The 113,119-nt window shown below is 70.2% G+C and carries 110 protein-coding genes, 4 tRNA genes and 9 pseudogenes (2 of these 123 running past the window's edge); 52 read left to right on the top strand and 71 right to left on the bottom strand.

The window, feature by feature from the left end; genetic code table 11:
- From FIV43_RS20195 to FIV43_RS21265, 3 genes are all read right to left on the bottom strand, one after another.
- Positions 1–1,482, bottom strand: the 5' portion of a protein-coding gene (locus FIV43_RS20195; RefSeq protein ID WP_141015562.1) for a family 78 glycoside hydrolase catalytic domain. Its footprint begins 2,607 nt before the window's first position; only the first 1,482 of its 4,089 coding nucleotides appear in the window; its start codon is at positions 1,480–1,482; its stop codon lies beyond the left edge, outside the window.
- A 315-nt stretch (positions 1,483–1,797) separates the two neighbouring features.
- On the bottom strand, positions 1,798–2,322 hold the full coding sequence (locus FIV43_RS21270) for a hypothetical protein (RefSeq protein ID WP_181407614.1): 525 nt from the start codon (positions 2,320–2,322) through the stop codon (positions 1,798–1,800).
- Complete coding sequence (locus FIV43_RS21265; protein ID WP_181407613.1) at positions 2,319–2,801, bottom strand: hypothetical protein; 483 nt, start codon at positions 2,799–2,801, stop codon at positions 2,319–2,321. The genes FIV43_RS21270 and FIV43_RS21265 overlap by 4 nt, the downstream gene beginning before the upstream one ends.
- A gap of 272 nt (positions 2,802–3,073) precedes the next feature.
- Between FIV43_RS21265 and FIV43_RS20185 the strand changes: the two genes are divergently transcribed.
- Positions 3,074–4,714 (top strand): sigma-70 family RNA polymerase sigma factor, encoded by a 1,641-nt coding sequence (locus tag FIV43_RS20185; protein ID WP_181407612.1) that lies wholly within the window; start codon positions 3,074–3,076, stop codon positions 4,712–4,714.
- Between the two features lie 29 nt (positions 4,715–4,743).
- On the opposite strand, the gene FIV43_RS20180 is transcribed toward FIV43_RS20185, so the two are convergent.
- A complete protein-coding gene (locus FIV43_RS20180) occupies positions 4,744–5,100 on the bottom strand; it encodes a glutaredoxin domain-containing protein (protein ID WP_196780905.1) in 357 nt (118 codons plus the stop codon).
- A gap of 44 nt (positions 5,101–5,144) precedes the next feature.
- A complete protein-coding gene (galE, locus tag FIV43_RS20175) occupies positions 5,145–6,149 on the bottom strand; it encodes a UDP-glucose 4-epimerase GalE (RefSeq protein ID WP_141015558.1) in 1,005 nt (334 codons plus the stop codon).
- Between the two features lie 133 nt (positions 6,150–6,282).
- Between galE and FIV43_RS20170 the strand changes: the two genes are divergently transcribed.
- The 10 genes and pseudogenes from FIV43_RS20170 (at position 6,283) to FIV43_RS20125 (ending at position 16,025) form a co-directional block, all read left to right on the top strand.
- Complete coding sequence (locus FIV43_RS20170; RefSeq protein ID WP_269204045.1) at positions 6,283–7,563, top strand: nucleotide sugar dehydrogenase; 1,281 nt, start codon at positions 6,283–6,285, stop codon at positions 7,561–7,563.
- Positions 7,564–7,597: 34 nt separating this feature from the next.
- Positions 7,598–8,542 (top strand): NAD-dependent epimerase/dehydratase family protein, encoded by a 945-nt coding sequence (locus tag FIV43_RS20165; protein ID WP_141015557.1) that lies wholly within the window; start codon positions 7,598–7,600, stop codon positions 8,540–8,542.
- 142 nt (positions 8,543–8,684) lie between these two features.
- Positions 8,685–9,767 (top strand): phenylacetate--CoA ligase family protein, encoded by a 1,083-nt coding sequence (locus FIV43_RS20160; RefSeq protein WP_141015556.1) that lies wholly within the window; start codon positions 8,685–8,687, stop codon positions 9,765–9,767.
- 223 nt (positions 9,768–9,990) lie between these two features.
- Positions 9,991–11,379 carry a hypothetical protein gene (locus FIV43_RS20155; protein WP_141015555.1) on the top strand — a complete coding sequence of 463 codons (1,389 nt, stop codon included), beginning with the start codon at positions 9,991–9,993 and terminating at the stop codon, positions 11,377–11,379.
- Positions 11,380–11,807: 428 nt separating this feature from the next.
- Complete coding sequence (locus tag FIV43_RS20150) at positions 11,808–12,131, top strand: transposase (protein WP_196780904.1); 324 nt, start codon at positions 11,808–11,810, stop codon at positions 12,129–12,131.
- A gap of 105 nt (positions 12,132–12,236) precedes the next feature.
- Positions 12,237–13,471 (top strand): annotated as a pseudogene (locus tag FIV43_RS20145) (IS256 family transposase).
- A 44-nt stretch (positions 13,472–13,515) separates the two neighbouring features.
- Positions 13,516–13,713, top strand: coding sequence for a transposase (locus FIV43_RS20140; protein WP_196780903.1), 198 nt, complete (start codon positions 13,516–13,518; stop codon positions 13,711–13,713).
- 102 nt (positions 13,714–13,815) lie between these two features.
- The gene (locus FIV43_RS20135) at positions 13,816–15,357 is read left to right on the top strand and encodes an IS1634 family transposase (RefSeq protein ID WP_141015457.1); all 1,542 of its coding nucleotides are present in this window, start codon (positions 13,816–13,818) and stop codon (positions 15,355–15,357) included.
- Positions 15,358–15,369: 12 nt separating this feature from the next.
- A pseudogene (locus FIV43_RS20130) lies at positions 15,370–15,525 on the top strand (IS256 family transposase); the annotation flags it as partial.
- A gap of 44 nt (positions 15,526–15,569) precedes the next feature.
- Complete coding sequence (locus FIV43_RS20125; protein ID WP_231123560.1) at positions 15,570–16,025, top strand: hypothetical protein; 456 nt, start codon at positions 15,570–15,572, stop codon at positions 16,023–16,025.
- Positions 16,026–16,187: 162 nt separating this feature from the next.
- Here FIV43_RS20125 and FIV43_RS20120 read toward each other — a convergent pair whose 3' ends face one another.
- The 10 genes and pseudogenes from FIV43_RS20120 to rfbA form a co-directional block, all read right to left on the bottom strand.
- Positions 16,188–17,438: an MATE family efflux transporter gene (locus FIV43_RS20120; RefSeq protein ID WP_141015554.1), complete on the bottom strand. Its 1,251-nt coding sequence runs from the start codon at positions 17,436–17,438 to the stop codon at positions 16,188–16,190.
- A 19-nt stretch (positions 17,439–17,457) separates the two neighbouring features.
- On the bottom strand, positions 17,458–18,219 hold the full coding sequence (locus tag FIV43_RS21260; RefSeq protein ID WP_331251080.1) for a glycosyltransferase family 4 protein: 762 nt from the start codon (positions 18,217–18,219) through the stop codon (positions 17,458–17,460).
- A gap of 434 nt (positions 18,220–18,653) precedes the next feature.
- Positions 18,654–19,769 (bottom strand): non-hydrolyzing UDP-N-acetylglucosamine 2-epimerase, encoded by a 1,116-nt coding sequence (gene wecB / locus FIV43_RS20110; RefSeq protein ID WP_141015552.1) that lies wholly within the window; start codon positions 19,767–19,769, stop codon positions 18,654–18,656.
- The gene (locus tag FIV43_RS20105; RefSeq protein ID WP_141015551.1) at positions 19,766–20,884 is read right to left on the bottom strand and encodes a polysaccharide biosynthesis C-terminal domain-containing protein; all 1,119 of its coding nucleotides are present in this window, start codon (positions 20,882–20,884) and stop codon (positions 19,766–19,768) included. Before FIV43_RS20105 ends, wecB begins: the two co-directional genes overlap by 4 nt.
- A complete protein-coding gene (locus FIV43_RS20100) occupies positions 20,881–21,789 on the bottom strand; it encodes an NAD-dependent epimerase/dehydratase family protein (RefSeq protein ID WP_141015550.1) in 909 nt (302 codons plus the stop codon). The genes FIV43_RS20105 and FIV43_RS20100 overlap by 4 nt, the downstream gene beginning before the upstream one ends.
- Positions 21,786–23,003, bottom strand: a complete 1,218-nt coding sequence (locus FIV43_RS20095) for a glycosyltransferase family 4 protein (RefSeq protein WP_141015549.1) — start codon at positions 23,001–23,003, stop codon at positions 21,786–21,788. Before FIV43_RS20095 ends, FIV43_RS20100 begins: the two co-directional genes overlap by 4 nt.
- A gap of 8 nt (positions 23,004–23,011) precedes the next feature.
- On the bottom strand, positions 23,012–23,968 hold the full coding sequence (locus FIV43_RS20090) for an MraY family glycosyltransferase (RefSeq protein WP_141015548.1): 957 nt from the start codon (positions 23,966–23,968) through the stop codon (positions 23,012–23,014).
- The gene (locus FIV43_RS20085) at positions 23,968–24,924 is read right to left on the bottom strand and encodes a polysaccharide biosynthesis protein (RefSeq protein ID WP_196780902.1); all 957 of its coding nucleotides are present in this window, start codon (positions 24,922–24,924) and stop codon (positions 23,968–23,970) included. The genes FIV43_RS20090 and FIV43_RS20085 overlap by 1 nt, the downstream gene beginning before the upstream one ends.
- 59 nt (positions 24,925–24,983) lie before the next feature.
- Positions 24,984–26,825: a polysaccharide biosynthesis protein gene (locus tag FIV43_RS20080; RefSeq protein WP_196780901.1), complete on the bottom strand. Its 1,842-nt coding sequence runs from the start codon at positions 26,823–26,825 to the stop codon at positions 24,984–24,986.
- 199 nt (positions 26,826–27,024) lie between these two features.
- Positions 27,025–27,902: pseudogene (gene rfbA / locus FIV43_RS20075) on the bottom strand (glucose-1-phosphate thymidylyltransferase RfbA).
- A gap of 69 nt (positions 27,903–27,971) precedes the next feature.
- Here rfbA and rfbB point away from each other — a divergent pair.
- The 3 genes from rfbB to FIV43_RS20065 are packed head-to-tail and all read left to right on the top strand — an operon-like array spanning position 27,972 to position 30,414.
- The gene (rfbB, locus tag FIV43_RS20070; protein WP_141015545.1) at positions 27,972–28,970 is read left to right on the top strand and encodes a dTDP-glucose 4,6-dehydratase; all 999 of its coding nucleotides are present in this window, start codon (positions 27,972–27,974) and stop codon (positions 28,968–28,970) included.
- Between the two features lie 2 nt (positions 28,971–28,972).
- Entirely contained in the window at positions 28,973–29,563 is a 591-nt protein-coding gene (locus tag FIV43_RS24000) for a dTDP-4-dehydrorhamnose 3,5-epimerase family protein (protein WP_407938847.1), read from the top strand.
- Entirely contained in the window at positions 29,461–30,414 is a 954-nt protein-coding gene (locus tag FIV43_RS20065) for an SDR family oxidoreductase (RefSeq protein ID WP_407938846.1), read from the top strand. Before FIV43_RS24000 ends, FIV43_RS20065 begins: the two co-directional genes overlap by 103 nt.
- Here FIV43_RS20065 and FIV43_RS20060 read toward each other — a convergent pair.
- The 3 genes from FIV43_RS20060 to FIV43_RS20050 form a co-directional block, all read right to left on the bottom strand.
- Positions 30,400–30,699 carry a DUF2516 family protein gene (locus FIV43_RS20060; RefSeq protein WP_141015544.1) on the bottom strand — a complete coding sequence of 100 codons (300 nt, stop codon included), beginning with the start codon at positions 30,697–30,699 and terminating at the stop codon, positions 30,400–30,402. The genes FIV43_RS20065 and FIV43_RS20060 overlap by 15 nt on opposite strands.
- Before the next feature lie 92 nt (positions 30,700–30,791).
- Complete coding sequence (locus FIV43_RS21255) at positions 30,792–31,622, bottom strand: hypothetical protein (protein WP_181407610.1); 831 nt, start codon at positions 31,620–31,622, stop codon at positions 30,792–30,794.
- Between the two features lie 8 nt (positions 31,623–31,630).
- A complete protein-coding gene (locus tag FIV43_RS20050) occupies positions 31,631–32,059 on the bottom strand; it encodes a helix-turn-helix domain-containing protein (protein WP_141015543.1) in 429 nt (142 codons plus the stop codon).
- A 143-nt stretch (positions 32,060–32,202) separates the two neighbouring features.
- On the opposite strand from FIV43_RS20050, the pseudogene cysC reads away from it, so the two are divergent.
- The 6 genes and pseudogenes from cysC (at position 32,203) to FIV43_RS21740 (ending at position 37,143) form a co-directional block, all read left to right on the top strand.
- Positions 32,203–33,386: pseudogene (cysC, locus tag FIV43_RS22950) on the top strand (adenylyl-sulfate kinase).
- Positions 33,323–34,030 (top strand): arsenate reductase/protein-tyrosine-phosphatase family protein, encoded by a 708-nt coding sequence (locus FIV43_RS22940; protein WP_231123991.1) that lies wholly within the window; start codon positions 33,323–33,325, stop codon positions 34,028–34,030. Before cysC ends, FIV43_RS22940 begins: the two are co-directional and overlap by 64 nt.
- Positions 34,027–35,031: a sulfite exporter TauE/SafE family protein gene (locus FIV43_RS20040; protein WP_141015542.1), complete on the top strand. Its 1,005-nt coding sequence runs from the start codon at positions 34,027–34,029 to the stop codon at positions 35,029–35,031. Before FIV43_RS22940 ends, FIV43_RS20040 begins: the two co-directional genes overlap by 4 nt.
- Positions 35,032–35,155: 124 nt before the next feature.
- A pseudogene (locus tag FIV43_RS23385) lies at positions 35,156–35,260 on the top strand (Hsp20 family protein); the annotation flags it as partial.
- 139 nt (positions 35,261–35,399) lie between these two features.
- Positions 35,400–35,495, top strand: coding sequence for a hypothetical protein (locus tag FIV43_RS23380; protein WP_269204044.1), 96 nt, complete (start codon positions 35,400–35,402; stop codon positions 35,493–35,495).
- Between the two features lie 175 nt (positions 35,496–35,670).
- Entirely contained in the window at positions 35,671–37,143 is a 1,473-nt protein-coding gene (locus FIV43_RS21740; protein WP_196780899.1) for an HNH endonuclease signature motif containing protein, read from the top strand.
- An 85-nt stretch (positions 37,144–37,228) separates the two neighbouring features.
- On the opposite strand, the gene FIV43_RS20020 is transcribed toward FIV43_RS21740, so the two are convergent.
- Positions 37,229–38,542 (bottom strand): UDP-glucose dehydrogenase family protein, encoded by a 1,314-nt coding sequence (locus tag FIV43_RS20020; protein WP_141015541.1) that lies wholly within the window; start codon positions 38,540–38,542, stop codon positions 37,229–37,231.
- A gap of 185 nt (positions 38,543–38,727) precedes the next feature.
- On the opposite strand from FIV43_RS20020, the gene manA reads away from it, so the two are divergent.
- Complete coding sequence (gene manA, locus FIV43_RS20015; RefSeq protein WP_141015540.1) at positions 38,728–39,909, top strand: mannose-6-phosphate isomerase, class I; 1,182 nt, start codon at positions 38,728–38,730, stop codon at positions 39,907–39,909.
- A 7-nt stretch (positions 39,910–39,916) separates the two neighbouring features.
- Here manA and FIV43_RS20010 read toward each other — a convergent pair whose 3' ends face one another.
- The gene (locus FIV43_RS20010) at positions 39,917–40,723 is read right to left on the bottom strand and encodes a DUF4143 domain-containing protein (RefSeq protein ID WP_181407609.1); all 807 of its coding nucleotides are present in this window, start codon (positions 40,721–40,723) and stop codon (positions 39,917–39,919) included.
- A gap of 150 nt (positions 40,724–40,873) precedes the next feature.
- Between FIV43_RS20010 and cysD the strand changes: the two genes are divergently transcribed.
- Positions 40,874–41,788: a sulfate adenylyltransferase subunit CysD gene (gene cysD, locus FIV43_RS20005; RefSeq protein ID WP_141015538.1), complete on the top strand. Its 915-nt coding sequence runs from the start codon at positions 40,874–40,876 to the stop codon at positions 41,786–41,788.
- Complete coding sequence (locus FIV43_RS20000; protein WP_141015537.1) at positions 41,788–43,080, top strand: sulfate adenylyltransferase subunit 1; 1,293 nt, start codon at positions 41,788–41,790, stop codon at positions 43,078–43,080. Before cysD ends, FIV43_RS20000 begins: the two co-directional genes overlap by 1 nt.
- 80 nt (positions 43,081–43,160) lie before the next feature.
- Here FIV43_RS20000 and FIV43_RS22930 read toward each other — a convergent pair whose 3' ends face one another.
- From FIV43_RS22930 to FIV43_RS19965, 8 genes and pseudogenes are all read right to left on the bottom strand, one after another.
- Positions 43,161–43,520 carry an SIS domain-containing protein gene (locus FIV43_RS22930; protein WP_231123989.1) on the bottom strand — a complete coding sequence of 120 codons (360 nt, stop codon included), beginning with the start codon at positions 43,518–43,520 and terminating at the stop codon, positions 43,161–43,163.
- A gap of 77 nt (positions 43,521–43,597) precedes the next feature.
- Positions 43,598–44,986, bottom strand: a pseudogene (gene glmS, locus FIV43_RS19995) (glutamine--fructose-6-phosphate transaminase (isomerizing)); the annotation flags it as partial.
- Between the two features lie 38 nt (positions 44,987–45,024).
- On the bottom strand, positions 45,025–46,443 hold the full coding sequence (locus FIV43_RS19990; protein ID WP_141015536.1) for a polysaccharide biosynthesis tyrosine autokinase: 1,419 nt from the start codon (positions 46,441–46,443) through the stop codon (positions 45,025–45,027).
- 46 nt (positions 46,444–46,489) lie between these two features.
- On the bottom strand, positions 46,490–48,241 hold the full coding sequence (locus FIV43_RS19985; RefSeq protein ID WP_141015535.1) for a DUF4012 domain-containing protein: 1,752 nt from the start codon (positions 48,239–48,241) through the stop codon (positions 46,490–46,492).
- Positions 48,242–48,335: 94 nt separating this feature from the next.
- Complete coding sequence (locus FIV43_RS19980; protein ID WP_141015534.1) at positions 48,336–48,734, bottom strand: hypothetical protein; 399 nt, start codon at positions 48,732–48,734, stop codon at positions 48,336–48,338.
- Between the two features lie 199 nt (positions 48,735–48,933).
- Positions 48,934–49,746 carry a CAF17-like 4Fe-4S cluster assembly/insertion protein YgfZ gene (gene ygfZ, locus FIV43_RS19975; RefSeq protein ID WP_331251034.1) on the bottom strand — a complete coding sequence of 271 codons (813 nt, stop codon included), beginning with the start codon at positions 49,744–49,746 and terminating at the stop codon, positions 48,934–48,936.
- Positions 49,747–49,899: 153 nt separating this feature from the next.
- On the bottom strand, positions 49,900–50,316 hold the full coding sequence (locus FIV43_RS19970) for a Fur family transcriptional regulator (protein ID WP_141015533.1): 417 nt from the start codon (positions 50,314–50,316) through the stop codon (positions 49,900–49,902).
- Complete coding sequence (locus tag FIV43_RS19965; RefSeq protein WP_141015532.1) at positions 50,309–50,803, bottom strand: FABP family protein; 495 nt, start codon at positions 50,801–50,803, stop codon at positions 50,309–50,311. Before FIV43_RS19965 ends, FIV43_RS19970 begins: the two co-directional genes overlap by 8 nt.
- A 48-nt stretch (positions 50,804–50,851) precedes the next feature.
- Between FIV43_RS19965 and FIV43_RS19960 the strand changes: the two genes are divergently transcribed.
- The gene (locus FIV43_RS19960) at positions 50,852–51,214 is read left to right on the top strand and encodes a DsrE family protein (RefSeq protein ID WP_141015531.1); all 363 of its coding nucleotides are present in this window, start codon (positions 50,852–50,854) and stop codon (positions 51,212–51,214) included.
- 76 nt (positions 51,215–51,290) lie between these two features.
- Here FIV43_RS19960 and FIV43_RS19955 read toward each other — a convergent pair whose 3' ends face one another.
- Positions 51,291–51,812, bottom strand: coding sequence for an SHOCT domain-containing protein (locus FIV43_RS19955; protein WP_141015530.1), 522 nt, complete (start codon positions 51,810–51,812; stop codon positions 51,291–51,293).
- Positions 51,813–51,939: 127 nt separating this feature from the next.
- On the opposite strand from FIV43_RS19955, the gene FIV43_RS19950 reads away from it, so the two are divergent.
- Positions 51,940–52,509, top strand: coding sequence for a hypothetical protein (locus FIV43_RS19950; RefSeq protein WP_141015529.1), 570 nt, complete (start codon positions 51,940–51,942; stop codon positions 52,507–52,509).
- A gap of 16 nt (positions 52,510–52,525) precedes the next feature.
- On the opposite strand, the gene FIV43_RS19945 is transcribed toward FIV43_RS19950, so the two are convergent.
- Positions 52,526–53,371 (bottom strand): BKACE family enzyme, encoded by an 846-nt coding sequence (locus FIV43_RS19945; protein WP_141015528.1) that lies wholly within the window; start codon positions 53,369–53,371, stop codon positions 52,526–52,528.
- A 43-nt stretch (positions 53,372–53,414) separates the two neighbouring features.
- Between FIV43_RS19945 and dtd the strand changes: the two genes are divergently transcribed.
- Entirely contained in the window at positions 53,415–53,843 is a 429-nt protein-coding gene (gene dtd, locus FIV43_RS19940; RefSeq protein WP_141015527.1) for a D-aminoacyl-tRNA deacylase, read from the top strand.
- 91 nt (positions 53,844–53,934) lie between these two features.
- Here dtd and FIV43_RS19935 read toward each other — a convergent pair whose 3' ends face one another.
- The 8 genes from FIV43_RS19935 to FIV43_RS19905 form a co-directional block, all read right to left on the bottom strand.
- Positions 53,935–54,645 carry a class E sortase gene (locus FIV43_RS19935; RefSeq protein ID WP_141015526.1) on the bottom strand — a complete coding sequence of 237 codons (711 nt, stop codon included), beginning with the start codon at positions 54,643–54,645 and terminating at the stop codon, positions 53,935–53,937.
- Positions 54,646–54,702: 57 nt separating this feature from the next.
- The gene (locus tag FIV43_RS19930) at positions 54,703–55,134 is read right to left on the bottom strand and encodes a DUF4395 domain-containing protein (RefSeq protein ID WP_181407608.1); all 432 of its coding nucleotides are present in this window, start codon (positions 55,132–55,134) and stop codon (positions 54,703–54,705) included.
- Positions 55,135–55,162: 28 nt separating this feature from the next.
- On the bottom strand, positions 55,163–55,615 hold the full coding sequence (locus FIV43_RS19925; RefSeq protein WP_141015525.1) for a TlpA family protein disulfide reductase: 453 nt from the start codon (positions 55,613–55,615) through the stop codon (positions 55,163–55,165).
- A 63-nt stretch (positions 55,616–55,678) separates the two neighbouring features.
- Entirely contained in the window at positions 55,679–55,975 is a 297-nt protein-coding gene (locus FIV43_RS19920) for a DUF1416 domain-containing protein (RefSeq protein ID WP_141015524.1), read from the bottom strand.
- 2 nt (positions 55,976–55,977) lie between these two features.
- The gene (locus tag FIV43_RS19915; protein ID WP_141015523.1) at positions 55,978–56,826 is read right to left on the bottom strand and encodes a sulfurtransferase; all 849 of its coding nucleotides are present in this window, start codon (positions 56,824–56,826) and stop codon (positions 55,978–55,980) included.
- 219 nt (positions 56,827–57,045) lie between these two features.
- Positions 57,046–57,111 (bottom strand): putative leader peptide, encoded by a 66-nt coding sequence (locus FIV43_RS23995; protein WP_407938917.1) that lies wholly within the window; start codon positions 57,109–57,111, stop codon positions 57,046–57,048.
- 123 nt (positions 57,112–57,234) lie between these two features.
- On the bottom strand, positions 57,235–58,212 hold the full coding sequence (gmd, locus tag FIV43_RS19910) for a GDP-mannose 4,6-dehydratase (protein WP_141015522.1): 978 nt from the start codon (positions 58,210–58,212) through the stop codon (positions 57,235–57,237).
- Positions 58,213–58,295: 83 nt separating this feature from the next.
- On the bottom strand, positions 58,296–58,568 hold the full coding sequence (locus FIV43_RS19905) for a MoaD/ThiS family protein (protein WP_141015521.1): 273 nt from the start codon (positions 58,566–58,568) through the stop codon (positions 58,296–58,298).
- 121 nt (positions 58,569–58,689) lie between these two features.
- Between FIV43_RS19905 and FIV43_RS19900 the strand changes: the two genes are divergently transcribed.
- From FIV43_RS19900 to FIV43_RS21250, 5 genes are all read left to right on the top strand, one after another.
- The gene (locus FIV43_RS19900; RefSeq protein WP_141015520.1) at positions 58,690–59,424 is read left to right on the top strand and encodes a response regulator transcription factor; all 735 of its coding nucleotides are present in this window, start codon (positions 58,690–58,692) and stop codon (positions 59,422–59,424) included.
- A gap of 27 nt (positions 59,425–59,451) precedes the next feature.
- Positions 59,452–60,306, top strand: coding sequence for a mycothiol synthase (gene mshD, locus FIV43_RS19895; RefSeq protein WP_231123559.1), 855 nt, complete (start codon positions 59,452–59,454; stop codon positions 60,304–60,306).
- 121 nt (positions 60,307–60,427) lie between these two features.
- Positions 60,428–61,642, top strand: coding sequence for a hypothetical protein (locus tag FIV43_RS19890; RefSeq protein ID WP_141015519.1), 1,215 nt, complete (start codon positions 60,428–60,430; stop codon positions 61,640–61,642).
- Entirely contained in the window at positions 61,624–62,142 is a 519-nt protein-coding gene (locus FIV43_RS19885) for a hypothetical protein (RefSeq protein WP_141015518.1), read from the top strand. Before FIV43_RS19890 ends, FIV43_RS19885 begins: the two co-directional genes overlap by 19 nt.
- On the top strand, positions 62,139–62,276 hold the full coding sequence (locus FIV43_RS21250; RefSeq protein WP_181407607.1) for a hypothetical protein: 138 nt from the start codon (positions 62,139–62,141) through the stop codon (positions 62,274–62,276). Before FIV43_RS19885 ends, FIV43_RS21250 begins: the two co-directional genes overlap by 4 nt.
- 94 nt (positions 62,277–62,370) lie before the next feature.
- Here FIV43_RS21250 and FIV43_RS19880 read toward each other — a convergent pair whose 3' ends face one another.
- Positions 62,371–63,396: an alpha/beta hydrolase gene (locus tag FIV43_RS19880; RefSeq protein WP_231123558.1), complete on the bottom strand. Its 1,026-nt coding sequence runs from the start codon at positions 63,394–63,396 to the stop codon at positions 62,371–62,373.
- 82 nt (positions 63,397–63,478) lie between these two features.
- On the opposite strand from FIV43_RS19880, the gene FIV43_RS19875 reads away from it, so the two are divergent.
- The 3 genes from FIV43_RS19875 to FIV43_RS19865 all read left to right on the top strand — a co-directional run bounded on the left by FIV43_RS19875 (position 63,479) and on the right by FIV43_RS19865 (position 67,430).
- Positions 63,479–65,623, top strand: coding sequence for an RNA degradosome polyphosphate kinase (locus FIV43_RS19875; RefSeq protein WP_141015516.1), 2,145 nt, complete (start codon positions 63,479–63,481; stop codon positions 65,621–65,623).
- Between the two features lie 180 nt (positions 65,624–65,803).
- Positions 65,804–66,421, top strand: coding sequence for a DUF47 domain-containing protein (locus FIV43_RS19870; protein WP_141015515.1), 618 nt, complete (start codon positions 65,804–65,806; stop codon positions 66,419–66,421).
- 4 nt (positions 66,422–66,425) lie between these two features.
- Positions 66,426–67,430 (top strand): inorganic phosphate transporter, encoded by a 1,005-nt coding sequence (locus FIV43_RS19865; protein ID WP_141015514.1) that lies wholly within the window; start codon positions 66,426–66,428, stop codon positions 67,428–67,430.
- A 98-nt stretch (positions 67,431–67,528) separates the two neighbouring features.
- On the opposite strand, the gene FIV43_RS19860 is transcribed toward FIV43_RS19865, so the two are convergent.
- The 6 genes from FIV43_RS19860 to FIV43_RS19835 all read right to left on the bottom strand — a co-directional run bounded on the left by FIV43_RS19860 (position 67,529) and on the right by FIV43_RS19835 (position 73,473).
- On the bottom strand, positions 67,529–68,185 hold the full coding sequence (locus FIV43_RS19860) for a winged helix-turn-helix transcriptional regulator (protein WP_141015513.1): 657 nt from the start codon (positions 68,183–68,185) through the stop codon (positions 67,529–67,531).
- Positions 68,186–68,305: 120 nt separating this feature from the next.
- Entirely contained in the window at positions 68,306–69,085 is a 780-nt protein-coding gene (gene pstB, locus FIV43_RS19855; RefSeq protein WP_141015512.1) for a phosphate ABC transporter ATP-binding protein PstB, read from the bottom strand.
- A gap of 44 nt (positions 69,086–69,129) precedes the next feature.
- Complete coding sequence (gene pstA / locus FIV43_RS19850; protein ID WP_141015511.1) at positions 69,130–70,245, bottom strand: phosphate ABC transporter permease PstA; 1,116 nt, start codon at positions 70,243–70,245, stop codon at positions 69,130–69,132.
- Between the two features lie 3 nt (positions 70,246–70,248).
- A complete protein-coding gene (gene pstC, locus FIV43_RS19845) occupies positions 70,249–71,190 on the bottom strand; it encodes a phosphate ABC transporter permease subunit PstC (protein WP_196780898.1) in 942 nt (313 codons plus the stop codon).
- A 130-nt stretch (positions 71,191–71,320) separates the two neighbouring features.
- Positions 71,321–72,445, bottom strand: a complete 1,125-nt coding sequence (locus tag FIV43_RS19840; RefSeq protein WP_141015510.1) for a phosphate ABC transporter substrate-binding protein PstS — start codon at positions 72,443–72,445, stop codon at positions 71,321–71,323.
- A 191-nt stretch (positions 72,446–72,636) separates the two neighbouring features.
- Positions 72,637–73,473: an NUDIX hydrolase gene (locus FIV43_RS19835; protein WP_231123557.1), complete on the bottom strand. Its 837-nt coding sequence runs from the start codon at positions 73,471–73,473 to the stop codon at positions 72,637–72,639.
- A 107-nt stretch (positions 73,474–73,580) separates the two neighbouring features.
- Here FIV43_RS19835 and FIV43_RS19830 point away from each other — a divergent pair, with 107 nt between their 5' ends.
- Complete coding sequence (locus FIV43_RS19830; RefSeq protein WP_141015508.1) at positions 73,581–74,675, top strand: hypothetical protein; 1,095 nt, start codon at positions 73,581–73,583, stop codon at positions 74,673–74,675.
- A 50-nt stretch (positions 74,676–74,725) separates the two neighbouring features.
- Here FIV43_RS19830 and FIV43_RS21245 read toward each other — a convergent pair whose 3' ends face one another.
- Both FIV43_RS21245 and FIV43_RS19825 read right to left on the bottom strand, forming a co-directional pair.
- On the bottom strand, positions 74,726–74,881 hold the full coding sequence (locus tag FIV43_RS21245; RefSeq protein WP_181407819.1) for a hypothetical protein: 156 nt from the start codon (positions 74,879–74,881) through the stop codon (positions 74,726–74,728).
- 178 nt (positions 74,882–75,059) lie between these two features.
- The gene (locus tag FIV43_RS19825; RefSeq protein ID WP_141006089.1) at positions 75,060–75,263 is read right to left on the bottom strand and encodes a cold-shock protein; all 204 of its coding nucleotides are present in this window, start codon (positions 75,261–75,263) and stop codon (positions 75,060–75,062) included.
- 336 nt (positions 75,264–75,599) lie between these two features.
- Between FIV43_RS19825 and FIV43_RS19820 the strand changes: the two genes are divergently transcribed.
- The gene (locus FIV43_RS19820) at positions 75,600–76,430 is read left to right on the top strand and encodes an SMP-30/gluconolactonase/LRE family protein (protein WP_141015507.1); all 831 of its coding nucleotides are present in this window, start codon (positions 75,600–75,602) and stop codon (positions 76,428–76,430) included.
- A 22-nt stretch (positions 76,431–76,452) separates the two neighbouring features.
- Here the strand turns inward: FIV43_RS19820 and FIV43_RS19815 are convergent, their stop codons facing one another.
- A complete protein-coding gene (locus FIV43_RS19815) occupies positions 76,453–77,328 on the bottom strand; it encodes a bile acid:sodium symporter family protein (RefSeq protein WP_141015506.1) in 876 nt (291 codons plus the stop codon).
- 101 nt (positions 77,329–77,429) lie between these two features.
- Here FIV43_RS19815 and FIV43_RS23990 point away from each other — a divergent pair.
- The 5 genes and pseudogenes from FIV43_RS23990 to FIV43_RS23975 form a co-directional block, all read left to right on the top strand.
- Positions 77,430–78,005: pseudogene (locus tag FIV43_RS23990) on the top strand (sulfatase-like hydrolase/transferase); the annotation flags it as partial.
- Positions 78,006–78,115: 110 nt separating this feature from the next.
- Positions 78,116–78,340, top strand: a pseudogene (locus FIV43_RS23985) (sulfatase-like hydrolase/transferase); the annotation flags it as partial.
- A gap of 12 nt (positions 78,341–78,352) precedes the next feature.
- Positions 78,353–78,835 carry an alkaline phosphatase family protein gene (locus FIV43_RS22920; RefSeq protein WP_231123555.1) on the top strand — a complete coding sequence of 161 codons (483 nt, stop codon included), beginning with the start codon at positions 78,353–78,355 and terminating at the stop codon, positions 78,833–78,835.
- Between the two features lie 24 nt (positions 78,836–78,859).
- A pseudogene (locus FIV43_RS23980) lies at positions 78,860–79,995 on the top strand (SulP family inorganic anion transporter); the annotation flags it as partial.
- Between the two features lie 99 nt (positions 79,996–80,094).
- Positions 80,095–80,598: a sodium-independent anion transporter gene (locus FIV43_RS23975; RefSeq protein WP_407938916.1), complete on the top strand. Its 504-nt coding sequence runs from the start codon at positions 80,095–80,097 to the stop codon at positions 80,596–80,598.
- A gap of 42 nt (positions 80,599–80,640) precedes the next feature.
- On the opposite strand, the gene FIV43_RS19795 is transcribed toward FIV43_RS23975, so the two are convergent.
- The gene (locus FIV43_RS19795; RefSeq protein WP_141015503.1) at positions 80,641–81,759 is read right to left on the bottom strand and encodes an AI-2E family transporter; all 1,119 of its coding nucleotides are present in this window, start codon (positions 81,757–81,759) and stop codon (positions 80,641–80,643) included.
- A gap of 312 nt (positions 81,760–82,071) precedes the next feature.
- On the opposite strand from FIV43_RS19795, the gene FIV43_RS19790 reads away from it, so the two are divergent.
- Positions 82,072–82,144, top strand: a tRNA-Lys gene (locus FIV43_RS19790).
- A 25-nt stretch (positions 82,145–82,169) separates the two neighbouring features.
- Here FIV43_RS19790 and FIV43_RS19785 read toward each other — a convergent pair.
- On the bottom strand, positions 82,170–82,577 hold the full coding sequence (locus FIV43_RS19785) for a Fur family transcriptional regulator (protein WP_141015502.1): 408 nt from the start codon (positions 82,575–82,577) through the stop codon (positions 82,170–82,172).
- A gap of 94 nt (positions 82,578–82,671) precedes the next feature.
- Positions 82,672–83,202, bottom strand: a complete 531-nt coding sequence (locus FIV43_RS19780) for a GNAT family N-acetyltransferase (RefSeq protein ID WP_141015501.1) — start codon at positions 83,200–83,202, stop codon at positions 82,672–82,674.
- 84 nt (positions 83,203–83,286) lie between these two features.
- On the opposite strand from FIV43_RS19780, the gene FIV43_RS19775 reads away from it, so the two are divergent.
- Positions 83,287–83,967, top strand: coding sequence for a PaaI family thioesterase (locus FIV43_RS19775; protein WP_141015500.1), 681 nt, complete (start codon positions 83,287–83,289; stop codon positions 83,965–83,967).
- Positions 83,968–84,038: 71 nt separating this feature from the next.
- Here the strand turns inward: FIV43_RS19775 and FIV43_RS19770 are convergent, their stop codons facing one another.
- Complete coding sequence (locus FIV43_RS19770) at positions 84,039–85,520, bottom strand: NAD(P)/FAD-dependent oxidoreductase (RefSeq protein ID WP_141015499.1); 1,482 nt, start codon at positions 85,518–85,520, stop codon at positions 84,039–84,041.
- Between the two features lie 205 nt (positions 85,521–85,725).
- On the opposite strand from FIV43_RS19770, the gene FIV43_RS19765 reads away from it, so the two are divergent.
- Both FIV43_RS19765 and FIV43_RS19760 read left to right on the top strand, forming a co-directional pair.
- The gene (locus tag FIV43_RS19765; RefSeq protein WP_141015498.1) at positions 85,726–86,550 is read left to right on the top strand and encodes an alpha/beta fold hydrolase; all 825 of its coding nucleotides are present in this window, start codon (positions 85,726–85,728) and stop codon (positions 86,548–86,550) included.
- A 133-nt stretch (positions 86,551–86,683) separates the two neighbouring features.
- A complete protein-coding gene (locus FIV43_RS19760) occupies positions 86,684–87,724 on the top strand; it encodes an ATP-binding protein (protein WP_231123554.1) in 1,041 nt (346 codons plus the stop codon).
- Positions 87,725–87,787: 63 nt separating this feature from the next.
- Here the strand turns inward: FIV43_RS19760 and FIV43_RS19755 are convergent, their stop codons facing one another.
- Positions 87,788–88,144 (bottom strand): metallopeptidase family protein, encoded by a 357-nt coding sequence (locus tag FIV43_RS19755; protein ID WP_141015497.1) that lies wholly within the window; start codon positions 88,142–88,144, stop codon positions 87,788–87,790.
- Between the two features lie 170 nt (positions 88,145–88,314).
- Here FIV43_RS19755 and FIV43_RS19750 point away from each other — a divergent pair, with 170 nt between their 5' ends.
- The gene (locus FIV43_RS19750; RefSeq protein ID WP_141015496.1) at positions 88,315–88,845 is read left to right on the top strand and encodes a fluoride efflux transporter FluC; all 531 of its coding nucleotides are present in this window, start codon (positions 88,315–88,317) and stop codon (positions 88,843–88,845) included.
- Positions 88,842–89,204 (top strand): fluoride efflux transporter CrcB, encoded by a 363-nt coding sequence (gene crcB, locus FIV43_RS19745; RefSeq protein ID WP_141015495.1) that lies wholly within the window; start codon positions 88,842–88,844, stop codon positions 89,202–89,204. Before FIV43_RS19750 ends, crcB begins: the two co-directional genes overlap by 4 nt.
- Before the next feature lie 83 nt (positions 89,205–89,287).
- Here the strand turns inward: crcB and FIV43_RS19740 are convergent.
- Positions 89,288–89,361: transfer RNA gene (locus FIV43_RS19740), tRNA-Asp, on the bottom strand.
- Between the two features lie 129 nt (positions 89,362–89,490).
- Positions 89,491–89,563: transfer RNA gene (locus FIV43_RS19735), tRNA-Glu, on the bottom strand.
- Between the two features lie 179 nt (positions 89,564–89,742).
- Between FIV43_RS19735 and FIV43_RS19730 the strand changes: the two genes are divergently transcribed.
- Positions 89,743–89,816, top strand: a tRNA-Phe gene (locus FIV43_RS19730).
- 136 nt (positions 89,817–89,952) lie between these two features.
- On the opposite strand, the gene FIV43_RS19725 is transcribed toward FIV43_RS19730, so the two are convergent.
- A complete protein-coding gene (locus FIV43_RS19725; protein ID WP_141015494.1) occupies positions 89,953–91,611 on the bottom strand; it encodes an AMP-binding protein in 1,659 nt (552 codons plus the stop codon).
- 172 nt (positions 91,612–91,783) lie between these two features.
- Positions 91,784–92,638, bottom strand: coding sequence for a DICT sensory domain-containing protein (locus tag FIV43_RS19720; protein ID WP_181407603.1), 855 nt, complete (start codon positions 92,636–92,638; stop codon positions 91,784–91,786).
- 85 nt (positions 92,639–92,723) lie between these two features.
- Here FIV43_RS19720 and FIV43_RS19715 point away from each other — a divergent pair, with 85 nt between their 5' ends.
- Positions 92,724–93,059 carry a hypothetical protein gene (locus FIV43_RS19715; protein WP_141015492.1) on the top strand — a complete coding sequence of 112 codons (336 nt, stop codon included), beginning with the start codon at positions 92,724–92,726 and terminating at the stop codon, positions 93,057–93,059.
- 15 nt (positions 93,060–93,074) lie between these two features.
- The gene (locus FIV43_RS19710) at positions 93,075–95,180 is read left to right on the top strand and encodes an MMPL family transporter (protein ID WP_141015491.1); all 2,106 of its coding nucleotides are present in this window, start codon (positions 93,075–93,077) and stop codon (positions 95,178–95,180) included.
- A gap of 198 nt (positions 95,181–95,378) precedes the next feature.
- On the opposite strand, the gene FIV43_RS19705 is transcribed toward FIV43_RS19710, so the two are convergent.
- On the bottom strand, positions 95,379–95,780 hold the full coding sequence (locus FIV43_RS19705; protein WP_141015490.1) for an aminotransferase class I/II-fold pyridoxal phosphate-dependent enzyme: 402 nt from the start codon (positions 95,778–95,780) through the stop codon (positions 95,379–95,381).
- 164 nt (positions 95,781–95,944) lie between these two features.
- Between FIV43_RS19705 and FIV43_RS19700 the strand changes: the two genes are divergently transcribed.
- Complete coding sequence (locus FIV43_RS19700; protein WP_231123553.1) at positions 95,945–97,096, top strand: Glu/Leu/Phe/Val family dehydrogenase; 1,152 nt, start codon at positions 95,945–95,947, stop codon at positions 97,094–97,096.
- Between the two features lie 118 nt (positions 97,097–97,214).
- Here FIV43_RS19700 and FIV43_RS19695 read toward each other — a convergent pair whose 3' ends face one another.
- The 10 genes from FIV43_RS19695 to FIV43_RS19650 form a co-directional block, all read right to left on the bottom strand.
- Positions 97,215–97,397, bottom strand: coding sequence for a DUF3073 domain-containing protein (locus tag FIV43_RS19695; protein ID WP_141015488.1), 183 nt, complete (start codon positions 97,395–97,397; stop codon positions 97,215–97,217).
- A gap of 157 nt (positions 97,398–97,554) precedes the next feature.
- A complete protein-coding gene (gene purM / locus FIV43_RS19690; RefSeq protein WP_141015487.1) occupies positions 97,555–98,631 on the bottom strand; it encodes a phosphoribosylformylglycinamidine cyclo-ligase in 1,077 nt (358 codons plus the stop codon).
- Positions 98,632–98,657: 26 nt separating this feature from the next.
- Positions 98,658–100,118: an amidophosphoribosyltransferase gene (gene purF, locus FIV43_RS19685; protein WP_181407602.1), complete on the bottom strand. Its 1,461-nt coding sequence runs from the start codon at positions 100,116–100,118 to the stop codon at positions 98,658–98,660.
- Between the two features lie 117 nt (positions 100,119–100,235).
- The gene (locus tag FIV43_RS19680) at positions 100,236–101,075 is read right to left on the bottom strand and encodes a hypothetical protein (RefSeq protein WP_141015485.1); all 840 of its coding nucleotides are present in this window, start codon (positions 101,073–101,075) and stop codon (positions 100,236–100,238) included.
- Positions 101,076–101,330: 255 nt separating this feature from the next.
- Entirely contained in the window at positions 101,331–101,654 is a 324-nt protein-coding gene (locus FIV43_RS19675; RefSeq protein WP_141015484.1) for a hypothetical protein, read from the bottom strand.
- Between the two features lie 173 nt (positions 101,655–101,827).
- Positions 101,828–103,174 carry a dipeptidase gene (locus tag FIV43_RS19670; protein WP_141015483.1) on the bottom strand — a complete coding sequence of 449 codons (1,347 nt, stop codon included), beginning with the start codon at positions 103,172–103,174 and terminating at the stop codon, positions 101,828–101,830.
- Between the two features lie 29 nt (positions 103,175–103,203).
- The gene (locus FIV43_RS19665) at positions 103,204–103,572 is read right to left on the bottom strand and encodes a sterol carrier family protein (protein WP_141015482.1); all 369 of its coding nucleotides are present in this window, start codon (positions 103,570–103,572) and stop codon (positions 103,204–103,206) included.
- A gap of 49 nt (positions 103,573–103,621) precedes the next feature.
- Positions 103,622–104,854, bottom strand: coding sequence for a kynureninase (locus FIV43_RS19660; RefSeq protein WP_231123552.1), 1,233 nt, complete (start codon positions 104,852–104,854; stop codon positions 103,622–103,624).
- Positions 104,847–105,791 (bottom strand): tryptophan 2,3-dioxygenase, encoded by a 945-nt coding sequence (locus FIV43_RS19655; protein WP_141015480.1) that lies wholly within the window; start codon positions 105,789–105,791, stop codon positions 104,847–104,849. The genes FIV43_RS19660 and FIV43_RS19655 overlap by 8 nt, the downstream gene beginning before the upstream one ends.
- A gap of 82 nt (positions 105,792–105,873) precedes the next feature.
- Positions 105,874–106,293: a universal stress protein gene (locus FIV43_RS19650; protein WP_141015479.1), complete on the bottom strand. Its 420-nt coding sequence runs from the start codon at positions 106,291–106,293 to the stop codon at positions 105,874–105,876.
- A 156-nt stretch (positions 106,294–106,449) separates the two neighbouring features.
- Here FIV43_RS19650 and FIV43_RS19645 point away from each other — a divergent pair, with 156 nt between their 5' ends.
- Positions 106,450–108,336: an alkyl/aryl-sulfatase gene (locus tag FIV43_RS19645; RefSeq protein WP_141015478.1), complete on the top strand. Its 1,887-nt coding sequence runs from the start codon at positions 106,450–106,452 to the stop codon at positions 108,334–108,336.
- Positions 108,337–108,414: 78 nt separating this feature from the next.
- Here the strand turns inward: FIV43_RS19645 and purL are convergent, their stop codons facing one another.
- The 3 genes from purL to FIV43_RS19635 all read right to left on the bottom strand — a co-directional run.
- A complete protein-coding gene (purL, locus tag FIV43_RS19640) occupies positions 108,415–110,697 on the bottom strand; it encodes a phosphoribosylformylglycinamidine synthase subunit PurL (protein ID WP_141015477.1) in 2,283 nt (760 codons plus the stop codon).
- Complete coding sequence (locus FIV43_RS21235; RefSeq protein ID WP_181407601.1) at positions 110,586–112,556, bottom strand: zinc ribbon domain-containing protein; 1,971 nt, start codon at positions 112,554–112,556, stop codon at positions 110,586–110,588. The genes purL and FIV43_RS21235 overlap by 112 nt, the downstream gene beginning before the upstream one ends.
- 125 nt (positions 112,557–112,681) lie before the next feature.
- Positions 112,682–113,119, bottom strand: partial view of a zinc ribbon domain-containing protein gene (locus tag FIV43_RS19635; protein WP_141015476.1) — the 3' portion only. It continues 402 nt past the right edge of the window; the window shows 438 of its 840 coding nt (coding positions 403–840); the start codon falls outside the window, past its right edge; the stop codon is at positions 112,682–112,684.

Genomic DNA, 113,119 nt, shown 5'->3' with positions numbered 1-113,119 from the left:
GGTCTGGCCCTTCCCCACGCTCAGCGCCCCCTGGGCGGCCGCGCAGCCGAAGGTACGGTCGGCGGCGCCCAGGGTGGGCTCGAGCAGCACGGCGTCGGTGTGGGCGTCGGTGACCCGGATGTCGCTCCAGGTGGCCCGCTCGGTGGAGCCGCTGCGGAATCCGATGACGCCGCGGCGCACGCTGGCGTCGGTGGTGGTGTCGACGAGGACGTCGTCGATCCAGGTCCTGATGGTGGACCCGACCGCCTCGATCCGGATGGCGGCGGGCTCGCCGACGGTCAGGGTGCCGGCGGGGAGGGCGACGGTCTTGAGGACGTTGTTGTAGTCGCCGTTGACCTGCTTGTGCAGCTTGAGCTGGCTGTCCCCGGGACGGAACTGCCAGAGGTAGGAGCTGTTGGCGTCGGCGCCGCGGAACCGGACGCTGCCGGCGACCTCGTCGACCCGCAGGGTGGCCGCGAGGGTGTAGTCGGACCAGGCGCCCGGGAGCACGTCGTTCTTGCTGACACCGACGACGAGCTGCTCGTCGGCGACGCTGAGGCTGGGCAGCTCGGGGACGGCGCCGTCGGCGAAGTCGTTGCTGTAGAGCGTGGTGCCGTCCAGGTCGGTCACCGAGAGGTCGTCGAACCGGGCCTGCTCGGTGCGTCCGGTGCGGAAGCCGAAGCCACCGGCGGCGTAGGTGTCGTCGGCGCGCTGGTCGACCTGGACGTCGTCGATCCAGGTGGTGATGGTGCTGCCCTCGAGCCGCACCTTCAGGTGGTGGGTGGTGCCGGTGCCGATGGTGAGGCCCTCGGGCATCGGGATGTCCTCGAGCAGCGTGGTGCCGACGTGGGCCTTCAGGCTGTTGGTGTCGGCGCGGATCTGCCAGAGGTAGAACGCCGAGGTCGAGGTGGCGCGCAGGGTGACCGAGGCCGCGTTCTGGACGACGGTGAAGTCGGTCTCCAGCTCGTAGTCGGTCCAGTTGTCGGTGTCGGCCTCCGCCCAGATCGGGCTGGCGTCCCAGTCGTTGCCCGGGCCGGTGCCGAAGGAGGCGGCGGGCGCCCAGTCGGACGCCGCGTCGGCGCCGTCCCAGGTGCGCACGCTCCAGTAGTAGCGCTGCGCGGGGTCGAGCGCGGGACCGTCGTAGGCGACGCTGGTCTGCTGATCGGAGTCCACACGACCGCTGTCCCAGACCGCGCCGTCGCCGGCACCCGCGGCGGACTGCGAGGTCGCCACCACCACCTGGTACGCCGTCTGCGCGGCCGACCCGACGTGCCAGCCGAAGCTCGGCGCGCCCTCGACGTCGACCGGTCCGTCGATGCCGTTGACGGTCAGCGCGGACGGCGCGGACGGCGCGGACGTGTCGCCGTCGGCGGCGCTACCGGGGGCGGCGGCGATCGTGACCGGGGCGGCGTTCGCGGGGGTGACCGCGCCGAGGGTGCCGACGGTGAGGCCGAGCCCGAGGCTTCCGGCGAGCGCGGCGATCAGGGTGGAGCGGGGCTTCATGGAGCGTCCTTGCGTTCGAGGAGTCGTTCCCGGCCGCCGCTCCACCCGAGTTGAGCCGTTGCGGTGTTGAAACGTTTTAAGGCAGGCCGGAACGGTAGACGTTAGGAGCCCGCGGCCTCCTGTGTCAACGGTCACACGGCCCGGTGTCCGGATCCGGCCACCGGGTGCGCCGCGGCCCCAAATCCGCAGCGCACCCGGTGCCCGTGGCCGCCCTCCCGCGGCCGTTCCCCCGATTCCCCCGACTCCCCCACGGGGTGTTCGGCCGGCCCCATTTCCGGCCGAACAGCCGACGGCCCTCCCGCCGCCGGCACCCCGTCAGTCAGGGTCCGGTCGGTCTCCCTCCGACCCACCGGACCCTGAAGACCCGTCGGCCCCACCCGACGTGCCGTTCTCCCCCGACCGGTCGGCCCCGCCGGACCGGTCCGTCGACGCCCGGTGCCTCCCCGGCAGGCCCCGGGCGTCCTCCGGCACCGAGGGCAGCTCCGGGAGCGCGGGCAGCTCCCCCTCGGTGACCGGGTCGAGCAGCGGGCGCACCACATACCGGTGGTCCGGACCGGCGACGGCCAGGTCCAGCCGCCGCTCGTGCTCGACGGCGCGCAGCGCGGCCAGCCCGTCGGCGTACGGGCCGGAGACGCTCTGTCCGCCGCTGACCAGGTCGTGGCAGATCACCACGTGCGGGCGGTCCATCTCCTCGAGCATGGTGCGCACCACGAAGTCGGCGATGGTGGTCGGCACCACCCCCACGAACGGGTCGGCCGGCCCCCCGTCGTCGGACCGCCCGTCACCGGAGCGCCCGTCACCGGAGCGCCCGTGCTGGTCCCCTGCCGGCTCCCACGTCATGACCGGTCCCTCCCGTCGCGCACCATCAGCAGGCAGAAGGCGGCGACGGCGAGCCCCACGCCGAGCCACGCCACGACCGAGCCGTCCTCCTCGGCCGAGGCGGTGTCGGCGGTGCCCGGGTCGACGACCTCGGCGATCTCCTCGCTCCGCTCGTCGGCGACGCTCCCCTCGGCGACCTCCGAGCCCGCGACCTCGGCTGCGGGCGCGGGCGCGGTGGAGCGGGTGGCGGTGAGAATGGCCTCCGCGGTGACGGTGTCCGCGGCGCCGTCCGCCGGCTCCGCGGCCACGGACTGGGCGGCGACCGGCACACCGACGCAGAGCAGCAGCAGGAGCAGCGCGCCGACCAGGACCACGCGGTTGCGCGGCGAGAGCCACTGGACTCGTCCTGCGTCCCGGTGGCGTCCGGGCTCGTCGCCACCGGTCGGTGCCGGAGCGGGGGGCGGGGGGAGCATGCCCTCGCCATTGGGGTGTTCGTTCATCGTCCTCACGTCTTCTCGCACGGTCCTCGCAGGTGGTTCGGAGCGGCCGAGCCACCGGAGTGCAGCGCTTCCGCGCCGCCCTTGCAGAGGTAGAGACGTGGAGGTCCGCGATCCATGACGCGGTCCGCGGAACTTTTCTGGAAGTTTTTTTCGGGTCCCGCCTGGACACCCTGATCCCGGCGGTCCACGGCCGATCTCCGCAGATCGCGGCGGCGGCCGGGGCAGATGATTGGATGAGGGCCCACATCGGGCTTGCTCACACACCGGAGGAGGTGTCCTCGATCGTGGAGATGCACGACAGCGCGCTGTCGGACGCCGACCTCCTGGACCAGCTCCGCTCCGGCGACCGTGATGCCTACGACGCCCTCTACCGCCGTCACGCCGCGGCCGCGGAGGCGGCGGCCCGCCGGATCGCCGGCTCCCGTGGTCGCGACGACGTCGACGACGTGGTCTCCGACGCGTTCGCGCGGGTGCTGCGCGCGATCGACAACGGGTCCGGCCCGACGGTCGCGTTCCGTCCCTACCTGCTGGCCACGGTCACCAACGCGTGGAACGACCTGGCCCGCCGCGAGCACCGCGACGTCGCGGTGGAGATGGACGAGCTGGCACCGCTGCTGACCGAGACCGACGGGTCGGGTCGTCGGGCCGAGGTCGAGGTGCTGGTCGGCGCGATGGCCTCGCTGCCCGCGCGGTGGCAGCAGGTGCTGTGGCTGACCGAGGTGGAGGGCCTGGGCAACCAGGAGGTCGGCGACCTGGTCGGCCTCTCCGCCAACGGCGTGGCCGCCCTCGCACTGCGCGCCCGCCGCGGCCTGCGCGAGTCCTACCTGCAGCAGCACCTGGTCGGCCGGCCCGACACCGCGGCCTGCCAGGAGATCGAGAAGCTGCTGCCCGCCTACGCCGACGGCCGGGCCAGCGCGACCGCGACCGCCAAGGTCGAGGCCCACCTGGAGGAGTGCAACGAGTGCCGCGCGGCGCTGCTCGGCCTACGCACCGTCACCGCCGACCTGCGGCTGCTCCTGCCGCTGCCGGCGATCGCCGCCCTGGGCGCCGCCTCCGGCGGCGGGCTGCTGCTCGGCGCCGCGGCCGGCACCGGCGCGGCCGGGGCCGGGGCGGCCGGCACCCAGGGGTCGGGCCCGTTCGGCGCACTCACCGACGGGCTGGTGAAGGCGACCGCGGCGGTGGCCGCGAGCGCGGCCGTGGTGGCCGGCGGCTGGTTCGCGCTGGGCCTGATCAGCGGCGACGACTCGGCGACGTCCGCGGACGTGGTCCCCCGCGTCGCACCCAGCACCACGGCCGTGGACCAGACCGACGCGGTGGCCACGCCGGCCCGCCCGGGCCCGACCACCCGCCCGGGCACGGGCCCGGTGGTCCCCGACCCGACCCGGACCAGCAGCGCTCCGGCGACCACCCCGGCCAGCACGCCGCCCCCCACCCCGACGCCCACGCCGACCAACCCGACCACGCCGGCCCCGAGCGCGACGCCCTCACCGACCCAGCGACCGACCACCGAGCCGCGCCCGACCGAGTCCGGCAGCGGCGGGATCGGCGTCCAGCCGAGTGTCAGCCCGACCGAGACCGAGACGGCGGCCAGCGCACGCGTCGCGAGCGTGAGCGTCCAGGAGTCGCTGCTGCCGGGCTGGTGGCGGATCGGCGTCCAGGTCGAGAGCGTGGCGCGGGCCGGGACCGTGCGGGTGACCGCCTCCGGCATCGACGGCTACTGCTACAGCCTGGCCGACTGCGTGCTGCTCGGCTCCGAGAGCGTCTGGCAGGCGTCCTTCGACGTCGGCGCCGGTGACTCCGAGGTGGTCTTCTACCTCGACCCCGGCACCGTCGCGGCGGTGCACGCCCGGCTGACCGTGGTCGGGCACGACAGCGACCCGCACGACAACACCGCCGCGGTCACCGTCCCCTGAGCGGTCGCGCGCTCGGGAGCGACACGGCCCTACCGGACCAGCTGCTGGCGCACCCAGGCCGGTGCGGGGTTGGTGCGATGCTCATCGCCCACGAAGACCGTCGGCACCGTCTCGTTGCCACCGTTGACCGCGCGCACCCGCGCCGACGCAGCCGGGTCGCGGCGCACGTTCACCCAGACGGCCCGGCGTCCCCGCCACCCGAGGGCCAGGCGCAGGCGGAGACAGAACGAGCACCCCGGCCGCCAGTAGATCAGCGGCACTCCTCCGACCTCCGCCTCGGCGCGGCCCACCTCGTCACTCGGTGACCGTGGGAACCCGACGGGCGTCGACACCAGCAGCAGCACGGCGCCCGCGACCACGAGCACCACGATCGAGGTCGCCGTCACCGCGGCCCCCGCAGCGGCCGGAACGCCTTCAGCATGACCTGTCCTCAGTCGTAACCGAGGATCGACCTGCGCTTCTCACCCCAGGCGAGCGCGGAGGCGATCGCCTCGTCCAGTGACAGCTCGGTGCGCCAGTCGAGCACCCGGGCCGCCTTGTCGGCGTTCGCGAAGGCGCCGACCGCATCCCCCGGACGCGAGGGCGCCTCCCGGGTCGGCACTGGCTTGCCGACGACCCGCTCCACGGCCGCGATCAGCTCGCGCACGGTGACGCCGTCGCCTGCGCCGAGGTTGATGTAGGCCGTGGGCGCACCCTCGGCCTCGATCACCTCGTCGAACTTCTCGATCGCCTTGACGTGGGCCTTGGCCAGGTCCCACGCGTGGATGTAGTCGCGGATGCCGGTGCCGTCGCGGGTGGGCAGGTCGGTGCCGGTGATGGTGAAGACGTCGCGCTGGCCGAGCGCGGTCTGCGCCAGCAGCGGCACCACGTGGGTGGCGTCCTTGAGGTGATAGCCGGTCTCCAGGTCGGGGTCGGCCCCGATCGGGTTGAAGTAGCGCAGGATGATCGCCCGCAGGTCCGTGGCCTGCGACATGTCCTCCAGGACCTGCTCCATCATCCGCTTGGTCCGCGAGTACGGCGAGTTGGTGGCCAGGCCGTCCCCCTCGCGCACCTCGAACTCGTCCTTCAGCGCGTAGAGCGAGGCCGTCGAGGAGAACAGGATCCGCGGCTTGCCGTGGGCGACCAGGTGGTCGAAGAGCTCCAGCGACTTCGCCACGTTGTCCCGGTAGTACTCATAGGGCAGCTCCACCGACTCCGGTACGACGATCCGCGCCGCCATGTGCACCGTCGCCTCGATGTCGGGGTGGTCCTCGAGCACCCGCTGCACCATCGCCCGGTCGGCGATGTCGCCCTCGTAGAAGATGCGTCCCTCGGTGAACTGGCGCGGACCGACCAGGAGTGAGTCGAGGACGACCGGGGTGTGGCCCGCCTGCTCGAGTGCCTTGCAGGTGATGGAGCCGAGGTAGCCGGCGCCGCCGGTGACGAGGACCTTCATGTGACCGACCTTACCGAGGCGTTCGACCGTCGTTCACTCCAACCGACAGACGTCAACCGCCGCGATCGTTACGATTGTCCCTTGGGGGCATGGAACGGCCTCGTTGTATCTCTCTAGTTAGATTGGCAAGGCTGTGTCGCAGGTGCTCTGCAACCGCAAAATCGGTGTGCTCGGACTCGGATACGTCGGGCTGCCGCTCGCCGTCTCGTTCGCGAAGAAGTACGACGTCGTCGGGTTCGACATCAACAAGGTCAGGGTCGACGAGCTCGCGTCGGGCCACGACCGCACGCTGGAGGTCTCGGCCGACGAGCTCATTGAGTCGGGGCTGCGCGTCAGCGCGGAGCCGACCGACCTCGACGACGTCGATGTGTACATCGTCACGACACCCACTCCGATCGATGAGCACAAGAACCCAGATCTGACGGCGCTGCTCGCCGCGTCGCGGACGGTCGGCTCCACGCTGCGGGCCGGGGACATCGTCATCTACGAGTCGACGGTCTATCCGGGCGCGACCGAGGACGACTGCGTCCCGGTGCTTGAGCAAACCAGCGGCCTGACGTTCAACAAGGACTTCTTCGTCGGCTACAGCCCCGAGCGGATCAACCCGGGCGACAAGGAGCACCGCTTCGAGACCATCCTCAAGGTCACTTCCGGCTCGACGCCCGAAATTGCGGACCTGATCGACGATTTGTATGGCTCCGTTGTCACCGCCGGCACCTACAAGGCGTCGTCGATCAAGGTTGCCGAGGCCGCCAAGGTCATCGAAAACACGCAACGTGACGTCAACATCGCTCTGGTCAACGAGCTGGCGCTTCTCTTCAACCGCCTTGAGATCGACACCCAAGAGGTACTGCTGGCCGCAGGGACGAAGTGGAACTTCCTCCCGTTCCAGCCAGGGCTGGTGGGCGGTCACTGCATCGGCGTCGACCCCTACTACCTCACCCACAAGGCTCGGGCCGTCGGCTATCACCCGGAGGTCATCCTCGCCGGCCGTCGTATCAACGACTCCATGGGATCTCACGTCGCATCGGAACTGGTCATGTCCATGCTCCGCAAAGGCATCGATCTGCGCTCCGCGCGCGTGCTCATCCTTGGCTTGGCCTTCAAGGAGAACACCCCCGACCTGCGCAACACCCGGGTCACCGACATCTACGCAGAGCTTATGGCTGCTGGGCTTGAGGTCGACGTGCACGATCCGTGGGTCGACGCGGCTGAGGCCGAGCACGAATACGACCTCACCCTCCTCGCGGCCCCAGAAGCCGGGCGCTACGCAGGCATCCTTCTGGCCGTCGGCCACAACGAATTCAGAGAACTGGGCGCCACCGGCATCCACGCCTTCGGCGACCCATCCGGTCACGTGCTGTACGACTTGAAGTCGCTGCTCCCGTCCGCTGACTCCGACCTCCGACTCTGACTACTCGCGCCCCCGCTGCACCGAAGGGAACACCTTGAAGAAGATCCTCATCACCGGCGGCGCCGGCTTCATCGGCCACAACTTGGCGCGAGAGGCGTTGGCGGCCGGACACGAAGTCCGTATCCTCGACGACCTGTCCAACGGATACCGCGACAACCTCGACGGCCTCGACGTGGATTTCCGAGAGGCATCACTCCTCGATGAAGAAGCCGTCGGGTCGGCCGTTAAGGGCGTGGACTCCATCGTCCACCTCGGCGCCCTCGGCAGCGTGCCGCGCAGCATCAAGGACCCCCTCCGGAGCCACCACGCCAATGCGACCGGCACTCTCACCCTGCTTGATCGGGCCCGTCGTGCCGACGTCACCCACGTGATGTGCGCGTCCTCCAGTTCCGTATACGGGATGAACCCAGCGCTTCCGAAGAACGAACGTGAGTGGGTCCGACCGATGAGCCCCTACGCCGTCAGCAAACTAGCGACCGAGCAGTACACACTCGCCTTCCAGCAGTCCTACGGCTTCGAAACGCTCGCGTTCCGATTCTTCAACGTCTATGGGCCTGGACAGCGCGCTGGCCACGTCTACGCAGCCGTAATTCCCACTTGGATTGATGCCGCACTAAATGGGCGGCCACTCTTCGTGAACGGTGACGGCAGCAACTCGCGAGACTTCACCTATGTTGGGACGGTTTGCGAAGTGCTGCTATCCGCCGCGGAGCGACGGACAAGCCATCCAGAACCAGTGAACCTCGCCTTCGGAACAAACACCACACTTGCACAACTCATCGCCGAGTTACAGGCCGCACTTGAATTCCCAGTGCAATTACAGTTCCGCGAACCGCGGCCCGGAGACGTCCCACACTCTCAAGCCGAGAATGAAGCTCTGCGTTCGCTAATACCAGGCATAGAGCCCACGCAACTAGCCGAAGGGCTGCGCCACACCGTCGACTGGTTTCAACAAACAATCGAGAGGAAGTCTAGGTAGAGCCATCGCAATGCGACTGCATCAACAGCGTGACCCAAATAAACGTATCTGATCAGGCCTCCGCACTCGCCCGCAAGCTAGGCCACACCTTGGTGGTTTGATTTTTTTAGGCAAACCCGTCGAGGTCTTGGGAGAAAAGCAAATGTCCAACGTTCACGCGAGAGCATTCCGCGCAACTCTCTTCAGCCGTCGTCAAAGCGAGATCTCGCGCCGAGCGGCGCTTTACGAAGGCCTTCTGGACCGTGGCCGTATTGAGCAGTACCAGTTGTCAGCATTCAACGCAACATGGACTACGTGCCTTGAAGAGATCCCGTTCTACAGGTCCTGGGCAGCAAAGCACGCGCTGCCCCCACGGATTGAAGTCATCGCCGACCTTGCGTCGTTCCCGGTTCTAACCAAACGCGACATAGTCGACAACTCTGAAGAGATCTTTCGAAACGGGCGCATTACTTCCGCATACTCCACCGGGGGAACAACGGGCACTCCCACCCGATACCCGCGTGGCGATCGTGACTTCTTCTCGATATACGCCGATGTCTATACAGCCCGAGGCTGGTGGGGAATCCGCCCGCTCGACCCCTACATCCACCTCTGGGGGCACTCCCATTTGTTCGGCGGAAGTCGGATCGCCCAAATTAAGAGGGCGGCCGCAGATCGAATAGTCGGGGCCACCCGACTGAACGCGTACGACATGTCCAATGAAGCATTGGAACGACATTTTCGCACGTATCAGAATGCAACACCGGCATATCTGGTCGGATACACTTCCGCTCTATTCAGGCTTGCTCGGCACATCGAGAACAACCACCCAGGATCCAGGCTTCCAAGCATCCGTGCAGTAGTGGCAACGGCTGAAACTGTAAGCCAAGCGGACGCAGAAACTATCTCACGAGTCTTTGGGGCCCCGCTAATCAACGAATATGGCGCCGCCGAAGTTGGCGACATGGCAGTGTCGCGCGAGAGTACTTGGAATATGCAGGTCCTGTGGGCAAGTTGCATACTTCACTTGACTGAAACTGATGATATCCAAGTAACAACGCTCAATCCCCGACTATTTCCGCTGATAAACTACGCTGTCGGGGATCGAGCCGTGGGAATCGATGTTGAACGCGGCAACGCCCTCCGACTATCGGCTGTCACCGGACGATCCCAAGATACGATCACCCTCAGGGACTCAAACGGGGGCGTCTTCACTTATCGGCCATACTTCCAGTTCACATACTGAAGACCATGCCAGGAATCACTGCGGTCCAATTTCGCCAAGTGCAGAACTCAGTCGAAATCCTCCTTACTGCAACACGCCCCTTGGACCTGCAAAGCGTCCAACAACATTTCTCCCTAGAGCTGGGAAGGGACCATCCGACTTACGACCGAACCGCAGTCACGTTCCTGCAGGTGGATCAACCAGCACTGACGCGGGCGGGTAAGCACGCCCTCTTCGTTCAGTGATGCCAACGGGCGGCATGCTCAGAGAGCATGGCGCATCCACCGTAGCAACCATTCTTTGGTGCATCGCAGGGATCGTCCTGACGGGCGCCTATCTTAATGGTCTATTGGGGTCGGCAGAGGACGCCGCAGTCGTACTAGCGCTGCTGGGAGGAACACATGCATTCAGCTCATTCTGGATGCATGGCGGCGCCAACATAACAGCTACTGGCGTGTTCATGCTCGGATTGGTTACGTTTGTCTACTTTCCAGCCGTTTATGTAGCGACGGAACGAATCTCCTTCGCAGAGCCTCGAGATATTCCAGGCGCCATCATATTGGTCTTTTTTTCCCAAGTGATCATGTACCACCTCACCAGCGAACCTCAACGTGAGCTTGGCTTCGCTGCGAGTGTCGGCGTCGCGGAACCAGTTGCGATCTGGTCGACGAATCTAGGGGTCGCTCTAATAGTAGCCGGATACTCGCTTGAGCGAATCTTCGGCCTAGGCAGTTCCACCCTCGCCGGAGCGACCGCATTCAGCGGTGCCGCCCTAGTGGCAGTTACGGCGCTGCATAATGCGAAACTATCCCTCTGGCGCTTCGCATTTGCAGCGGTTGCTTGCAGTTTTTACGTTGCGACGATGTTTAGTGGCGGCGGGCGTCTCGTCTTGGGCGGGCTAGCAATGGTTGTTGCCGTGGCAATTACTCGACAGAGCGGCCGGTTCGCGAAGTCTCTGGTCACCGTCACACTTCCGGTCGGCTTGAGCCTACTCGCAGCGAACCGCGCAGAAAGAACGGCAACCTTGGGCGGTGTTGAAACTGGCCTAGAATCTGTCGTGTGGCCCTTCGAGCGGTTCGCCCAACTTCTTCAGCTGTCAACCGCTGGCCAGTTGCCCCACGGCGAGGGATCGAGTTTCTACGCAACCGCAGTGCTCTTCTTCCCGCGTTCCCTTTGGCCCGAAAAGCCCATTGGGTTTGGCGCCGAACTTACGGAGATATTCCGTCCCGAATTGGTGGGTACTGGACACTCCGAGGCCGCGCTAGTCCATGGCGAACTTATATTCAACTTCGGACTACTTTCGCTTCTTATAATTATTCCCCTTTCCTACTTTGTCCGTTTTCTTGATAGACGCTTGTCCAATGCGCAAAGCCAACTCGTCAGCAGTCCGATGCAGATCCTCACACTGACCGCAACCGTGCTGGCAACTGCTGGCCTGCTGGACCTGGTCTGGGTCGGCACTTTCGGATACATGTCGCGCACAGGACAGCGCCTGTTGGTTCTAGCCGCCGTGTATATCGTTCTCGCTTGGAATCGCCGTCGCACCAGCAACCTGATGAGCGCCACCCATTCAGGGAGAAGGTCACCCCGGGTGCAACGGGCTTACAGCCGATTCAGGGGGCTGCCCAATTAGCGGCTCTTCTGAGTTCCGGTGGGGGGTGAGCGGCGCGCCGGGTGACGGCGTGATGTCGGGGTGAAGGACGTCGAGGCGCACAGGATCAGTGGCGACCAAGCACACCGTTCCGAAGGGCCTCGACGTGTGTCCGAGCCTACGAGTCGCCGCCAGGACCGATGGGGTTCCGGGGAGTGCGGTGTGGTTGCGCACAGCCACGCCTTGGTCGGGCACGACGACTCCGCGCGGCGCGTATCGCTGCGCGCTGCCATCACGTCACCTCTGTTGATTTCGATCACGACGGCCGGCGCGAGGTGAGGCTCGTTGACGCGTGCTGGTAGGCGATCAGCCAGATCCGCCGCGGGCACGCCTCGATCCGCGGGATCGCTCGCCAGTTGGGGACGACGTGGAACACGGTGTGGACCTCGATCGAGCCGCTTCTGAGGGAGATGGCTGACGACGAGTCTCGGTTCGCCGGCGTGAAGCGGCTCGGCGTGGACGAGCAGGTGTGGCACTACGTGTCGGAGTTCCCCATCGCCGACGGCGGCCGTGGACCCAAGCTGTTGACCGGGATGGTCGACCTCACCCCCGACGGGAACGGGAATCCGGAGGCGCGGCTGCTCGACCTGGTCCCGGGCCGGTCGGGCAAGGCGTACAGCGACTGGCTCGCGGAGCGCGGCGAGGAGTCCACTGGCGGCGTTGAGGTGGCCACCCTGGACCCGTTCCACGGCTACAAGAACGCCATCGAAGTTGAGTCCCCGATAGTGGTGTAGCGCGGTCGCCGAGATCGTCACCGGCGTGTACGCCGGACGCAGGCGCGGCCACCGCGTGATCCTTCGAGTCAACCTTCCACAGAATCCTCGAACGGAGTCATCACGATGACCGCTCCACACATTGTCGACCCAGCACGCCTGCTCGGCGAAGCCAGCCCGGATCTGATGCGCACGTTGTTGCAAACGATCATCAACGCACTGCTGTCCGCTGACGCCGACGCGGTGGTCGGTGCCGAGTACGGGCGGCCTACCCCGGGCCGCACGAGCCAGCGCAACGGCTACCGCCACCGCGACCTCAACACCCGGGTCGGGACCATCGATGTCGCGATCCCCAAGCTCCGCAAGGGCACCTACTTCCCCCAGTGGCTGCTCGAGCGCCGCAAACGAGCAGAGACCGCGCTGATCACCGTGGTCGCCGACTGCTACCTCGCCGGCGTGTCCACGCGTCGGATGGACAAGCTCGTGAAGACCCTCGGGATCGACTCCCTGTCGAAGTCGCAGGTCTCGCGGATGGCCGAAGAGCTCGACGCGATCGTCGAGGACTGGCGCCACCGACCGCTCGACGAGGCGGGGCCGTTCACCTTGGTCACCGCGGACGCACTGACGATGAAGGTCCGCGAAGGAGGGCGGGTGATCAACGCGGTCGTGCTGCTCGCGACCGGGGTGAACAGCGACGGGCACCGTGAGGTCCTCGGCATGCGCGTGGCCACCGCCGAGACCGGTGCGGCGTGGAACGAATTCTTCGCCGACCTGGTCGCTCGTGGCCTGTCCGGTGTACGGCTGGTCACCTCCGATGCCCACCGCGGCCTGGTCGAGGCGATCGCAGCGAACCTTCCTGGAGCGGCCTGGCAGCGGTGCCGGACCCACTACGCGTTCAACCTGATGGGCGTCACCCCGAAGAGCATGTGGCCGGCGGTCAACGCGATGCTGCACAGCGTCTACGCCCAGCCCGACGCGACCGCCGTGCACGCCCAGTTCGACCGACTCCTGGACTACGTCGAGCCCAAGCTCCCCGAGGTTCACGACCACCTCGACCGGGCCCGCGCGGACCTGCTGTCGTTCAACGCGTACCCGAAGGAGATCTGGACCCAGATCTGGTCCAACAACCCACCGAACGGCTCAACAAGGAGATCCGTCGCCGCACCGTCGCGGTCGGGATCTTCCCCACCCGCGAGGCCATCGTGCGTCTGGTCGGCGCCGTGCTGGCCGAACAGACCGACGAATGGGCCGAAGGCCGCCGCTACCTCGGACTCGACGTCCTGGCCCGTTCCCGCGTCACCATCGTCCCCACCCCCGAACCCGAGATCGGAGCCGACGACCTGCCCGCACTGACCGCCTAACCACCCCGACCGAAGGAACGCAGCGCTACACCACTACCCGGGACTTGACCGCCATCGACGACCAGCTCTACGGCATCCGCACGATCCTGCGCTGCGGCGCCGAGAAGTTCACTGACCGCCAACGCGCACGACTCGAACGCGCGATCGCTGCCGACGGACGCCACGACGAGGTCCTCGTCGCCTGGCTGTGCGCACAGAAGCTTCGATCGGCCTACAACGAAGAACCCGGCCCAGAGACCTGACTTGCACAGGTCGGGCGTGATTCTGGGGCCGGCTCAGCGTTTGCGCTGGTCAGGGCCGGTGCGGGTGTCGGTGGTGACACACTAAGCGGCTACGTTTCCGGGGTGGTGTTCCTGCGGAAGGTGAAGACGGCCTCGGGCGCGACGGCCGTGCAGATCGCCCGCCGGGAACATCGACGCGACGTCGTCATCGAGCATTTGGGTTCCGCGCACACCGAAGCCGAGCTCGCGGCGTTGATGCAGGTCGGGCGCCGCAAGATCGAGGAAGGCCAAGGCGTTCTCGACCTCGGACTGGAGCCCGAGCAGGATCCGCGCGCCACGATCGTGCAGGCCAAGGCCTCGCGGCTGCTGGTCGCGGTCATCGAGTCGGCGTGGCAGACATTGGGGTTCGGTGTGATCAACGACGAGGCGTTCTTCCAGCTCGTGCTGGCCCGGATCGTCGAGCCGACGTCGATGCTGGATGCCGGGCGGGTGCTGAGCGAGCTCGGCCTCACGCCTGCGCACCGCAACACCTTCAGCGCCACCCTGCGCCGTGCCGGACAGCGCGGCTACCGCGACCAGATCGCGGCCGCCTGCTTCCGCGATGCCACCGCGTGGGGTGACGTGTCGCTGTGTCTCTATGACGTGACGACGCTGTACTTCGAGGCCGAGAAGGAAGACGACCTCAGGAAGGTCGGCTACTCCAAAGAACGCCGTGTCGATCCCCAGGTCGTCGTCGGGCTCCTGGTCGACCGGCGCGGTTTCCCGCTCGAGATCGGCTGTTTCGAGGGCAACAAGGCCGAGACGCTCACGATGATCCCGATCATCAAGGCCTTCCAGAAGCGCCACGGCGTGAGCGACATGGCTGTCGTCGCTGATGCCGGGATGCTGTCCGCGACCAACCTGCGCGAACTCGACCAAGCCGGTCTGCGGTTCATCGTCGGCTCCCGGGTGACCAAGGCGCCGGTCGATCTGGAGTCCCACTTCCGCTGGCACGGCGACGCCCTCAGCGACGGGCAACTCATCGACACGATCACCCCGAAGAACCGACGCAGCATCGAGAACGACACGAAGAAGAAGCGCGAGCCGGTCTGGGACCCGGAACAGCACCCGGGATCCTGGCGGGCGGTGTGGGCCTACTCGGCCAAACGCGCCGCCCGTGACGGCAAGACGCTGACCCTGCAGGAGAACCGCGCCAAGGAAGTCATCGCGGGCGAGAAGACCGCCCGGACACCGCGGTTCGTCAAGACCACCAACGGCACCAAGACACTCGATGAGGCGTCCTTGACGCGGGCACGTCGGCTGGTCGGGCTGAAGGGCTACGTCACCAACATCCCCGCAGGCGTGATGGACCCCGACGAGGTCATCGGCAGCTACCACGACCTGTGGCGCGTTGAGCAGTCGTTCCGGATGTCCAAGACCGACCTACGCGCCCGGCCGATGTTCCACCACAAGCGCGAATCGATCGAAGCCCACCTCACCATCGTGTTCGCCGCGCTCGCCGTCGCGCGCTACCTCCAGCAACGCAGCGGCGTCAGCATCAAGAAGCTCGTCCAGACCCTGCGCCCGCTGCAGGAGATCACAGTCAGCGTCGCCGGCCAGTCGATCGCCGCCCAACCACAGATCCCGCCCGAGGCCCAAGAACTCATCGACCGCGTGACCCACTAAGTCTGTGCAACTCAGGTGGTCGGCGCCGTGCTGGCCGAACAGACCGACGAATGGGCCGAAGGCCGCCGCTACCTCGGACTCGACGTCCTGGCCCGTTCCCGCGTCACCATCGTCCCCACCCCCGAACCCGAGATCGGAGCCGACGACCTGCCCGCACTGACCGCCTAACCACCCCGACCGAAGGAACGCAGCGCTACACCACTACCCGGGACTTGACCGCCATCGACGACCAGCTCTACGGCATCCGCACGATCCTGCGCTGCGGCGCCGAGAAGTTCACTGACCGCCAACGCGCACGACTCGAACGCGCGATCGCTGCCGACGGACGCCACGACGAGGTCCTCGTCGCCTGGCTGTGCGCACAGAAGCTTCGATCGGCCTACAACGAAGAACCCGGCCCAGAGACGCCGGACCGCCGAAGAGCTCATCCGGTCGCTGCCGACCTGCCCGATCCCGGAGATCAAGCCACACGGCAAGACTCTGAAGCAGTGGCGCGAAGCATTCTTGGCCTATATCGACGCCGGCCGTGCCAGCAACGGCGGCACGGAGGCGATCAACGGCCTCTCGAGCTCCACCGCCGCGTCGCCCGCGGATTCCGCAACCGCGATCATTACCGACTACGAATGCTGCTCATCGGCGGCTGCCTGACTCACCCCCACCTCAGGTAGGAAGAGCCCATAAACCAGCGTCGCGTCGCCACGACCGTGCTTGCCGGCGACGACACCCGCGAGCCAGGTAGCCCATCGGGGCGGCTCCCACTCGGTCCGGCATACCGCCAGCAGAGTTCGAAGGGAGGTCCTAGCCTCCATCAGACCCAGGGCGGTTCATTATCAGGCGCGACCGTCCGACCGGAGTTCAACAAGTTTCGCGATCCGCGAGCCCCTGCTTATCCCTCGCCATTTGATGAATGACTCGTACCAAAAGGTATACGGCTGAGACGAGCCCCGCCCCGCCAGAACCAGCGGGATCGCAATAAAGGTAAGCCCTGAGACTGCGGCACACCCGACACCAATCAACACTACAACCACCGACAGTATCTTCGCGACAACAATCTGCCGACCTTGATCACGCAGCTTAAAGAAGATCCCGGCCGTCGCAATAAAAAGCAGAAATCCGTACTCGACACAGGTGATCGGGAGGATATCTCGCACCATTGGCCAACTATCCGCAAACATGGCTCGGCCAACTGGAGACGAAGGCATCAGCAGGATAAGAGCCCACAGGACGAGTGCGCCTAGCAAGACCAACATGACCAATACAAGAGCGCGGACATCTTTCGAACGTGAGCGTCGGGCAAGCGCCGCCAGAACTCCAAAGTCAAGGAACGTCATAAGCGTGTTCAGTGGCCCAAGCACGGTTCCAGCACCCCGGAGCGCACCCACCGCACCCGCGCCATAGACGGGAGCTACAACTAGCGCCGTGACCACGGTAACGCCGCCTGACATTGCAACTTGCGCGACCGAGGCTTCGCGGGCACCGCGCCCCGGTCTGAGGGTTCGCCACCCGCCCGACCAGTCGACACTCGGAGTCAGGCATCCAACCGCTACGACCATAGAGCCAGCAGCGATCAGAATCCAAAGAAGAGTCGCAGTCACTGGAGAGAGCGAACTCCCACTCACCCATAAGATGAGCGCGCCCATCAGCCAAAGGCTGTCAGAAGCCACAGCAACGCCGGTCCTTCTAGTCGCGACCGCATGGAATCTCGCGAGATCCTGCACGAGAAGTATGGGCACCGCCACACTCATCAGCACCACGATAGATACACCCGTAGCAGAAGTGGAGGTTGCGATACCGAGTACCAGGACCCCAGACGCTGCGACCGCAGCGATATAGATTGCCGCAGCGACAGAACTCCCATACAGCACACCTTGCTCAACCCGCGATAAACTCGCTCCGAGGGCAATAGGCAGGCCAAGATATGCTCGCGTCACGCCTAAGGCTAGGGTCATGACCGCATATACGGTCGCGAATAGACCGAACTCGTCCGAACTGTATGCCGCGGCCAAAGCGAGAACCGAGGCCATGTTGCTCGCACTCGCCACCATCTGGTCCAGAAGCGACAGGCTAGAACGCAACTTCAAGACAGAACGTCCTCGATATTCAACGCCCGCACTTGCCCGACGAACCTTCGGTCACCGAGCGCAGGAAGTTGGCTAGGCGACCCGGGGAGGCCAGAGCGCCGACATTCTTTGCGCATGCGAGATTGGCGCGGGAAGCGGACTCGTACAGGACGCTGTTCTCGACCAGGGCTGCGACCTTGCCAGAAATAGCCGTGGCATCGCCAGGCGCCACAATGTACTGGTTCTCAATGAGTTCACCTACAGCACCGGCGTCAGTCGAGACTACTGGGAGGGCGCGCGCCATAGCCTCCACCATCGCACGGGACAGGCCTTCAGAGTAACTTCCCGACAAGTATATATCTGATTCATCGAGTATCTCGCGCACCCGCTCGGGAGCGTGAACCTGCCCCAGAAAATTTACGTCACCTCTTATGCCTCGATGGGCTGAGATATTCGCGAGCTCAGCCATTCGCGGTCCATCTCCTATTAAGGAGAGGGTGGTTTTCAAGCCAAGTCCATTGAGAATCTGGGTCGCTTCGATGAGAACGTCGTGCCCTTTGATCTTTCCGTTCATCGCGCCAATACTGCAAAGCCGAATCGGGCGAGATAGATCTAGAGATCGCGGAGCATCTACATACGCCTCATCACCGAGAACCACGTTGGATCTGGCTAACACGGGGACCCCGATGGGTGCCGGATATCGCGCCTGCAACCATTCCTGCGAAACGTATACGACTCCCACCGAGCGCCGGACGATTGCCCGGGCAAAGAGGGTCGCCAAGCTTCCAAACAGGCGACCCATTCTTGACTCTCCGCCAAAATAGGCAGCGCCAATTGAAGCGGGGTCAGTGGCCATAAACGCGATATATCTAGCTCCGGCCATGAAACTACGTCCAAACAGCAACAGAGCCAGAGGTTCTACAGGGCGTCCTATAAAGACGTCGGCCTTAGATCCGATTCGAGACACCGCGAGTACCAATCGCGGGAGTGTTAAGACAAGGCCACGGAGGCCCTGATATCGCGGCAGGGTCTCTACCTCTACTCCATCCCCGTCAACGAGAGGACCGTCGTCGGAAACAGTGGGATCGAGACGTGCAACGACAGTTATCGAGCCAAATGCGGCCACGAACGGCGCCCAAGCAGCAAAGCTTGCGGCATTATGGTTGGCTCTAAATCGACCCCGACTGTCGCGATGAACGGTTACGTCTGTTGCCACCCATACCCGCAGCGATCTAGTCACAACTCTCGGACCCCGGCCCATTGCTTGTGACGCTTGGTGGTCGACAGTATGAAACGCACGACCCTCTGGGACGTATTCTCAATGTCGTACCCTTGCGGAATCGACGTTGATTCCTCACGCAGCAGTACGCCGATGGTACGGACAACATCAGCGGCGTCCAGACCAGTCATCACAATCGATCCGGCGTCAAGTGCTTCGGGCCGCTCAATCGAGTCACGCAGAGTTAGTGCCGGGAATCCCAGAATCGACGATTCCTCGGCGATCGTGCCGGAGTCGGAGAGTACACACGCGGCGTTCTTTTGGAGATTGTTGTAGTCATGGAAGCCGAACGGCTCCATCCAACGTATGTCAGCACCGGTATCCAGCGAAACTTGTGCAAGTCGCTTTCGGGTTCGGGGGTGCGTGGAAACGATCACCGGCAGTTGCCACTCTCGATGGACGGCTTTGAGGCAATCGATCAACTGCACCAAGCGCGGGGCCGAGTCTACATTCTCTTCGCGGTGCGCACTGACCAGAAAGTACTTCTTGGGAGCGAGCGAGAGCTGCTCAAGAACGGTTGACCTTTCAATGTTCTCACGATACGTACTCAACACCTCACGCATAGGTGAGCCGGTGACCACAATCCGGCGCGGGTGCAGGCCCTCGGCGAGCAGGTTGCGGCGCGCGTGTTCGGTGTAGGCAAGGTTGAAGTCCGCGACGTGGTCGACGAGGCGACGGTTGGTCTCCTCCGGCACGTTCTCGTCGAAGCAGCGGTTGCCAGCCTCCATGTGGAAGGTGGGCACCCGCATCCGCTTCGCCATCACCGTCGCGATGCAGGAGTTGGTGTCACCCAACACCAGCAGGGCGTCCGGCTGCTCCTCGAGCAGGACCTTCTCCGTGCCGACAAGGACCCCGCCGAGGACCGCGCCCAGCGAGCTGGTGTCGACGCCGAGGTAGTGGTCGGGGGCCCGCAGGCCGAGGTCGTCGAAGAAGACCTGGTTGAGCGAGTGGTCGTAGTTCTGCCCGGTGTGCACCAACACGTGCTCGATGCCAGGAGTCGAGTCCAGACGGTCGATCACCCGCGCCAGACGGATGATCTCCGGGCGCGTGCCGACGACGGTCATGACCTTCATGCGGATGCCTCCTGGGCAATCGTCTCGGGGTACTGGTCCGGGTTGACAGGGTCGAGCAACTGGTCCGCCCAGAACATCGTGACGAGCTCCGTGTCGCCGACATTACGAATGTTGTGCACCCACAGGGTGGGCATGTCGACAAATGACGGCGTGTCCCCGCTCAGACGGAAACGGACGACCTCGTCGTGGAACAGCTGGCGCAGTTCGATCTCCGCCTCGCCCTTCACCACGAAGAACCTCTCCACCTTGTGCAGGTGGTAGTGCTCGCCGCGCTTCTGGCCGGGTAGCGTGGTCGACATAAACGCCATGCCTGGACCACCGTGAGCGCGGACAGTCTCGAACAGATCTCCTCGGTTGTCCGCGTGCACCTGCGCCGACAGCGGCCACATCTCGGGGAACGCCGCCGCCCGGTAGGTGTTGAACAAGTTGCGCAGCAGCGGTGTCGAGATATCGGGTACCTCACCGCGCTGGTGGTAAAGCGCGTAGAACTCCTCGAACAGTTCCAACACGCGGCTGATTCTGACGGCCTCGGCTGGGATTGTCTCCCGCACGTCGCTGCCGGCGGCCGCAATCAGTGCGGCCGCTGCGTCCTGGGCGTGCAGAAGCGGGATCTCGCGGTCACCACTCACGGTCGGCGTGCGGCCCGCGGCCACCTCATGGGCGAACGTTGCCACGAATGAGTTGTAGCCCGGTCTGCCGTGCTCGCCGTACAAGTTGGGCAGCAGGAGGTCCGCGAAGTGTCCACCGGTCGCGTGTGCCGACCGAGCCAGGAGACCCGCCGCTTGAGCCTTGCCGCGGCCGTAGGCGTTGTTCAGGTCGGCCTGCACGGAGTTGGCGTAGACGACATCGACGGGCCGATCGTTGGCACGCAGGGCTTCGACCAGGGTCTCCGCAAGGTCCACATTGCCTTGCTCGACCGTCTCCTCGGTGTCGGCCCGGTTGATCCCGGCGATGTGCAGCACCGTGTCGACCCCGGTCAGCGCAGCAGCCAGGCGCTCGGGGTCGGCGAAGTCGCCACGGCCCAGTCGCACGGCCTCTACGCCGTGCACAGCCTGCAGCCGGCACGACGTGTGCCAGCCGAGGAAGCCGAAGCCCCCGGTGATCCCGACCCTCATCTCAGTTCCTTCCACGCTTCTAACGACTGGGGAGCGCTCCAGCGTCCCTCAAGCCAGCCAGGCTCTTGAGCCTGACCAAACCACAACATCTCGAGCCGGCGCGCCTCTCCTGCGGCACGGGCGCTCCGGCTGCCTACCGTCCGTGCGGAGACAATGACGGCTCGGGCTACGGAGACCGGCACGTGACGTGGCTCCCGACCGCCGAGTCGCCGGACTAGTTCCGAAGTCGTCAGACCCTCCGAAGGGTGGAGGACTATCCGAGGCACCGGCGACGGGACCAGCGCGAGGAACTTCGCCACATCTCCGACGTTTTCGACTAGGACTTGCGGGGTTGGGTCGTCACCAGTACCTGCGACGGAAGCGGCCGGGCTGCCCAGCAACCGTGCGAGCCGCTCGGTCACCGCCCGCCCGGGTCCGTGTACCGACGTCGGTCGATAACAGACGGCGTTCCTGTGGGAGCTGAGCATGATCTGTTCGCCAACGACCTTCGAGGCGGAGTACGGGCTAAATGGCTCATAGACCTCCGATTCGTCAAGTGGTGCGCGTCGACCCTGCACGGCGGCGGAACTGACGTGGACCAAGCGAACGTCACTACACAGCGCCCGCGCGACAACTCCGGGAAGCAGCGAGTTGGCGCCGAACAGGTCGTCACCGTGAGCGGTGGCAGTCGCTAGGCCGGCGGCGTTGACCACTGCCGAGCAGCCGAGCAGCCGTTCGCGCAGCTCCTGCACTACGCCGGCTCGTTCAGGGCGGTCGAGGTCTGCCGTCACCGCCGCGAGGTCGCGGCCAGAGGTACTGAGCCGCGGTGACTTCACGATCCGCGCCTCGACTCCATCCCGTTCGAGCGCGCGCACCACGTGTGCGCCCACGAACCCGCTGCCGCCAAGGACGCCGACGACGCTCATCGCGACCTCGCCGCGGTTTGCAGTACCTGCTCGAGGTGGGCGGCACCAACCTCAGCAGATAGTTGCGCCCGGTAAGCCCGCAATCCTGCCTCGCCCAGTTGGCGACGTCCCTCCTCGCCTCGGTCCGCCATGTCGCGGAAGGCTGCTGCCAGCGCGTCCGCGGACTCGGGAAGCACAGCGATGCCCGCCCCGCTGGCGGTCACAAGGTCGGCCGCGTCACCCGCGACTGCGCACACGACGGGAGCACCGCAAGCCATCGACGCCTGCACCTTGCTGGGGATCGTGGCGCGGAAAAGCGGAAGGTCAAGCAAGGACACGACTTGGGCGGCGGCCTCCGCCATCAGCGCGGGCATTTGCTCCATTGGCCGGGGGCCGAGGAAGGTCACACGATCGTGGACGTCGAGCTCACGGGCCAACTGCTCGAGGCCTGCGCGGGCCACTCCGTCGCCGACGAACGCCATGCCGATGTCGGGACGGTCGCTGAGCAGGCTCATGGCTCGCACGGAGTTGTGGAGCGCTTGGACGTCCCCAATGCCACCGGCGTACATCATCCAGGTGCGCCCAGGCGGGAGTTGCGGAGTCCAGCCGGGGGCCGGCGGTCGGAACACGTCGCCCTCAACCCAGTTGGGGATGGAGATCGGCTCACTGCGTGCGCCTCGCGTGGAGAGGGTCTTCGCCATGGACGGGCTGATTGTCACGACGCCCGCGGCGCGGGAGTAAAGGCGACGCAACATGGAAGTCAGAGAGCGTTCGACGACCGACGACATCCGCTCGTTGCGGATGAACCCGCTCGCGGTGACCGTCTCCGGCCAGAGGTCTTGTACGTAGAGCACGTAGGGAACGCCGTGCAGTCGGTTCAGCGTCCACGCCGCGGCGCCGACCGTTGCTGGAGTCAGATACGTCAGAATCACGTCGACGTCCTTGAGCCAGCCCACGTTCGCTGTGGCAGCACCGGCAAACGACACCAGACTCAACGCCCGCCGGATCGCGTTCTGGTCGTGGCTGGGGACGTCTGGAACCCTCATCACCTGGATCCCGTCCCGGGTCTCGTGGTGACGCAGACTCATCGAGTAGCCGGAGTGGACGGCGCCCTGGGGGTAACTAGGGAAGCCTGTCAGCACCTTCAGATCGTGCCCCCGCGCGTGGATGGCGCGGGCGATGGCGGTCGGATGAGCCGCCGAGCCGGTCTCAGGCTCGTACCACTGGGTGATCATCCCTATCTTCACGCCTGCACCCTCTTCCGTACGAGAACCGACGGTGCCGCGAGGTATGCCGCCACCGCTGCAGCACCCAGCGCCACGGCCAGACCCAGCGATTCCTCAGCCAGCAGGGAGGCCGCGCAGACCGCCGCACCCGCCGCCGCGCAGAATCCTGCCGAGGCCAGGTGCGGCCAGCCGGCATCGGTCAGACGCTGATAGGCATGCTCGCGGTGCGCCTCGGTCAAGGAACGGCCACCTCGGACACGCTTGAGCAACACCCAGCCCGTGTCGGCGCAGTAGACAACCAGCGGTGCCGCTGCCATCCAGCGGTCGACACCGCCGACCCACGCCACAACGGACAGCGCGACGACGACCAGACCGATGCCGTAGCTGCCGACGTCGCCCAGGAAAACCTTCGCCCGCGGCGCGTTCCATGGCAGAAATCCGAGTGAAGCCCCCAGCAGGGCCGCGCCGAGAACGGTCACGAGCCCGAGATCGTGCGCGGCGCCCACGGCCCACCACCATCCGCCAACAACCGCTCCGGTCAGGCCGGAGATGCCGTTGACGCCGTCCATGAAGTTGAACGCGTTGATGTAGCCCGCGACACCGATCACCAGGGCCGGCGCCCACCACAGTGAGACCCCCGCGTGAACGGCCCAGACAGCGAGCGCGACGCCCGCAGCCAACTGCAACGTCAGCCGTATGCCGCTCCCCAGGCTCCGCAGGTCGTCGACCAGTCCGACCCCGGTCATCACCAGCATCGCCGCCAGGACCACGCCCCACCCGTCGCCGTCGCGGCCGAAGACCAGCAGCATCAGCGCCAGCGTGAGGATCACCGAAAATCCGCCGCCACGCGGCACCGAGGCGGAGTGCGACGAACGATGGTTAGGGACGTCCATGAACTGCGCACGACGCAGCACCGGGATGAGTATGCCGACCAGCGCCAGGCAGAGGACGAAGGAGAGGAGGAACGGGACCATCAGCTAGTGGCCAGCAGCGCCCGGAAGGCCGGCAGGCCGTTGAGGAGCTCGACCACACCGTCGACGTCGAGGCGCTCGGTGTTGTGCGAGTGGTAGTCGTCTATCTCCGACTCGTGCTCGTCGCCCTCGTCGAAGTACTGGCCGTAGTTGAGGTCGCGCGCATCGACGGACACGCGGAAGTACTCCCCCACGTCTTGCGAGCGGGCCAGTTCCTCACGCGTCGCCAGCGTCTCGTACAACTTCTCGCCGTGTCGAGTGCCGATGACCTGGAGCTCGGCCTCCACTCCCATTGCCTTCGCCACCGCACGCGCCAGCACCTCGACCGTCGAAGCGGGCGCCTTGCGGATGAAGAGATCGCCGGGAGCAGCGTGGGTGAAGGCGTGCTCCACTAGCAGCACCGCCTCGTCCAGCGACATCAGGAAGCGTGTCATGTCTGGGTCGGTCAGGGTGAGCGGCCGCCGCCGTTTGAGCTGCTCCACGAAGAGCGGGATCACCGAACCGCGCGAGCACATCACGTTGCCGTAACGGACCGTCGAGACCGTCGTCGCCGAGCCGGGGTTGTTGCGGGCGAAGGCCTGGGCGACCTTCTCCATCAGTCCCTTGGACATGCCCATCGCGTTCACCGGATAAGCAGCCTTGTCGGTGCCGAGGCAGACCACGGAACGAACGCCGTGAGCGTCCGCCGACTCGATGACGTTGTGGCTGCCGATGACATTGGTCTGGACAGCTTCCATGGGGAAGAACTCGCACGACGGAACTTGCTTCAGTGCGGCGGCGTGGAAGACCAGTTCGGCTCCGCGCATGGCGCGGTCGACGCTGTCACGGTCGCGCACATCCCCGATGTGGAAGCGCACCCGCGGATCATCGAGCGCGACCCGCAAGTCGTGCTGCTTCAACTCATCCCGGCTGAAGACTCGAACCTCCTCGGCACCCGCAGCCAGGAGTCGTCGCACCATGGTCCGACCGAAGGAGCCTGTCCCTCCAGTGACGAGAACAGGTCCGTTGGAAGCACTTGTCACGCGTTGACACTTTCGTTCATCTCGGAATCGGACACCATCACGTCGCACAGGTCCTTCAGGGCTTCCGTCGCTCGAGTCGCAGACACGCAGCCGAGGATCGAAAGGGTGTCGGGGGTGTGCACCGCTTCGACCTGCACGTGCGAGATCAGCGGGTGCAGCGGGCGGTGGTCGAGCTCCGCGTCGGAGCGCAGGATCTCGTCCATCTTCTCCCCGTCACGCAGGCCGGTGTAGACGATCTCGATGCGGCGACCCGACTGGCGGATCAGCTCCTTGGCGACGTCGTCGATCTTGACCGGCTCGCCCATGTCGAGGATCAGCACTTCGCCGTCCCGGCCGATCGCGCCGGCCTGGAGCACGAGCTGGACCGCCTCGGGGATGGTCATGAAGTAGCGGGTGACGTCGGGGTGGGTCACCGTGATCGGGCCACCGGCGGCGATCTGGCCGGCGAAGGTGGTCAGGACCGAGCCACGGCTGCCGAGCACGTTCCCGAACCGGACGCTCATGTAGAAGCCGTCGTCCTTGCGGGCATAGTCCGCCGTCAGGCGTTCGGCGACGCGCTTGGAGTAGCCGAGCACGCTGGTGGGGTCCGCGGCCTTGTCGGTGGAGATGTTGACGAACCGCTCGACCCCGACCCGCCGGGACGCCTCGAGCACGTTGGCCGTGCCGATGACGTTGGTCTTGACGGCCTCCAGCGGATACTGCTCCAGCATCGGGAGGTGCTTGAGCGCGGCCGCGTGGAAGACGACTTCCGGACGGCGCTCGTCGAAGATCCGGTTCAGCGCGTCGGCGTCGCGGATGTCGCAGAGCACCACGTCGGGCGAGTCGAGCAGGGCGTGACCGTGGATCGACAGCTGCACGCCGTGCAGGCCGGACTCGTCGCGGTCCAGCATCATCAGCTCGGACGGGTGCCACTTCGAGATCTGGCGGGCCAGCTCGGAGCCGATGGAGCCCCCGGCGCCGGTGACCAGCACCCGCTTGCCGTTGAGGAAGTGCGCGACCGAGGAGATGTCGGTCTCGATGGCGTTGCGGCCGAGGAGGTCGGCGATGTTGATGTCGCGGACGTCGCGGATGGTGATCCGCCCGCCCAGGATCTCATCGACCGGCGGCAGCACCTTGACCTCGACCCCGAGCGCGGTGCAACGGTCGGACAGCTCGGTGACAAGCTCGCTGGGCGCCGACGGGATCGCGACGACCACGGTGTCCACGGCGTAGCCCTCGACCGCGGACTCCAGATCGGCCAGCGTGCCCTGCACGCTGACACCCTCGTAGCGGAAGTGCCGGCGCCACGGGTCGTCGTCGAGGAAGGCGACCGGGCGGTAGGGCGAGTTCGCCGTGCCGAGCATGGAGAGCACGAGCTGCTGGCCGGCATCGCCGGCGCCGACGACCAGCGTGGCCTGCACGTTGTCCCCGCTGACCCAGCCGGCGCGCATCGCATAACGACGCCAGGCGGCGCGCGCCACGATCATGAAGGCGGTCGACGCGAAGGCAGCGCCGAACGGCACCAGCCGGGCCACCGGCTGCGGCTCCCACAGGAGGTTGATCAACGAGACCAGGACACTGACCACCGCCGCCACCCCGCCGAGCAGCACCGTCTCCTCGCTGCTCGCGACGATGGCGCGACCGCGGTAGAGCTTCACCAGCCAGCCGACGCCGAAGTGCACGACCAGAGCGGTGGCACACACGATCGCCAGCCCGTCCCACGGCACCTGGACCGCGTCGTAGCGCAGGATGCCGAGCGCGGCGTAGGAGGCGACGATCGCGAGCGCGTCGGTGGCGATCAGAAGTGGGACGCGGAACCGGCGAAGGCGCGCCGTCATCCCCCCGATGTGGTGCTGCATGTGGATTGTCCCCCAGACAAAGATGACGTGCCCGGGAGAACCCCATGTCCCCCGAACGCGGTCCGAGTCTAGGGGCGAGGGCCGTCACATACCTGGTTTTCGGTGAATTCCAGGCGTCGTGACATGGACCACTTGGGGTGTGCGACCGCCGCGGTGTCGCGCCTCGACCTGCTCTGCGGCCGACCCAGCCGGCCGGGTCTCAACCCTCCAAGAGATCGAGGAGGTAGCTGCCGTAGCCGCTCTTGGCCAGCGGCGCGGCGAGATCGGCGATCTGCTGATCGCTCAGCCAGCCGTTGCGCCACGCGATCTCCTCAGGGGCGCCGATCTTCATGCCCTGCCTGGTCTCGATCGTGCGGATGTAGTTGGAGGCGTCGTTCAGGTCCGAGAAGGTCCCGGTGTCCAGCCACACTGTGCCGCGTGGGAGCACCTCGACCTGGAGGTCGCCCTGCTCGAGGTAGATGCGGTTGAGATCGGTGATCTCCAGTTCGCCCCGGGCGCTCGGCCGCAGTTCGCGCGCGTGACCGACCACGGTGCCGTCATAGAAGTAGAGACCGGGGACGGCATAGGGGCTCTTCGGCTCGGCGGGCTTCTCCTCCAGCGACACCGCAAGGCCCTCGCCGTCGAACTCGACGACGCCGTACGCGGTCGGGTCGGCGACCTTGTAGCCGAAGACTGCTGCGCCTCGAAGCTCTGAGAATCGCTTCAGCTGCGTGCCCAGGCCGGGTCCATAGAAGAGGTTGTCACCCAGCACCAGGCCGACAGGCTCGTCGCCGTTCTCGGCGAGGAAGCCCGTGTCCGCGGCGATGGTGAACGCCTGCGCGAGGCCGTCCGGAGAGGGCTGCTCCGCGTAGGTGATGTTGACGCCGAGCTGAGATCCGTCGCCGAGCAACCGGTGGAATCCTGGGGCGTCGTGGGGGTGGTGATCACAAGGATGTCGCGTATCCCGGCCAGCATCAGCGTGCTCAGCGGGTAGTAGATCATGGGCTTGTCGTAGACCGGCATCAACTGCTTGCTGATGGCCAGCGTGATCGGATGCAGCCGGCTCCCGGTGCCGCCGGCCAGAATGATCCCCCGCATGACGTTCCCCACTGTTGCTCATCGACCGTTCGGCTGTCGGCGCCCAGTCTCCCTCATAGGGTTGGGGCCGTGCAGCAGATCCTGGTCACCGGCGGCGCCGGCTTCATCGGCTCGAACTTCGTCCACCACCTCGTCCGACACACGGACGCATCCGTCACGGTGCTCGACAAGATGACCTACGCCGCCAGCCGTGAGGCCCTCGACGGCCTCCCGTCCGACCGGGTCTCCCTCGTCGTCGGCGACATCGCCGACCCGGCCGTCGTCGACCCGCTGGTCGCCGAGCACGACGCGGTGGTCCACTACGCCGCCGAGTCACACAACGACAACTCGCTCGCCGACCCGTCGCCGTTCATCCGCACCAACCTCATCGGCACCTTCACCCTGCTCGAGGCGGCACGACGGCACGACGTCCGCTTCCATCACGTCTCCACCGACGAGGTCTACGGCGATCTCGAGCTCGACGATCCCGCGAAGTTCACCCCGAGCACGCCGTACAACCCGAGTAGCCCTTACTCGGCCTCCAAGGCGGGCAGCGACCACCTGGTCCGCGCCTGGGTGCGCAGCTTCGGAGTGCGGGCGACGATCTCCAACTGCTCCAACAACTACGGCCCCTGGCAGCACGTGGAGAAGTTCATCCCGCGCCAGATCACCAACCTCCTCGCCGGCGGACGGGTGAAGCTCTACGGTGCCGGCGCCAACGTACGCGACTGGATCCACACCGAGGACCACTCCTCCGCGGTGCTCGCGATCCTCGAGCGCGGCGCGATCGGCGAGACCTACCTGATCGGCGCGGACGGCGAGAAGTCGAACCTCGAGGTCGTCCGGATGCTGCTCGGCCTGCTCGGCCACGCCGAGGACGACTTCGACCAGGTCACCGACCGAGCCGGCCACGACCTGCGCTACGCCATCGATGCCTCCAAGCTGCGCGACGAGCTCGGCTGGCGCCCCCAGTACGGCGACTTCGCGGCCGGCCTCAGCGCGACCGTCGACTGGTACCGGGCCAACGAGGCCTGGTGGCGTCCGAAGAAGGGGGCCACCGAGGCCGCCTACGCCGCGAAGGGCCAGTGACCATGGACGACGCAGCGACCGCGAGCGGCGCCGCCGACCTGACCGTCACCGAGACCCCGGTCCCCGGGCTCCTGGTCGTCACCCTGCCGGTCCACCACGACGACCGCGGCTGGTTCAAGGAGAACTGGCAGCGGGAGAAGATGGTCGCGCTCGGGCTGCCCGACTTCGGTCCGGTGCAGAACAACATGTCGTTCAACGCCCGCCGCGGCGCCACTCGCGGTATCCACACCGAGCCGTGGGACAAGTTCGTCTCGGTCGCCACCGGGCGGGTCTTCGCGGCCTGGGTGGACATGCGGGAGGGCACATCGTTCGGCGCCACGTTCAGCATCGAGCTCGACCCCGGCACCGCGGTGTACGTGCCACGCGGGGTCGGGAACTCCTACCAGGCGCTCGAGGACGGCACCCTCTACTCCTACCTGGTCAACGACCACTGGCGACCCGGGATCAGCTATCCCGCCCTGCACCTCGCCGACGAGTCCGCCGCGATCGCTTGGCCGATCCCCTGGACTCCCCCGAGGTCGAGGTCTCCGCGAAGGACCAGCTCAACCCGCGCCTCGAGGACGTCGAGCCGGTCCGACCGCGCCGGACGCTGATCACCGGGTGCCGCGGACAGCTCGGACGGGCCCTGGCCGCGCTCTGGCCCGACGCCGACCAGGTCGACCTCGACGAGCTGGACCTCACCGACCCTGCGGCGCTCGCCGCGTGGCCGTGGCCGGAGTATGACCTGATCCTCAACGCTGCCGCCTACACCGCCGTCGACCGCGCCGAGACCGACGGCCGGACGACCGCGTGGGCCGCGAACGCCGCTGCGCCGGCCGCGCTGGCCCGCGTCGCCGACATGCACGGCCTGACCCTGGTCCACTACTCGACCGACTACGTCTTCGACGGCAGCCACAAGCCCGGCGGCCACCGCGAGGACGACCCGCTCTGCCCGCTCGGCGTCTACGGCCAGACCAAGGCCGCCGGAGACCTCGCGGTCCAGCAGAGCGACCGGCACTACGTGCTGCGCACCTCGTGGGTGATCGGGGACGGCAACAACTTCGTCCGCACCATGCGCAACCTCGCCGGACGCGGCGTCTCCCCCGGCGTCGTCGACGACCAGGTCGGCCGGCTCACCTTCACCTCCGAGCTCGCCCGCGCCACCCGGCACCTGGTCGACGCGCGCGCGCCGTACGGGCTCTACAACGCCACCAACGGCGGCCCCGCCCGATCGTGGGCCGAGATCGCGCGCCGGGTCTTCGAACTCTCCGGCCGCGACGCCGCCGACGTCACCCCCGTCACCACCGAGGAGTACGGCGCCGGCAAGGACCTCGCGCCCCGCCCGCTGCACAGCCTGTTGGCGCTCGACAAGCTCACCGCGACCGGCTTCACCCCGACCGACGCCGACCAGGCCCTGGTGGCGTATCTGCGCGAGGAGAGCGCAGACGGGTCAACGACGCCGTAGCCCGGCCAGCGCCGGGCGGACGTCGGCGAGGTAGACCAGCGCGACCACGGTCATCGCCAGGTTGATGATGGAGAGCGGCAGCGGGACCAACTGCAGCACCACGGCGACCCCGAGCAGGATCGTCCAGGTCACCTTGTTCAGCTTGCCGGCAGCGTCGTAGGACTCCCCGGAGTAGAGCAGGGAGTTGGCGAACGCGTAGATCTTGGCGATCAGCAGCACGTAGTAGATGCCGACGTTGACCCAGAACTCCACGTCAGCGATCGGCGTGACGAAACCGTTGTTCATGGTGGCTCGATCCTAGCGGGCATCTGCGACCGGGAACGACGCGACGAGGCCCCCGGGTGTCGTCCCGGGGGCCTCGCGCGCGATCCGGACGATCAGGAGTCGGTCGAGGTCGACTCGCTGGCCGGGGTGGTGGCGGCGCTGCTGGCCGGGGTGCTCGCCGGGGTGGCGGGCGTGGACTCCGGCGCCTTCTTGGCGGGGGCCTTCTTGGCCGGCGCCTTCTTCGCGGTCGTCTTCGCGGTGGTCGTCTTCGCGGTGGTCGACTTCGTGGTGGACGTCGACTTCTTGGCGGCCGTCTTCTTCGCCGGCGCCTTCTTCGCGGTGGTCGTGGCGCTCGCCTTCTTCGCCGGCGCCTTGGTCGCGGTGGCCTTCTTGGCGCGGGTGGCGGCGGCCTTCTCGGCCGGGGTCGGCTCGACGGTCTCCACCACCGGGGCGGCGGCGTCGGCGACCTCGCCGCGCAGCTTCACCACGACGGCCGCGCCGCGCTTGGTCAGGTCGGCGTAGGTGGCGGTCGCGACGGCGACGTTGTCGTCGTACCGGCTCTTCACCGTGGTCTGCACCTTGCCCGGGAAGGCGACGGCGTCGGCCTGCAGCTCGGCGATCCAGGCCTCGACCTTGGAGCGGGAGTCGGCCAGCGAGGAGGTCGCCTTGCCCTGGAGGTCCTTGGGCTCGGGCAGCTCGAAGCCCTTCACGGACTTCTGCACCGCGGCGACGGTGGTCAGCACCTTGGTCTGCACGGTCTCCTGGACGCTGACGACATAGCCCTTGACCGCCTCGACGGCGAGGTCGGTGGCGCCGATGTAGGCGTAGACCGGCTTGGCGGCGCCGGCCGGGAGGTCGATCTTGGAGAGGTCCACCTTGGGGAGCTCGACCTTGGGGAGGTCGACCTTCGGGATCTCGATCTTGGGGAGGTCCAGCTTCGGCATAGTGCGTGTCACCCTTCTGCGTGGTCGGAAATCTGGTCGGAGGTGCGATGTGCATCCATCTCGGCGTGGACCGCGGACTCGGCCGCGTTCAGCGCCAGGAAGGACGAATAGACATCGAGGAGCGACTGCTTCTGCCGCTCGGTGAGGCCGGTGTCGCCGAGGACGGCGAGCTCGACCGATCCACCCACACCGTCGTCCGGGCTGAGGATGCCCGCACGGACGTAGAGCTGCTCCGCTGAGATCCGGAGGGCCTTCGCGATCTGCGAGAGGACCTCGGCGGACGGCTTGCGGAGCCCGCGCTCGATCTGGCTCAGGTAAGGGTTGGAGACCCCGGCCAGCTCGGAGAGCTGCCGCAAGGAGAGCCGGCTCGCGACCCGCTGCTCCTTGAGGTAGTCGCCGAGCGTTCCGACGGTCTTCGTCACCTTGCCCATCGCCATGCGTCCATCGTGCTTGCAGAAGCAAGCAACTTGCAAGCAATCGGGAGGTGAGTCCGTTCACACCGGCTCCGGCGGCGTCGGGTAGCAGGCATCACCTCGCACGGCGTCTCGAAAAGCCTAGTGATTCGACTTTCTTTGGCAGGATGCTCTGCATGTCTGCGAACGCCGCGCCTCAGCACTGCCCGACGCCGCGTGAGCTCGACGACCTGGAGCTGCTCTCCAACGGTGGACTGCAGCCGGTCGACGGGTTCAACCGACCCGGCAGTCCGGTGACGTTGTCGTTGTCCGAGGAGGCGCGCGCCGCCCTCGCCGAGGGTGGCACGGTCGAGCTGGTCGACCCCGAGGGCCTCCCCCTCGCCCGGGTCACCGACGACGGCCGCGGCCTCGCTGTCGAGCCGCTCACCCACGCCCAGTACGGCCCCTTCCGCCGACTCCACCTCTCCCCCGCCACCACCCGCCAGCAGTACGCCGGCCGCACCGTCGTGGCGATCACCGACGCACCGACCCAGGAGCAGGTCGACCGGCTCCGCGACCTCGGCCCGGTCCTGGTGCTCGCCCTCGTCGGCCGCGGCACCGGTCGACTGTCCCCGGTCGGCCTGCTGCGCGCCACGCTCACCGCTACCGCCGACCTGGACGTCGCGGTGGTCGCGGTGCCGCTGGCCGACCACGGCGACCCGGACGGCGATGCCCGGCTGCGGACCGCGGTGGTGGCGAACTACGCCGGCGAGGACCCGGTGGTCGAGCTCGCCGAGGGCGGTACGCCGTCCCCGGCCGTCGCCGCGATCGTCGCCGAGGAGCGACCGTCGCCGGCCGAGCAGGGCCTGGTGCTCTTCTTCACCGGCCTCTCCGGCAGCGGCAAGTCCACGCTCGCCCAGGCCCTGATGGACCGCCTGCTCGAGCGCGGCGGACGGTCGCTGACCAGCCTCGACGGTGACGTCGTCCGGCGGAACCTGTCGGCCGGGCTCACCTTCTCCAAGGCCGACCGGGAGACCAACATCCGCCGGATCGGCTGGGTCGCCGCCGAGATCTCCCGCCACGGCGGCGTCGCCGTCTGCAGCCCGATCGCGCCGTTCGACGGGACCCGCCAGCAGGTCCGGCAGTATGTCGCCGACGCCGGCGGGGCGTTCTTCCTGGTCCACGTCGCCACCCCCTCGAGGAGTGCGAGCGCCGCGACCGCAAGGGCCTCTACGCGAAGGCACGTCGCGGCGAGATCCCCGAGTTCACCGGCATCTCCTCCCCTACGAGGAGCCCGAGGACGCCGACGTGCGCGTCGACACGACCGGCCGCACGATCGACGAGGCGCTCGACGACGTACTGGTGGCGTTGAAGGCGTCGGGCCACCTGGACCTGACCGGGGACGACCTGGCACCGGCCGCTCGTACGGCGACCGCGGGCGGGCCGTCCGGCACCCCGGCGACGAGCAGCGGCCCGCTGCGGGTGCTGTTCGTCTGCACCGCGAACATCTGCCGCTCGCCCTACCTCGAGCTCCGCGCCCGACAGCTGCTGGCCGACGACGACTCGGTGACCGTCGCCAGTGCCGGCACCCATGGCTTCGAGGCCCATCCGATGGACGACGTGATGGGCGAGGCACTGACCGCCCACGGCGTCGACGCCGACGCGCAGGACGGCTTCCGCAGCCGGCCGTTGACCCGCGAGCTGATCGACGAGGCCGACCTGGTGCTGACCGCGGAGACCAGCCACCGCACCTGGGCCCTCGACGAGGTGCCCGGCGCCTTCCGCAAGGTCTTCACCCTCGGCCAGTTCGCCGCCTCCGTCGAGCGGGCCGACGCCGGCCTCACCGGCGCCGACCTGGTCGCCCACGTCGGGAACCACCGGGCGGCCGCCACTGCCGAGCAGGACGTGCCGGACCCCTACCGTCGCGGACCGGACGCCGCGGCCCGGTGCGCCGACCAGATCGACGGCCTGCTGGCCACCATCCTCCCCCGGCTCAGCAGGAAGGCGCAGCGATGAACGAGCTGCTCACCCTCACCGCGCTCTCCATCGTCGCGGCCGGCTTCCTGGTCGGCATCGTCGTCGGCCTGACCGGCATGGGCGGCGGCGCGCTGATGACGCCGGCGCTGATCTTCCTCGGCGTGGGCGGCGGCGAGGCCGCCACCGTGGTCACCGCCGACCTCACCGCGGCCGCGGTCTACAAGACCGGCGGGGCGGTGGTGCACTCGCGCTCCGGCTCACCGGACTTCCGGCTCGCCGGCTGGCTGATCGCCGGGTCGGTGCCGATGGCGTTCCTCGGGCCCTACCTGGTCAAGGTGCTCACCGACGACCCCGACGACCTCGACCACGCCCTGAAGATGGCGATCGGCTTCGCGCTGCTCTTCGCCGCCGCCACCTACGCGCTGCGGCTCTACATCAACCTGCGCCGGGTCCGCCGCGGCGGCGGGGACGACCCGAACCCGAAGATCCGGCCGATCCCGACCCTGCTGGTCGGCATGCTCGGCGGCCTGCTGGTCGGCGTCACCAGTGTCGGCTCCGGCTCGGTCATCATGATCGCGCTGCTGATGCTCTACCCCGGCCTCTCCGCGGTGCGGCTGGTCGGCACCGACCTGGTCCAGGCCGTGCCGCTGGTGCTCGCCGCGGCGATCGCCAACATCGCGATCCACGGCCTGGACTGGGCGATCACCATCCCGCTGATCCTCGGCTCGGTGCCCGGCACCATCCTCGGCTCCAAGATCGCCCCGCGGGTGCCGCAGTCCTACATCCGGCGCGGCATCGTGGTCGTGCTGACCATGTCCGGCGTCGCGCTGCTCGACAAGGCCGGCTGGGCGCCGCTCGGCAAGGAGGAGACCTACCCGGTGGTGATCGGGCTGGTCGGTCTCGCCACGCTGATCCTGGTCCCGCTGGTCTGGGGGTTCATCCGACGTACCGAGGGGTTGCCGATGTTCGGCGCCCCGTACGTCGCGGAGCTGGAGAAGCTGCCCGGCGACCGGAAGCGCGGACGGACGCCGACCGGCTGAGGCCGAGGATCGGTCGATCCACGTTCAGGACGACCGGAGTCGGCTGACCTCCGCCTCGAGAGCGCCCACCCGGTCCTCCAGGGCGAGGACGTGGGCGATACCGGCGAGGTTGAGGCCGGCGGCGATGCCCATGGACGCGTGGCGCGAGGGTGAGAAGTTCGTGATCGAGTTCGACCTGCCCGGCGTCTCCAAGGAGAGCATCGACCTCGACGTCGAGCGCAACGTGCTGACCGTCCGCGCCGAGCGCACCGCCCGCAACGGCGACTGGGAGGCACTCACCTCCGAACGACCGAGGGCGCCTTCAGCCGCCAGCTCGTGCTCGGGACAACCTCGACCTGGACGGCATCGAGGCCACCTACAGCGACGGCGTGCTGCGCCTGGTGGTCCCGGTCGCCGAGAAGGCCAAGCCGCGCAAGATCCGGATCGCCTCGAACGAGACCGGCCCGGCGGCCATCGGGGCCTGAACCTGACCTCGGTCGGGGGTCGTCGCTCGGGCGACCCCCGACCGAGGCGCCTCGCACTCGGCTCGGACTCGGCTCGGACTCCGAGCGTCGGCGCCCGAGGCGGCGACGACGGCGTTGATCCCGAGGGTGTGGACCAGCCCTTGATCGTTCGAACACGCGTTCGATATCATGGGGCATGGGCACACTCACCGAGGCACTGCGGACGGTCTCCGCGGCCGTCGATGCCCTCGCCTCGGCCGAACAGGCCCAGCCGGTGGCATCGGCCGAGCTCGTTGAGGTGCTGGCCCTGGCCGCGCGCACGCGGGCCGTGCTGGACGGGGTGATGGTGGGTCTGGCCGAGGCGCTGGAGGAACACGACGTGGCCCACGAGCTGGGGTGGGCCTCGACCAAGGAGCTGCTCACCCATGCCACCGGCGGCCGCAAGGGCTCAGGCACCGCGTGGGTGCGGGTCGCGCAACAGACCCAGGAACTGCCCGCGGTCCGTGACGCACTGACCCAGGGACGGATCTCCTTCGCCCAGGCCGGTGTGATCGGGCGCCGCGTCGCCACCCTGCCCCACGTGCCCGAGCTACGCGAGGACGCCGCCGCACTGCTGCTGGACCGGGTCGCCCAGGCCGGGGTCGATGCCACCGACCTCGACCACGCCTTCGGTGACGTGGTCCGCGAGCTCGACCCCGACGGCGAGCTGCTCCGCGCCGACCTCGACAAACCCCGCGCCGAACGCGGCGCCCACCACGCCCGGTTCCTCTCCTTCGCCCCCGACCACCTCGGCGGGGTCCGGATCAAGGGCTACGCCACCATCGAGGAGACCGAGCTCGTCAAGACCATCCTGATGCCACTCGCGGCACCGGCCACCACCGAGCCCGGCGCCTGCGGCGGCACCCCGCTGCCCGACGACGGACCCCTCCTGCACGACCCCAACACCCCCAGCACCCGCCGCCGCTGCCCCGAGGCCGGCTGCCGCCACGACGGCCGCGACCCCCGCGAAGCCGGCGTGCGGATGTGGGACGCCCTGGTCGAGCTCGCCACCCGCTACCAAGCCACCGACCAGCTCCCCCGCGCCCACGGCACCACCGCCCGGATCACCATCACCATGAACCTGGCCGACCTGACCGAGAAGGCCGCCGGCGCCGACCCCGCCGGATTCCGCGGCATCCACCACACCACCGGCCTGCCCGACCCCACCAGCCACACCGGCCACCTACCCACCGGCACCCTCACCGGCGGCCACACCCTCTCCGCCCTCGCCATCCGACGCCTGGCCTGCGACGCCGAGATCATCCCCGCCATCCTCGGCACCCACAACGAGATCCTCGACCTGGGCCGCAGCACCCGCACCGTGACCCCCGGACTCTGGAACGCGCTCGTGCTACGCGACCAACACTGCGCCTTCCCCGGCTGCACCCGCCTCCCCCTGGCCTGCGACGCCCACCACATCCAACACTGGGCCGACGCAGGCCCCACCAGCCTCGACAACCTCATCCTCCTCTGCCGACGCCACCACACCACCGCCCACCACACCCCCTGGACCATCACCATCAACCCCGACACCGGCCAACCCCACTGGCAACCACCACCACCCACCCCCGCCCACCAACGCGTCCGGATCGCCTACACACCCGGACGACCACCACCCCACGCCGCCTGACCCACCCGACGACTCTCGGCGACGCGACTCGCCACCGAGCCGTGCGATGCCAGGTGTGGATGCCGGCCCGCGAAGCTCGGTCGGCTCAGCGACGCCCCAGTGCCCGGTAGGTCCAGCCCGCCTCGCGCCAGGCCTGCGGGTCGAGGCAGTTGCGGCCGTCCAGGATCCGCGGCTCGTCGACCCACCCGCGGAGCTCGCCCGGGTCGAGGGCGACGTACTCGGGCCACTCGGTGGCCACCAGGACGACGGAGGCACCGGCGACAGCGTCCTCGACGGTCGTCGCGAAGGTGAGGTCCGGCCACTTCTTGGCGGCGTTGTCGATCGCCTTCGGGTCGGTCACCGTGACGTAGGCGCCCTGCAGCTGCATCTGCGCGGCGACGCTGAGCGCGGGCGAGTCGCGGACGTCGTCGCTGTCCGGCTTGAAGGCCGCGCCGAGCACCGCGATCCGGCGGCCGACGATCGACCCGCCACAGACCTCCCGCGCCAGGTCGACCATCCGGACCCGGCGACGCATGTTGATCGAGTCGACCTCGCGCAGGAAGGTCAGCGCCTGGTCGACGCCGAGCTCGCCGGCGCGCGCCATGAAGGCGCGGATGTCCTTGGGCAGACAACCACCGCCGAAGCCGAGACCGGCGTTGAGGAAGCGGCGACCGATCCGGGAGTCATGTCCGATCGCATCGGCGAGGCTGGTCACGTCGGCCCCGGTGGCCTCGCACAGCTCGGCCATCGCGTTGATGAAGGAGATCTTGGTGGCGAGGAACGAGTTCGCGGCGACCTTGACCAGCTGGGCGGTGGCCAGGTCGGTCTCGATCTTGGGGGTGCCGGCGGCGAGCGCAGCGCCGTACACCTGGTCCAGCACCCCGGCGGCCCGCCGGGCCTGGTCGGTGTCGCCGACGCCGTAGACGAAGCGGTCCGGCCGCAGCGTGTCCTCGACCGCGAACCCCTCACGCAGGAACTCCGGGTTCCAGAGCAGCTCGGCCTCCGGCTCCGCCTCGTGGACCAGGTCGGCCAGCTCCTCGGCGGTCCCGACCGGGACGGTCGACTTGCCGACGACGACGTCGCCCGGCTTCAGGTGCGGCAGCAGTCCGGTCACCGCCTCGCGGACGAAACGCAGGTCGGCGGCGAACTCCGCCTTCTTCTGCGGCGTGCCCACGCAGACGAAGTGCACCGTTGCCTCGGCCGCCGCAGCGGCCCCGGTGGCGAAGGACAGCCGACCACTCGCGGTGCCGTCACTCAGCAACGCGTCCAGCCCGGGCTCGAAGAACGGGGCTTGCCCGTGGTTCAGACGCTGCACCTGCTCGGGAAGGACGTCGATGCCGACGACCTCGTGACCGAGGTCAGCCATGCACGCGGCGTGCACCGCGCCGAGATAGCCGCATCCGAAGACCGAGATCCTCATGCCTGCAGATTGGGCGCCGGAGCGAACATCCGGGCACCACGCGGCTGAACGGACGGGGTCGCGGGCCCGAACAGTCGCGCCGACTTCCGTACCCTGAATCGGCGTCCCTGCGTGAACTCGCGGACGCCGACCCTGACCAGCATCTACGATTGACCGTCTCGTTTTGACCGTCACCGAGGAGTTCCGTGTATCCGCTCGACTGCCCCACCCAGGACTACGACTGGGGCTCGACTGACGGCATCCCGACGTTCCTGCGTCAGAGCCCGGGCAGTCGGCCGGTCGCCGAGGTCTGGATGGGGACGCACCCCCTCGGGGTCGCGACCGTGCGCGGGAGCGACGAGGCCCGACCGCTGACCGACGTCGCGGGCGAGCTGGGCTTCATGCTCAAGATCCTCGCGGCCGACCGGCCGCTCTCCATCCAGGTGCACCCCAACGCATCGACCGCGCGCGCCGGTTTCGAGGCGGAGGAGGCGTCCGGCGTCCCGCTGGAGTCGCGGGACCGGGTGTTCAAGGACCCGCACCCCAAGCCGGAGATGGTCTACGCGCTGTCCCAGTTCGACACGCTCGTCGGTTTCCGTCCGACCGCCGAGATCCTGCGGGTGCTCGCCCAGCTCGACACTCCGCTCACCCAGGTCATGGCGGCCGAGCTGCGCAACAACCCCGGCTTCGCGGGCATCGTCAAGCTGGTCGAGAAGCAGCTCCTCTCGCCGCCGAGCGCCGAGGAGATCACCGCGGTCGTCGACCAGTGCTCGTCCGCGCTGGAGCGCGGCTTCGACATCCGTCGTGCCTACCTCACCGCCGTGGAGCTGCAGAAGCACCACCCGGGCGACATCGGCGTGCTGATCTCGCTCCTCCTCAACCGGCTCACCCTCCAGCCGGGCGAGGCCGCCTTCCTCGACGCCGGCATCATCCACGCCCACCTGGCCGGGATGTGCCTGGAGGTGATGGTCTCCTCCGACAACGTGCTGCGGGCCGGCCTGACCTCGAAGCACATCGCCGCCGAGGCGATGGTGCACTGCCTGGAGGAGGGGATGTCCCGGGTCGCTCGGGTCAACCCGGAGCTCTTCGGCTTCTCCACCGACATCTACCAGCCGGGGTCGGGCGACTTCGCGCTCTCGGTCACCCAGGTCTCCCAGGCGGAGCCGGCCGGCGCCGCGCTGCCCGAGCGCGGCAAGCGGATCCTGGTCTGCACCGCCGGGGATGTGGCGCTGCTCAACGAGCAGGGTGAGTCGCTGTGGCTGGCCCGCGGCGACTCCGCCTACGCCGACGAGAGCGACGGCACCATCCGCGTGGTCGGCACCGGCGAGGTGGCCCAGGCCTACCAGCCCACCGACGTCCACGCCGGCCGGCTGAACGACCTGGTCTGAGCGGGCGCTACCGCGTCTCCCAGTCCCACAGCGCGGAGATCGGCAGCCCCCAGAGGCCGGGGCGGTACTGGAAGCCCGCCGGTGCGGTGTTGAGCACGATCCCCCCGCGGAACCTGCTGCCGGCGCGCATCGCGAGCGCCTCCAGGTTGCGGAACTGGTGCGGCCGGAACGCGGCGGCGGTGCGGATCTCGAGGCCGTAGACGGTGTCGTCCTCGAGCTCGACGACGACGTCGACCTGCAGCCCGTTGCGCTCGCGGAGATGGCCGAGCCGGTGGGTGACCGTGCTGCTCGGCTCCTGCCGGAGCAGCGCGGTGATCGCGACCCCTTCCAGCAGCGGAGCCAACAGGCGTCGGCCACTCAGCTCGACCAGGTCGGCCGCGGCGATCCCGGAGAGGTGTCGGGCGACAGCGGGATCGTCGAACACCATCCGGGGCCGGCCGATCGCCCGCTTCGCCACAGACGCCCGGGTGCCGGGCAGCGCACGGACCAGGCCGATCCGCTCGACCAGATCGACGTACGGCGACACAGTGGTCGCCGGGATCCCGGCCGCGGCAGCGAGCCGCGCCTTGTTCAGCTCCGCCGACGGCGGGCGGGCGAGCGCGGTGATCAGGGCCAGCACCCGCTCCGGGTCGGTACGGCGCAGTGTCCGCGCCTCGTCGTACGCGAGGCGGTGCAGTTCCTCGTCGATGCCGTCGGTGCGGGCGGAGAGCGCCACGTATTCCGCGATCCCCCACCGAGACCGCACTTCGTCCGGCACCGACGCCCGCGAGCCGAGTCGGGCGACGAAGTCGGCGGGGTCGTGCGGGGTGGCCACGCGCCGGAGCCTCTCACACCGCGAGCCAAACTCGTAGATTTGTCTACGCGAGGTCCGACAATGTCACGGTGCTCGGAAACTCATGCCACGATGGCCCCGAATCTGAACGCGGTTCATCCCCTGTCCAGGAAGGATGGCGCCAACCCCGCCATGACCAAGACCCACAGTGACTACCGCTTGAGCCAGCTCGACCAGCTCGAGGCGGAGTCGATCCACATCTTCCGCGAGGTCGCGGCCGAGTTCGAGAAGCCCGTGCTGATGTTCTCCGGCGGCAAGGACTCCATCGTGATGCTCCGCCTCGCGGAGAAGGCGTTCTACCCGGCGAAGATCCCCTTCCCGGTGCTGCAGGTCGACACCGGCCTGGACTTCCCCGAGGTGCTGGAGACCCGCGACCGCTGGGTCAACCGGCTGGGCGTCAAGCTCGTGGTCGCCAGCATCGACGACGCGATCGCCAACGGCGTGGTCGTCGACGACGGCAAGACCAGCCGCAACCGCCTGCAGATCGGCACCCTGCTGAACGCGATCGAGGAGAACGGCTTCACCGCCGCCTTCGGTGGCGGCCGCCGCGACGAGGAGAAGGCCCGCGCCAAGGAGCGCGTCTACTCCCACCGCGACGAGTTCGGCCAGTGGGACCCGAAGATGCAGCGCCCCGAGCTCTGGAGCCTCTACAACGGCCGCCTGCACGAGGGCGAGCACATGCGGATCTTCCCGATCTCCAACTGGACCGAGCTGGACATCTGGGACTACATCGGCCGCGAGGGCATCGAGATCCCCAGCATCTACTTCTCCCACCAGCGCCGCGTCTTCGAGCGCGACGGCATGCTGATGACCGAGACGCCGCTCAACCCGCTCCGCGAGGGCGAGGTCGCCGCCGAGCGCACCGTCCGCTTCCGCACCTGCGGCGACATCACCCTCACCGGGTGCGTGGAGTCGACCGCGTCCAACATCCCCGAGATCATCGAGGAGGTCGCGGCCGCTCGGCTCACCGAGCGCGGCGCCACCCGCGGTGACGACCGGTTCTCCGAGGCCGCCATGGAGGACCGCAAGAAGGAGGGCTACTTCTGATGAGCACCGACACCACCACCGCCGGCGCCGCCGACGTCACCACCGGGATGGACCTGCTGCGGTTCGCCACCGCGGGCTCCGTGGACGACGGCAAGTCGACCCTCATCGGTCGCCTGCTCTTCGACTCGAAGTCGATCTTCGCCGACCAGCTCGAGTCGGTCGAGGCCACCTCGAGCGCCAAGGGCCACGACTACGTCGACCTCTCGCTGCTCACCGACGGACTGCGGTCCGAGCGCGAGCAGGGCATCACCATCGACGTGGCCTACCGCTACTTCGCGACGCCCAACCGCAAGTTCATCATCGCCGACACCCCCGGGCACGTGCAGTACACCCGCAACATGGTCACCGGCGCCTCCACCGCCGACCTCGGCCTGGTGCTCGTCGACGCCCGCAACGGCCTCACCGAGCAGTCCCGGCGCCACGCGGTGCTCCTCTCCCTGCTCCGCGTCCCGCACCTGGTGCTCTGCATCAACAAGATGGACCTCGTGGACTACTCCCAGGAGGTCTACGAGCGGATCCACGACGAGTTCACGCAGTTCGCCACCAAGCTCGCCATCCCGGACCTGGAGGTCATCCCGATCTCCGCGCTCGCCGGCGACAACGTGGTCGAGCGGTCCACCAACATGGACTGGTACTCCGGCCCGACCCTGATGCACCACCTCGAGCACGTCCACGTTGCTTCCGATCGCGACCTGGTCGACGTCCGCTTCCCCGTGCAGTACGTCGTGCGCCCGAAGTCCGACGAGCACCACGACTACCGCGGCTACGCGGGCCAGGTGGCCGGTGGCGTGCTCAAGCCCGGCGACGAGGTCGTCGTGCTGCCCTCGGGGATGACCAGCAAGATCGCCGGCATCGACCTCTTCGACTCCGAGGTCGACGAGGCCTACCCGCCGATGTCGGTCACTGTCCGGCTCGAGGACGACGTGGACGTCTCCCGTGGCGACATGATCGCCCGGGTGAAGAACGCGCCGACCCCCAGCCAGGACATCGACGCGATGATCTGCTGGATGGCGCCGGGCACCCTCAAGCCGCGTCAGAAGCTGGCCATCAAGCACACCACCCGGACCGGTCGTGCCCTGGTCAAGGACATCCAGTACCGCCTGGACGTCAACACGCTGCACCGCGACCAGGACACCAAGGAGCTCGGTCTCAACGAGATCGGCCGCGTCCAGCTGCGCACCACCGTGCCGCTGCTGTGCGACCCGTACTCCAAGAACCGCACCACCGGCTCGTTCATCCTGATCGACGAGGCGACCGGCGTGACCGTCGCCGCGGGCATGATCAACGGCTGATCAGTCTCGGTCCACGACAAGGGCCGGTGACCTCCCGCGGGAGGTCACCGGCCCTTCGTCATCCCAGAGGCGCGCCGGCGTCACTCCACGGTGACGGACTTCGCCAGGTTGCGCGGCTTGTCGATGTCGTGCCCCAAGGACAGCGCCGCGTGGTAAGAGAGGACCTGCAGCGGGATGGTGAGCAGGATCGGGTCCAGCTCGCGCTCGTTCACCGGCACATCGATGCGCTCGCAGTCGATCCCACGGAGATCGACGCTGTCGTGGGTGACGACGACCAGCGGACCGCCCCGAGCCTTGATCTCGTGCAGGGCCGCGATGTTGCGGTCCACCAGCTCGTCGTCCGGGACGATCGCGACCGTCGGCATCTCCTTCGAGACCAGCGCCAGCGGCCCGTGCTTGAGCTCGGACGCCTGGTAGGCCTCGGCATGTCGATAGCTGATCTCCTTGAACTTCTGCGCCCCTCGCGGGCCACCGGGAAGCAGCGGACCCGGCCGATGAAGAAGACGCTCGCCGACTCCGCCAGACGCTGCGCGATCAGCGCGAGCTGCGGCTCGGTGGCGAGGATCTGGGCGATCTGACCGGGCAGCGCCTCCAGACCGGCGAGGAGCCTGCGCCCCTCGGCCGGCGAGAGGTCGCGCACCCGTCCGAGGCGGACTGCGAGCAGCGAGAACGCGAAGAACATGTTGGTCAGTGCCTTGGTCGAGGCCACCGCCACCTCGGGTCCGGCGTGCAGGTAGATCCCGCCGTCGACCTCCCGTGCGATCGCCGAGCCGACCACGTTGACCACTCCGATCACCCGCCCGCCCTTGCGCTGGATCTCCTGCACCGCGAGCAGCGTGTCGACGGTCTCCCCCGACTGGCTGACCGCGACGTACAGCGTGTCCGGCTCGATCACCGGGTTGCGGTAGCGGAACTCCGAGGCGGCCTCGGCGTCGGCGGGGATCCGGGCGACCTCCTCGATCACCGCGGCCCCCATCTGGCCCACGTAGTACGCCGACCCGCAACCCAGGATCTTCACGCGGCGGAACCCACGGAGCTCGCGGGGCGAGAGGTTGAGACCACCCAAGTGGGCGGTGGCGGCGCGCTCGTCGATCCGGCCGCGGAGCACCGCGAGGGTGCGCTCGGGCTGCTCGTTCATCTCCTTGTGCATGAACGACTCGTGGTCGCCGGCGTCGTAGGCGTCCGGGTCGATGTCGACGCTCTCGGGCGCACGCACGGTCGAGGTGAGCCCGCCGACCCCGACCTGGTACGTCGAGAAACCGCCCGCGGTGACCGTGGCCATGTCCCCGTCCTGCAGGTGCACGACCTTGCTCGTGTAGCGCACCAGGGCGGCGAGGTCGGAGGCGACGTGCATCTCGCCGTCCCCGACACCGAGGATCAGCGGGCTGCCGTTGCGGGCCACGACCAGTTGGTCCGGGTGGTCCGCGTGCACGAACGCAACCCCGTAGGTGCCCTCCACCGCGGCGAGGGCCTCGGCCACCTTGCCCTCGAACGTCTCCGCCGTCGAGCGGGCCACCAGGTGCGCCAGCACCTCGGTGTCGGTGTCGGAGGTCAGCACCACGCCGTCGGCGCTCAGTTCGGCACGCAGCGACGCCGCGTTGTCCAGGATGCCGTTGTGCACGACCGCGACCCGGCCCGCCTCGTCGACGTGCGGGTGCGCGTTCGCGTCGGTCGCCGGACCATGCGTAGCCCAGCGGGTGTGTCCGATGCCCAGGCCGCTGGTGGCCGGTGGTGCATGCTCAGTCAGTGCCCGGACGCGGCCGGCGGCCTTCGCGACCTCGAGGCCGTCGCGGCCGAGCACAGCCACACCGGCCGAGTCATAGCCGCGGTGCTCGAGCCGCGCCAGGCCTTCGATCAGGAAGGGTGCCGGGGCCTCAGGCCCGACGTACCCGACGATTCCACACACAGTGATCCCCCATTCTCACGGTTGCGCCGTCGGCGCGGTCAGTCGTCGCGTCGGCTGCGCCGACGCTTCTTCGCCGGGGTCCGGACCGACCCCGGCTCCAGGTCCGGGCTGTAGCCGTACCCGTAGCCGTACCCGTAGCCATAGCCACCCGACTTGGCCGGGACGCGGTTCATCACCACACCGACCAGGTGGGCATCCACCTGCTCGAGACGCTCCACAGCGCCGCTCACCTGGTCGCGGGTTGCCTTGCCGTGGCAGACCACCAGCATCGCGCCATCGGCCTTGGACGCCAGGAGCGCGGCGTCCGTGACCGGGAGCAACGGCGGCGCATCGATGACCACGACGTCGTAGCGGGCACGCAGGTCGGTCAGCAGGTCGGCCATCGCGTTGGTTTGGAGCAGTTCGGCCGGGTTGGGCGGGAGCGGGCCCGAGGCGATGACGTCGAGGCCGATGTCGTCGATGCGCTGGGTCGCGTCGGCCACGCTGACCTTGCCGACCAGCACGCTGGTGACACCGACGGCCTCGTCGATCTGGAGTCTGCCCGCGGCGCGCGGACGACGCAGGTCGCACTCCAGGAGCATGGTGCGGGCGCCGCCCTGGGCGACGCTGATCGCGAGGTTCACCGCCGTGCTGGTCTTGCCCTCCGCGGGGACCGCGGAGGTGACGACGAAGACCTTGCTCGGGCTGTCCACGTCGACGAACTGCAGATTGGTGCGCAGCACGCGGAACGACTCCGCTCGCGGCGACTGCGCCGGGAGCTGGGTGATCAGCGGGGTCTTGGTGGCCGCGGTGTCGTTGACGATCGCGCCGAGCACCGGCGCCTCCGTCATCGCGGTGAGGTCCTCGGCATTGCGGATCCGGGTGTCGAGCAGCTCGCGCAGGACGGCGATGCCGAAGCCGAGCAGCAGCCCGAGCACCAGGCCCAGGGCGATGTTGCGCGTCGGGTTGGGCGAGACCGGGGTGTCGGAGAACGACGCGGCATCGACGATCGTCGCCTTGACCGGAGTGCCGGAGTTGCCGGACGGGGTCTCCAACTCGCGGACCAGGTCGACCAGGCTCTCGGCGTACGCCTGGGCGATCCGCTGCGCCTCGTAGGGGTCCGTGTCGGTCACCGTGAGACTCAGGTTCACCGTGTCGACGGCGACCTCTGCCTGCACCTTGCCGGCCAGCGCGGACGCGTCGGTGTCGAGCTCGAGATCCTCCTTCACCCGGTTCGCCAGCTCCCGGCTGTTGATCAGATCCGCGTAGGACTTCACCCGCTGCGCAGAGAACTGGCTGCCCTGCAGCAGCAGGCTCTCGTCGGTGTCCGCGGTCGAGATGAACAACCGGGCATTCGAGGCATACTGCGGCGTCTGCAGTGCGGTGAAGATCCCGGCCATGGCGGTCACCAGGACCGTGACAGCGAGGATCGAGACCCAGCGACGGCGCAGGATCCGGAGGTAGTCACGCAGTTCCATCAATTTCTCCTCGGTCCCGCGACGGGACCCTTCTCACAGGTTCGCATCAGCAAGCGCTCCGGACGGTCTTGACCGTGTCTGTCGGTTCGATCGTCGGCGTCACCGACATCTCGGCGTCGCCCACCTGCCCCTCGCCGCTCTTCATGGTCCACGCGAGGTCGATGACCTCGCCCGGGCTCAGCGTGATGTAGGTCTTGCCGGCCGGGCGGCCGTCGGCGTCCACCCGCACCAGGTCGGCGACCTGCGAGTTCAGCTCGAAGTCGCCGAGTGAGCCGCCCGCGGGACCGAAGAACCGCACGGTCAGGGTCTGGTCACCCGGCGGCGTGCCGTAGTTGCCGCCACCGGTGACGTCGGCGGGCAGGTCGCTGGCGTCCTTCGGCGCGACGGACTTCAGCCGCACCTTGGCGCTGTAGCCCTGCCCACCGGACGAGCAGTACGTCGCGTTCACGTCGACGTCGTAGCGCAGGTAGTAGGACATCTTCGAGCCCGTGGTGTCGTCGATCGTGATCGCGATCTTCGGCTCGTCCGACGTGTCTCCGCTCAGCACCTCGCCCGCGATCTCGGTGCCCGCGATCTCCGCCTGCTCGGTCTGGTCGAAGGAGTGCAGCCGCACCCGGCCCTCGCCGACCGACGTGGCGAGCGCCTCGACGACCCCCGAGCCGTCGCTCAGGTCGGTGGTGAAGCGCTCGAAGGTGGCCGCGGCGACGTCGGCGAAGAACTGGTCCTGCGCGGCGCCGTCGCCCTCAAGGCGCAGGTAGGTGTTGTGCAGCAGCTCGTCGACCAGGTTCTCCCCGGTCAGCTGCACGCCGTCGACGGTGATCGGTCCGGCCGCGTCGAGCAGGTAGGAGAGTGCCACGGTGTCGACGAAGACGACCCCGTCGATCTGTTGCTGCGGGAACGCGGTCTCCCAGTGCGCGGCGGCCAGCTCGGCGGCGCGCGGGATGTCCGGGGTCATCGAGGAGTTCACGAAGTAGTCCCCGAGGGTGTTGTCGTAGAGCTGGCGCTCCGCCTTCGTGATCGGGACCGGGGAGTCGACGCGGTACTGGATGGAGCCTCCGCTGACGTGACGGACCAGCTCGACCTTGCCGGCGTCGGCCCGGACCTGGGCTGCTGCGCCGACGAGTCCACCGGCGCTGCGGATCTCGGCGTTGTTCTCGAACGCGATCAGGTAGTTGCGCTCGCGCTCACCGCCCAACATCGACGGCAGCAGGCTCACCGTCGCGTCGGCCGCGGACATCGCCCGGTCGGCGGCGGCGACCTGCTCGGCGAAGTCGTCGTACTGGCTCCTCAACCGACCGACGTAACCGGAGCTGTCCTGCTCGCCGAGGCGGTGGTCCGCGTCGGCGAAGGCCTGCTGCGCCTGGCCGATGGGGCCGGAGAGCTCGGCCACCAGCGTGAGGTCGACCCGACCGTCGCGGGGAAGCATCTCGTCGAGTCGGTCGGCGACGTCGGCCAGCGGGGTCACCCCGTCATGGGAGAGGTCGTCGAGGACGGACGCGGCGACCTCGACGCCCTCGGCATCATCGCCGAACCAGGGCAGCACTGTCAGCATCTGCCAGGCAGGTCCGGACGTCCGGTCGTGCGCCGAAGCGGCCGCTTCCTGCATCGCCGCGGTCGCATCGTCGATCTGCGCCTCGTCAGCCGCGCTGACGGCGTCCTGCAGCGCCGTCGCGCTGTCGACCGCCCGCGACAGGTCCTTGTTGACCTGCCACGCGGTCCATCCGAGCCACACCACGAGCACGAGCAGCAGCGCCCCCACGCCGGCCAGCGCATAGCGCACAGGTCGGGCCTTCCCCATCACGGCACCTCTCCGCACATGACTGAGGGCTTCGAGACCAGTGCCTCGAAGCCCTCAGCCTGATGATCAAGCAGCCGTCATCCGACGGCGTGACTCACTTGCGCACGCGGACCTTGAAGGTCCGGGCCTTGTCCTGGGCGTTCGCGCCGTAGAACGAGAGCTTGCAGTTCCAGACACCCTTCTTGTTGAAGTTGAAGAGGGTGATGTTGGTCTTGCCGGCGTAGCCCTTGGTCTTGGACTTGGTCGCCTTGCCGTTGGTGCAGGTCAGAGTGACCGCGCCGTAGACGTCCGCGTCGCCGGACTTGGGCGCGAAGTCCGCCTTGATCTTGACCTGGGCGCCCTTCTTGCGCTTCTTGTCCTGGATCTTCGGGTTCTTGACGTTGACGCAGCCGGTGTAATTGTCCGCGCAGGCAGTCGCCGTGCCGCCGGTGACACCGACGAGGCCGAGAGCCATGAGCGCGGCCGCGAGCAGGCCGACGATGATCTTCTTCACGAAGAGTCCCCCAATGTTGGTGATGCATGTTCAGCGGAGACGAGTGTCGTGTCCCCGAGCAATCGAGAAGATCTTGGCACACGCTGTCGACAGAAGCCGCATCAATCCCACATTTTGACGCAGGTCACACGAAGAGTTCACCCGGCCGTCCGACATCCGCCGGCGGTCAGCGGCCAGTCAGCGGCCAGTCAGCGGCCAGTCAGCGGCGAGGACGGAAGTGCAGCCCGACCTCGGGGTCGACCAGCACCTCCTGGGCGGCCGGCAGGCCATCGATGTCGAGCGCCGCGTCGGTCGACACGTTCCGCTTCAGCAGCGCCAGACCGATCGGGCCGAGCTCGTGGTGCCGGGCCGTGGTGCCGATCGCGCCGACCGGGCGCGGCGGTCCGTCCGGGACCGTGATCGCGGTGCCGACGCTCGGCAGGCGGTTCTCCGAGCCGTCCAGGTGGATCAGGGTGAGCCGCCGGGGCGGGCGGCCCAGGTTGTGCACCCGGGCGACCGTCTCCTGGCCGCGGTAGCAGCCCTTGTCCATGTGCACCGCCGCCCAGGGCGTCTCGTCCTGGAGCCAGCCGACCTCGTTGGGGATGGTGCGCTCGTCGGTGTCCAGACCGAACCGGGGCTCGCCGCGCTCGATGCGCAGCGCCTCGAAGGCCCACAGGCCGGCGGCAGGGCCGGCCGCGTCGGCGTACGTCTCCAGCTGGTCGCGCGGGACCAGGTCGTACTTGCCGGCCTCCCGCTCGCCGGTCGGGCGCCAGGCCACGGCGACGTCGTCGGCGACGGTGATCTCGACCCGGGTCATGAACTTCATCCGCTCGAGGAACTCCACCAGCGCTGCCGCGCGGCCCGGCTCGGTGTGCGCGGTGAAGGCCTCGCCGTCGTCGACGCCGGCGAAGGCGTGCTCGATGTGGCCCTGCGGGCTCAGCACCAGCGCGTTGACCCAGCGGCCGGGCTCGAGGCCCTCGAAGAACTGGGTGGTCAGCGAGTGCAGCCAGCTCAACCGGTCCGGTCCCGCCACCCGGAAGACGTCGCGGTGGCTGAGGTCGACGAAGCCCTCCCCACGGCGAGCGCCCGCTGTTCGCCGTACAGCGAGCCGTAGTGGGCGGCGACACCGGCGTCGATGCCGTCACCGGCGACCGCTCCGGGCAGGTTCAGGAGGGGCTGGGCTGGGTCACTGCTTCTCCTCACACTCCACGCATGTTCCGAACACCGTCAGGTGCCCCATATCAGGGATGAACGCATGGGAGGCGGTCAGGGATTCCACAAACGGCGTGGCGGAATCGACGTCGACCGAGGTGATCTTGCGACACCGCCGGCAGACCAGGTGGAAATGCTCATGGTCGGTCACCGAGTGATACGTCGGCGCCCGGTCGGACAGATGGGCATGGCGGATCAGCCCGAGCTCCTCGAGCACCTCCAGCGTCCGGTAGACGGTGGAGGCGTTCACCGTCGAGGCGCGCTGCTGCACGTGGGCCAGCACCTCGTCCGGGGTGGCGTGACCGAGCTCCTCGACGGCGCCGAGGATCAGCTCGCGCTGGGGAGTGAGGCGATAGCCCTTCTCCCGCAGGACGCTGCGCCAGTCAGGCACGCTTCAACCGGGCCCAGCGGTGGGGCTGCAGCTCCTCGCCCTGGGCCTCCATGTCGTAGGCGTAGAGCAGGTCCCCCTCCACGTTGCCGTACATCCGGTGTCCGGAGGTGACCTCCTTGGCGGTCTCGGTGAAGCTCACCCCGGCGGTCTGCAGCTCGACCTTGCCGCCCTCGGCCATCCCGTACCAGATCTCCGACTGACCGGTGTTGTGGTTGAGCACCAGCTCGAGCCTGCCGTCGCCGACCGCCCGCAGGAAACCGGTCTCCAAGTGCGCCTCGCGCACCTTCTGGCCCTGCTCGTCGGTGATCCAGGCGCGCGAGAAGTAGTGGAAGAACGGGCGGCCGTCGTGGGTGAAGATCAGCTCTTCGCCGTAGGTGAACTTCTCGATCGTCGGGTAGTCGCCGTGGCCGTTGCCGCGCCAGGTGCCGAGCATCCACGCGATCGGGCCGCAGTCGGGGTGCAGGTTGTCGGGAAGTTCGAAAGCCACGATCAGTCAGTCTAGGTGCAGGTCGGGGGCTGACCCTAGGCTGCGGCCATGGCCCGCCAGCTCGTCATCAAGGTCACCTGCGGCACCGAAGCACCGGAGCGCCTCAACCAGGGTTTCACCGTCGCCGCCACCGCCGCCGCGTCCGGAGTGCCGGTCTCGTTGTGGCTGACCGGCGACGCCGCCTGGATGGCGGTGCCCGGACGGGCCGACGAGCTCGACCTCCCGAAGGCCACCCCGCTGCCCAAGCTGCTCGCCACCGTCCTCGAGCTGGGGTCGGTCACCGTCTGCGGGCAGTGCGCGGCCCGGCGGTCGCTGACCGAGGACGACCTGGTCGACGGCGCCCGGATCGCCGGGGCCGCCGGCTTCGTCGAGGAGGTCCTGCAGGACGGCGTGCAAGCGATCGTCTACTGACGTCGGACCCGAGACTCAGAGCCTGAGACTCAGAGCCTGAGACTCAGGGCCGGAGACGCTGGGCCGGAGGCGGCCCTCAGACCTCGTCCAGGATCGCGCGTCGGCGTTCGTCGTACTCCGCCTCGGTTATGGCGCCGGTGTCCCGCAGGTGGGCGAGGAGGCGGAACCGGGCCTCGATGCCGGTCGCCGGAGCGACGGTGCGGGAGGACTGACCTGGCGGCGGTTCTGAGCGCGGTCCGGGCGGGCGGGCGTCGGGTGCGGGCAGCACCTCCACCCGCTGGGTGCGGGGCGTGATCACGCCGACGACGGCCAGGACCGCGCCGATGCCGGCCACGCCCCAACCGATGTTGCGGCGCTGCTCGGTCGCGGTGATCCGCTCCTCGATCGCGCCAGGGTCGTACTCGCTCTCCAACGGGTCGAGTCCGTTCTGGTGGCGGACGAAGTTCTCCGTGCCGTTGTTCCACGCCTCCATGCTGGTGAGCTCCCGCTCGGCCCTCAGGTCCTCGCGCAGCCGGCCGAGGGAGGCGGTCGCGGTGAGCACGACGACGAGACCGACGAGCAGCGTCGCGACCCCGAGGCCGATCAGCGGAACACGCATGGCTCGACCTCCGGGGACTGATGACGGTCGCGTGACCGTACCCCCGGGGTGGGCCGGCCGCAGGGGGAATCCGGAATCGGGTGCCGAAGGCCCGTATCAGGGGGCCGTCCGTCCTGCTCCTCGCTGTATGCGACCCCTCATCACCTCCCTCGCCACCCTGCTCCTGCTCGCCCTCGCGCCAGCCGCGCACGCCGAGACCTGGAGCCACACCGACACCGCCGGCGACGTCTTCGTCGTCGAGTACGGCGACCCGCCGGTCGAGTACTACGAGCCAGCCCAGGAGCGCGGTGACATCACCGACGTCAACGCCGCCTTCCGCCCGAAGCGCTTCCTGGTCGAGATCGACCTGCGCCAGGGCGTCCAGCGCAACGCGATCCTGGCGATGGGGCTCAAGGGCGACACCGGCCGCTGGCACGCGTCGCTCTCCTACCAGGGCAAGCACCCGCACCTGCAGCTCGACCACTGGAAGAACGGGTGGAACAACGTCTTCTGCCCCGGGCTGCGCGCCGAGCTGCTCAAGCAGGAGGACCGGGGCTGGATCAGCGTCCCGAACAACTGCCTCGACGACCCGCGGAAGCTGCGGTTCTCGTTGCGGGTGGTGACCTTCACCCAGGACCACAACACCAACGACGAGGCGTTGCGCGAAGGCGGCAAGGGCTATCGCGAGTGGTACTCGCCGGTGCTGCGGCGCGGGTGAGGCCGCGCCCCGGGTCTCACCCGGTCGAGCGGACGTTCAGCAGCTCCCGGGCTTCGGCCGGAGTCATCGGGCGGCGCTGCGCCAGCGCACCCATCTCCACCGCCCGCTCGACCAGCTGACTGTTGCTGGTCACCGGCACCCCGCGGGCCAGGGTGAGCACGTCCTCCATGCCGACCCGCAGGTGACCGCCCTTGGAGAGCGCCGCGAGGCCGACGGCGAGCGTGGTCCGGCCGATGCCGGTGGCGCCCCAGCTGGTGGTCTCCTCGGGCAGCGCCGCGACGGCCGCGACCAGGGCGTCGGCGGTGCCCGGCATCCCGCCGGGGACGCCCATCACGAGATCGCAGTGCACGCGGCCGCCGTACGGGAGGCCGTAGCGGTCGATCAGCCGTCGCAGGGCGGCGACGTGACCCAGGTCGAACAACTCGAACTCCGGCACCACCCCGCGCTCCTGGCTGAGCTGGTAGAGGTCGCAGACGAACGGCCACGGGTTGCTGAACACGTCGTCGCCGAAGTTGGTGGTGCCCATGGTCAGGCTGCACGAGTCCGGGGCCGCGTCGAGCACCTTCAACCGGTCCTCCAACGGGTCGTGCACCGAGCCACCAGTGGAGAGCTGCACCACCAGGTCGGTCGCCTCCCGCAGCGCCTGGACCGTGTCGTGCAAGCGCTGCGGCTCGAGGGTGGGCCGGTGCTCGTCGTCGCGGATGTGGACGTGGATCATCGCCGCGCCGGCGTCCTGGCACTCCTGGGCGGTGGCGACCAGCTCGGGCAGCGTGGTGGGCAGGTGCGGGCAGTCGGACTTCGCGGTCTCGGCCCCGGTCGGGGCGACCGTGATGAGCAGCGTGTCCTGGGTCACAGACGTCACGCGGGCATCCTGGCACGCCGTGTCCGCATGCCAGCATGAGGTCGTGCGAGCAGTGGTGCAGAGGGTCCGGTCGGCGTCCGTCACCGTCGACGGGGAGGTCGTCGGCGAGCTCACCTCCCCCGGCCTGCTGGTCTACCTGGGCATCACCCACGGCGACGGGGACGAGCAGGTCACCTGGATGGCCCGCAAGCTGCACACCCTGCGCATCCTCCCCGACGAGGAGTCGCTGTCGGAGACCGGCGACGGTGCGCTCGTGATCTCCCAGTTCACCCTCTACGGCGACGCCCGCAAGGGCCGCCGCCCCACCTGGGTCGCCGCCGCCCCCGCACCCGTCAGCGAGCCGCTGTACGACGCGGTCTGCGAGCGGCTCGACGCGCTGGGCACGCCCGTGGCGCGGGGCGTCTTCGGCGCCGACATGCAGGTGGCCTCGGTCAACGACGGGCCGTTCACGGTGTGGCTGGAGACGCCGTGAGGGGGTGCGGGTTTCACCGGCTGACCGGGGAAACCCGCACGACACGCCGGGGCGCCACGGCGTGTCGTGCGGGTTTCGGCCGACAAGTTCCTCAGCGGTCGGTCTTCTCCACGCTGACCAGGTGGCCGAAGACGATGCTGCGGTCGTCGGTGTGGAAGATCTCCGAGCAGGTCACCAGCGTGATCAACCGCTTGCCCACTCCCTCGGGCGGCTGCACACCGCCGTCCGGGTTCACCGGCTGCTCGTCGAGGACCCACGTCGAGGTGAACGGCAGGATCAGGTCGGTGCCGCCGTTGTCGAGCTCATAGGTGTACGTCGCGGTGCGCGTCTGCACCTCGACCAGGTCGCCGTCCTCGAGCTCGGGGAACTCCGAGAACGGCTGGCCGTGGGTGACCCGGTGCGCGGCGAGCGCGTAGTTCCCCTTCGCACCGGCGTCCGCGCTGCCCTCCATGTGACCGATCCCGGCCGCGAGCACCTCGTCGCTGGAGCCCTCCAGCACCGGCACCGCGTAGTCCTCGCCGAACCGCGGGATCCGCACGATCGCGGTGGCCTCGCCGAACTCCGTGCTGGCCCGGTCCTCACCCCCGGTCCACGCCTTCTCCACTGCCTCGGTCACCTCGGCGTGCCGGCGCTCGGACTGCCAGTTGGTCCCCCACAGCTGCCAGCCGAGCCAGCCCAGGATCGCCAGGCCGACCAGGATCAGCGCGATGCCGAGGTAGAAGAGCGGCCGGCGGCGTCGTACCGGACCCGCGGGAGGCCCGGCGGCGGGGTCGGGCTCGGTCGAGACGTCGGTCGGGGGCACCGGGCCATTCAACGTCCTCCCGCCGACCGGTCGCAAACGCGCACCCGAGGGGTCGCCTCAGGCGGTGCGATGGGTCAGGCGGAGGCCGCGCAGGTACAGCTCGCAGCCGAGGCAGAGGCCGAAGACGGCATTGAGGAAGGCCGCGACGAAGGCGAGGCCGGCGGCGATCTGACCGAGCAGGAGCGCACCGCCGGCGTAGCCGAGGAGGCTGACCGCGGCGAAGAGCAGGCCGACGGCCTGGGCGAACCGGGGCGGCCGCGGGTCCTCGAGCTGGTCCGGCGGGCTGAGCCGCGGCCGGATCAGGGTCCGGAACACGATGCCGGTCGGGGTGTGCTGGACGCCGGCGACCACGCCGACGGCGAAGAAGGCCGCCTGCACGGCCATCAGCACCGCGGAGACGGTGGCGCTGGGACTGACCAGCGCGGCGGCCAGGATCACGAGGGTCACGGACGCGGTGAAGCGCGGTCCGCGGGGGTCGATGCCGGTCACGGCGGTTCCTTCGGCTGGGAGCGGTGGGTCAGGCGGGCAGCGCGGCGAGGACCTGGTCCCTGCGCGGGGCGCCGGCCGCACGGCCGAGCTCGCGGCCGGCCGCGTCGAGGATCAGGGTGGTCGGCGTGCGTCGTACGTCGAGGGTGCGCACCAGCTCGAGGTGCTGCTCGGCGTCGACCTCGAGGTGGGCGACGCCGGCCTCGCGCCGGGCGATGTCGCCGAGCACCACCCGGGTGGCCCGGCACGGCGCGCAGAACGCCGAGGAGAACTGGACCAGCGTGGCCCGGCCCCCCAGCTCCGCGTCCGGGTGCGCAGCCGCGATCGCGGTCCAAGTGGGGTCGGTGCCCGGCGCTTCGGGGTCCGGCTCCGGGGCGCCTCGCCCCTGGTCCGCAGGGTCGAAGGCGCCGTCGCGGGTGCGGCGGTACAGCCCGAAGCCCAGGGCGAGCGCGACGGCCAGGATGAGTACGACGATTCCGGTCATGACGCCTCTCTCAACGCCGACGGCGGGCCCCGGATTCCGGGACCCGCCGTCGATCCACGTCACTCAGATGGCGACGGTCACCTCGGCGACCGAGCCGACCTGTGCCTGGACCACCCGGTCGACCGGGTCGGCCTTGGGCGCCAGGGTGCGCAGGGTCCACTGGCCGTCGCCGGCGAAGAACCGGAAGTGGCCGGTGGCCGAGGTCGGGACCTCGGCGGTGAACTCGCCGGAGCGGTCCAGCAGCCGCACGTAGGCGCCCGCCACGGGCTCCTCGCCACGCACGACCTGGCCCTGGATCACGGCCTCCTTCTTGACGTCGATGCCGTCGAGCGACAGACCGCCCTCAGTGGCTCCGCACATGCTCAGGCCTCCCCGGGCTCGTCGCCGAGGACGACCGGGACGCCGACCAGCGAGCCGTACTCGGTCCAGGAGCCGTCGTAGTTCTTGACGTTCTCCTGGCCCAGCAGCTCCTTGAGCACGAACCAGGTGTGCGAGGAGCGCTCGCCGATGCGGCAGTAGGCGATGGTGTCCTTGCTCCAGTCGACGCCGGCATCGGTGTAGATCTGCTTCAGCTCGTCGTCGGACTTGAAGGTGCCGTCGTCGTTGGCCGCCTTGGACCACGGCACGCTGGCCGCGGTCGGGATGTGGCCGGCGCGCTGGGCCTGCTCCTGCGGGAGGTGGGCCGGGGCGAGCAGGCGGCCTGCGTACTCGTCGGGGCTGCGCACGTCGACCAGGTTCTGGGTGCCGATCGCGGCGACGACCTCGTCGCGGAACGCGCGGATCGAGCCGTCCTGCTCAGTGGCGGTGTAGGAGGTGGTGGCGCGCTGGGTGGCCTCGTCGGTCAGCTCGCGGGAGTCGAGCTCCCACTTCTTGCGGCCGCCGTCGAGCAGCTTGACGTCCTGGTGGCCGTAGAGCTTGAAGTACCAGTAGGCGTAGGCCGCGAACCAGTTGTTGTTGCCGCCGTAGAGGACGACGGTGTCGTCGTTGGCGACGCCGCGCTCGGAGAGCAGCGCCTCGAACTGGGCCTTGTTGACGAAGTCGCGGCGGACCTGGTCCTGCAGGTCGGTGGTCCAGTCCAGCTTGATGGCGCCCCGGATGTGGCCCTTGTCGTAGGCGGTGGTGTCCTCGTCCACCTCCACCAGCACGACCTTGTCGTTGTCCAGGTTGTCCTCCACCCACTGGGCGGAGACGAGGGAGTTCTCGCGGCTCATTGCGTTCCTTTGCGATCGGTTCACGGATCTGACGGCTTTGCCGGGCGGCAGGCCCGCCGGTGTGGGACACCGGCGGCTGCCGGCGGTGACGGACTCCTGGGTACGACGCGGGGCGGTCGTGTGCGCGGACCGGACGGCTGATCGTCGTACCGGGGAGCGCTGGGAGTCAGTCGAGGCGATGCGATCCGGGAGGGATCGCCGCCAGGGTGCGGACCCCGCTCAGCGCATGCGACACAGCGCCGAGCTGACGCGGCAGTTGTCCACTGCGCGGCGCTTGGTCAGCATGGTCGTCGACATGCGGACAACAGTAGGGGTGCCCGTCCGGATCTCCACATCCAGATTCCAGATCATGAGACGCGAGTCCACGATGCAAGATGGCCCGCCTGACGGCTCAAGAAATCCCCCCCGTCAGCGGCCGTGCAGCAGACGGTCCAGGTCCTCGCGGTCGGCGTCGACCATCAGCCGCGCCAGGTCCGGCGCCGTGGTCCGCGCCTGCCAGCCGAGCGCGGCCCGCGCCTTCGACGCGTCGCCGATCAGCGCGTCCACCTCGGACGGCCGCTCGAACGCGTCGTTGTGCTTGACGTGGTCCTCCCAGTGCAGCCCGGCGTGCGAGAACGCCGCGTCCAGGAAGTCGCGGACCGTGTGCCCCTCGCCGGTGGCCAGCACGTAGTCGTCGGGCTCGTCGGCCTGCAGCATCCGCCACATGCCCTCGACGTACTCCGGGGCATAGCCCCAGTCCCGCACCGCCTCGAGGTTGCCGAGCTCGACGTGGTCGGTGATGCCGGCCTCGATCGCGGCGACCGCCTTGGTGATCTTGCGGGTCACGAAGTTCTCACCACGGCGCGGCGACTCGTGGTTGAAGAGGATCCCGGAGACCGCGTACAGGTCGTAGGCCTCGCGGTAGTTCACCGTCACCCAGTGCGCCTGCAGCTTCGACGCGCCGTAGGGCGAGCGCGGGTGGAAGACCGACGTCTCGCTCTGCGGCGGCGGGGTCAGCCCGAACATCTCCGAGGTCGACGCCTGGTAGAAGCGGCAGTCGAGCCCGGCCGCCCGGATTGCCTCGAGCAGGCGCAGCGTGCCGATCGCGTTGGTGGACGCGGTGTGGTCGGGCATCTCGAACGAGATCTTGACGTGGCTCTGCGCGCCGAGGTTGTAGACCTCCTCGGGCTCGATCAGCCGCACCAGGTTGACCAGGCTGACCCCGTCGGTCAGGTCGCCGTAGTGCAGGGTCAGGTTCGGGTCGTCCTTGAGGTGGTCGATCCGGCCCCGGTTGAGCATGGAGGAACGGCGGACCAGCCCGTGGACGTCGTACCCCTTGCCGAGGAGGAGCTCGGCCAGGTACGAGCCGTCCTGGCCGGTGATCCCCGTGATAAATGCGCGCTTCACCCGCGGCAGCCTACGGCGCACCGTGACCGCGACCACCTACCCGGGTGATTTCGTGGACAGCTGTCCAGTCCGGCGCCGGCCGCTCAGCCACCGGCGAACGGCGGGAGGAACTCCACCGTGGCGCCCGGCGGCACCTCGACCTCCCCGGGGTCCAGGGAGCGGACGGGGCGGTCACCGAGCAGCACCGAGCAGACCGCGAGCACGTCGGCGAGCCCCGCGTCGTGCCGCTCCACGAGGAGTCTGCGCAGGTCGGCGAGGGTGATCGGACCGTCGACGGCGACCTCCTCGGCTGCCGTCCCGGCGGCTGCGCGCGCCGCGGCCCAGTAGTGGACCTGGATGATCTGCGTCTCATTCACCGGCGGTTCCCTCCCCGTGTCCCTTGCGTTTCGGTATCGTCCCCACCACGAAAACCGGCCGGAGCCCAATGTTGCGTTTCGGTCTCTCGATACGGCACGCCACCGTGAGGAGACCACCCGGGTGAGCAATCTTCTGCTTCTGACCAGCGCCCTGCAACCGTCCGCCGAGGTCCTGCCCGGACTCGCGCTGCTCGGGCACCACGTGAAGATCCTGCCCGCCGAGGGAAGCGCCCTGCTCGAGGCCCCCGACTCGGACCTGCTGCTGGTCGACGGCCGCCAGGACCTCGCCGGCTCCCGCGACCTGTGCCGACTGATCCGTACGACGGGCACCGACGTCCCCGTGCTGATGATCGTCACCGAGGGCGGCCTGTCCGTGGTCACCCACGACTGGGGCATGGACGACGTCGTCCTGCACACCTGCGGCCCGGCCGAGCTCGAGGCACGGATCAAGCTGGCGATCGGCCGGCTCAACGCCGCCCGCGACGCCGCCGACCCCGACGCCCACGTGATCCGCTCCGGCGAGGTCGTGGTGGACGAGGCGACCTACACCGCGAAGGTCGGCGGGCGCGTGCTCGACCTGACCTTCAAGGAGTTCGAGCTGCTGAAGTTCCTCGCCCAGCACCCCGGCCGCGTGTTCAGCCGCCAGCAGCTGCTGCAGGAGGTGTGGGGCTACGACTACTTCGGCGGCACCCGCACCGTCGACGTCCACGTGCGGCGGCTGCGCGCCAAGCTCGGCACCGAGAACGAGACCCTGATCGGCACCGTCCGCAACGTCGGCTACCGCTTCGTGCTGCCCAGCAAGGACAGCGAGGCGCGCAAGGACCTCGGGCGGACCAAGGACCGCCAGGAGGCGTAGCCCCCGACGAGGGGTAACGTCGCGGCCGTGTTCCTCACCGCCGACCTGTTGACCGGTGACGCAGCGCTCGCGGCGATCGACTCCGTGCGGCGCGCGTGTCGTCGTACCGACGGAGCCGACCCGCTGGACGAGGCCGCCTCGCTCCGCCTCAAGCACCGCGGGCTCGACGGCATCCAGGCCTGGGTGACCGCCGACGGCTTCGCCCTCCGGTACGACGACAGCCTCGACCTCGTCGTCTCCCCGGACCGCCGCGGCGCCGGCCTCGGCCAGGCGCTCGCCTCCGCGGCGCTCACCGCGGACGGGCCGGTGACCGCCTGGTCCCACGGGGACCATCCCGCGGCACGGACCCTGGCCGGCCGGCTGGGCGCGACGGCAGTGCGGGAGCTGTGGGTGATGCGCCGGTCGACCGCCGTGCCGCTGCCGCCGCTGGAGGTGCCGGCCGGGGTCACCGTCACCGGCTTCCGGGGCGATGTCGACGTCGACCGGCTGCTCGCGGTCAACGCGGCCGCCTTCGCCAGCCACCCCGAGCAGGGTGCGCTGGACCGGGCCGGCCTGGAGGAGCGGATGGCCGAGTCGTGGTTCGACCCGGCCGGGCTGCTGATGGCGCGCGACCCGGACGGCGCCCTCCTCGGCTTCCACTGGACCAAGCGGCACGACGAGGACAATGGCGAGGTCTACGTGGTCGGGGTCTCCCCCGACGCGCAGGGCCGCGGGCTGGGCCGGGTGCTCACGCTGGCCGGCCTGCGCCACCTGGCTCGCACCGGGGTGGCCGAGATCCACCTCTACGTCGAAGCGGACAACGCCCCTGCCCGAGCCGTCTACGAGGGGCTCGGCTTCACCCACAGCGGGGGCGACACGCACGTCCAGTACGTGCGCCCCTGACCGGGCCCGAGAGTCCGCGACCCCCGTCTGACGACGCGCGGCGGGCGCTCCGACGCGACACGGTGTCCCACGTAGTGCAACCGCGCCGCGAGGCCCGCGTGTCTCGGTACCATCTGCGGCTATGACCTCTGCCACCAGCGGCGATGCCGAGGAGAAGAGGACGGGAGCGTTCTCCTTCGGCGGCCGCGGTCGACGCGGCCCACGCACGACGCCGGAGCCCGGATCGCAGGCGTCCGGGGCGTCGGATGCGGGTGCGCCGGATGCGCCGGGTGCCGGGGCGTCGGATGCCGGGGCGTCGGATGCCGGTGCGGGCGGGGGCTCGGACCGGCTGGTCGCACTGGAGGCCGAGCTCGCCGAGGCCCAGCACCGCGCCGCCGAGGCCGCGCGCGCTCGCGACGAGGCCGAGCGCCGACTCGCCGAGATCCGGGACCGCACGGAGGCCGAGCGCGCCGAGGCCCGCGCCGCCGAGGAAGAGGCTGCCCGGCTCGCCGCGGCCGCCGAGGAGCTCGCCCGCTCACTCCCGCGTACGGAACGTCCGGAGACCCCGGCCGAGGGCAGCCTGCTCGCGCAGTGGCTGTCGCAGCGCGGTCGGTCCGACAAGGCGCCCGTCGAGGAGCCGGTTATTGAGGCGACCGAGGGCGACCCTGTGCCTGACGAGTCCGACGCGATCGTCGTCGGAGCCCAGGTCGACCCGAGCGCAGACATCGAGGATGCGGGCGCGGATGTCGGCACCGAGGACGCCGGCCCGGACGAGGTCGCCGATGGCCTGGACGATCTGACCGGGCCCGCCCCGGAAGACGGCCCCGCCCCGGCCGACGCGCCCACCGACCCGACGGGTCCTGCCGACGACGACACCGCCGCGGTCGGCGACACCGGCACCGCGGCCCTCGCCGTACCTCCCGGCAAGAAGCGGACCTACCACTCCAAGCGCGGCACCGACGTGCTCGGCCCGCTGGCGATCCTCGCCGCCCTCGCCTGCGCGGCGGTGGTCGCCCAGATGGCGTTCCGGCAGACCCTCGCCGACGACATCCCGCTCGCGGCGGGGATGACCGTCGCGGCGGCGATCCTGCTCGCGTTCGCGTTGCGCAGCGGCAACTCGTCCCGGTCGGTCCACCTCGACGACAAGGGCGTCCTCAAGCTGACCCTGGGCGACCAGGTGAGCCGCTTCGACCTGACCAGCCCCAGCATCGAGCTGCAACAGGTCGGCTCCCCCGGCCGCCGCGGCTGGAAGGTGCTGGTGCTGCGGCGCGGCCTCTCGCCGGTCGCCGTGGACGCCAGGACCGTCGATCCGACCACCTTCCTGGAGGCGTTGCGCCAGTGGCGACCGGACCTGTAGACGGCGACGACCTCGCCGCGCTGCCCGCCGACGAGCTGGCCGCGCGCTGCCGGGCGGCCGAGGCCGAGGCGGCCCGGCTGCGCTCCGACCTCGCCGCCGCCCGGACCGAGCTGGCTCAGCTGGCCGAGCGGGAGCGGGCCGCGCGCAACGAGCCGACGGGCGCGGACGATCAGGGCGGGCTCGGCATCTTCCCGAGCGAGGATGCGCCGACCGCGGATGCGCTGGTCGGCGACGGCAGCGACCCCCGGGTGCTCTCGGTGATCCTCACCGCGACCGCCGTGGTGACCGGGATGGTCGGCGTGCTGGCGCTGGTCAACGGCAACCTGTTCTCCGGCTTCGGACTGGTGATCGTCGTGCTGACCGTGGTGCTCGCCTGGGCAGCGGTCCGGACGAGGGTCGTCCCGGTCGAGGTGTCGATCGTCCGCGGGATGGTCTACATCGAGCAGGGCGACAGCTCGCACCGCTTCGACATCCGCACCTCCCCGAGACCGTCAGCATGATCGGCCGACCGGGTGACTCGGGGTGGCAGGTCCGGTTCCGGCGCCGCGGACTGGACCCCTACGTGGTGGACGCCTCGATGGTCGACCCGCACGCGTTCGTCCGCCAGCTCCGCGAGTGGCGTCCCGAGCTCTGACCGCGGACCCGAACCCCCAACTCAACAGGTCCGGACCCCCAACTCAACAGGGCCGAACCCCCAACTCAACAGGGCCGAACCCCCGACTCGACGGTCAGGCTGCCGCGCGCCGCAGGGCGTCGGCGATCTCCTCCACGGCGGCACGGGCGGTCCGGCCCGCACCGACCACGTTGAGGAAGCCGTGGATCTGGTCGTCGAAGCGACGGGTCTCCACCGGCACCCCGGCGGCGGCGAGTCGGGCGGCATAGGACTCCCCCTCGTCGCGCAGTGGGTCGAACCCGGCGGTGCACAGGTAGGCAGGGGCGAGGCCCGCCGGGAGGTCGGTCTTGAGCAGGTCGACCCGCTCGTCGAGGCGCAGCTCCTCGGTGGGCACGAACGCGTCGCGGACGCCGTCCATGAACTTCTCGGTGAGGAAGAGGCCCTCCTTGAACAGCGCGAAGCTCTCCGTCCCGTGCGCGGGGTCGGTGACCGGGTAGATCAGCAGCTGGTGGGCCAGCGGGGTGCGGGCCCGCGCCGCGGCGATGGCGACCCAGGCGGCGATGTTGCCGCCGGCGGAGTCGCCGCCGACGATCAGCCGGTCCGGGTCGAGGGCGAGCTCGTCGGCGTGGTCGAGCACCCACCGGTAGGCCGCCTCGGCGTCGTCGAACGGTCCGGGGAACGCCGACTCCGGGGCCAGCCGGTACTCCACCGACAGCACCGGCACCCCGGACCGCTCGGCCAGCACCCGGCACGGGGCGTCGTGGGAGTCCAGGTCGCCGTAGAGGAAACCGCCGCCGTGGAAGAAGAGCAGCAGCGGGCCGGCGCCGCGTGCGCGAGCGGTGGGCAGGTAGTGCCGCGCCGGCATCCCGGCGACCTCCAGGTCCCGCGCCGCCCCGATCGGCTGGTGACCGGCGACGGTCGCCGACTGGCGGCGGATCATCTGCCGCGCCCGGTCCAGCGGGAGGTCCTCGGCGCCCGGCATCCGTGCCAGCCGCTGCAGCCGCAGCATCAGCTGGGTGTCGGGGGCCAGCGTCTGCCCGTCGGCGACGTACGGCGCCCCGGCCAGTCGACGTACCACCGGCTCGGGCAGGGCGAGCAGGGTCTTGAGAACGGCCGCTTCGATCGCGTGCTGCAGGCTCACCCGAGCCAACCTACTGGTGGGTCACCCCTCCTGGGAACGCGACGTCACCCGTCGTTCACCGAACGGTGCCAGACTCGTGGACATGACCGCGCAGCTGCACTCCGACCCCTCCCTCCCCGACGAGGGACCCGCCGGCGCTGACGCGGGGAGCACGGTCGTCGAGGCGGACGCCGGCGCCGCCGTGACCGCCGTACCAGACCGGTTCCTGGACCGCGAGCTGTCCTGGCTGCGGTTCAACGAGCGGGTGCTCGAGCTGGCCGAGGACACCTCGCTGCCGCTGCTGGAGCGGGCCCGCTTCCTGGCGATCTTCACCAGCAACCTGGACGAGTTCTTCATGGTCCGGGTGGCCGGCCTGAAGCGCCGGATCGCCACCGGACTCGCGGTGCGCGCCGCCTCCGGGCTGATGCCGCGCGAGGTGCTGGAGCGGATCTGGGAGCTGACCAGCGAGCTCAGCCACCGGCACGCCTCGCTCTTCCGCGACGACGTGGTGCCGGCGCTGGCCGCCCAAGGCATCGAACTGCTGCGCTGGAGCGAGCTGGAGGCCGAGGAACAGAAGACCTGCAAGTCGCTCTTCAAGGAGCGGATCTTCCCGGTGCTGACCCCGTTGGCGGTCGACCCGGCCCACCCGTTCCCCTACATCTCGGGCCTCTCCCTCAACCTGGCCGTGGTGGTGCGCAACCCCAAGACCGGCAAGGAGCACTTCGCCCGGGTGAAGGTGCCGAGCAACTTCGACCGCTTCGTGTCGCTGGGCAACGACCGGTTCGTCCCGCTGGAGGATGTGATCAGCGCCCACCTCAAGCGCCTCTTCCCCGGCATGGAGGTCGTCGAGGCGCACAGCTTCCGGGTCACCCGCAACGAGGACCTCGAGGTCGAGGAGGACGACGCGGAGAACCTGCTGGCCGCGCTGGAGAAGGAGCTGCTGCGCCGCAAGTTCGGCCCCCCGGTCCGGCTCGAGGTCGAGGAGTCGATCACCCGGGAGGTGCTCGAGCTGCTGGTCTCCGAGCTCGACATCAGCGACGAGGAGGTCTTCCGCCTGCCCGGCCCGCTGGACCTGCGCGGACTGCACGGCATCGCCGACCTGGCCCGCGAGGAGCTGAAGTATCCGGCGTTCGTGCCGACCACCCACCCGCGCCTGGCCGAGGTCGAGTCCGCCGCCCCGGTCGACGTCTTCAAGGCGGTACGTCGCCGCGACGTGCTGCTGCACCACCCCTACGACTCCTTCGCCACCTCGGTCCAGCGGTTCATCGAGCAGGCCGCGGCCGACCCGCACGTGCTGGCGATCAAGCAGACGCTCTACCGGACCTCGGGCGACTCCCCGATCATCGACGCGTTGATCGACGCGGCCGAGGCGGGCAAGCAGGTGCTGGTGCTGGTCGAGATCAAGGCCCGCTTCGACGAGCAGGCCAACATCCGTTGGGCCCGCAAGCTGGAGCAGGCCGGCTGCCACGTGGTCTACGGCCTGGTCGGCCTGAAGACCCACTGCAAGCTGGCGATGGTGGTCCGCGACGAGGCCGACGGCATCCGGCGCTACTGCCACATCGGCACCGGCAACTACAACCCGAAGACCTCCCGGATGTATGAGGACCTCGGCCTGCTCACCGCCGACCCCGCCATCTGCGAGGACGTGGCCCACCTGTTCAACAACCTCTCCGGCTGGTCCCGCAACGCCCGCTACGAGCAGCTGCTGGTCGCCCCGGACTCGGTGCGCAGCGGCCTGACCGAGCTGATCGACGCCGAGATCGCGCACCACCGGGCGGGGCGCGAGGCGAAGATCCGGATCAAGGCCAACTCGGTCGTCGACGAGGAGATCATCGACGCGCTCTACCGCGCCTCCCGTGAGGGGGTGCCGGTGGAGCTGCTGATCCGCGGCATCTGCGCGCTGCGCCCGGGTGTGCCCGGTCTCAGCGACCACATCACGGTGCGCTCGGTGCTGGGCCGCTTCCTCGAGCACAGCCGGGTGTTCTGGTTCGCCAACGACGGCGACCCCGCCGCCTGGATCGGCTCGGCGGACATGATGCACCGCAACCTGGACCGTCGGGTCGAGGTGCTGGTGCGGCTGCCCGGGGAGGAGTCGCGCCACGCGGTCACCGAGCTGCTCGACCTGGCCTTCGACGCCGACACGGTCGCCTGGGAGCTGGCCGAGGACGGCGTGTGGAGCCGCAACGACGGCGAGGTGCACCTCCAGGAGTCGCTGATCGAGGCCCAGCGGCGTCGTCTGCGCGGCTGATCCGCCGCCCCGGAGGCGGCGCCGAAACCGCTCCTGACCTGCACAGACCGTGGGGCGTTGGCGCCGCGGCAGGGTGGCGGTGGGCGGGGCCACATCCAGAACCGGGGTCCTCGGTTTGCTTCCTACGGTTCGTCACCCCCTAGCATGATCCCGTTCGCCTCCGCCTCAACGGGAGTCCATGTGGGTCTGCGTCTGCGTCCGGTCGACACCTCTTTCTACGACCTGTTCACCGAATCCGCGCAGCATCTGGTCCGTGGGGCCGGGTTGCTCGCCGAAATGCTGTCCGAGGAGTCCGACAAGGCGTCGGTCGCCGAGCGGATGCGTACCGCCGAGCACGAGGCGGACGACACCACCCACGCGATCGTCAAGAAGGTCAACTCGACCTTCGTGACGCCGTTCGACCGCGAGGACATCTACGCGCTCGGGTCCGGTCTGGACGACGTGATGGACATGATGGACGAGGCGGTCGACCTGATCCTCCTCTACGAGGTGAAGTCGATCCCGCCGGAGCTCTCCGAGCAGGTGGAGGTGCTGCAGCGCTGCGCCGACCTGACCGCCGACGCGATGCCGCGGCTGCGCTCGATGCAGTCCCTGGAGGACTACTGGATCGAGATCAACCGGTTGGAGAACACCGGTGACCGCAACCACCGACGCACGCTGGCCAAGCTCTTCTCCGGTGAGTTCAAGACCATCGAGGTGCTGAAGCTCAAGGACATCGTGGAGTCGCTGGAGAGCGCGATCGACGCGTTCGAGAAGGTCGCGAACACGGTCGAGCAGATCGCGGTCAAGGAAAGCTGATCTCTTGTCGGTCACCCTCGCGATCGTCATCACGGTCGTCGTCGTAGCGCTGGTCTTCGACTACACCAACGGCTTCCACGACGCGGCCAACGCGATCGCCACCTCGGTCTCCACGCGCGCGCTCACCCCGCGGATCGCGCTGGGCCTGGCGGCGATCATGAACTTCGTCGGCGCCTTCCTCGGTCAGAAGGTCGCGCACACGGTCAGTGACACCATCGATCCACCCGAGACGAACCACGGCCTGATCATCGTGGTGGCGGGCCTGCTCGGCGCGATCGCATGGAACCTGATCACCTGGTACTTCGGGCTCCCGTCGTCCTCCTCGCACGCCCTGATCGGCGGCCTGGTCGGCTCGGCCCTGGCGGCCAGCGTCAGCGTCTCCTGGGACACCGTCATCGGCAAGGTCGTCGTCCCGATGTTCGTCTCCCCGATCTTCGCCTTCGCCGCCGGCTTCGCGGTGATGCTGGCGCTGCTGTGGATCTTCCGCCGCGCCAACCCGCACAAGGCGAACCGCGGCTTCCGGATCGCGCAGACCGTCTCCGCCGCCGCGATGGCGCTCGGCCACGGCCTGCAGGACGCCCAGAAGACGATGGGCGTGATCTTCCTGGCCTTGCTCACCGGCGGTTACGTCGGCGCCGACGACGACCTGCCGCTGTGGGTCATCTTCTCCGCGGCCGCCGCGATCTCGGCCGGCACCTGGGCCGGTGGCTGGCGGATCATGCGGACCCTGGGTCGCCGGATCATCCACCTGCAGCCGCCGCAGGGCTTCGCCGCCGAGTCGGTCGCCGCATCGGTGCTCTACACCACCGCCTACGTCTACGAGGCGCCGATCTCCACGACCCACACGATCACCTCCGCGGTGATGGGGGTCGGGGCCACCAAGCGGCTCTCCGCGGTCCGGTGGGGCGTCGCCCGCACCATCCTGGCCGCCTGGGTGCTCACGTTCCCGGCCGCCGCCAGCGTCGCGGCGCTCAGCTACTGGCTGATCCACGGCATCACCCAGCTCTGACCCCCGCCGAGACGTCCCTGGGGTCCCGCCGAGAGGTCCCTCCCGTCCCGGCGAGAGGTCCCTGGGATCCCGGTCAGGGGTCGCTCGGGACCGCTCGGTCAGTCGACCTCGACGGTGAGCGCGTAGCCGCGGCCACGGATCCGTCGTACCTCCGCGACGCCGCCGATCCGGGCGCGCAGACGGGTCACGTGCATCGCGATCGTGTTGCCGCTCGGGCTGCCGTCGCGGGTGCCCCACAGCGCCGCGCGCAGCTCGTCGTCGGAGACCACGCCGGGCGCCCGCAGCATCAGCGCCCGCAACAGCTCGAACTCCTTCAGCGGCAGGTCCGGGAGCCGCTCGGCGCCCACGGTGACCCGGTAGGCGGCCGCATCCAGCTCGAGCGGTCCCACCGCGATCCTGGCGTGCTCCTCGATCGAGTGCGGTGAGGAGGAGAGCTGGCCCCACAGCTCGCCGACCGAGAACGGCCGCGGCACCCAGGCGCTCGCGCCGGCCACCATCAGGCTGCCCACCGCCGCGTCGGAGATCTCCCCCAGCGCCGCGATCACGTACGGCGAACCGTGCCGCCTGATCGTGGTCACGAACTCGTCCGCGGGGATGCCCGCCGCCTCCGGCGCGACCACCACGGCGTGCGGGTCGGTGCGTCCGAAGGCGATCAGTCCGTCGGTCGTGGAGTTCACCCAGGTCAGGTGCACGCCGCGACCGGCGAGACCGTCGCGGAGGTCGTCGGGCTCTCGGTCGGGGTCGACGACCAGCAACTGAGCGCCGGCCGCCTCCGCCCAGCGGTGGAGGTAGGCGCGGACGGCCGTCTCCCGGGGGAGACGGCGTGGTCAGCTGATGGCTGCAGCGCACCCCGAGGCGTACTGCCGGCCACCGGCTCAGCCGAAGCGGCCCGAGATGTAGGCCTCGGTTGCGGAGTCGTCGGGGTTGGCGAACATCTTGCTCGTCGCGTTGAACTCGACCAGGTGACCCGGCTCGCCGGTCGCCTTGAGGTTGAAGAAGCCGGTCTCGTCGCTGACCCGAGCCGCCTGCTGCATGTTGTGGGTGACGATGACGATCGTGAACTCGGTCTTGAGCTCGTGGATCAGGTCCTCGATCGCGGACGTGGAGATCGGGTCGAGCGCCGAGCAGGGCTCGTCCATCAGCAGCACGTCGGGCTGGACCGCGATCGCGCGGGCGATGCAGAGGCGCTGCTGCTGGCCGCCGGAGAGACCCGCGCCGGGCTTGCCCAGCCGGTCCTTGACCTCGTTCCAGAGGTTGGCGCCGCGCAGCGACCGCTCCACGATGCCGTCGGCGTCGGACTTGCTCATCTTCTTGGCGTTGAGCCGCATCCCGGCGAGCACGTTCTCGTAGATCGACATCGTCGGGAACGGGTTGGGCCGCTGGAAGACCATGCCGATCTGGCGACGTACCGTCACCGGGTCGACGCCGGGCTCGTAGAGGTCCTGGCCGTCGACCACGATCTTGCCCTCGACGCGTGCGCCCGGGATCACCTCGTGCATCCGGTTCAGCGAGCGGAGGAAGGTCGACTTGCCGCACCCGGAGGGACCGATGAAGGCGGTCACCGACCGGGCCTTGATCGTCATGTTGACGCCCTCGACGGCGAGGAAGTCGCCGTAGTAGATGTTGACGTCCGAGACGTCGATGCTCTTTGCCATGTCAGCTTCCTTGTCGGCTTCCTGGGTGGTGCAGACGGCGAGGGTCATTTGCCGGTCTTCGGGGCGAATGCGGCGCCGATCACCCGGGCCGCGACGTTGAGGGTCATCACGATGACGATGAGGACCAGGGCGGCGCCCCAGACCATGTCGGTCCACGCCGGGCCGAACTCGAAGTGCGTGGTCTTGTTCAGCGACTGGTAGATGAACGTCGGCAGCGTGGCGACGTTGCCGTCGGCCGGGTTCCAGTTCACCGTGTAGGCGGTGCCCAGGATCAGCAGCAGCGGCGCGGTCTCTCCGGCGACCCGGGCGATGGCCAGGGTCACGCCGGTCACGATGCCCGCGACCGCGGTCGGCAGCACCACCTTCACGATGGTGCGCCACTTCGGCACACCCAGCGCGTACGACGCCTCCCGCAGGTCGTCCGGGACCAGCTTGAGCATCTCCTCGACCGAGCGGATCACCGTCGGGATCATCAGCAGCGAGAGCGCCACACCGCCGCCGATCGCCAGGCGCGGCAGCGGGTCGTTGAGGATCACCTGGAAGAAGGCCAGCGCGAACAGGCCGGCGACGATCGAGGGGATGCCGGTCATCACGTCGACCAGGAAGGTGATGATCGAGGCGAGCCGGGTGCCCTTGCCGTACTCGACGAGCCAGACCGCGGTCAGCACACCGATCGGCACCGCGATCAGCGCGGCGATCACCGTGACCATCACGGTGCCGGCGATGGCGTGGAAGATGCCGCCGGTGCCCTCGATCAGCGCGCGGCCGGAGAGGTCGTCGCTGAGGAAGGTCCAGCTGATCGCGGGGGCGCCCTTGACGACCACGGTGACGATCAGGCTGACCAGCGGGATCATCGCCAGCACGAAGGCGGTCCACACCAGCACCGTCACCAGCCGGTCGGTGGCCTTGCGGCGGTTCTCGACCAGCACGCTCCAGGTCGGGAAGACGACCGCGAAGAACAGCCAGGCGAGGACGGCGATCATGGTGAGACCGCTGCCGAGGATCAGCCCGACCAGGGAGGCCGCGGCGACGGCTGCGACCGCGACGATCAGCGGCGCCAGCCGCGGCAGCTGGCCGCGCGGCTCGGTCGGGTCCGGCGGCAGCAGATCCGCCGCGGTGTGCGCGGTGCCGGGGTCTTGGGTGGGAGGTGTCGCGGTCATCGATCAGGCCTTCACGACGCCCCGGGCCGCGATCCAGCGGCCCAGGAAGTTGACGAGGAACGTGAGCAGGAACAGCGCGAGGCCGGCGAAGATCAGGATCGCCACCTTGATCGGTGACGCCTCCTTGTAGCCCTGCGCGATGAACGCCGCGATGGTGTTGGAGTTCTGGCTGGAGACCACGTCCCAGCTGATGATGACGCCGGTCGCGGAGAGCACCATCGCCACCGCCATCGTCTCGCCGAGCGCCCGGCCGAGGCCGAGGAGCAGGGCGGCGACCATGCCGGAGCGGGCGTAGGGGAGCACGGCCATCTGGATCATCTCCCAGCGGGTGGCGCCGAGGGCCAGTGCGGCCTCCTCGTGCGCCCGCGGCGTCTGCGCGAACACCTCGCGCATGATCGCGGTGACGATCGGGAGGGCCATCAGCGCCAGCACCACCGAGGCGGTGAGCAACGTGCGGGCGGTGGCGCTGGCCGGGCCGTCGAAGAGGGGGATCCAGCCGAGGTAGTCGACGAGCCACTCGTGGACCGGCTTGAGGTAGGGCGCCAGCACGATCAGGCCCCAGAGACCGAAGACCACGCTCGGCACGGCGGCCAGCAGGTCGACCAGGAAGCCGACCGGCTTGGCCAGCCGGCGCGGGGCGTAGTGCGAGATCACCAGGCCCAGCCCGACCGCCAGCGGGGTCACGATGATCATCGCCATCACCGCGGAGAGGATGGTGCCGAAGAGCAGGGCTCCGACGAGGGAGAAGACGTTGGCGCGGCCCTGGAGGTTGTCGGGCTCGGCGTCGAGGGCTGGCAGGCCCTTGATCACCAGGAAGACCGCCACGCCGGCGAGGAAGGCGATGACGAGCAGGGACGCGACCAGCGCCGCCTTGCTGAAGATCGCGTCGCCGACGCGTCGAGCCGCCACCTCGTCGGTGGTGGGCTCCTCGGGGATGACCGTCACAGGTCTGCCTCCGTGCTGATGGATGACTCGGGTGGTGGTGCGGTGCTGCGGGTGGTGCGGTGCTCGGGAGCGAGCACCCGAGCAGGGGCCGGGTGGTCCCGACCCCTGCTCGTCAGGTGCTGGCTGTCGATCAGGAGGCGGCCGTGATGCCGTCGACGATCCCCTGGATCTCCTCCTGCAGCTCGTCGCTCAGCGGCGCCGCGCCGGCGTCCTGGGCGGCCAGCTCCTGGCCGTCGTCGGAGACGACGTAGGAGATGAAGCCCTTGACCAGGTCGGCGGTGGCCTGGTCCTCGTACTCCTGGCAGGCCAGCAGGTAGGAGGTGAGGACGATCGGGTAGACGCCGGCCTCCTGCGTGGTGTGGTCGAGGTCGACGGCGAGGTCGACGTCCTCACGACCCTCCACCCGCGGGGAGACCTCGAGGATCTTCGCCGCGGCCGCCGCGTCGGGGGCCACGAACTCCTCGCCGACACCGATCTTGGCCTGGCCGAGGCCACCGGCCTGGCTGGCGTCGGCGTAGCCGATGGTGTTGGCGTTCTCGGTCACGACCTGGACCACGCCGGAGGTGCCGTTGCCGGCCTCACCGCCGAACTCGGTCGGCCAGGTCTCCACCACACCGGCGCTCCACACGTCGCCGGCGACCGCGTCGAGGTAGTCGGTGAAGTTCTCGGTGGTGCCGGACTCGTCGGAGCGGTGCACCGGGGTGATGTCCGCGTTCGGCAGGTCGGCGTCGGGGTTGGCGTCCACGATCGCCGGGTCGTTCCACTTGGTGATCTCACCGGCGAAGATCCCGGCGACCACCTCGGGCGCCAGGTTGAGCTCGTCGACACCCTCGACGTTGTAGACGACCGCGATCGGCGAGACGTAGTTCGGGATCTCGATCGGGGCGGTGCCGTTGCAGCGCTCGGTGGCCTGCGACAACTCGTCCTCGTCGTCGGTCAGGTAGGCGTCGGAGCCGGCCAGCGCGTAGCCACCGCTGATGAAGTTGGTACGACCGTCGCCGGAGCCGACCGGGTCGTAGGAGTAGGCGACGTCGGGCGCGACCTCCTGGAAGCCGACCAGCCAGGACTCCTGAGCGGTCTGCTGGGAGGACGCGCCGCCCGCCACGAGCTCACCGGACAGCGACGAGTAGTCGACCTCGGAGCTGCCGCTGCCGCTGCTGGCCTCGGCGTCGTCGTCCCCGCCACCGCACGCGGTCAGCAGCAGAGCCAGAGCAGCAACACCGGGCACGAGGGCCCGACGGATGGGAGTGTTCAAGAGATTGGCCTCTCACAGTTGAGGGGCGCACAGACCAGACCCCTCGTTCTTCACTAGGACACCGACGAAGTTAGGGACCGTCGGTAACGCAATCTGCGGACCAACCTGAACGAGAGGTGAACAGCGCCGTAGCACTCGGCGACACCCGGTGGCGCCGGTCACGACGCCGGGCACGACGCCGGTGCGACGCCTCAGACCGCGTGCCGTTCCACCGCGACGATCTTCTGCTTGCGCACGTGCAGCACCAGCATCTCCGCCGGGGCCAGGGTCACCCCGCGCTGTCGCGGCTTGATGCCGAGGGCGTCGTGCACCAGGGGCAGCACCGGCCGGTGCGAGCACAGTACGACGCCACGGCCGTCGTCCCACACGTCCTCGACGATCGCGGAGACCGTCTTCTCGGTGGCGTTCTCCTCGCTCAGCCGGCGCCGAGTGTCCAGCTCGTAGCCGGTCGTCGCGCAGTAGGGCGCCACGGTCTCCACGCAGCGGGTGCTGGTCGAGCTGATCACCCGACTGGCGTCGTACGCGGCGAGGAGGGGGACGAGGCGGTGGGCCTGGGCCTCGCCGACCTTCAGCAGCGGACGGTCCGCGTCGGCGCCGCGCCACCGGTCGCGCGAGCGTGCCCGCGCGTGCCGCAGGACGATGATCGCGCGGGTCCTGCGGCGGACCTGCAGCGCCTCGGCCAGGGTGTCCCGGTCGTGCGGGTAGGTGAGCAGCGTCGCCGCCTCCTGCACCGGCACCCAGCGGACGGCGTCGATCTCGTCGTTGGGGCGGTAGCGGCTCACGTCGTCGTCGCCGACCACGCGGCCGGTCCAGTAGTGGACGACCTTGGGGCGGCGGTTGACCGGATACTCCTGGTCGGCCAGCGGCGGGCCGAGGCGCACGTGCAGGCCGGTCTCCTCGGCGACCTCGCGCACCGCGGCGGCGGTGCGGTGCTCGCCGCGGTCCAGCTTGCCCTTGGGGAAGGACCAGTCGTCGTACTTGGGGCGGTGCACCAGGAGCACCTCGCGGCCGGGCCGGAAGGTGACCACGCCTGCGGCGTGAACGGGGGGACGGGTGGCGGGACCGGTTGCCGGGCGGGAGGGGGCCACGGCGTTAGTCTCACATCCCCCACCCGTTGCAGAGGAGTCCCCCGCGCATGGCCCGTTCCGCCCGCCGTCGTTGGCTGGTCGTCGCGTTGGTGCTCGTGGTGGTCGCGACGGTGGCCACGGTCCTCGTCGTACGTCGCCTCGGCGGCCCGGACACCCGCCTCGGGGCAGCGATGCAACTGGCCCCGCAGGACGCGGTGCGGTTCGGCTGGACCGACTGGGCGGCGGTGCGCGAGGAGGTCGGCGCCGACGTCTCGGCCTCGACCGGCGGACGGGACCTGGACCGGTTCCTCGATGCCGCGTTCGACGCGGACCTGAGCTCGATGTCGGCGCTGGTCTCCTCCGCTCCCGACCTGCAGGACCGGTACGGCGTCTCGCCGGCCTCGCTCGACTGGGAGCTGTTGGCGCAGAGCAGCGCCGGCGCCGTCGTGCTGATGGGGCTGCCCGACGATCTCGACCTCGCCGAGCTGCGGGCCCGGCTGGTCCGGCTCGGCTACACCGAGCCCGACGAGGCGGACGGGGTGTGGCAGGGCGGTCCGGGGCTGCTCCCGGAGATCGGGTCGCTGACTCCCGAGCTCGCCCACCTCAGCATCGACGACGAGCACCGGGTGCTGGCCGCCAGCGACCAGCAGGCCACCCTCCGGGACCTGCCCGGGGCGCAGCGCGCCGACGCGGATGTCGCGGCCGCCGACTCACCCGACGGCAGCGCCGGTGGGATCGAGGAGGTGGTGGAGGCGCTCGGCGAGGTCGCCTCGGCCGCGGTCTACTCCGGCGACCACGCGTGCGCCGCGCTGGCGATGACCCAGGCCGACGAGGACGACCAGTCCACCGCGGCCGGGTTGGTCGACGAGGCCGGCGGCGTGCACGCCTACGACGCCTTCGCGATCGGCGGACCGGTCGAGGACGACCTCGTGCGCGTCACGATGGCGTTCGAGGACGAGGACCGGGCCCGGGCCGACGCGGACAGCCGGTCCCGGCTGGCGGCCGGGGCCGCGCCCGGGCAGGGCGGGACGTTCGGCGAACGGTTCTCGGTGGACGAGGTGGTCGCCGAGGGCCGTCGGCTGACGATGGACCTCGCGCCCGAGCCGGGGGCCTACGTGCTCTCCGACATGGCGAACGGGCCGGTGCTCTTCGCGACCTGCTGAGCGCGCGGCCCGGGGGCCGCGCGAGGTCGGAGGTCCGGCGGAGCTCGCGATCAGCCGGCGAACGGCACGACGCCGAGGATCCGGTCGATCTCGGCGACCGGGAGTCGGTCATCGGTGGAGGTCGCGGCGACCATCAGGTCGGCGGTGAGCTCGACCTCGGTCATCAGCACGTCGTCGTGCAGCATGACGTCGAACGTGTTCGACACGCTGTTCTCCTTCTGCGCAGGGACACCGTGTTGCCGCACGGTGCCGGGGCGAGGGCCCGCACCGACGTACCGAGTCTGCCCGACCGGGAACGGGCGCGAGGGAGAAGCGCGGAAAAAGATTCGGACCCCGCCGGATCGCTCCGGCGGGGTCCGAGAAGATCAGTCCCAGATCAGAAGATCAGAGGGGACGGACGTTCTCCGCCTGGGGGCCCTTGGGGCCCTGGGTGACGTCGAACTCGACCTTCTGGTTGTCCTCGAGGGACTTGTATCCCTGCGACTGGATCGCCGAGTAGTGAACGAAGACGTCGTCGCCGCCACCCTCCTGCTCGATGAAGCCGAAGCCCTTCTCGGCGCTGAACCACTTCACGGTGCCCTGAGCCATATGCTCGTTACTCCTTGTGTCGGGGCGTGAGCCGCCACGTCGGCGGCCCGCACCAGATGCGTGACACGTCGTTCCGGACCCGTGATTGGTGGACCACAAACCAGAATCGCCGTCGGCCAACAAGCTCCGCAGGCGTTCAAACCCTTCAGACCTTGCATCTGTTGCGTGCGTGAGCGTACCAATCGAAGGGCCCAATGGAACTGTTCACGGCGCATCGATCTCAACTTGCGGCGTGAAGGTTGTGCGACACAAGGGTGACGACGACGAAAAACCACATCGCCGAGCCACCCGTGATAGGCCTATTCGGACCGCCCGCCCGATCGCGAAGGAGCCCGCATGTCCGGTCAGGAATGGCGCGTGGTCGCCGAGGGATTCGCCTTCCCCGAGTGCCCGCGCTGGCACCGGGGAGCCCTCTGGTTCAGCGACGTCGCGACCGGCGAGGTGGTCCGGCTGGACATCTCCACCGGCGCCACCGAGGTGGTCTTCTCCGGTGGCCGGCACAACGCCGGCCTCGGCTTCCTGCCCGACGGTGACCTGCTGATCGCGGACGGGACCAGCCGCCGGGTGCTGCGGCGCCGCGCCGACGGCTCGGTGACCGTGCACGCGGACCTGACCGCGATCGCCACCCACACGCTCAACGACATGCACGTCGACGCGCGCGGTCATGCCTACGTCGGCAACTACGGCGACGACAGCGTGCCACCGGCCCCGGCGTTCCCCGCGACACTCGCGCTGGTGCGGCCCGACGGCTCCGTCGCGGCCGCCGCGACGGAGCTCGCGTTCCCCAACGGCGTCGCCACCGACCCGCACGACACCGTCCTCTACGTGGCGGAGACCCGGTCGACGCCGTCGCGGATCAACGCCTTCGACGTGGCCGCCGACGGCTCGCTGAGCGGGCGTCGTACGGTCGTCGAGCTGGGCGAGGGGGTGATGGCCGACGGCATCGCGGTTGCCTCGGACGGCGCGCTGTGGGTCGCCTCGCCGTTCACCGACGAGGTCGTCCAGGTCGACCCCGACGGGACCGTGGTCGGCACGGTCCCCGTCCCCAGCCCGTACGCCGTCGCCGTCGCGGACGACCAGCTCCTGGTCTGCTCCTCGCCCACCTGGGTGCCCGAGGAGGCGCTGCGGCTGCGGGAGGGGAAGGTCCTGGCCCGACGGCTCGGCTGATCCGGGCCCCGGTCGTCCCGGATCAGGCGGCTGCTGGCTCGGGCGCCTGCTTCTTCGCCATCAGGCTGGCGACGACCAGGCCGACGACGATCTGGATCAGCAGGATCCCGGTGATCGCACCCAGGATCTCGGGGTCGTTGTCGAAAGCGATGCCGACCGCGGCGAGCGCCGGTCCGGAGTTGGTGCAGGGTTGGATGAGGGCGGCCGCCTTCTTGGTCGGGGTGTCTCCGACCGAGATCAGGTAGCCGATGCCGATCATCACCGCGGAGGTGACAGTAGCGGCGATCAGGACCAGCGAGCCGACCAGGTCGATGATCGTCTGCCAGCTGCCGAGCAGGGCACCGGTCAGGACGATGACGAAGGTCAGACCCGAGACCTTCTGCGCCCAGGCACCCCATTCCTTGGCCTGGTCCTCGGCGCGGTGGCGGATCAGGATCCCCAGGCAGAACGGCACCAGCTGGAGCACCGCGACGGTCGCGATCAGCTGACCGACCGGCAGCGACACGTCGTCGCCGAGATCGGCGGCCCCGATGATCAGGTTCGCGGTCGGGGCGAAGGTCAGGCTGCCGAGCGAGGCCATCAGGACCTGCAGCACGGCACCCGACTGCAGGTCGGCCTTCGCCGTCATCACCAGCTTCGCGCCGAACGGCGCCCCGGGACAGCTCCACAGCAGCACGGTGGCGATGTAGGCACCCGTCGCCAGGCCGAAGATCTCCGCGGTCGCCCATCCGGCCAGCGGCCGGATCACGAACGCGACCACCAGCACCGCGACCAGCAGACCGACCCGCGAGACCGCGGCTCCGATCTGCGCCAGCGTGGTGTTGAAGCCCGCCGAGAGCATGGTCGTCACGATGAAGACGATCAGAACCATGTTGAACAGCGCCACGATCGTCTCCATGGACGTCTCCTTCTCTCGGGCGTGACCACGCCGGACCCGGTCAAGATAGCCTCAAACCCGACCAGTTCACCGCTGCCTCACCCCCACCGTCGGAGGTCGTCATGAGTCGTCCCAACCTGCTGTTCTTCCACGTCGACAACATCAGCACCGGCGACTTCGGCTGCTACGGCGGCGGGATCACCATCGGAGCCCAGACGCCCAACGTGGACCGGTTCGCGGCCGAGGGGCTCAAGCTCACCAGCTACAACGTCGAGGCGCAGTGCACCCCCACCCGATCCGCGCTGATGACCGGACGACACTCGGTGCGCACCGGTTGCACCTCGGTGATGCCCGGCAACGGGCTGGTCGCCTGGGAGGTCACCATCGCCCAGCTCCTCCAGGACGCCGGCTACCGCAACGCGATCCTCGGCAAGTGGCACTGCGGCAAGGAGGAGGGCCGCTACGCCACCGACCACGGTTTCGACTACTGGTACGGGATCGGCGACACCTGGGACGTCGCGATGTGGCCCGACGACAAGTTCTTCCAGCGCACGGACTTCGAGCCCGAGTACGTCCTGGAGTCCACCGGCCCCGGCCACCTCGAGCAGATCAAGGTGATCGACCGCGACGTGCGCCGCGACATCGACGTGGAGTTCATGGACAAGGCCGAGGCCTGGATGAGCGACGCGGTCGAAGCCGACGAGCCGTTCTTCGTGTACTTCAACCACTCCAACATGCACTTCCCCACCCTGCCCGGGCGGAGTTCGACGGCTCCTCCGACGGCGGCGCCGTGGCCGACTGCATCCAGATGGTCGATGCCGACTTCCAGCGCCTGCTCGACCACCTCGACCACCTCGGTGTCCGCGACAACACCATCGTGGTGTTCGCCGGCGACAACGGCCGCGACACCACCTTCCACGCCCCCAACAACCAGGGCTCCACCAGCGCCTGGCGCGGCGGCTACTTCTCGACCTACGAGGGCAACAACCGCACCGTCGGCCTCGCCCAGTGGCCCGGACACCTCCGCACCGGAGCATCCGACGAGATGTTCCACGTCGTCGACTGGTATCCCACACTGATGCAGCTGATGGGGCTCGCCGACCGCCTCCCCACCGACCGGGTCATCGACGGCATCGACCAGACCGACTTCCTCACCGGCGAGCAGGAGGAGTCCAACCGCGAACACTTCATGATGTTCTTCGACGAGCAGCTCGTCGGCATGCGCTACCGCAACTTCAAGGTGCTCACCCACATCGTCGAGAACGGCTACGCGCCGATCCAACAGCTCGCCACGCCCCACATCTACAACCTCACCGTCAACCCCGACGAGAACACCCCTACAACTTCTCCGAGGTCCATTCCTGGGTGCTCTACAAGGTCTTCATGCCGAAGGTCGGCGAGTTCCGCGCGTCCCTCGCGCACGACGCCGTGCCCAAGGGCGCGCCACTGGACTACAACCCCAAGAACAACTGACGCGAGTCGATGTCGAGGCTGGGGACGAGTGGGCCCGCGCCGCACGCGCCCGTGACGAACCACCGATGAGGAGCTGATCGTGGGCGGAGCGGACGCGGTCGAGAGTGGCAGCGGGCGCCGTACGCGTCACCTCCCGATCGTCGGGCAGCTGCGCGGCTATCGGAGGTCCTGGCTCACCGGCGACCTGGCGGCCGCGGTGACGGTGTGGGCGATCGTGGTGCCCGAGTCGATCGCCTACGCCACCATCGCCGGGATGCCCCCGGAGACCGGGCTGTACGCGGCGCTGCTGCCGCTGCTGGGCTACGCCCTGCTGGGCTCGTCGCGACGGGTCACCGTCGGACCGAGCGCCGCCGTGGCGGCGCTCTCGGCCGCCACCGTGGCCCCGCTCGCCGCCGCCGGCAGCGACGACTTCGTGGCACTGTCCGCGTTGCTGGCGATCGTGGTCGGCCTGGTGCTCCTGATCGCCGGCATCGCCCGTCTCGGGGTGATCGCCGACTTCCTGTCCGAGCCGGTGCTCAAGGGCTTCATCGTCGGCGTCGCGCTGACGATCGCGTTGAGCCAGGTGGGGAAGCTGTTCGGGATCGATGCCGAGGGTGAGGGCTTCTTCTCGGAGGCCTACGACCTGGTCAGCAAGCTGCCGGACCTGCACGTCACGACCCTGGTCGTCGGGTTGGGATGCCTGGCGCTGCTGTTCCTCCTCGAACGGTTCCTCCCCGGCTGCCGGCGGCGCTCGTGGTGGTGGTGCTCTCGATCCTGGCGGTGGACTGGTTCGACCTGGTCGACGCCGGGGTCGCGGTGGCCGGCGAGATCCCGTCCGGGCTGCCGGTGGCCGGGGTCCCCGGCTTCGACCTGGAGACCCTGGCCGCACTGGTGCCCGGCGCGATCGGGGTGGCGATCGTGGCCTACGGCGAGTCGATGGCGCTGTCCAAGACGTTCTCCTCCCGGCACGGCGAGTCGGTCGACGCCAACCAGGAGCTGGTCGCGCTCGGCGCCGGCAACGCTCTGGGCGGCCTGTTCGGTGCGTTCACCACGGAGGCCTCCAACTCGCGGTCGGCGGCCGCGGACACCGCCGGGCAGAAGACCCAGGTGTCCAGCCTGATGGTCCTGGGCCTGCTGGTGCTGACCCTGCTGTTCCTGACCGACCTGTTCACCAACCTCCCTGAGGCGGCACTCGGCGCGATCATCCTGCACGCCATCCTCGGACTGATCCGGTTCCGCCCGATCGCGGCGCTGCGGTCCCGCAACACCGTCGACTTCTGGGCCGCGGTCGCCACCCTGCTCGGGGTGCTGGTGCTGGACGTGCTCGCCGGGCTGATGGTCGGCGTGTTGGTCTCCCTCGGCGGCCTGATGTCGCGAGCCGTCAAGCCGACCATCGCCTGGCTCGGCCGCGAGCGTGAGACCGGCCTCTTCGCCGACCTGCACGAGGACGGGGTCGAGGCGATCGAGGGCGTCTCGATCGTCTACGTCAGCGACGAGCTCTTCTTCGCCAACGTCGGCACCCTTCGCGACGTGGTGATCGCGGAGGTCGACCGCAACGCCCCTCGCGCGGTGGTGCTCGACGCCGAGGCCGTCGGCGCGATCGACACGACCGCCGCCGACACCCTGCGCAAGCTCATCGGAGAGCTGGAGGACCGCGACGTGACCTTCGCGATCTCGCGCCTGATCCCGGAGGCCAGGCGCGCGTTGGCCTCCGCCGGCCTGGACCTGAGCAGCCACGAGTACGGCCGCACCGAGGACGCCGTCACCGAGCTCGGCTCCCCCTCACCGCGCGGCCCACGGCCGGGCGGTTCCGGACCGCAGCAGGACCACGAGGAGTAGTCCGCACTCGCTCCTTGCGACAGGTCCTGCGGCGTCGGTGGGTCAGAGGTCGGGGGCGGGGTCGGGCTCCGGCGCAGCGGCCCGCGCCTGCGGCCCGAAGAAGCCCGATGCCTTCAGCTCCCGCACCAGGTTGGTGCCGATGGCGACGGCCGGCGCGGCCAGGATCAGGCCGAGCAGTCCGGCGACCAGGCCCCCCGCCACCGTCGTGACGAGCACGATCACCGGGTGCATCTGCATGCTGGAGCCGATCAGGCGGGGCTCGAGAAGGTTCTCCAGCACCACGTTCATGAAGACGATCGCCAGGAGTGTCCACCCGGCCAGTGGGAGTCCGCCCTCGGAGAGCGCCATCACCACCGCGAAGGCGCCGCCGAGCAGGGCACCCAGATACGGGATGAACGCACCGACGAAGTTCACGATGCCGATCGTGGCGGGGAACGGCACCCCCAGCAGAGCGGTGGCGAGGAAGGCGAACACCCCTTGCACGGTGGCGAGCAGGCTCCGGCCGCGGGCGTTCGCACGGAGGGCGTAGGCCGCTTGGGCGAGCATCCGCGACACCTGCTCCGAGCTGCCGCCCGACCGTCGCCCGAACCCCCGCTGCAGCAGCGCGCGTCCGTCCTTGAGCAGGTAGTAGAGCAGCACCAGACTCAGCAGGTACGCCGAGATGGTGCCGGCCGCGGAACCGACCAGGTCGCCGACTCCGCCGGCCATTCCGGAGAGGGCAGCGGCCCCGATACCGCCCACGTCGAGGTCCAGGTCCTCCAACCAGCCGTCCGTGGCGGAGTCGGGCAGATCCACCTGGAGCTGACCGAGCGCCGAGTTCACGGTCTGCTGCAGCTCATCGGCCCGGTCGACGACACCGCGCACCACCAGCGCCACCGCCGCCACCCCGATCGAGACGACCAGTGCGGTGACGATCAGGGACCCCGGCCCGCGAGCCACACGGTGGCGCTCCAGCCAGTCAACGAGGGGCGCGAAGATGACCGCGGCCACGACGGCGATCAGCAGCGGCACGACGAGATCCTGCAGGGCGACGAGCGCCCCGACGATGATCCCCGCGGCGACGACGATGCCGATGAAGGCCCACGACTGCCTGCCCAGACGTTCGACCCAGCCCGGAACACGAGCGGCACCCCGTGGCTGCGCCGGCCCCGGCGAGCTCATCGCCGCCCCCGTCGTGACGCCGGCCGTGCGGAGCGTGGCGGACCGGCGTACCCACCAGGGTGGCGCGTCGGGTCGTCGTACCTCACGCTGGTCAGCATCTCATCGCGCAGGTGCGGTGGAGACGCGTCGCTCGAAGTTCTCGACCACCCCACCCAGCCATACCTGACCTGGTCGGGCACTCGCACGACGGTCGGCGGTGACACCACCCTGGCCGAGGGACGACCCCTGCGCCACCGATAAGGTGGGCATCGTCGGATCGGCCCAGTTCGAACACCCGGGTGTTGTACCGAGGTTTCCACCGACCGACGTCCCGGGCCCCTAGCTCAATTGGCAGAGCTGAGGACTTTTAATCCTTAGGTTGTGGGTTCGAGTCCCACGGGGCCTACCGATCCGACTGACCGGCGCGGGTGTCACCGCCGGCAGTCGGCGCAGAGCCCGAAGAGCTCCAGGGTGTGGCTGACCTCGGCGAAGTCGTGCTCGGCGGCGACGCTTCGCGCCCATTTCTCGACGGCCGGCGCGGTCAGCTCGACGGTGCGGCCGCACTCGCGACAGACCAGGTGGTGGTGGTGCTCCGGCGAGCAACGCCGATACGTGGCCTCGCCCGCCTCGCTCTGCAGCACATCGACCTCGCCGGACTCCACCATCGCCTGCAGAGTCCGGTAGACGGTGGCCAGACCGACCTTCTCGCCGGCGTGGCGCAGTACGTCGTGGATCTCCTGCGCGCTCTGGAAGTCGTCGGTGCGCTCGAGGGTGTCGGTGATCGCACGCCGCTGCCGGGTCGGGCGCAGCGGCGCAGGGCGCTCGTCGGTCGACGCCACGACGTACCTCCTCGGCTCTCGACGCCCGCGCGGGCGGTGCGGAGCCCAACCTACCGCCGGGCCGGGTGCGAGCTTGATGCCGACCCGTCTGCGATCAGGGGATGGCGATCCAGTACCGCCGCCGGTCGCCGCGGATGTCCTCGAGCTCGCCACCGTTGATCTCGATCGTCCGCCGGGACGCGGCGTTGTCCAGGTCGCAGGTGACCAGGACCCGGTCGATGCCCAGCCCCGGCGCGTCGAGCAGGGCGAGTCGCAGCGCGGCGGCGGCGTGGCCCCGCCGACGGGCCGAGGGCCGGACGCCGTACCCGATGTGGCCGCCCTGGTCGAGCAGGAAGTCGTTGAGGGTGTGCCGGAAGTTGAGGAACCCGACGAGCTCGTCGTCGGCTCCCCCGTCGCCGGCCGCGATCCAGTAGTACGTCGACGGCACCCGCGCGCCGTCGGGCGTCCCCGGGGCGGTCTGCGTCGTCATCGCCACGAACGCGACGCACCCGTCCTGGGTCGGGACCGGGTCGCCGTCGAGGAACCAGTGACCGGAACCGTGCATCTCGTCGGTGCCGCCGAAGTCCTCGATCATCGCCGTCCACTGCCGCCATCGCCGGACATCGGGGCTCACCAACGCAGTCATGGCCCCATCCCACCAAGTGCGTGGCGGTTCCGGCGACCGGATATCGGCGCAGCGGCGGTCTAGAACGTGTTCTACAGTGCGGGGATGACGCATTTCCGGGCCGAGGACGCGACCGAGGAGGAGATCGCCCGGGAGGCGGCCCTCTACGCACCCTTCACCGACGCGGTCCGCCAACTGGCCGACGCCACCTTGCGGACGACCGTGGACGAGGACGAGATCCGCGCCGTCCAGGCCGAGATCGAGGCGCTGACCGCCCGGCTGCGGGCCGCCCGGATCCCCGGCTCGTACGGCGTCCGCTACCGACCCAGCGGAGGCGGACGAGCCTGGGGCAACGCCGTGGTCGGCCTGCGCAACCCGATCGCTCCCCCGGTGGTCACCTCCGTCGGCGACGACGGTCGCGTGACCACCGAGTTCCACCTCGGCGCGGTCTACGAGGGGCCACCCGGCCTGGTCCACGGCGGCGTCGTCTCGCTGGTGCTGGACCAGCTCCTGGGCCAGGCCGCGGGCGCCGGCGGACGCCCCGGGATGACCGGCACGCTCACCATCGTCTACCGCCAGGGCACGCCGCTCGGACCGCTGCGCGGCGAGGCCTGGATCGACCGCACCGAGGGGATCAAGACCTGGGCGAAGGGGAGGCTGCTCGGACCCGACGGCGTCACGGCCGAGGCCGAGGGAGTCTTCATCCTGCCGAAGTGGGCACGGGCGATGCTCGCCGCCGACGACCCCGAGACGCCGGTGCTACCGGACCGCTCCTACTTCCAGTAACGCCCTCACCGACCGCGAGAGCCCCGCCCGGCGTTGCCGGACGGGGCTCCCCTGGCGCCGGAGGGGAAAGGTCAGTTGACCTTGACCCCGCGCAGGTTGTCGTCGGAGAGGTGGGCCTGCTCGGCTGCCTGCGCCTCCAGCTCGGCACGGCGCCGCTCGGCGTCGTACACACCCGGCTCGGAGACCAGGGAGGTGGCGCCGCGATCGAGTCTCTTCAGTGCCGCCCGGGCGAAGATCTGCTGCTCGGTCGAGGTCCGCTCCGAGCGGCCGCGACCGATGAAGGAGACGAACCAGCGCAGCACCGCGGTGACCCGGTTCTTGAAGCCGGTCAGGTAGAAGAGGTGGACGATCAGCCACATCAGCCAGGCCAGCACACCGGTGAGTCGGAGCTTGCCGACCATCGCCACCGCGCGGAACCGGCTGACGATCGCCATCGAGCCCTTGTCGAAGTACTGGAACGGCGGCTGCGGAGCCTTGCCGTCGATGCGGCCCTGGATCTCCTTGGCCGCATACTTCGCGCCCTGGACGGCGACCTGGGCGACGCCGGGGAGGTTGTCCAGCGAGATCATGTCGCCGACCACGAACACCTCGGGGTGACCGGGTAGCGTCAGGTCGGGGTTGACCCCGATCCGGCCGGCGCGGTCCAGCGGGGCCCCGGTCTGCTCGGCGAGCTGCTTGCCCAGCGGGTTGGCCTGCACACCGGCGGCCCACACCTTGGTGACCGCGTCGATCTGCTGCTCGGAGCCGTCCTTGTACTTCAGCACCAGGCCGCGCTCGTCGACGTCGGTGACCATCGCACCGAGCATCACCTCGACACCGAGGTCCTCGAGCTTCTTCTTGGTCCAACCACCGAGCTTCTGGCCGAACGGCGGCAGCACCTGCGGCGCGGCGTCGACCAGGATCACCCGGGCGTGCTTGGAGTTGATCGCCCGGAAGTCCTTCTTCAGGGTGCGGTGCGCGAGCTCCGCGATCTGACCGGCCATCTCCACGCCGGTCGGTCCGGCGCCGACGACCACGAAGGTCAGCAGGTGGTCGACGCTCTCACCGCGGGAGGCGCCGAGCTCGGCCATCTCGAAGGCGCCGAAGATCCGGCCGCGCAGCTCGAGGGCGTCGTCGATGCTCTTCATGCCGGGGGCGAACTCGGCGAAGTGGTCGTTGCCGAAGTAGGACTGGCCGGCGCCGGCCGCCACGATCAGCGAGTCGTACGGCGTGACCAGCTCGCGGCCGAGGACGTGCGAGGTGACCGTGCGCTTGTCGAGGTCGACGGTGGTGACCTCACCGAGCAGGACCTGGGCGTTCTTCTGGCCGGCGAGCACCTCACGGGTCGGCGGCGCGATCTCGCCCTCGGAGAGGATGCCGGTGGCGACCTGGTAGAGGAGCGGCTGGAACAGGTGGTGGGTCGTCTTCGCGATCATCGTCACGTCGGCGTCGGCGTGAGCCAAGGACTTGGTCCCGAAGAGACCTCCGAAGCCGGAGCCGATCACCACCACCTGGTGTCGGTCCGATCGGCGCACCAGACCGCGGTCGGTTCCGGTGGCTTCCTCTGCTGCCATGTGACTGCCTCCTGAGGCATCGGGACGACGTGGGAGGCCGTGGAGGTGACCCGACCCGCCCATGTTCCCGAGGTTCGGTTGTCTCGCGTGATCATTCTCCCAACTGGGGCCGCCGACCGCTAATCAGGGCCGCCGTCTGATGAGTCACAGCCCGTGCGCCCCGCAGGGTCGTGGGGGTGTCGGAGGCCGCTGCGACGATCTCCCGATGAGCACCGACCTGTCCCGCACGCTGAGGTGGCGCGGTCGCCGCGTGGCCTGGGACCGAATCGGTCAGGGGCCGCCGGTGGTGCTGCTGCACGGCACGCCGTGGTCCTCGGCGCTGTGGCGACCGATCGCTGAGGCCCTCGCCCGCCGGTTCACCGTGCACCTGTGGGACATGCCCGGCTACGGGGCGTCGTCGAAGGACCCGTCCCACGACGTCGACCTCGGCGTGCAGGGCGAGCTCTTCGCCCACCTGCTCCGGGAGTGGCGGCTGGACCGGCCCCTCGTCGTCGCCCACGACATCGGCGGCGCGGTCGCGCTGCGCGCGCGACTCCTGCACGATGCCCGGTTCAGCGCCCTGTGCCTGGTCGACGTGGTCGCCCTGTCGCCGTGGGGATCGCCGTACTTCCGGCTGGTCCAGCAGCACGCCGACGTCTTCGCGCAGCTGCCCGGCCCGGTGCACCGCGGTGCGGTCGAGGCCTACGTCGCCGGCGCGTCCCATCGGGGCCTGCGGCCCGAGGAGCTCGCGATGCTGGTCACCCCGTGGACCGGGACCGAGGGACAGCCGGCCTTCTACCGCCAGATCGCGCAGGCCGACGAGTCCTTCACCGACGAGGTCGAGCCGCGGTACGGCGCGCTCACCGAGCCGGTCCACATCGTCTGGGGTGCCGAGGACCGGTGGATCCCGGTGGACCGGGCAACGCGGCTCCAGGCAGCGGTCCCGCACGCCACGGTGACCGTGATCGAGGGAGCCGGTCACCTGATCCAACTGGATGCACCGGAGGCGCTGACGGCCGAGCTGACCCGCTGGACGGCGGTCCACGGGTGAGCCTCCGCGGCCCGCCGAGGATCCGCGGCGGGTGCTCCGCGAGGTCGGACGGGCACTCCCGCAGGTCGGTCGAGAACTACCCAATTCGTGCGGTTTGACCAACGGTGCCCAGGGGTAGACCGCACGAGACCGCTTGTCCTACGTCCCGGGCCACCGGCCCGGGCACCCGATCAGCAGTGGGGGTTCCGCGACGTTGCCCACCCGGCAGGCACTGGATCTGGAGTCCGGCCCACGCAGCGTGCAGGAAGCACGGCGTTGGGTCACTTCGACGTGCCAGCAGCTGGGCCGCGGCGACCTCAGCGAGAGCGCCGAGCTGGCGATCTCCGAGCTGGTCACCAACGCCGTGCTGCACGGCGTGCCGCCGATCCGGCTCCAGCTGCGCGGCACACCCGAGCACCCGCGGTTCGAGGTGCACGACCACTCCACGGTCGCGCCTCAGCCCGACAAGCCCGGCGACGGTCTCGACTTCGGCAGCCTGGACCTGGACTCGATCGACGACTTCGACGAGGACCAGCTGGGCTCGATCCTGACCGTGGGGCGCGGTCTCGACATCGTTGCCCGCTCGTCGGTCAGCTGGGGGGCCGACATCGAGGAGGACGGCAAGGCGGTCTGGTTCGAGCCGGCGCCGGACATGGACGAGGAGTCGGGAGCCGAGTTCCAGCTGACCCACGCCGTCCCGCCATTGGCCGACAACTACACCCGGGTCGGTCAGATCGCGGTCCAGGTGAACGGGGTCCCGGTCGAGGCCTTCACCCGGTTCCACCGCCACTTCCGCGACCTGCGCCGCGAGATCCGGCTGCTCGCCCTCGCTCACGAGGACGACTACCCGTTGGCGAAGGTGCTCTCCGAGCACTTCGACGCGCTGGAGGCCCCGCTGCGGCTCAACATGGGCCGCGAACAGGTCGACGAGGCGCGGGCCGCCGGCAGGACCCACCTCGACCTGCGGCTGCGGATGGCGCCGGAGGTCGCGCGCCAGATCGGCGGCCTGATCGACCTGCTCGACGCCTCCGACGAGTTCAGCCGCGCCAACCGGCTGCTGACCGCCGCCCGGGTCCCCGAGCAGCGGTCGTTCCAGATCTGGTTCCTCGGCGAGTTCCGGCGTCAGGCCGCAGGCGCTCCGCCCGTCCGCTGGGGCGGCACGCCGGGCACCGCGGCCTCCTCGGCTGCGCGCTGATCGCGCCCGGACCAGCGCGCAGACCGGGCTCTCCGCGGAGACCGGCTCTGCGTGGAGCTCGGCTCAACCCCAGCCCAACGCGTGCAGCTTCTCCTCGTCGATCCCGAAGTGGTGCGCCACCTCGTGCACCACGGTGATCCGGATCTCCTCGGCGAGATCCTCCTCGTCGTCGCACATGTCCAGCAACGGCCCGCGGAAGAGGAAGATCCGGTCCGGCAGGTTCATCGTCAGCTGGGAGTCACGCTCGGTGAGCGCCACGCCGTCATAGAGGCCGAGCAGGTCGTCGGGCTCCCCCGGCGGCGGCGCCTCCTCCACCAGGACCACCACGTTGCGCACCAATCGGGCGAGCTCGTCGGGGATCTCGTCGAGCGCGCCCTCGACGAGCTCGTCGAACCGCTCTGGAGTGACATCAACCGGCACGCGTCTCATTGTGCCGGGGCGGCGGCTGGCGTCGTACCGGACCGGGCGTGGCTACACTCGGTCGCGATGGCGGTGGGGCTCGCCGACAACCGCGCCGAGGCGCCAACAGTCCCTACCTTCGCCCGGCCGCGTCGGCAGTCGGGCCGACGAGGTAGGAGGAACGTGTCCGGATGAGCCACGACCCGGCGGCGGGCGACCGCGCCCGCCACGACCTGCACGACCTACCCCTCGACCCCGACGTCGAGCCCCGCGCGGCCCTCGCCGGCGTACGACGGCTGCGCTCCGAGGTGGACCTGCTCGGGCTGATCGCCGTCGGTGGCGCGGTCGGCGCCACCGGTCGCTGGGCCCTCGGCGAGGCGTGGGGCAGCACGGACCTGCCCTGGCCCGTGCTGGTCGCCAACACGGCGGGATGTCTCGCCCTCGGCGTGCTGATGGCGCTGCTGCTCGCGCTGGCCCCCGCAGGCTCGCGCAGCGCACAGCGGGTGCGGGCGCTGGTCGGCGTCGGGATGCTCGGTGGGTTCACCACCTTCTCCACCGCGATGCTCGACATCCACCGACTGCTCGCCGACGGGCGACAGCCCGCCGCAATGGCGGTCGCCGTGCTCGGTCTGCTGGCGGCCCTGGCCGCGGTGCTGATCGGCCTGCACGGCGCACGGTGGGCGGTACGGGTGCTCGGGGTGACGGATCGGGAGGGGCGATGACCTGGTGGTGGGTCGCGCTGGGCGGCGCCGTGGGCGCACCGCTGCGCTACGCCGTCGACGTCCTGCTGACCGGGTCACGGACCGGCCCCGGCTTCCCGCGCGGGACCTTCGCGACCAACCTGGGCGGCTCGTTCCTGCTCGGGCTGCTGATCGGCGCGACCCCGTCGGCCACGCTCGCCGCACTCCTCGGTACGGGGTTCTGCGGGGCGCTGACGACGTACTCGACGTTCGGCTTCGAGACCGTCCGGCTGGCCGAGGAGGGGCGCTGGCGCCTCGCGGCGTCGTACGTCGTCGCGTCGCTGGTGGCGGGTCTGGCGGCGGTGAGCGCGGGCTGGTGGCTCGGCGGCCTCGCCACGTGATCGACGACACCGCGACGCGCGACCGTCCGGCCACCGGAAATGCACGAAGGCCCTCCCATTCCTGGGAGGGCCTTCGCTGTCTGCGACCCCGACGGGACTCGAACCCGCGGCCTCCGCCGTGACAGGGCGGCGCGCTAACCAACTGCGCTACGGGGCCTGGTGCCTTCGTTGTGAAGCGGGTGGAACTCTAACCCACTCCTCCCTGCGGCTCCCAATCGGGGCGATCACCACCCCGATCGGATCGTGCTGCGCGAGGTCCCGGCCGAGACCGGACCCTCCTGCTGCGCACCCCCGACCGGATTCGAACCGGCGCTACCGCCGTGAAAGGGCGGGGTCCTGGGCCGCTAGACGACGGGGGCCCACCGCGGCGGACCGCGGCGGGTGTCAGCATAGTGCGCGTGCCTGGCGGGCGGCTCATCGACGGCCGCAGTCCGGCCAGCCGACGCCCGGCGGCGAGCGGGCCACGGGCGTGACCGCGGCGAAACGGGACGCCGCTTTCGTGACCGGGACGGGTCTCGGGTAAGGTTTGCGATCGCTTGGGCAGGTAGCTCAGTTGGTACGAGCGTCCGCCTGAAAAGTGGAAGGTCGGCGGTTCGACCCCGCCCCTGCCCACAAGCACCGAAGCCCCCGACGGGTCACCGTCGGGGGCTTCGTTCGTCGGGGCCGGTGTGGTTGGCGCGCCCCATTCGGAATGGTCGGGATCCGGGGCGGATCCGAGCCAATTCGCATGGGGCCCGCCGACACCCCCTCAGCGGTCCAGCAGCGCGTCCCGCCCGTGCTCGGCATAGGTGGCCAGCAGCCGGCCCCGATCCGCGTCGGTGAGCTCGCGGTAGCCGGTCCCGTCCCGCAGCAGGATGCGGTCGTCGGTGCGCTGCCAGCCCTCGCGCCGCAGCCGTGGCTTGTCCACCTTGCGAGTGGCGGTCACCGGCATCTCGTCGGTGACGCGGACGAAGAGCGGCCGCCACTTGGTGCCGAGGTCGGGCTGGGCGTCCAGGAACTCCGCGAAGCTCTCGCCGGTGAGCTCTGCCCCCTCGTCGAGCTCCAGGGTCGCGGTCACCGCGTCGCCGGTCACCGGGTCGGGCAGCGCGTAGACCGCGACCACCCGAGCCCCCGGGTAGCGCGCGAGGAGTCGTTCGATCGGGGCCGTCGCCAGGTTCTCCGAGTCCACCCGCATCCAGTCGGCGGTGCGACCCGCGAACCAGAAGTAGCCCTCCGCGTCGCGGTAGCCGAGGTCACCGGTGTGGTACGCCGCGCCGCGAACCCGCTCGGCGGTCGCCTCCGGGTTCTTGTAGTACCCCTCGAAGCGCGCGGCGCCGGCGCGGTTGACGATCTCCCCGATCGCCGCCTCGGCGTTCGCGACACGGCCCTCGGCGTCGTACTCGGCCGGCGGGCACTCGTGGCCGGACTCGTCGAGGATGACGACGTCGTGACCGACCTGCGGGAGTCCGAGCGATCCCTCGGGCGCCCCCTCCCCGACGATCAGGTAGCAGCCGCCCTCGCTCTGCCCGTAGCTCTCGAAGACCGGTGCCTTGAAGCGTCGCAGGAACTCGGCGCGGTCGTGGGCCGAGGCCTCGGTGCCGAAGCCGAACCTCAGTCGGGTCTCCCCCTCGCCCGGCTGCTCGGGCTGGGCCAGCACGTAGGCCAGCGACCGGCCGACGTAGTTGAAGAAGGTCGCGCCGAACCGTTGCACGTCGGGCAGGAAGCCCGAGGCGGAGAACGAGCGCCGCATCGCGTACGCCGCTCCGCTGGCCAGGCAGGACGCCCAGGCGGCCATCAGGGCGTTGCCGTGGAACAGCGGCATCGCGTTGTAGGCGACGTCGTCGGCGGTGAGCCCCATCGTGTTGTACGACGCGATCAGCGCCAGCCGACCAGTGGAGCACTTGACCGCCTTCGGGGCGCCGGTCGAGCCGCTGGTGAAGGTCAGCAGCAGCAGAGTGCCGGGGTCGAGGTCCCCCGTCCCGGGGTCGCCCTGGGCGGGCAGGGTGTCGATCCAGGCGTCGGTCCCGAACACGCACTCGGTGTCGAGGCCGAGGTCCGTGGCGGGGTCGAGGTCGTCCAGCAGGTCGGCGTACCGGTCGTCGACGATCAGCAGGTCGAGGTCGACCCGGCTGATGTCGCCGGCGAGCTCCTGGCCGCGGCGGGTGGGGTTGATGCCGACCACCGCCACCCCGGCGAGCGCGGCACCGCCGATGCAGAACAGGTACTCCGGCGTGTTCTCCATCAGGACTCCGACGTGGAAACGGTCGGCCTCCCCGCGCAACTCGCGGAAGCGGTCCGCGCGGCGCGCGGACTCGGCGAGGAACTCCCGCCACGTCCAACGCCGGTCCTCGAACATCAGGGCGTCGCGCTCCGCGGTCTCCGGCGAGGAGGCGAGACCCAGCAACAGCTCAGCAACGGTGGCAGCCATGGCACCATCCAACCGGCCCGGCGAACGTGGCGCAGGTCACCTTCTCGTTGGGTAGGACCCCGGCCACGGCGCGGATCGCACCACCCGACGGGCCCCAAACCCCAACTCGACGGGCCCCAACCCCCAACTCGACGGGCCCCAACCCCCAACTCGACGGGCCCCAACCCCCAACTCAACGGGAGCGGCGGTCGGTGTAGGCGACGACGCGGGCGAAGAGGGCCGTGCTGGCGTGCAGATCGGGGGGCGCGGGGAGGTCGGTGGGCGCGGGGTCGCCGCTCGGCGGACCACCGGTGCCCGCTGCCGCCGCCACCTCCTCGCAGACCCGGGCGGCCTCCACCGCATCGGCCGGCTCCAGGCTCCATGCCGCCTCGAACTCGCGGGCGGCGTCGGGCACGCCGCGCTGGCCGGGGAGCTCCCAGGCGGTGAGCACGGCCGGGAACCCGTCGGCCACGCAGACGATCGCCCACTCCCGCCGCAGCGGCGCTCCGGCGGCGAGGGCGACCTCGGCGGGCGCGGCGGTGGTGTCGGTGACGTCGAAGTCGGCGAAGACCGTCGCCGACCGGGCGCCGGCGGCCAGCTCGTCCCACCGCGGGCGGGAGAGGTCGTAGAACCGCTCGCGCTGGAAGGCGCCGTACAACAGCGGCGCGTGGGCCTGGGCGCAGAACTCGTCCTCGATCGCCCAGGACATCGCGACCAGGGTGGACTTGCTCAGCCGGTGGGTCGGCAGGGCCGGGTGGAGCCGTCGCAGGCGTGCGTAGATCGACGGCGGCGCCCCGGCCGCGGCGCGGGCGGTGTCCGCGATCGCCGCGTCCAGCCGCGCCCCGGCGTCGCGGCGCCGGGCGACCTGGCGGACCAGGTCCACGTCACTCTCCGCGTAGCGCCGGTGCCCGCTGGGCAACCTGGTCGCCGCCGGGAAGCCGTGTCGCTGCTCCCACACCCGCAGCGTCGCGACCGCGACCCCGGTGCGTTCGGCGAGGTCTCCGATCGACAGCGGAGGCGCCTCGGCGGACGGGCCTGGTGGTGTCACACGAGAACCATACCTCAAACGCGTTGTTGAGGTTTACCACTACGCTATGTTTAGATTTCATTCGTCCCCTCGACCAGGAGGTCCCGTGACCACCGCCCCACCCGCAGCGGCCCTCCCCCGAGCCGCCGAGGAGTCCGATCCGGACACGGTGCTGCGGGGCCTCCTGCTCCGCGCGGGCGGCGGCGATGGCGCCGCCGCTGCCCGCGCGTACGACGCCACCGCACCCGCCGCGTGGCGACTCGCCCTCGCGCTCAGTGGCGGCGAGCAGGCCGCGCGCGACCTGCTGCTCGCGAGCTATCGCGCCGCCTGGGCCCGGGCGACCGAGGAGCTCGGCGGGCACGCCACCCGGCTGCGGCCACTGCCGTGGCTGCTGCGTGTCGTGCAGGAGACAGCCCGGCCGACCACCGTCGACGCTGCCTGAGGCATGCTCAGCCCCATGCTCGCAGAGAAGGTGATCGCCTCCCGCCGCTGGGCGTGGCTCGTCGCACTGGTGCCGCTCCTCGTCGCCGGGGTGCTGATGGGGACCCTCGGCGAGGCCGAGCGCGACCCCGGGCCCACCGACTCGCTGCCTCGCGGACTCGACAGCACCCTCGGCGTGGAGCTGCGCGAGGAGCTGCCCGACGCCGATGCCTCCACCGCGGTCGTGGTGTTCGAGACCGCCGACGGCGAGTCCGGCATCGCCGACCAGCAGCGCGCGCTCGAGCAGACCGCCGCGGACCTCGGCGCGGTGCCGGTCGGCGCGGGCGGTGAGCAGGGCGGCGGGCAGGGCGGACCCCCGTCGCGGCTGCTGGTCGCCGAGGACGGCACCGCGGCGCTGGCCGTGGTCCCCGTGGACGGCGGCACCGCGACGGAGGTCGCCGACCAGGTCACCGAGCTGCGCGACACGGTCGACGATGCCGTGCCCTCCGGGATCGAGGCGTCCGTGACCGGCCCCGCTGCGGTCCAGGCCGACCTGGCCGAGGTGTTCTCCGGCGCCGACCTCCGGTTGCTCGGAGCGACCGCGACGGTGGTGGCCCTGCTGCTCGTGATCACCTACCGCTCGCCGGTGCTGTGGATCGTGCCGCTGCTGGTGGTCGGGGTGGCCGACCGCTTCGCCGCGGTCGCGGCCACCCAGACCCTGGCCGCCCTCGACCTGGCCTGGGACGAGTCGACGGTCGGCATCCTCTCGGTCCTCGTGTTCGGCGCCGGGACCGACTACGCCCTGCTGCTGATCTCGCGCTACCGCGACGAGCTCGCCCGGACGCCCTCACGCCACGCGGCGATGGCACGGGCGCTGCGCCGGACCGCGGAGGCGGTGCTGTCCAGCAGTGTGACGGTCGTGGTCGGCGTGCTCACGCTCGCGCTCAGCCTCACCCCGACCACCCGCGGACTGGGCGTGGCGTGCGCGGTCGGCATCGTGATCGCCGCCTTCTTCGCCCTGGTGGCGCTGCCCGCGGCACTCGTGCTCTTCGGCCGTTGGGTCTTCTGGCCGCGGGTCCCGCACGTCGACAGCGCGCCGGAGCAGGAGCAGGACGGGACGACGTCGGCCGCCGACGCCCGCCTCGAGCGCACCCTGTGGCACCGGCTCGGCGTCCGGGTGGCGGGACGACCGGCACTCTTCGTCATCGGCACCACGGTGGTGCTGCTGGCGCTGGCCAGCAACGTCCTCAGGATCGACACCGGCCTCGACATCGAGGACCAGTTCCTCGACGAGCCCGAGGCGATCACCGCCGCCGCCCGGATCGATGACTCCTTCCCGGCCGGCACGGCGTCGCCGACCCAGGTGGTGGCACGCGCCACCACCGACGAGGTGATCGGCGCCGTGCAGGGGGTCGACGGGGTCGCCTCCGCCCGGCCCTCGGCCGAGGGCAGCGGCGTCAGCGAGGTCTCCCTCGTGCTCGACGCCGCACCGGGCACGGACCAGGCCGCCGACGCGATCGAGAACGTCCGCGACGCCGTCGCCGACCTCGACGACGCCCACGTGACCGGCCAGGAGGCCGAGGCGATCGACGAGGCGGAGGCCGCCGCCCGGGACCGGTTGGTGATCTTCCCGCTGATCCTGCTGCTGGTGCTCCTCGCGCTCGGCGGCCTGCTGCGCTCCGTGGTGGCGCCGATCCTCCTGGTGGCCACGGTGGTCGCGACCTACGCCGCCAGCCTCGGCGCGTCGTGGTGGATCTTCACCTCCGTCTTCGACTTCGGCGCGCTCGACTCGGGCGCACCACTGCTGTCGTTCCTCTTCCTGGTCGCGCTCGGCGTCGACTACAACATCTTCCTGCTCACCCGCGCCGGGGAGGAGCTGCGCGACCACGACCCGCGCACCGCGATGCTGCGAGCGCTCTCGGCGACCGGTGGCGTGATCACCAGCGCCGGGGTGCTGCTCGCCGCGGTGTTCCTGGTGCTCGGCGTGCTGCCGCTGGTGGTGCTCGCCCAGCTCGGTGTGATCGTCTGCATCGGAGTCCTCCTGGACACCCTGGTGGTGCGGACCGTCCTGGTGCCCGCGCTGGCGTTCGTCCTCGGCGAGCGGTTCTGGTGGCCGCGCCGGGTCGTGCGTGACGCAAGTTAAAGAAAGGGCGTTCTGCCGCGGGTCGGGCGCCGAACCGGCATCATCGTCGTCGTCTGCGCCGGCGACCCGAGACGCCCGTGGACCCTCGGCGCCCGCGATACCACCCCACACGTGTCGCGGGCGCCCCCCTCACCTCCGCACCGGCGGCGGTACGACGGCGCCGAACCGCTGACGCCGCCGACCAGCCCACCGAGCCGGTCAGCCCACCTGACCGGTGAGCTCGGTCAGGGCGCCGGCGAGGCGCCGTACCCCGGTGGCGAGGTCGGCCTCCGACGCTGCGGCGACATAGCTCAGCCGCAGGTGCGCGGTGCCTCCCGAGGCCTGGTAGTTGCGGCCGGGAGTGACCGCGACCCCGCGGCGCAGGGCCGCGGCGACGGCGGCCTCCTCGGCGACGCCCGGCGGCAGCGGCAACCAGGCGTGGTAGCCGCCATGGGCGATGCCGGCGCGGGCGACGGCGTCGGGGACGTGCTCGCGCAGCGCCTCCACCAGGGCCTGGCGTCGCCGGGCCAGGGCCACCCTCAGCTCCCGCAACGCGCGTGGCCACCCCGGCCCGTCCACCACCTCCAGCGCGGTGCGCTGCAGCAGCGTCGGCACCAACATCGTGTCCACGGTGTGCGTGGCGCGCAGACCCACGGGCGGGAGTGCGACCGTCGGGGTGGCATCGTCCTAGAGTGGAGCCGTACGTGGTCCGCATCACCCCCGCGGACCGTTCGTCACCCGCCACACCACCCCCGTGGCCCGAAGAAAGCGACATCACCATGTCAGTGAGCCAACCGTCCCGCAGCGCCTCCACTCCGGCGTCCGCACGCCCCTCGCCCGCCGACTCCACCGACGTCTTCGACCACGGTGTCGAGCACGAGCAGGTGGTCTTCGCCCAGGACCCCGCCAGCGGCCTGCGCGCGATCATCGCGGTCCACTCCACGGCGCTGGGGCCGGCCCTCGGCGGCACCCGCTTCTACCCCTACGCCTCCACCGCGGACGCGCTGCGCGACGTGCTCGCGCTCTCCCGCGGGATGACCTACAAGGCGGCGGTGGCCGGCCTCGACCTCGGCGGCGGCAAGGCCGTCATCATCGGCGACCCCACCGCGGACAAGTCCGAGGCACTGCTGCGCGCCTACGGCCGGTTCGTCGAGTCACTCGCGGGGCGCTACTACACCGCCTGCGACGTGGGCACCTACAGCCCGGACATGGATCTCATCGGCCGCGAGACCGGCTACGTCACCGGTCGCACGGCGGCCGTCGGCGGTGCGGGCGACAGCTCGGTGCTGACGGCGTACGGCGTCTTCTGCGGGATGCGCGCCGCCGCCGAGCACGCGTGGGGTGACGCCGACCCCGCCGCCGTGCTGGACGGCCGCACGGTGGGAGTGGCCGGGGTCGGGAAGGTCGGACGGCACCTGGTCGGCCACCTGACCCAGGCCGGCGCCGAGGTGGTGGTCACCGACGTCGCCCAGGGCGCGCTGGACCGGGTGCGCGAGGAGTACCCGCGGGTGCGCGTGGTCGGCTCCACCGACGAGCTGGTCGCCACCGAGCTCGACGTCTACGCGCCGTGCGCGCTCGGCGGCGCGCTCACCGACGAGGTGGTCGCCACGCTCAGCGCCCGCGTCGTCTGCGGCGCGGCCAACAACCAGCTCGCCCACGACGGGGTCGACAAGCTGGTCGAGGAGGCGGGCATCGTCTACGCCCCCGACTTCGTGGTCAACGCCGGCGGCCTGATCCAGGTCGACGACGAGCGCGAGGGCGCGCACGGATTCGACTTCGAGCGCGCGCGGGCCCGCACGGCCGGCATCTACGACACCACGCGCGCCGTCCTGGAACGAGCGGCGAGCGACGACGTGCCGTCCGCGGTGGCTGCGGACCGGCTCGCCGAGCAGCGGATCCGCGACGTGGGTCGCCTCCGCGGCATCTGGCTCGGCTGACCGCGCGGGTCAGCGGGCAGCACGACCGCCGGGGTCGCCGGTACTGCGGGAGACATCCGCAGCGCCGGTGACACCGGCGTTCAGTTCAGCGCGTCAGTACTGACGCGTCGAACAACGGTCAGTCGCGACGGTCGGCGTAATCCGACCATTCGTCATCGACCTCGTCGACGACCTGCTCGGTCGACTCACCCGAGTCTCCGTGCAACTCGCGAGCGAGTGCATCGAAGTCTGTCTCGTGAGAGCGATACTTCAGGTCGCGTGCGACCTTCGTCTGCTTGGCTTTCGCTCGGCCGCGGCCCATAGGGTCCAGCCCCCTCGCACACTTGGCCGGGTACCCCTGGGGCCCCGGACTGCTGATTCAGAGTCTCGTAGGGGCAACGCTACCTGTTGGATGGGTGTTCCCGCACGTCAGGGTCACCCGTGGCGGACGTGTTGTGACACGACCCTCGGTGAAGCGGTCACCAGCCGGGGTGCTGGCCCACCATCTCCACGGTGCCGGCCTGCTCCGGGTCGGTCCGCACGTCGCCGATCACCCACGACTCGACACCGAAGGCGTCCAGCCGGGTGAGCACCGCGTCCACGTCGGAGGGCGCGACGATCGCGGTCATCCCGACGCCACAGTTCAGGGTGGCCTCGAGGTCGGGCTGGGAGACCTTGCCGACCTGGCGGACCACGTCGAAGATCGGGGCAGGGGTCCAGGTGGAGCGGTCCAGGGTCGCCTTCAGCTCGACCGGCATCACCCGGGCCAGGTTGGCGGCGAGCCCGCCGCCGGTGATGTGTGCCATCGCCCGGGTCTCGGTCTCGCGGGCGATCGCCAGGCCGGCCTTGGTGTAGATCCGGGTCGGCTCGAGCAGCTCCTCACCCAGGGTCCGGCCGAAGTCGTCCACGTGCCGGTCGACGGTCCAGCCGGCCTCGGTGAAGAAGACGTGGCGGGCCAGCGAGTAGCCGTTGGAGTGCAGGCCGCTGGCGGCCATCGCGACCACCACGTCGCCGGGTCGGACCCGGCCGGGACCCAGCAGGTCGTCGGCCTCGACCACGCCGGTGGTCGCGCCGGCGACGTCGTACTCGTCCGCGCCGAGGAGGCCGGGGTGCTCGGCGGTCTCCCCGCCGACCAGCGCGCAGCCGGCCTCGACGCAGGCCTCGGCGATGCCCTTCACGATCGCCGCGATCCGCTCCGGTACGACGCGCCCGGTGGCGATGTAGTCGGTCATGAACAGCGGCTCGGCACCGCAGACGACCAGGTCGTCGACGACCATGCCGACCAGGTCGAAACCGATCGTGTCGTGCTTGTCCATCATCTGCGCGACCGCGACCTTGGTGCCGGCACCGTCGGTGGAGGTGGCCAGCATCGGGCGCTTGTAGCGGGTCAGCGCCGAGGCGTCGAAGAGTCCGGCGAAGCCGCCGAGCCCACCGACCATCTCCGGGCGACGCGCCTTCTCCACCCAGGTCTTCATCAGGTCGACTGCGCGATCGGCGGCGGCGATGTCGACGCCGGCGCGGGCGTAGGCGGGCTGCGTCTGAGGGGCGTCGGCCACGGTCGGCTCCTGGCTGCGGGGGTCGGTCACGGGTTGTTGTAGACGGGCAGCGCGTCGCCACGCACCCGCGAGGCGAGGCTCGACTCGAGGAGGTTCTTGCCCAGCAGGCTCTCGTCCGGCAGCGGCACCGGGTAGTCGCCGGTGAAGCAGGCGGCGCAGAGCGCGTCGGCCGGCTGGCCGGTCGCCTCGATCATCCCCTCCAGCGAGATGTAGCCGAGGCTGTCGGCGCCGACGCTGTGCGCGATCTCGTCGACGTCGAGGCCGTTGGCGATCAGCTCGGCCCGGGTGGCGAAGTCGATGCCGTAGAAGCAGGGCCATTTCACCGGCGGCGAGGAGATCCGCACGTGCACCTCGGCGGCGCCGGCCTCCCGGAGCATCCGGATCTGCGCGCGCTGGGTGTTGCCGCGCACGATCGAGTCGTCGACGACGACGATCCGCCGGCCGCGGATCATGTGCTCGAGTGCGTTCAGCTTGAGTCGGATGCCGAGCTGGCGCAGCGTCTGGCTGGGCTGGATGAAGGTGCGGCCGACGTAGGCGTTCTTCACGAAGCCCTGACCGAACGGGATGCCGGACTCCAGCGCGTAGCCGGAGGCGGCCGGCGTACCGGACTCGGGGACGGGGATCACCAGGTCGGCCTCGACCGGGAACTCGCGGGCCAGCTGGCGGCCCATCTCGACCCGCGCCTCGTGCACCGGCCGCTGGGCGATGGTGGCGTCCGGGCGGGCCAGGTAGACGTACTCGAAGACGCAGCCCTTGCGCTGCGGCTCGGCGAACTTGTGCGAGCGCAGGCCGTCGGAGTCGATCACGATCAGCTCGCCCGGCTCGATCTCGCGGACCAGGCTGGCGCCGATGGTGGCCAGGGCGGCGTCCTCGCTGGCCACGACCCAGCCCCGCTCGAGCCGTCCGAGCACCAGTGGACGGATGCCCTCGGGGTCGCGGGCGGCGTAGAGGGTCTCCTCGTTCATCCAGACGAAGGAGAAGGCGCCACGCACGTGCGGCAGCACCTCGAGGGCGCGCTGCTCGAGGGAGAGGTCCGGGTGGTGCGCGAGCAGCGCGGTGACCAGGCTGGTGTCGTTGGTGGACGCCTCGAGGTTGCGTGCGTGGATGTCGAGCTCGTCGTCGTCGCTGGGCAGGTCGGCGACCATCTGCGCGAGCTCGTGGGTGTTGACCAGGTTGCCGTTGTGGCCGAGCGCGATCGAGCCGTGGCCCGTCGGCCGGAAGGTCGGCTGGGCGTTCTGCCAGGTGCTCGACCCGGTGGTGGAGTAGCGGCAGTGGCCGACCGCGAGGTGGCCGGCGAACGACTCGAGAGTGTTCTCGTCGAAGACCTGGGAGACCAGCCCCATGTCCTTGTAGACCAGGATCTGCCGGCCGTTGCTGACCGAGATGCCGGCCGACTCCTGACCGCGGTGCTGTAGCGCGTACAGCCCGAAGTAGGTCAGCTTGGCGACGTCCTCACCAGGGGCCCAGACTCCGAACACACCGCACACACGTCCAGCGTAGCGGCGCGGGCGGTGCGGCGCTGATTCCGCGCCGGTGCGAGACGGCCCACGTCCGCGGCGTCGTTTCCCTGGAAGATCGTCGGGCAGGATCGCGGCGTGCCTTCCTCATCGGCCTCCGCCCTGCTCATCGGTCTGCTCGGCAGCGCGCTCGTGCTGTCCGCCTGCACCGGTCAGGCGGACCCCGACACCGCTCCCCCGGAGCTCGCCACGCTGGAACCGGCCTGGACGTCCACCGCGGTGCCGGAGGCGGAGCGCGCGTGGCAGGTCGGGGAGGATCTCGTGGTCGCCGCCGGACGGCGCCTGGCGGCCCTGGACGGCTCGACCGGGGAGACCCGCTGGAGCCTGCGGCTCCCCGCCGAGCCGTGCGCGTGGCCCGAGGGACCCAACGACGACGGTGTGCTGGCGGTGGCTCTGCTCGAGGACTCGTCCACACCACGCTGTCGCCAGGTCGCCGCGGTGGACCTCGTCGCCGGTGACGTCCGCTGGGCACGCGTCCTGTCGCACCCGATCGCCTTCCCCAGCGCGGAGTACGACGAGATCGGCGCGGGTGAGCGCGTCGTCGGGGTCGTCGACGGCACGTTCGAGGTGGTGGCGCGCCTGGATGTCCGGACCGGGCGGGTGCTGTCGGTCCGGGACGAGGACGACGTTCGGATCACCGTCGCCGGCGATCACCTGGCCCGCGTCGACGCGCCGCTCGGCACCGCGCAACAGGTCGTGGTGCAGGAGCTCGACACCGGCGACCCGGTGGCCCGGTACGACGCCGGCACCACCTACCGCGCCCGGGTCAGGGTCGCCGACCCGCTGGTCGCAATCTCCGAGCGGGACTACGCCGAGGACCTGCGGGTCGGCGCCGACGGCACCGTCACCGGCCGTGGTCCCGGCCCCTACGTCGCGGTCGTGGACGGGCTGCTGGTCTCCGACCCCGGGGGCGACCTGTTCGTCCACGACACGGGCACGGGCGAGGAGGTGCTGGCTGCGCCGCTGGGGCTGCAGGCCCGGGTGGTCGGCGTGCGGGAAGAGGCGGCGATCGTGACCAGTGTGGCGCCGTACTGGCTCGGGACGACGGACCGGGTGGTGGAGCGGGTCGGGCTCCGCGATGCTGAGGACCGGGAGGCGCTGGGCGCCATCACCGGCTCCTCCCTCGCGCTGGTCGGCGACACGCTGGTCACGGTCGCGGGCGACGGCCTGCGCGGCTATCGGCTACCGGACGAGGGTCCGTCCGTGGCGGCGTTCGACGACGCCGTGGCTTGGACCCAGGACGACCTGCGGCCCACCGCTGCCTTCGACGCCTGCACGGCCGTCAGCGATCGAACGCTCACCGAGCTGGGTCTGTCGCCGGACCAGGCGATCGACGGTTCGTGCCAGTGGGGTGGCGAGGACCTGGTGCGGATCACGACCGACACCCTCGCGCCCGACGGCGACCGGTCCGCCGAGCAGGTCGCCGCCGACCGGGTCTCCTACCTCTCCTCCGACACCGAGGAACTGCCGGAGGTCGGCGATGAGGCATACGTCGACGCCGACCACGACGGCGCCACGGTGACCGTGCGCTACCGCAACGTCGTGGTCACCGTGCACGCCAGCGCGAGAACAGCCCGACCGGCACGGGCCCGCACCGCCGCCGAGGCGGCGGCACGGGAGGTCGTCGCCGAGCTGGAGGGCGGGCGGGCGCCTGAGTCGCTCCGGTCCGACGGCCGAGGTCAACTGCCCAGGTTGCGCAGCAACAGCGCCTCGGCGAGCAGCACCCGCTCGAACTCGGCCAGGTGCAGACCCTCGTTGGCGCCGTGGGCGCGGGTGTCGGGGTCCTCGACGCCAGTCACCAGCACCGAGGCGCCGGGGAAGGACTCCAGGAACTCGGCGATGAACGGGATCGAGCCGCCGACCCCCATGTCGATCGGGGCGGTGCCGTCCCAGGCCTCGGTGAACGCACCGCGCGCGGCGTCGTACGCCGGACCCGCGGCGTCGATCGCGATCGGCTCGCCGGTGTCGAGCAGCGTGGTGCGGATCCGGGCGCCCCACGGGGTGTGCCTCTCGAGGTGCTCGGTCAGTCGCGCGACCGCGTTCTCGGTGGTGTCGCCGGGCGCCAGCCGGACGGTGATCTTGGCGCGGGCGCTCGGGGTCAGGGTGTTGGACGCACCGTCGACCTTCGGCGCATCGAACCCGGTGACGGTGATCGCCGGCTGGGTCCACAGCCGCTCCACGATCGAACCGGTGCCGACCCACTCCAGCGACTCGATGGCGCCGGACTCGGCCCGCAGCCGCTCCTCGGGGTAGTCCACGTCGGCGGCCGGGCCGCTGACCAGGCCGTCGATCGCGCAGCCGCCCTCGGGGGTCCACAACGAGTCGAGCAGGCGGATCATCGCCATGATCGCGTCCGGCTGGAGCCCGCCCCACATGCCGGAGTGCACCGCGTGGGTGAGCGTGCGCAGCTCGACGTCCATCCGGATCATGCCGCGCAGGCTGGTGGTCAGGGCGGGCACGCCGATGTCCCAGTTGCCCGAGTCGGCGATCACGATCACGTCCGAGCGCAGGTCGTCCTGAAACTGCTCGAGGAGCTGCGGCAGGGTCGCCGACGCGACCTCCTCCTCGCCCTCGATGAACAGGCGGACGGTCACCGGGAGCTCGTCGCCGAAGGCGCGGAGCGCGGCCAGGTGGGTGATCACGCCGGCCTTGTCGTCCGCAGCGCCGCGCGCGTAGAGCCGGCCGTCGCGCTCGGTCGGCTCCCACGGCGGGCTGTCCCAGTCGGCCGGGTCGTTCTCGGGCTGCACGTCGTGGTGCGCGTAGAGGAGCACCGTCGGTGCGCCCTCGGGACCCTTCTTCTCCCCGATCACCGCCGGCGGAGCGCCGTCGAAGGCCCGCACGATCCGGGCGTCGACGCCCTCGGCGCGGAAGAGCGCCAGGGTGGCCTCGGCACTGCGCTCGACCTCGCCCAACCGCTCCGGGTCGGCGCTCACGGACTGGATCCGGACCAGGTCCTCCAGGTCGCGGCGGATGCCGGGCATCAGGTCGGTCAGGCGGGCCTGCAGGGTCGCGGTGTCGACGGTCATGGCGCTCACGTTAGCCCGACCCGACCCGGTCACCTCAACGGCAGGTAGGGCGTCAGGTCGGTCCGCTCGCCGCTGGCCAGGACCCGTCCCTGGGCGTTCGCGTCGGTCCAGGTGGTCGCGCCGGTGGCGAGCGCGATCCAGGTGCCGGCGTCGGTCTCGACGACCGCCGGAGGGGTGCCGCGGGTGTGCCGCACGCCGTCGATCACCTGCACCGCCGCGAACGGCGGCACCCGCACCTCCACCGAGCGGCCCGGCGCCCGCTGCTCGAGCAGCGCCAGGAAGTGCTTGGTCAGCAGTTTGAGGTCGGCGCGTGCCGGCGCCTCGCGGTCGGACGCGGCCAGACGGTCCAGGGCGGCCCTCACGTCGGCGGGGTCGGCGGGGCGCAGGCGAGCGGGCACGGCACCAGTCTCCCGCCGTCTCGGGCGCGCGACCGAACCGGGTCGGCCCTCAGCCGAGCTCGTCGGCGATGGCGGTCAGGCCGACGGCGACCTCGGCGAAGGAGGTGCTCAGCGGCGAGAGTCCGATCCGGATGCCGCGGGGCGGCCGGAAGTCCGGGATCACGCCGCGCTCCCACAGGGCGGCGGTCACCCGCCGGAAGTCGGGGTGCTCGAGCATCACGTGGCTGCCGCGGCGCTCGGGGTCGCGCGGCGTGGCCACCCGGACGTCGTACGACGCCAGCAGCTCGTCGGCCACCTCGACGGTGAAGGCGGTCAGCGCCCGCGACTTCGCCCGCACCGCCGGCATCCCGACGGTGTCGAGCAGGTCGAGCATCGCCCGCATCGGCACCATCGCCAGCACCGGCGGCGTGCCGCTGACCAGTCGGCGGATCCCGGACGCGGGCGCGTAGGCGTCGTCCATCGCGAACGGGTCGGCGGCGCCCATCCATCCCTGGATCGGCTGGCTCAGCGCGTCGTGGTGCCGGGCGGCGACGTAGCCGAAGGCGGGGGCGCCGGGTCCGCCGTTGAGGTACTTGTAGGTGCAGCCGACGGCCAGGTCGACCTGGTCGGCGTCGAGGGAGAGCTCGACCGCACCCACCGCGTGGCACAGGTCCCAGAGCACCACCGCGCCGGCCCGGTGCGCGATCCGCGTGATCGCGGGGACGTCGGCCAGCTCGCCGGACTTGTAGGCGATCGCGCTGAGCAGCACCAGGGCGGTCTGCTCCCCGGTGACGGCGGCGACCTGCTCGGCACTCACCCCGCCGTCGTGCTCGGGGCTGATCCAGCGCAGGGTCAGCCCCCGGGTCGCGGCGATCCCCTCCAGGACGAACCGATCGGTCGGGAAGTTGTCGCGGTCCAGCACCACCTCGGTGCGACCGGGCCGCAGGTCGAGGGCCGCGTGGGTCAGCTTGTAGAGCAGCACCGTGGTGGAGTCGGCCACCACGGTCTGCCCGGCGGCGGCACCCAGGGTGACCCGCCCGACGGTGTCGCCGAGCTCGGTCGGCGACTCCATCCACTGCTCGTCCCAGGCCCGGATCAGCCGGGTGCCCCAGGCGTGGTCGACGAGGTCGGTGAGGGCGGCGCGGGAGGCCAGCAGCGGCCGCCCGAGCGAGTTGCCGTCCAGGTAGGCCCGGACCCCGGGGGCGTCCACGAACGCTGACCGGTACGACGCCAGCGGGTCCTCCCCGTCGAGCGCCGCCGCCCGGGCCTCGAGCCGGGGGTCGAGCCGCACCGGCTCACTCACCGTTGCCGTCCTCACCGTTGCCGTCCTCACCGTTGCCGTCCTCACCGTTGCCGTCCTCATGGTGGCCGTCCTCATGGTGGCCGTCCTCACCGAGCCGGGTGCGCACCGTGATCAGCTCCGGGAAGAAGGTCAGGTCCAGGGCGCGGCGCAGGAACCCGACGCCCGAGGAGCCGCCGGTGCCGGTCTTGAAGCCGATCGTGCGCTGCACGGTGCGCAGGTGCCGGAAGCGCCACAGCTGGAACGCGTCCTCGATGTCGACGAGGTCCTCGGAGGTCTCGTAGAGGTCCCAGTGGCCGGCGGTGTCGGTGTAGACGATGCGGAAGACGTCGACCAGCGCGGGCTGCTCGACCCAGGGCTCCCGGACGTCGCGGTCCAGCACGGCGGCGGGGACCGGGAGCCCGCGGCGGGCGACCAGGCGGAGGAACGCGTCGTACACGGTGGGCTGGTCGAGGACCTCGGCGAGCATCGCGTGCGCGCTCTCGTCGCCCTCGAACACCCTGAGCATCGCCGGGTTCTTGTTGCCGAGCAGGAACTCCACGGCTCGGTACTGCACCGACTGGAACCCCGACGACGGGCCGAGCACGTCGCGGAACTCGGCGTACTCGCTGGGGGTGAGGGTGGCCAGCACCGACCACTGCTCGGTGATCGTGCGCAGGATGTGCTTGACCCGGGCGAGGCTCTTGCGGGCCGGCGCGAGGTCGTCGGCGTCGAGGAACGCGCGGGCGCCGCGGAGCTCGTGGATCATCAGCTTGAGCCACAGCTCGGTGGTCTGGTGCTGGACGATGAAGAGCAGCTCGTCGTGGTGCGGCGGGTCGCTCAACGGGTGCTGCGCGGAGAGCAGCCGATCGAGTCCGAGGTAGCCGCCGTAGGTCAACCGGTCCCTCAGGTCGGTGTGAACGCCGGGCTCCAGCGGCCGCAGACCGCCCTCGATCTCCATGCTGCCTCCTCGCCGCGGCCTGCTCGTCGCGACCGCACCACCTCAACCTATCCGGCCGAGGACGGGTGCGCCGGGTGCGGGCTCAGCCGTGGGTGTGCGCGATGTAGACGTCGCAGGGGGCCTTGCGCACCACGTCGCCGGCCACGCTGCCGAGCACCCGGGAGACCCCTTGGGTGCGCTTGTTGCCGACCACGACGAGGCGCGCGCCGGCGTGCTCGGCGGCCCGCGCCAGCGCTTCGCCCGGCCTGCCCGGCTCCTGGTCGGCCGTGATGCTCAGCCCGGGGTGGGCCGCCCGCAGGCTCGTCACGACACGGCGGGTGAGTTGCTCGGCGGCGTCGCGCGCTGTCGGCGCCTCGACGCTGAGCGACCTGTCCGGAGTGGTGGCCGGAAAGGCGGAGACCACCAGCAGGTCCGCCCGGAGCACACCGGCGAGCTCGGCTGCGGTCCGGGCGGCCTCGGCGGCGGTCTCGCTCTCGTCGACTCCGACGACGATCGTGGTCACGGCTCCCCCTCGTGTGGATGCTCTGCCGGGGCCAACCTAGCCGACGCTGTGCCCGGCATCGGGGACATGGCCGGATCCGGCCGCAGGCCCCGGCAACGACCCTCCGCGGCCCGCGGATTCGTTGTCCGGCCGACGCCGGAGTGCCATGCTCGCGGCATGGCATCCAACAAGCCCGCCACCCCCACCGTTGCCGCGCAGCAGGCGGACCTGCGATCACGACTCCCGTTCTCCGACACCCAGGACTTCGAGGACGCCCGCCGGGGACTGATCGCACCGGCCGGGGGGCCGGTCCACGCCGAGGACGGCCGAGTGGTCTGGGACAACACCAGCTATGACTTCCTCCAGGGCGAGTGCCCCGACACGGTGAACCCGAGTCTGTGGCGCCAGTCGCAGCTGGTCGCCACGGCCGGCCTCTTCGAGGTCGTCCCGGGCCTCTACCAGGTCCGCGGCATGGACCTGTCGAACATCTCCTTCGTCGAGGGCGACAGCGGGGTCATCGTGATCGACCCGCTGATCTCCGCCGAGACGGCCGCGGCCGCCCTCGCGCTCTACCGCGAGCACCGCGGCGACCGCCCGGTCACCGGCGTCATCTACACCCACTCCCACGTCGACCACTTCGGCGGCGTCCGCGGCGTGGTCTCCCAGGAGGACGTCGACGCGGGCACGGTGCCGGTGCTCGCCCCCGAGGGCTTCGTCGAGCACGCGGTCTCCGAGAACGTCTTCGCCGGCACCGCGATGGGCCGGCGAGCCGGCTACATGTACGGCGCGGCGCTGGAGCGCGGTGTGCACGGCGGCGTCGGCGCCGGGCTCGGCCAGACCACGTCGACCGGCACGGTCACGCTGATCGCCCCGACCGTGGAGATCACCACGACCGGCCAGGAGGAGGTCGTCGACGGAGTCCGGATCGTCTTCCAGATGGCCCCGGACACCGAGGCACCCTCGGAGATGCTCTTCTACTTCCCCGACCTCAAGGCGCTGTGCGCGGCCGAGGACGCCACGCACAACCTGCACAACCTGCTCACCCTGCGCGGCGCGGTGGTCCGCGACCCGAACGGCTGGGCGAAGTACCTGACCGAGACGGTCGACCTGTTCGGCGACGACCTCGAGGTCGTCTTCGCCTCGCACCACTGGCCGACCTGGGGCCGGGACCGAGCGGTGGCGTTCCTGCAGATCCAGCGCGACCTCTACGCCTACCTGCACGACCAGACGCTCCGGATGACGAACAAGGGACTGGTCGGCGCCGAGATCGCCGAGCAGATCACGCTCCCGCCGGTGCTGGAGAACGCCTGGAGCGCGCGCGGCTACTACGGCTCGGTGTCGCACAACGTCAAGGCGATCTACCAGCGCTACATGGGATGGTTCGACGGCAACCCCGCGCACCTGTGGGAGCACCCGCCGGTGGAGAAGGCGCGCCGCTACGTGGACGCGATCGGCGGCACCGACGCGGTCGTCGCGAAGGCGACGAAGGCGTTCGACGCCGGCGACTTCCGGTGGGCGGCCGAGCTGGCCAACCACGCGGTCTTCGCCGACCCCGACCACGCCGGGGCGCGCACGGTGCTGGCCGACACCTACGAGCAGCTCGGCTACGGCTCGGAGAACGGCACCTGGCGCGACTTCTTCCTCTCCGGCGCGACCGAGCTGCGCGACGGCCAGTTCGGCACCCCCACGCAGACCGCGTCCCCGGACATGGTCGCCAACCTCACCCCGGACATGCTGTTCGACGCCCTCGCCGTCCAGGTCGACGGACCCCGGGCGTGGGACGAGGTGGTGGCGCTCGACGTGGTGCTCACCGACACCGGCGAGCGCTACCGGCTGCGCCTGGCCAACGGCGTGCTGACCTACAGCGCGCGCCCGCAGCGCGGGGACGCCGACGCCACGCTGACCACGACCCGGCGCGCCCTTCCCGCGATCGCCGGCGGCGGGCTCGACGCGGACGGCCTGAAGGCGGCCGGGATCGAGCTGACCGGGGACGCCACCGCGCTGGCGCGGCTGACTGCGGTGCTCGACCCGGGCGACCCGGACTTCGCCATCGTCACTCCCTGACCCGCCTCGCTGCCGGTGGCGCCGGGCGGATCAGCCCAGTGCTCGATCAGCCCAGTGCTCGATCAGCCCAGTGCTCGATCAGCCCAGCGCTGCCGGCAGTGTCGACGTCCAGGCCGCGCGCAGCTCGGCGAGCGGGATCTCGAAGCGTCCGGTCACGGTCAGCGCGTCCCCGCCGGTGGTGCCCAGCGCGGTCACGGCGACGCCACGGTCGGCCGCCAGCTGCTCGACCTGCGCCACCGCGGTGGCCGGGACGGTGACCAGGGCGCGCGTGGCCGACTCGGAGAAGAGGTCGACGAACGCGTCGTCGGCGACGTCGACCGCGACCCCGACGCCGTTGCCGAGCGCGGACTCCGCCAGGGCCTGCGCCAGGCCACCGTCGGAGAGGTCGTGGGCGCTCGTGGCGGTGCCGACCAGATCGGTGAGCAGGGCACCGAGGGCCGCCTCCGCGGCGAGGTCGAGCGCCGGCGGGCGGCCACCGAGGTGACCGTGCACCACGTGCGCCCACTCCGAGCCGGAGAGCTCCTCACGGGTCTCGCCGAGCAGCAGCACGGCCTCCCCCTCGGCGACGAAGCCGGTCGGGGTGCGACGGGTGACGTCGTCGATCACGCCGAGCACGGCGACCACCGGGGTGGGCAGGATCGCGGTCTCGCCGGTCTGGTTGTAGAGGCTGACGTTGCCGCCGGTGACCGGGACGCCGAGCTCGGCGCAGGCGTCCTTGAGGCCGCGGCACGCCTCGGCGAACTGCCACATCACGTCGGGGTCCTCCGGCGAACCGAAGTTGAGGCAGTCGCTGACCGCGAGCGGGGTGGCGCCGCCGGTCGAGACGTTGCGGTAGGCCTCGGCGAGGGCGAGCTGCGCACCGGCGTACGGGTCGAGCTTGGCGAACCGGCCGTTGCAGTCGGTGGCCACCGAGACCCCGAGGTTCGAGCTCTCGTCGACCCGGACCATCCCAGAGTCGGCGGGCTGGGCGAGCACCGTGTTGCCCTGGACGTAACGGTCGTACTGGTCGGTGATCCAGGACTTGTCGCAGAGGTTGGGGCTGCCGACCAGACGGAGCAGGGTGGAGCGGAGCTCGGCGTCGGTCCGCGGTCGGGGCAACGCCTCGGCGGCGTCCGCCTGCAGGTCGTCCTGCCAGTCCGGGCGGGCGAAGGGGCGCTGGTAGACCGGGCCGTCGTGGGCCACCGTCCGCGGCGGTACGTCGACCACGGTCTCGCCGTGCCAGGTGATCTCCAGGCGGCCGGTGTCGGTGACCTCGCCGATGTCGACGGCCTCGACGTCCCACTTGGCGCAGATCGCCAGGAAGCTCGCGACGTCGTCGGGCTCCACGACGGCCATCATCCGCTCCTGGGACTCGCTCATCAGGATCTCCTCCGGCGCGAGCGTGGAGTCACGCAGCGGGACCAGGTCGAGCTCGACCGACATCCCGCCGTCACCGGCGGAGGCGAGCTCGGAGGTGGCGCAGGACAGGCCGGCGCCGCCGAGGTCCTGGATGCCGGCGACGACGCCGGCGGAGAAGAGCTCGAGGGTGCACTCGATCAGGAGCTTCTCCATGAACGGGTCCCCGACCTGCACGCTGGGCCGCTTGGCGGGGCCGTCCGCGTCGAAGGTCTCCGACGCCAGCACCGAGACACCGCCGATGCCGTCGCCGCCGGTGCGGGCGCCGTACAACATCACCCGGTTGCCCTTGCCCGACGCCTTGGCCAGGTGCAGGTCCTCGTGGCGGAGCACGCCGACGCAGAGCGCGTTGACCAGCGGGTTGCCCAGGTAGGTGGGGTCGAAGACGGCCTCGCCGCCGATGTTGGGCAGGCCGAGGCAGTTGCCGTAGCCGCCGACGCCGGCGACGATCCCGGGCAGCACCCGGTGGGTGTCGTCGGCCTCGAGCGGACCGAACCGCAGCGGGTCCATCACCGCGACCGGGCGGGCGCCCATCGCGAGGATGTCGCGCACGATGCCGCCGACGCCGGTCGCCGCGCCCTGGTAGGGCTCCACGTAGGACGGGTGGTTGTGCGACTCCACCTTGAACGTCACCGCGTAGCCCTGGCCGATGTCGATCACGCCGGCGTTCTCGCCGATGCCGGCGAGCATCTTGCCGACCCGGGTCTCCTGGGGGATCTCGGAGAACTGCTTGAGGTGCACCTTGCTCGACTTGTAGGAGCAGTGCTCGCTCCACATCACCGAGTACATCGCCAGCTCGGCACCGGTGGGACGGCGGCCCAGGATCTCCTTGATCCGCGCGTACTCGTCGGCCTTCAGGCCGAGCTCGGCCCAGGGCTGCTCGCGGTCCGGGTCGGACCCGGCAACGGCGACGGTGTCGAGGGCGGAGCGGGCGGTGTCGGTCGCGGTCGGCGCAGTGTCAGCCACGGGGGCCAATCTATCCCCCGCCGGGCGCCGCGACGGAACCGGCCGCGGTCGGCCCTCAGGCGGGAGGAGGGTCGGCCGGCGGTGGCGACGCCGGCGGACTGGAGGGCGGCGGACCCGACGGCGGCGGAGCCGAGGGGGCGGGCCTGAGGGGGCGGGCCCGAGGGTGGCGGGGGCGGCGGACTCAGTGGACCGGAGTCGGCGGGTCCGGCGGGCTGGGTGGGTTGGCCGGGCTGGGCGGCCAGGAGCTGCGGCGGGATCAACGGCTCATAGCTGCGCCGCACGCCGCGCGGGATCGTCAGCGCTCCGGCCACCAGCAGCGGCGCACCGAGCACCGCGAACGTCTCCAGGACCGTCATCGAGGTCAGTACGACGCCGCCACCGACCCCCACCTCCGTCGTGGAGGCGAGCACCGTGACCACGATGCCGGCGAAGAGCCAGCCGAGCGTCAGCCCGACGGCGGTGCGCAGCGTGGTGCGTGCGGCACCCGCCGCCAGCGCCACCGCGACGGCGAGTCCGGCCGCGACGGCGAGCATCACCATCGTCGCGATCCAGGTGCCGCTGAGGTCGAGGTCGACGTCGTCGGAGATCCCGGCGAGCACCACGGCCACCAGGTTGAGCAGCACCGAGGCGACCAGCAGGCCCGCGGAGAGCCGGGCGGCGCCGACCACGGTCCGCAACCACCGGTCGGCCTCGACCCGGTCCGTGTCCGGCACCCGCCCCCACGGACCGAGCGCGAACCCGACCGCGGCGGCGAGCAGGAACGTCCCCGAGGCGACGGGGAACGGCACGAACCATCCGTCGAAGGCGTGGCTGAGCTTCTCCACCGCCACACTGAGGAACGCGGACCGGTCGAACGCCCCGGTGGTCGGGTCGAGGTCACCGTCGCCGCTGCCGGCCAGCGCGACGAACAGGTAGCAGCCGATCACGGTCGCGGCCACCGGGGTCCACACGGTCGGGCGGCGGGCGGCGAGCAGGGCGGGCACGGCCGGCAGCACCAGCGTGGCCAGGGCGGAGGCGAGCAGCCCGAGCACGACGTACCACCCCGGCAGGAACTGGTCGAAGCCGTCCTCGACCGCGAACCGGACGAACTCGGCCACGAAGGTGAGCACCAGGAGCGCCGCGGCGGCCAGGTAGAGCAGGGTGGTGATCCGGCGGCCCAGCGGGTGCAGCGCCGGGAAGTCGTCGTACCGGCGGGGCAGCAGGACGAGGACCATGCCGAGCACGGCACCGACGACCCCGGTGCCGATCCCGCTCTGCAGCGGCTCGGCGACGTCGATGATCTCGAAGAGGAGCACGAAGAAGACGCTGAGTGCCAGCGGCACCACCGCGGCCGCCTTCAGCAGCAGGCTGAGCGCCGGGGTGATCCAGGGGACGCGGAGTACACCGAGGTAGGGCACCACCAGGCCGGCGCAGGCGAGCAGGACCGCCAGCACCACCCACCAGTGCTCGTTCGCCTCCTCGACCCTGCCGGCGTCCAGGTTCCACGGCAGGGCGAGCGAGACGAAGAGGGTGAGCCCGGCGACGACGTCGAGGACCGCGTCCCGCACGGTCCGTGCGACCCCGCCCTGCACCGGCACGGGGGCCGCCGGCGGGGCCGGCGCGGGCGGAGCGGTCGCCGGTGTGGACGGGGTGGGCGACTGAGCGGTCGGCGGAGCGGTCGGCGGGTCGACGGCGGGCAGCACCGCGGTGGGGTCGGCGTCCGCGGTCGGCACCGGCTCGGCCGGCCCGGACGGCTCGGCGCCGCGGATCCGCCGGCCGGCGGGCGAGGGGTCGGAGTCCAGACCGGTCGGGCTCCCGCACTCACCGCAGAACCGGTGGTCGACCGGGCTCCCGCACTGTCCGCAGAATCGCTGGGTCATCCGTCGTGGTCCTCTTCATCGGGTACGTCGTGCGGCGCAACGACCCTGGCCGCCGCGTCGCTCCTCGGTGCTGGCTGGCGCCATCGACCGATGGCACGCGCCGGTCCAGACCGTACTGGAAGCGCTCAGTGACGGCCGGGTCCGGTGAGCTCGCCGCGGCCCCGCACGTCCAGCGACCCGAAGAGCGCCACCGCGTCCGCGACGCGGTCGGCGTAGATCGTCACCGAGTACGGCGCGGAGCGGTCGGCGAGCCAAACGGCGACCTTGCCCGCGACACGCTCGGAGGCGACCGCACGCGCGTTGACGTCGCGCCGCAGGTCCAGCGAGCGGGTGGCCGCGTCCCGGTAGTTGCGGTCCATCGACTCCCAGCTGCGCCAGCGGCTGTAGTGCACCTCGACCTCCCGGCCACCGACCTGCTCGGTGCAGTTCACCTCGACCCCTCGGCCCCCGCTGCTGCCGGCGCGGCGACATCCGGGCCCCTCCGACCCCGGGAAGACCCAGGCCATGCCGTCCGTGCCGTTCAACGCCGGGCACCGGTCGGCGGAGGCGACCCGGGACCCGTC

The sequence above is a fragment of the Nocardioides sambongensis genome (assembly GCF_006494815.1).
GTDB lineage: Bacteria > Actinomycetota > Actinomycetes > Propionibacteriales > Nocardioidaceae > Nocardioides > Nocardioides sambongensis.
The sequence above is the reverse complement of the archived record's forward strand: the minus strand, read 5'-3'. Positions and strand labels throughout refer to the sequence as shown.

Coding starts and splice junctions, on each gene's coding strand:
- FIV43_RS21270 (WP_181407614.1), bottom strand. CDS start 2,322: ATGACGTGGGAGCCGGCAGGGGACCAGCACGGGCGCTCCGGTGACGGG.
- FIV43_RS21265 (WP_181407613.1), bottom strand. CDS start 2,801: ATGAACGAACACCCCAATGGCGAGGGCATGCTCCCCCCGCCCCCCGCT.
- galE (WP_141015558.1), bottom strand. CDS start 6,149: ATGAAGGTCCTCGTCACCGGCGGCGCCGGCTACCTCGGCTCCATCACC.
- FIV43_RS20160 (WP_141015556.1), top strand. CDS start 8,685: ATGTCCAACGTTCACGCGAGAGCATTCCGCGCAACTCTCTTCAGCCGT.
- FIV43_RS20155 (WP_141015555.1), top strand. CDS start 9,991: ATGCCAACGGGCGGCATGCTCAGAGAGCATGGCGCATCCACCGTAGCA.
- FIV43_RS20150 (WP_196780904.1), top strand. CDS start 11,808: ATGGCTGACGACGAGTCTCGGTTCGCCGGCGTGAAGCGGCTCGGCGTG.
- FIV43_RS21260 (WP_331251080.1), bottom strand. CDS start 18,219: ATGGGTCGCCTGTTTGGAAGCTTGGCGACCCTCTTTGCCCGGGCAATC.
- wecB (WP_141015552.1), bottom strand. CDS start 19,769: ATGAAGGTCATGACCGTCGTCGGCACGCGCCCGGAGATCATCCGTCTG.
- FIV43_RS20105 (WP_141015551.1), bottom strand. CDS start 20,884: ATGAGGGTCGGGATCACCGGGGGCTTCGGCTTCCTCGGCTGGCACACG.
- FIV43_RS20100 (WP_141015550.1), bottom strand. CDS start 21,789: ATGAGCGTCGTCGGCGTCCTTGGCGGCAGCGGGTTCGTGGGCGCACAC.
- FIV43_RS20095 (WP_141015549.1), bottom strand. CDS start 23,003: ATGATCACCCAGTGGTACGAGCCTGAGACCGGCTCGGCGGCTCATCCG.
- FIV43_RS20090 (WP_141015548.1), bottom strand. CDS start 23,968: ATGGTCCCGTTCCTCCTCTCCTTCGTCCTCTGCCTGGCGCTGGTCGGC.
- FIV43_RS20085 (WP_196780902.1), bottom strand. CDS start 24,924: ATGGTGCGACGACTCCTGGCTGCGGGTGCCGAGGAGGTTCGAGTCTTC.
- FIV43_RS20080 (WP_196780901.1), bottom strand. CDS start 26,825: ATGCAGCACCACATCGGGGGGATGACGGCGCGCCTTCGCCGGTTCCGC.
- FIV43_RS24000 (WP_407938847.1), top strand. CDS start 28,973: ATGGACGACGCAGCGACCGCGAGCGGCGCCGCCGACCTGACCGTCACC.
- FIV43_RS20060 (WP_141015544.1), bottom strand. CDS start 30,699: ATGAACAACGGTTTCGTCACGCCGATCGCTGACGTGGAGTTCTGGGTC.
- FIV43_RS21255 (WP_181407610.1), bottom strand. CDS start 31,622: ATGCCGAAGCTGGACCTCCCCAAGATCGAGATCCCGAAGGTCGACCTC.
- FIV43_RS20050 (WP_141015543.1), bottom strand. CDS start 32,059: ATGGCGATGGGCAAGGTGACGAAGACCGTCGGAACGCTCGGCGACTAC.
- FIV43_RS20040 (WP_141015542.1), top strand. CDS start 34,027: ATGAACGAGCTGCTCACCCTCACCGCGCTCTCCATCGTCGCGGCCGGC.
- FIV43_RS21740 (WP_196780899.1), top strand. CDS start 35,671: ATGGGCACACTCACCGAGGCACTGCGGACGGTCTCCGCGGCCGTCGAT.
- FIV43_RS20020 (WP_141015541.1), bottom strand. CDS start 38,542: ATGAGGATCTCGGTCTTCGGATGCGGCTATCTCGGCGCGGTGCACGCC.
- cysD (WP_141015538.1), top strand. CDS start 40,874: ATGACCAAGACCCACAGTGACTACCGCTTGAGCCAGCTCGACCAGCTC.
- FIV43_RS20000 (WP_141015537.1), top strand. CDS start 41,788: ATGAGCACCGACACCACCACCGCCGGCGCCGCCGACGTCACCACCGGG.
- FIV43_RS19990 (WP_141015536.1), bottom strand. CDS start 46,443: ATGGAACTGCGTGACTACCTCCGGATCCTGCGCCGTCGCTGGGTCTCG.
- FIV43_RS19985 (WP_141015535.1), bottom strand. CDS start 48,241: ATGGGGAAGGCCCGACCTGTGCGCTATGCGCTGGCCGGCGTGGGGGCG.
- FIV43_RS19960 (WP_141015531.1), top strand. CDS start 50,852: ATGGCCCGCCAGCTCGTCATCAAGGTCACCTGCGGCACCGAAGCACCG.
- FIV43_RS19955 (WP_141015530.1), bottom strand. CDS start 51,812: ATGCGTGTTCCGCTGATCGGCCTCGGGGTCGCGACGCTGCTCGTCGGT.
- FIV43_RS19950 (WP_141015529.1), top strand. CDS start 51,940: ATGCGACCCCTCATCACCTCCCTCGCCACCCTGCTCCTGCTCGCCCTC.
- FIV43_RS19925 (WP_141015525.1), bottom strand. CDS start 55,615: ATGACCGGAATCGTCGTACTCATCCTGGCCGTCGCGCTCGCCCTGGGC.
- FIV43_RS19920 (WP_141015524.1), bottom strand. CDS start 55,975: ATGTGCGGAGCCACTGAGGGCGGTCTGTCGCTCGACGGCATCGACGTC.
- FIV43_RS19915 (WP_141015523.1), bottom strand. CDS start 56,826: ATGAGCCGCGAGAACTCCCTCGTCTCCGCCCAGTGGGTGGAGGACAAC.
- FIV43_RS19890 (WP_141015519.1), top strand. CDS start 60,428: ATGACCTCTGCCACCAGCGGCGATGCCGAGGAGAAGAGGACGGGAGCG.
- FIV43_RS21250 (WP_181407607.1), top strand. CDS start 62,139: ATGATCGGCCGACCGGGTGACTCGGGGTGGCAGGTCCGGTTCCGGCGC.
- FIV43_RS19875 (WP_141015516.1), top strand. CDS start 63,479: ATGACCGCGCAGCTGCACTCCGACCCCTCCCTCCCCGACGAGGGACCC.
- pstB (WP_141015512.1), bottom strand. CDS start 69,085: ATGGCAAAGAGCATCGACGTCTCGGACGTCAACATCTACTACGGCGAC.
- pstA (WP_141015511.1), bottom strand. CDS start 70,245: ATGACCGCGACACCTCCCACCCAAGACCCCGGCACCGCGCACACCGCG.
- FIV43_RS19830 (WP_141015508.1), top strand. CDS start 73,581: ATGGCCCGTTCCGCCCGCCGTCGTTGGCTGGTCGTCGCGTTGGTGCTC.
- FIV43_RS19825 (WP_141006089.1), bottom strand. CDS start 75,263: ATGGCTCAGGGCACCGTGAAGTGGTTCAGCGCCGAGAAGGGCTTCGGC.
- FIV43_RS19820 (WP_141015507.1), top strand. CDS start 75,600: ATGTCCGGTCAGGAATGGCGCGTGGTCGCCGAGGGATTCGCCTTCCCC.
- FIV43_RS19815 (WP_141015506.1), bottom strand. CDS start 77,328: ATGGAGACGATCGTGGCGCTGTTCAACATGGTTCTGATCGTCTTCATC.
- FIV43_RS22920 (WP_231123555.1), top strand. CDS start 78,353: ATGTTCCACGTCGTCGACTGGTATCCCACACTGATGCAGCTGATGGGG.
- FIV43_RS23975 (WP_407938916.1), top strand. CDS start 80,095: ATGGTCGGCGTGTTGGTCTCCCTCGGCGGCCTGATGTCGCGAGCCGTC.
- FIV43_RS19795 (WP_141015503.1), bottom strand. CDS start 81,759: ATGAGCTCGCCGGGGCCGGCGCAGCCACGGGGTGCCGCTCGTGTTCCG.
- FIV43_RS19780 (WP_141015501.1), bottom strand. CDS start 83,202: ATGACTGCGTTGGTGAGCCCCGATGTCCGGCGATGGCGGCAGTGGACG.
- FIV43_RS19775 (WP_141015500.1), top strand. CDS start 83,287: ATGACGCATTTCCGGGCCGAGGACGCGACCGAGGAGGAGATCGCCCGG.
- FIV43_RS19770 (WP_141015499.1), bottom strand. CDS start 85,520: ATGGCAGCAGAGGAAGCCACCGGAACCGACCGCGGTCTGGTGCGCCGA.
- FIV43_RS19765 (WP_141015498.1), top strand. CDS start 85,726: ATGAGCACCGACCTGTCCCGCACGCTGAGGTGGCGCGGTCGCCGCGTG.
- FIV43_RS19750 (WP_141015496.1), top strand. CDS start 88,315: ATGAGCCACGACCCGGCGGCGGGCGACCGCGCCCGCCACGACCTGCAC.
- crcB (WP_141015495.1), top strand. CDS start 88,842: ATGACCTGGTGGTGGGTCGCGCTGGGCGGCGCCGTGGGCGCACCGCTG.
- FIV43_RS19725 (WP_141015494.1), bottom strand. CDS start 91,611: ATGGCTGCCACCGTTGCTGAGCTGTTGCTGGGTCTCGCCTCCTCGCCG.
- FIV43_RS19710 (WP_141015491.1), top strand. CDS start 93,075: ATGCTCGCAGAGAAGGTGATCGCCTCCCGCCGCTGGGCGTGGCTCGTC.
- FIV43_RS19705 (WP_141015490.1), bottom strand. CDS start 95,780: ATGTTGGTGCCGACGCTGCTGCAGCGCACCGCGCTGGAGGTGGTGGAC.
- FIV43_RS19695 (WP_141015488.1), bottom strand. CDS start 97,397: ATGGGCCGCGGCCGAGCGAAAGCCAAGCAGACGAAGGTCGCACGCGAC.
- FIV43_RS19670 (WP_141015483.1), bottom strand. CDS start 103,174: ATGACCGTCGACACCGCGACCCTGCAGGCCCGCCTGACCGACCTGATG.
- FIV43_RS19655 (WP_141015480.1), bottom strand. CDS start 105,791: ATGGAGATCGAGGGCGGTCTGCGGCCGCTGGAGCCCGGCGTTCACACC.
- FIV43_RS19645 (WP_141015478.1), top strand. CDS start 106,450: ATGGCATCCAACAAGCCCGCCACCCCCACCGTTGCCGCGCAGCAGGCG.
- FIV43_RS21235 (WP_181407601.1), bottom strand. CDS start 112,556: ATGACCCAGCGATTCTGCGGACAGTGCGGGAGCCCGGTCGACCACCGG.